We start from the raw sequence: 112,432 nt of genomic DNA on the forward strand, positions 1-112,432 counted from the left end.
AGCAGATCTTCCGCATCATCGCGGATATCAACAAGCAGGGCACCACGGTCCTGCTGGTCGAGCAGAACGCCCAGCAGGCCCTGACCCGCAGCGACCGCGCCTACATCCTGGAGACCGGCGAGGTCACCAAGACGGGCCCCGGCCGCGAACTCCTGCACGACCCGGCCGTCAAGTCCGCCTACCTCGGCGTCGGCTGAACCGGCCCCTCCCCGAAAAGCATTCGGGCCGGTCACCACTGGTGACCGGCCCGAAGCCTTTTGCAGGGGCGACAGGAATCGAACCTGCAACCTGCCGCTTTGGAGACGGCTGCTCTGCCAATTGAGCTACGCCCCTTTGCGAGGGGTCACGCTACCAGGTGCCCGGCCCGGGGTGAAAATCGGTTTTCGTGACCTGCGGCGACGGGCCGGGTAAGCCCGCTGCCCACGGATGTCGGTGGGGATACCTAGACTCTCTCGGGTGACCCCTGCCTCTACCGATCAGCGTCCGAGTGCCGTGTCCGCGACCGCGTCCGGCGAGCAGCCGACCCTGCTGCTGCTGGATGGCCATTCACTGGCCTATCGCGCGTTCTATGCGCTGCCGGCGGAGAACTTCAAGACGCACAGTGGGCAGACCACGAATGCGGTCTACGGGTTCACGGCCATGCTGATCAACCTGCTGCGGGACGAGAAGCCGACGCATGTGGCGGCGGCGTTCGATGTGAGCCGCAAGACGTTCCGCACCGAGGCGTTCCCGGAGTACAAGGCGAACCGGGCCACCACGCCGGACGAGTTCCGCGGGCAGGTGGAGACCACGCAGGAGGTGCTGGGGGCGCTCGGCATCCCGGTGATGGCCATCGACGGCTACGAGGCCGACGATGTCATCGCCACCCTCACCACGCAGGCCGTGCCGGAGGGGTTCCGGGTGCTCATCGTCACCGGTGACCGCGATTCGCTGCAGCTGGTCAATGACGATGTCACCGTGCTCTACCCGAAGAAGGGCGTCTCCGAGCTGACCCGGTTCACCCCGGCGGCGGTGGAGGAGAAGTACGGGCTGACACCGCGGCAGTACCCGGACTTCGCGGCCCTGCGCGGCGACCCGAGCGACAATCTGCCGGGCATTCCGGGCGTGGGGGAGAAGACCGCCGCCAAGTGGATCCGCGAATACGGCGACCTGGCCGCCCTGGTCGACCGCGTCGACACGGTGAAGGGCAAGGTCGGAGATGCCTTGCGCGCCAACCTGTCCAGCGTGGTGCTGAACCGCCAGCTCACCGAGATGGTGCGCACCGTCCCGCTGCCGTACACGCCCGATCAGCTGGCCATGCAGCCGTGGGACCGGGACAAGATCCATCAGCTCTTCGACGAGCTCGAATTCCGCGTCCTGCGCGACCGGCTCTTCGACACCCTCGCCCCCGTGGAGCCCGAGGCCGAATCCGGCTTCGAGATCAGCGGTAGCGCCCTGGCCGCCGGCGCGGTCGCGGACTGGCTCGCCGCGCATGCGAAAGCCGGTGTCCGGCACGGTGTTTCCGTGGTCGGCAACGGCTCGCCCCTGCACGGGGACGTGCAGGCCATCGCGCTGGCCGCCGCGGACGGTGAGGGCGCCTACATCGACGTGCACACCATGACCCCCGAGGACGAGAAGGCGCTCGGCGCCTGGCTCGCCGACACCGAGACCCCGAAGGCCTTGCACGAGGCCAAGACCGCCATGCACGCCCTGCGCGGCCGCGGCTGGCAGCTGGGCGGGCTCACCAGCGACACCGCACTGGCCGCGTACCTGATCCTGCCGGGCCAGCGCACCTTCAACCTGGAGGACCTGTCCCTGCGCTACCTGAGCCGGGAACTGCGGGTGGACAACGGCGGCGAATCGCAGCTGTCCCTGCTGGACGACGAGGAGACCGTCGACGCCGAGATCGCCAATGCGCAAATGCTGCGCGCCCGTGCGGTTTCCGACCTCGCCGCGGCCTTCGACACCGAACTCGAGCGCATCGAATCCACCGCCCTGCTCGGTGATATGGAATTGCCGCTGCTGAGCGTGCTCGCCGACCTGGAGAACGCCGGCATCGCCGTGGATTCGGCGCAGCTGGAGGAACTGCAGCGCGAATTCGCCGACCGTGTCGCCGAAGCCGCGAACGCCGCCTACGAGGTGATCGGCAAGCAGATCAACCTCGGCTCGCCCAAGCAGCTGCAGGTGGTGCTGTTCGACGAGCTGGACATGCCGAAGACCAAGCGCACCAAGACCGGCTACACCACCGATGCCGATGCGCTGGAAGGCCTTTACGAGAAGACCCAGCACCCGTTCCTGCAGCACCTGCTGGAGCACCGCGACGCCACCCGCCTGAAGGTGACCGTGGACGGCCTGCTCAAAGCGGTGGACGACGACGGTCGCATCCACACCACCTTCAACCAGACGGTGGCCGCCACCGGCCGACTCTCCTCCACCGAGCCGAACCTGCAGAACATTCCGATCCGCACCGATATGGGCCGCCGCATCCGCGACACCTTCGTGGTGGGACCCGGCTACGAGTCGCTCATGACCGCGGACTACAGCCAGATCGAAATGCGCATCATGGCCCACCTGTCCAAGGACGAGGGCCTGATCGAGGCCTTCAACTCGGGCGAGGACCTGCACAACTTCGTGGCGTCCAAGGCCTTCGACATCCCGATCTCCGATGTCGATCCGGAACTGCGTCGCCGCATCAAGGCCATGTCCTACGGTCTCGCCTACGGCCTGTCCGCGTACGGCCTGTCCCAGCAGTTGAAGATCAGCGCCGACGAGGCCAAGGTCCAGATGGACATCTACTTCAACCGTTTCGGCGCCATCCGCGACTATCTGCAGGCCGCGGTCGAGCAGGCCCGCAAGATCGGCTACACCGAAACCCTCTTCGGCCGCCGCCGCTATCTGCCGGATCTGGACTCCAGCAACCGGCAGCGCCGTGAGGCCGCCGAGCGCATGGCCCTCAACGCCCCCATTCAGGGCACGGCCGCCGACATCATCAAGGTCGCCATGATCGACACCCAGCGCGCGATCCGCGAGGCGGGCCTGAAATCCCGCATGCTGCTGCAGATCCACGACGAACTCGTCTTCGACGTGGCGCCGGGCGAGCGCGAGCAGCTGGAAGCCCTTGCCCGCGAACACATGTCGAACGCCATCGAGCTGTCGGTGCCGCTGGAGGTCTCGGTCGGCGTGGGCCGCAGCTGGGATTCCGCCGCGCACTGAGATAGCTGCACATACGCCGGCACGGCCCCCTGCCCCGCGGCAGGGGGCCGTGTCGCGTTTGCCGGTTCCCCGCTGCCGGGTTTGCTCGGTTTCACCGTTCCGGCGTGTCGCCGATGGTTGTTCACGCAGGGTTCGATCGTGGTTCGGCAGGGTTTGCCCAGGGCGGGACCGGTTGGTGTTACCGGCGTCACCGCATGCCTCATGACCTGCGACGAAGTTACTCGTGGGTCGATTGCGAATATGGTTGCCATCGCCCGGCTTCGCACCTATGCTCGACCCCGTGCCGAATCCCGCCCACAGCCGCAGCGCTGCGCTTCACGTCGCCGACCGCGACGGCGCCGCGCTCATTCCGCTCACCGCGATGGTGGCTGCTGTGCGAGTACTCGTAGTTCTCCGCCGTAGCGGGGTCTGATTCGGACCGGCCCCTCGCTGCGGCCGTTTGAACTTTTTTTGCGCTGGTCCCCTCTGCCAAATTCTGGGAAGAAGTCGGGAAGACCTGTTCAATGACCATCACCATCGATACCCACGCCATCATCTCCGCTGCCCCTGCGAGCCTGCGGGCCGAATGCAGGGACCTGACCCCCGCCGAGTTCTACGACCGGTACTGCGATAAGGCCGGCCCGGTCAAGCTCAGCGAATGGACGCCCATCGGGGCCCGCCACACCGGCGCGCACTGTGCGGCGACCATCGAGATCGCCGATCGCCTCCGGACCGTCACCGCGGCCGGAAACCCGGTGGCCGCGCTGACCTCCGCGCTCTACGACGAGGGCTACCCCGTCGAAATCCTGGCGTTCCACCAGCGCCGGACCGAAAGTGGCGCCGCCACCTTCATCCAGTGCGAGTTCAACGGCCGACGGGGCTGGGGCGCCGCACTCGCCGACGACAGCGCGGAATCGACCTTCCGGGCCATCATCGCCGGCATCAACCATCTCGGCGCCCGCATCTAGCGATACGACGCGTCAATACGAATGCGCCGCAACCGTTTCGGGGTTGCGGCGCATTCGGTGTCTCACGGAGTCGTTCCGGTTCACGCTTCCGTCTGCTGCTCGGCGAGCTGCTTGCGGACGTCTTCCATGTCGAGGGCCTTCACCTGGGTGATGAGATCCTCGAGCGCGGGCGGCGGGAGTGCGCCGGGCTGCGCGAAGACGAGGACGCCCTCGCGGAAGGCCATGATGGTCGGGATCGACCGGATGTTCGCAGCGGCGGCCAAGCCCTGCTCGGCTTCGGTGTCGACCTTGCCGTGCACTACGTCGGGGTGCTTCTCCGACGAGGCCTCGAAGGTAGGCGCGAAGCTGCGGCACGGGCCGCACCACGACGCCCAGAAATCGACCAGGACCACGTCACCGCTCGTGACGATCTCGTCGAAGTTCTGCTCGGTCAGGGTCTGGGTGGCCATGGTGTCCTCTCATATCGGATTTTCCCGGTCCAACACCGGGCCATCGACTTATCTTCCCCGCACAACCTAAGGCACGAACGCGCATGACCTGAGCCACGGGCGGTTCCGCCTCCCGTCGTCGTCCCACCGCCGGATACCCACCACGGTAGCCCGGAAATCCTTACCCCAGGCCACAGTGCCCGAGACCGCAGCCGGAAGCCCGTCCGATCGGATCGGGACCCGTGAAAGTCGTGCCGCGCCAACATCTTTTCGGGCCGCCGCCGGATCCCGACGGCCGCCGCGACGATCATGAGCGCCGCGGGGCCTGGCGCATTCAGGCCGTTGTCGCGCGGCAGGCCGCCCAACCCCTGACCCGCGTCCAGGTCTCGAATTGTGTGATCCGTGTGTGCCACCGTGTCACCGCCGCGAGGTTTGCGGGAGGATGACCGGCATGAGTGAAGGCATCGATCCCCTGCTGGATTCCTTGCGCCTGGGGCTGATCGAGGGCGATGGCATCGGGCCGGAAATTGTGCGCGCGACCCGGGAAGTGGTGGACGACGCCTTCGACGGGCTGAAGCTGCCGAAGGTCGAATGGGTGCCGCTGCTCATCGGGCATGCCGCCATCGAGGAGTTCGGCGATCCGGTGCCCGAGCCCACCTTCCAGGCCCTGGCCGAACTGCCGGCCTGGATCATGGGCCCGCACGACAGTGCCTCCTACGCCGTGGAACACCGGACCGGCCTGCCGCCGGCGGGCGCGGTGCGCAAGCGTTTCGGCATGTACGCGAACATCCGCCCGGCGCGGACCATGGAGGGCGTGCGTTCGGTGGCCCCGGCCATGGATCTGCTGATCATGCGGGAGAACACTGAGGGCCTGTACGCGGACCGCAATATGGCGGCGGGTTCGGGGGAGTTCCAGCCGTCGCGGGATGTGGCGCTGGCGGTCGGGGTATTCACGCGGGCGGCGATCGAGCGGATCGCGCATCTGGGTTTCGAGATCGCGAGTGAGCGCGACAAGCGAGTCACCATCGTGCACAAGGCGAATGTGCTGCCCATGACCATGGGCATGTTCCGCGATGTCTGCTACGAGGTGGCGAAGCAGTACCCGGAGATCACGGTGATCGACGAGCACGTGGACGCCGCCGCGGCCCATCTGGTGCGCGCGCCACAGGATTACGACGTGATCGTCACCGAGAACCTGTGCGGTGACATCCTCTCCGATCTGGCCGGCGAGCTGAGTGGTTCGCTGGGCATGGCGGCCTCGGTGAACTGCTCGGACACCCAGATCATGGCGCAGGCCGTGCACGGTGCGGCGCCCACGCTGGCCGGGCACAATCGCGCGAATCCGGTGGCGCTGTTCAATTCGGCGGCGGGCATGTTGCGGTGGATGGGCCGGACGCAGCGGTACAGCGCGCTGCGCCGGGTGGGCGAGCGAATTGAACACGCGGTAGCGGATACGTTGCGGGCCGGAGTCGCCACGGGCGATTTGGGTGGGTTAGCATCTACCACCGAATTCACCGAGCAGGTGCGGGCCCGGCTGCACCGCTGGTGAGCGTGCACTTCCGGGACCGGGCGTGTTCGGCCACGCAACGGCGTGTCGCCGATTAATGTTCGGTTACCGACCCGTACGGAAGGTTTCACTCGCTTACATTTCAAATAGCGAGGAACCCCTGGATGTCGCGCAACCGAACTGTGGAGGACTGCTGTGTCTGTTCGAATCGATTTCCGTGGGCGTGGCCTGCGGGCTGCCGTCGTACTCGCGGCCGGCGCACTCGCGCTGACCGCCTGTACCAACAACTCGGAGTCCACGACTCCGGCGGCGCCCACTGTCGACGTCACCAAGGTCGACTCCATCGCGGCGAAGGTGCCCGCCGACATCAAATCCTCCGGCAAGCTCATCGTCGGCGTGAACGTGCCCTACCAGCCGAACGAGTACCGGGATCCCAGCTCCGGCAAGATCGTCGGCTTCGACGTGGACCTGATGAACGCCGTCGGCAAGGTGCTCGGCCTGAACACCGACTACCAGGAAGCCGACTTCGAGAAGATCATCCCGGCCATCGAGGCCGGCACCTACAACCTCGGCATGTCGTCGTTCACCGACAACAAGGACCGCGAGAAGACCGCCGACTTCGTCGACTACTTCTCCGCCGGCAGCCAGTGGGCCCAGCAGAAGGGCAAGCCCGTCGACCCGAACAATGCCTGCGGTAAGCGGGTCGCGGTGCAGCGCACCACCGTTCAGGACACCGACGAGATCCCGGCCAAGTCCAAGGCGTGCACCGACGCCGGCAAGCCTGCCATCCAGAAGGTCGCTTACGACGAGCAGTCCGCCGCCGCCAACGCGCTGGTCCAGGGTCAGGTCGACGCCATGTCCGCCGACTCCCCGGTGACCGCGTACGCCATCAAGCAGGCCAGCGACAAGATCGAATCCGCCGGTCCCATCTTCGATTCCGCGCCCTACGGCTGGCCCGTCAAGAAGGCCTCGCCGCTCGCGCCCGTGCTGCAGGAAGCCGTGCAGTACCTGATGGACCACGGCCAGTACAAGCAGATCGCCACCAACTGGGGTGTCCAAGAGGGCGCGATCACCAAGTCCGCCATCAACGGAGCGCAGAGCTAACCGCATATGTCGTCCGACGAGAGCAAGACCGCGGCATTCGCCGCGAAGAACACGAATCCCGCTGCGCCCGAGGCGATCAAGGCGATCCCGCTGCGACGCCCGGGCCGGTGGCTCGCCGCCGCAGTGATCCTGATCGCGGTGGGACTGTTCGTGTACGGCGCCGCCACCAATGACGCCTACCACTGGGACACCTACTGGGCCTACTTGCGCGATGCGCGAATCGCCAACGGCGCCTTGGTGACCCTGGAACTCACCGTGCTGGCCATGGCCATCGGCGTGGCGCTGGGCGTGCTGCTGGCCGTCATGCGGCTGTCGCCGAACCCGGTACTGCGTTCGGTCGCGTGGGCCTACCTGTGGGTCTTCCGCGGGACCCCGATCTATGTGCAGTTGGTGTTCTGGGGCCTGTTCCCCTCGCTGTACAAGACCATCACCCTCGGAGTGCCCTTCGGCGGGCCGTCGTTCGCGCATTTCGACGTGCTGCACTGGCAGGCGCCGTTCTTCTTCGCCGTGGTCGGCCTGGGCCTCAACGAGGCCGCCTACATGGCCGAAATCGTGCGCGCCGGAATCAATTCCGTCGGTGAGGGACAGCGTGAGGCCTCGGTGGCGCTGGGCATGTCGTGGTCGCAGACCATGACCCGCACGGTGCTCCCGCAGGCCATGCGGGTGATCATCCCGCCCACCGGCAACGAGCTGATCTCCATGCTGAAGACCACCTCGCTGGTCACGGCCATCCCGCTCACCACCGACCTGTACGGCCGGGCCCGCGACATCTACAGCGTGAACTTCCAGCCGATCCCGCTGCTGCTGGTCGCCGCCACCTGGTACCTGATCGTCACCAGCGTGCTCATGGTGGGACAGTTCTACCTGGAGCGGTACTACTCGCGCGGCTCCTCGCGGCAGCTGACCGGAAAACAGTTGCGTGCGTTGGCCGATGCCCAAGTGGCAGGCGGGACGGGATAGATGAGCGCCGACATGTCGAAGGACGCAAAGCCAGTGCAGGATGCCCCGCCCGTCACGGGCGCCCCGATGGTCCGCGCCGAACAGGTATGCAAGGACTTCGGTGCGCTGCAAGTGCTCAAAGGGATCTCGCTGGAGGTGAAGCGTGGTGAGGTGCTCTGCCTCATCGGGCCGTCCGGCTCCGGCAAGTCCACCTTCCTGCGCTGCATCAACCACCTCGAACAGGTCAATGCCGGCCGGCTCTACGTCGACGGCGACCTGGTCGGGTACCGCGAGAAGAGCGGCAAGCTCTACGAGCTGCACCCGCGCGACGCCGCCAAACAGCGCCGCGATATCGGCATGGTGTTCCAGCACTTCAATCTGTTCCCGCACCGCACGGCGCTGGAGAACATCATCGAAGCGCCGACCCAGGTCAAGAAGATCAAACGGGCCGACGCGATCGCACGCGCCCGCGAGCTGCTGGCGCGGGTCGGCCTGGCGGACAAGGCCGATGCCTACCCCGCCCAGCTTTCCGGCGGACAGCAGCAGCGCGTCGCCATCGCCCGGGCGCTGGCCATGGATCCCAAACTCATGCTCTTCGACGAGCCGACCTCGGCGCTCGACCCGGAGCTGGTGGGCGAAGTGCTCGGCGTCATGCGGGAACTCGCGGCCTCGGGCATGACCATGGTGGTGGTGACGCACGAAATGGGCTTCGCCCGTGAGGTCGCCGACCAGCTGGTGTTCATGGACGCCGGCGTCGTGGTCGAAGCCGGCAACCCGCGCGAGATGCTCGCCAACCCGCAGCACGACCGCACCAAGGCGTTCCTGTCGCGGATCCTCTGACGAGAGTTCCCTCGGAACTCTCAGGGGCTGACGCCCCCGAACCCCCTGTGCCCCGCTCCGATTCACGGAGCGGGGCACAGTCTTGTGTATTCAGCTGTCCAGCAGGAACTTCAGCACGGTCTCCGTCTGGCCGGTCACGGCGTGGCCCATGCCGGGGAGCAGATTCACCCGTGCGGCAGGGATATTCGCGCGGATGCGGCGTGCGGTGTCCACGGAGTCCATCATGACGTCCTGATCGCCGACCATCACCAGGACCGGCATGGTCAAGCGTTGCAGCTCGGCATCGGTGAACCTGGGGAGCTTCTCCCGGCGCGGATTGAAGTGCTCGAAGATCAGCACCACGTCGTCGAGGACGGTGGCGAACTCCGGTTCGGTCAAACCCGTTACGGTGCTTGCGGATCGGCGTGCATCGTGGCGGCCGAGCAGTCGGGGGAGGATCTCCTTCAGCAGCCAGCCGTACTTCTGCTTGCCGATCCCGCCGGGGCACAGCAGGGCCAGTCGTGTCACCCGTTCCGGGCGGCGGGTGGCGTAGTCGGTGGCCATCCAGCCGCCGAGGGACATTCCCGTCAGGGCGAAGCTCGACAGGCCGAGGCCGTCGACCACGTCGTCGAGCCACAGCGAGACGCCGTCGGTGCCAAGTACCGGCCGGGAGCGTGCGCTGCCGCCCGGCTCGCCGACGATATCCACCGCGTACACGCGGAAATGCGTTGCCCAGGAGGCGATATCGCCGCGCCAGGTGCTCGAGTTGCTGCCGGAGCCGTGCAACAGCACCAGCGGCGGCGCATCCGCCGGGCCCGAGGCGAGGACGAAGGTGTCGCCCTCGCGGGTGGGGATGTGCAGTTCGTCGGCGGGAACGGGCCAGGCCCGCAACACTTCCCGGTAGCGGTCCTGGATCGCTGCCGCGCCGGCTTCCGACTTGTAGATGGCGGTCATGACGACAGCACTCCTTCGGTGTATTCCAGCAGGCGGGCCGTATCGGCCGGGCCGCCCACGATGATGACCTTGAGCCGGGCGCGTTCCCGGTCGTACATGGTCTGGACCCGCAGCGGCTGCGCGCCGGGCCCCTGGGTCTGCGCTGCCCCGGTGAGCAGGACGATCACCCGGTCGGCGGTGACGGGATCGATGGCGTCGATCTCGAGGATGCTCGACACCTCGGCGTGCCGTGTGCGTGCGACGGTGTCGCGCAATGGATCCGGCACCGGCAGTCCGGTGAACGCCTCCAGGTCGGCCTGCGTGATGCGGTACTGCTTGCCGATGCGGACGGCGTGGAGTTTGCCGTCGCGCACGTAGTTGCGGACAGTGCGGACGTGCAGGCCCAGCCGCTCCGCGACCTCCTCCACCGAGTACAAGCGCTCGTTCATGCTATGTACCTTAAACTGCTCTATTGAAGGGTGCAATAAGGTATTTTAGGGAGTGTTAGGGAGTCGGCTTCTTCCATTGGGTGGTGAGCGCGATGCGCAACTGGCCCAGCAGTACCTTCGACGCCGGCGCGATGGGCCGATCGGCACGCCAGGTCAGGGCCAGCTGACCGCGCATCCCGGGTGTGATGTCCACCTGGCGCACGCCGAAGACGGCCTCGTCCCCGGGGCGCAGGGTCGGGACCACGGCCACGCCCAGTCCCCGCGCGGCCAGCCGCAGCAGCAGTGGCGGCGCGGCGGCCTCGAAGGCGATATCCGGAACGACATCGGCTGCGGCGCAGGCCCGTTCGAGCTGACCGCGCAGCCCGGTGCCCGGCGGCAGGCAGATCAGCGGATGCTTGCACAGCTCGGCCAGGCCGATCTCCGGCCCGAACTCCGTATCGCCCGCGGCGACGGCTGCCACGATGCCCGTCTCCAGGACGACATCCACGCCGATACTCGGGTCCAGCTCCGCCCCGGTGAGCCCGACCATGGCGATATCCAGCTCGCCGTGCGCGACCGCGGCCAGCATGCGATCGGAGGTGTCCTCGGTGAGGCTGATGGCCACCTGCGGATGATCCTGGTGGAAATCGGCGAGCACGGACGCCACATCCAGCTCGTCGATGGCCGCACCCGACACCAGCCCGACCCGCACCTGACCGCGCAGCAACCCGGTGAACTCGTCCACGGTGTGCGTGATCTGCCCGGCCGCCGCCAGCGCCGCGCGCGCCAGCGGCAGCACCGCCGCGCCGACCGGGGTCAGCGTGACCGAACGGCTGGTCCGGTCCAGAAGTGGTTGTCCCAGTTCGCGTTCCAACTGCCGGATCTGCGCGCTCAACCCCGGCTGGGCGAGATGCAGCTTGGCGGCGGCGCGGGTGAAGTTCGCTTCCTCCGCGACGGTGACGAAGTAGCGCAGCTGACGTAACTCCATAACCGATGATTATAGTTCCGAGAAAAACTATCTGTTGGAGTTCTCGATCGAGCCTCGGCAGAGTTAGTGCCATGACGAACACAGCGCATGCCCGCATCGAACTCCCGGCCACCACCGGCCCGGTCCTGACTCCGGCCGACGACGGCTACCGGGCCGAAACCGCCGGATTCCAAGCCGGTTACACGCACCGCCCCGCGGTCGTGGTCGGCGCGCTGCACGCCGAGGACGTCCGCGCCGCCGTGGAATACGCGGCCCGCCAGAGCCTTCCGGTCGCGGTGCAGGCCACCGGGCACGGCCTGTCCGTCGCCACCGACGGCGGCGTGCTCGTCAATACCCGCCGCATGACCGACATCCGCATCGACGCCGCCACCCGCACCGCCCGCGTCGGCGCCGGTGTCCAGGCCGGGGAGCTCATCGCCGCGGCGGCCGCGCACGGGCTGGCTCCGCTCAACGGTTCCTCGCCCTCGGTCGGCGTGGTCGGCTACACCCTCGGCGGCGGCCTCGGCATCCTGGCCCGCGAATTCGGTTATGCCGCAGACCATGTGCGCGCCGTCGAACTGGTCACCGCCGACGGCCGGCTGCGCCGCGTGCTACCGGGCGACGAACTGTTCTCGGCCGTGCTGGGCACCGGCGGCAACTTCGGTGTGGTCACCGCACTGGAAATGGAGCTGGTCCCGGTCACCACCGTGTACGGCGGTCAGCTCACCTTCCCGGCCCGGCTCGTCGAACCGGCGGTCGAGGCCTGGCGGCTGTGGACCGCCGACCTGCCCGAACAGCTGAGCTCCGCGATCAGCATGCTCACCCTGCCAGATCTCCCGCAGCTGCCGCCGCACCTGCGCGGCCAGTACACGGCGACCATCAATATCGCCTACACCGGAACGGCATCCGAGGGGGAGCGCCTGGTCGCCCCGCTGCGTGCCATCGGCGAACGCCTCAACGACGATCTGCGCAGCATGCCGTACCTCGAGAGCCACGGCATCTACCGCGATCCCGAGCGGCCGCACCCGTACACCGCCACCAACGCCCTGCTGTCCGAGCTGCCCGCCGACGCGGCCGACGCCTTCCTCGACGCCACCGGACCCGCGTCGGCGGGCGGACCGGTGGTGGCCGGATTCCGGCACCTGGGCGGGGCGCTGGGCCGTCCGGGCCCCGCCGGCATCGCCGTGGACGGCCGGGAGGCCGCCTATGTGGCGCGTGCCATCACCATGCCGCAGGTGCCCGCCGACGAGATCCGCGACCGGCTCGAGGGGATCCGGAAGACGGTGGCGCCGTGGACGATCGGCGCCAATCTGAACTTCCTGTACGGCGGCGGCGATTTCGCCGACGAGACGCAGACCCGGGAGATCTTCGGCCCGGCCACCTATGACCGGCTGGCCACGCTGAAGTCGAAGTACGACCCGGCCAACATGTTCCGCTTCAACCGCAATATCCGTCCCCGCTGAAACACGCCGCACGGGAACTACTGCGGGACAGGCAGTTCCAGGAACCATCGCACGGCCGCCGCGGTCCCCGCGATCCCGGACCGGTCGTGGTTCAGGGCCCCGAGGTCGATGCGCTGCGCGTCGACCCCGTGGGCCTTGAAGTCCGCCTGGCAGTGGTCACTGTTCGCGGTGGCCACATCGCCGTCCTGATTGCCCGTGTAGAGCCGGATCGCCGCCTGCGGTGTCCAATCGCTACAGGTGCCGTCCGCGATCCGCAGCGCGTCGGCCAGCCGCCCGGACGGGTGGTTCACCATGTCCATGGCATGCGGGGTCAGCAGCAGATCGAGGCTCGGCGGCAGGCCCGCGACTATGTCCTGTTCGCTGTGCGTCCCGTCGAACAACTGCTCCACCGTCCGGTCGTAGGGTGCCCGGAACACTTCGCTCGGCGCACTGTAGAGCTGGTGCAGGCGATTCCAGGCCACCAGGAAGTACGCCGAGTAGAACACGCTGGAGCCCGGATTCAATTGGCCCGACATGGCGGGGAATTCGGCGTTCTGCACATCGAAGGGGCCGCTGACCCCGGCCACCGCGCGCGCCCGGAACGCATCGGCCGCGCCGTCCTGCATGGCCCGTGCCACGCCGAGCGAGGCCGGACCGCCCTCCGAGAAGCCCATGACGTCCACCCCGTCGCGCAATTGCCGGCCGGTGCCGCTCACGAAGGAGCGGGCGGCGCGCAGCATGTCCACCGACGCCGTGGTCTCCGACGGCACGTCCATGTACGGATGCGTGCCCGGCCCGAGCCCCAGGCCGAGGTAATCCGGTGCGACACCGGCGAATCCGGCGCCCGCGAAGGTGAGCGTCGCCGCCAGGTCCCCGCCTTGATCGGCTACCGAGGGCGCATCGGATTTGGTGGCCATGGTGCCGTGCTCGTACATGACCGCGGTGAGTACGTGCTCGTTCCCGGCGGGGACGGCGAGCAGTCCGGTGGCGGTGGTGGCCTTCCCGGCCGGATCGACGGTGGCGTACACCAGCCGGTAGGTGTCGACCGCGAATCGCACTGCGCTCGTGTCGAATCCGGCATCGGTCATCCGCGCCTTCACTTGATCGGGGGTCAGCGTGAGCAGGTGGTCGGCGCGCACCACCCGCCCGCGGTCGGCCGGTGCGGGATCGGCGGCTTTCGAGGAGCTGTCGCAGGCCGCGGTGAGGGCCGCACCGCTCAGCAGCAGTCCGCCCGCCGCGAGTGCGGCGAGGGTCCGCCGGAGCCCTGACCGCCGGGTGTCGCGTGGCATCTGAGTCATACCGAAAGCTCACCGCCGCAGGGCGGAACGGGGCAATGCGACGCGGGTATGACAACTCCCGGCTGCCTCACCCCCGGGTACGGGGCCTTGCCGGAGTCCTATCATCGCGCTATCGTCGTGATATCACTTCGATACTAGGAGAATGTCATGGAGTTGCGTCGAGCCTTCCGGGTGAACGGGTTCGTCATGCTCGTGGTGGTGATCCTGCTCGGCATCGCGATCTACCTGCTCATCGATCACCTGAAGAACGGTGACAACGGGTCGACCGCCCTGGGCGTCACCCTGGCCGTGGCCATCCTGGCCGAGGTCGTCGTGCTGAGCGGCTTCGCGGTCGTGAACCCCAACCAGGCCAAGGTGATCCAGTTCTTCGGCCGCTACATCGGCTCGGTCTCCGATGCGGGCTTCTTCTGGGTGGTCCCGCTCAGCACCCGCCGCAGCCTGTCACTTCGGGTCCGCAACTTCGAGACCCAGAAGCTGAAGGTCAACGATTCCGACGGCAACCCCATCGAGATCGCCGCCGTCGTCGTATACCGGGTGGTCGACAGCTACAAGGCCGTCTTCGCCGTCGACAGCTACATGAACTTCGTGCAGACCCAGTCCGAGACCGCCGTCCGCCACCTGGCCACCACCCACCCCTACCAGACCGACGAGGGCGGCGCCCCCAGTCTCCGCGACGGCGCCGAGGTGGCCGGTGAACTCACCGCCGAACTGCGCGCCCGCACCGGCCAGGCCGGCATCGAGATCCAGGAAGCCCGCATCACCCACCTCGCCTACGCCCCGGAGATCGCCCAGGCCATGCTGGTCCGCCAGCAGGCCGCCCAGGTGGTGGCCGCCCGCACCCGCATCGTCGAAGGCGCCGTCGGTATGGTCGGTCTCGCCCTCGACCGCCTGGCCGAACAGGGCCTGGTCGAACTGGACGAGGAGCGCAAGGCGACGATGGTCTCCAACCTGCTGGTAGTGCTGTGTGGCGACCGTTCCACCCAGCCGGTCATCAACACCGGATCCCTCTACGCGTAATGGTCAAGCGCGAGCCGAAAAAGGTGCTGCTCCGGCTCGATCCGGCCGTACACGAGGCCCTCGCCAAATGGGCCGCCGACGACCTCCGCAGCATCAACGCCCAGATCGAATACGCCCTCCGGCTGGCCCTCAAACAGGCCGGGCGAGAACCGAAATGACCGTCGAACGCCGCCCTCCCGGTTGGGAGGGGCGGCGGATTTTCGGTGCGGGGTGTCAGCGTGGCTTCTCGGTGACGAAAATGGCTGTGCCGGGGAAGATTTCACCGCGTAGGGGACTCCACTGCCCCCACTCCCGGTCCAGCCATTCCGGCCAATCCGGTTCGATGATGTCGACGAGCACCAGCCCGGCCGCCACGATCTCCCGCACTCGATCGCCGATGGTCCGATGATGCTCCACGTAGGTGGGTTCGCCGTCGGAGTCCAACTCCACATAGGGCGTGCGGTCGAAGTAGGGGATGGTGGCGCGCAGGCCCTCGGGGCCGGGGTCGTCGGGGAAGATCCAGCGCATCGGGTGATTGACCGAGAAGACCCACCGGCCGCCCGGCTTCAGGACGCGGCGGACCTCTCGCATCACCTGTCCGGAATCCGCGACGAACGGGATCGCGCCGAACGCCGAGCATGCGAGATCGAAGGATTCGCCCGCGAACGGCAACTCTTCAGCACCCGCCTGTATAAGAGGAACGCGCGGCCCGCCGGCGGCCATGGCCGCGCGGCCGCGGTCCAGCATCGAGCGCGAGATGTCCAGTCCGACCGGATGCGCGCCGTGCGTGGCCAGCCAGCGGGAACAGGGCGCCGACCCGCAGCCGATCTCCAGGATCCGCTTGTCGGTGATATCGCCGAGCAGGTGCCAGTCACCCTCGTGCAGCCCCTCGGGGCACCATACGAATTCGCCGGCGGGCGAGTCGACGCCCAGGAAATCTGCGTGCGTTTCGTGGTAGGCGGCCGCGTCGGCATCCCACCAGCGACGGCTCGCGCGCTGGCTCGCCCCGGAGTCGACCTTGGTCCGCGCCACGCCAACGGTCCCTAGCAGGGCGTTGGCCTCGGCATGGCGAGTATCGTCGGGGGTGGCAAGGTGATCTTCGGCCATGGCGTCACCCTATCGACCCGTAGCCGGGTACCTGTGTTTGCTTGGTACAACGGACGTCGCGTACGCTGTTTTCCGCGAGTGTCTTCTGTACCCGGTTTCTCGAGACCGAGTAGAGCAGACAACCGTGCTGTGAGTCCGCATGCTTAGGGCAGCGTTGTGCAGCGTCGCAGCGTATGTGCTGTGCATGGCCAACGTTAGTTCCACCGCTGTGTGTTCGCAGCAATACCGAAAGTCCACATGTCCACTACCGACCACAATCCGTCCGGAGCCTCCCAACACATGCCCACCACCGTCACCTCGCCGCAGGTAGCCGTCAACGATATCGGCACTGCCGAGGACTTCCTCGCCGCTATCGACAAGACCATCAAGTACTTCAACGACGGCGATATCGTTGAGGGAACCATCGTCAAGGTCGATCGTGACGAGGTCCTTCTCGACATCGGTTACAAGACCGAAGGCGTCATCCCGTCTCGCGAACTGTCCATCAAGCACGATGTCGACCCGAATGAGGTCGTTTCCGTGGGCGATGAGGTCGAGGCCCTCGTTCTCACCAAGGAGGACAAGGAAGGCCGCCTGATCCTGTCGAAGAAGCGTGCTCAGTACGAGCGGGCTTGGGGCACGATCGAGGAGCTCAAGGAGCGTGACGAGGCCGTCAAGGGCACCGTCATCGAGGTCGTCAAGGGCGGCCTGATCCTGGACATCGGCCTGCGCGGCTTCCTCCCCGCGTCGCTCGTCGAGATGCGCCGCGTCCGCGACCTCCAGCCGTACGTCGGCAAGGAGATCGAGGCCAAGATCATCGAGCTGGACAAGAACCGCAACAACGTGGTCCTGTCCCGCCGTGCCTGGCTCGAGCAGACCCAGTCCGAGGTCCGCTCCGAGTTCCTGCACCAGCTGCAGAAGGGCCAGGTCCGCAAGGGCGTCGTGTCCTCCATCGTCAACTTCGGTGCCTTCGTGGACCTGGGTGGCGTCGACGGCCTGGTGCACGTCTCCGAGCTGTCCTGGAAGCACATCGATCACCCGTCCGAGGTCGTCGAGGTCGGCAACGAGGTCACCGTCGAGGTTCTCGACGTCGACCTGGACCGCGAGCGCGTCTCCCTGTCGCTCAAGGCGACTCAGGAAGACCCGTGGCGTCAGTTCGCCCGCACCCACGCCATCGGCCAGATCGTGCCGGGCAAGGTCACCAAGCTGGTTCCGTTCGGTGCGTTCGTCCGCGTCGAAGAGGGCATCGAGGGCCTGGTGCACATCTCCGAGCTGGCCGAGCGCCACGTGGAGGTCCCGGACCAGGTCGTGGCCGTCGGCGACGACGCCATGGTCAAGGTCATCGACATCGACCTCGAGCGTCGCCGGATCTCGCTGTCGCTGAAGCAGGCCAACGAGGACTACTCCGCCGAGTTCGATCCGTCGAAGTACGGCATGGCCGACAGCTACGACGACCAGGGCAACTACATCTTCCCCGAGGGCTTCGATCCCGAGACCAACGAATGGCTCGAGGGCTTCGAGAAGCAGCGCGAAGAGTGGGAGTCCCGGTACGCCGAGGCCGAGCGTCGCCACAAGATGCACACCGCTCAGATGGAGAAGATGGCGGCCGACGCCGCCGCCGAGGCCGCCAACGGCGGACCCTCGAACTACTCCTCCGAGAGCGGCGCGCAGGCGCAGGCTTCGTCCTCCTCTTCGTCGTCGGAGCCGGCCGGTGGCTCGCTCGCGAGCGACGCCCAGCTTGCCGCTCTGCGCGAGAAGCTGTCGGGCAACGCGTAATTCGCAATCCCTGAGGGGATGAACGACTAGGAAATCCCCCCGGTCCTGACGGACCGGGGGGATTTTCTGTATCCGCGGGGAGCTATTCTCGGAAGGCCATGTCCGAGCCCTCCGTTGAGTCCTCCCTGTCGCTGTGGGAGCGCCGCAAGATCGAGGCGATGAGCCGCATCCAGCGAGTCGCGCTGGAGTTGTTCGACGAGTACGGCTACCGCGAGGTGACCGTCGAGAAGGTGGCGAACGCGGCCGCGGTCTCGCCCAGTTCGATCTACCGGTACTTCGGGACCAAGGAGATGCTCGTCCTCTACGACGAGGCCGATCCCGAAGTCCTGGAAGTGATCCGGACGGCCAGCGGCGGCGAAGTCCAGGATTTCCCCGCGCTGCTGGCCATTGCCCGGACCGTTGCCGGGCCGGTGCTGGAAGCCGTTGTCACCAACGAGGTCGAGCGCCGCACCCGGCTGCGCATGCAGTACGTGCGCGCGATCCCGGAGGTGAAGGTCCGGCATACCCAGCGCATGCAGGAGGTCGAGGACCAGTTCCGGCTGGCGTTCGCCGCCCGCAGTGGTCGCGACGCGAACGATCTACGACTCCGGGCTGCGGCCGCGATCACCGTCTGGAGTTGGGCGGCCGCCGTGGACCACTGGGTGGACACGGGTTTCGCGGCCCGGCTCGTCGACGTCTACGCGGAGGTCACCGAGTTGATCCTGGCCGCGCTGGAGGCCATCTTCCCCTGATGGTGTGCGGCTTCCGCGATGTAGCGCCGGCAGCCACCAGTTCCAGCGGCCGAACAACTGCATGAAGGCCGGCACCAGGATCAGCCGCACGATCACCGCGTCGATGGTGATGGCCACCGCGAGCGCGAACCCGATCTGCTTCAGCTCCAGTACATTCGCGGACAGGAAGCTGGCGAACACCGCCACCATGATGGCGGCCGCCGCGGTGATCGGCCGCGCGGTGTGCTGCAACCCCTCCGCGACGGCGGAGGCATTGTCCGGGTGGCGATTCCACGCCTCCCGCATGCGGCGGATGAGGAAGACCTCGTAGTCCATGGACAGCCCGAACAGCACCGCGAACACCAGCATGGGCAGATAGACCTGCAGGAATCCGGCGCTGTGGAAGCCGAGCAGGCGCTGCCCGATGCCGTGCTGGAAGACCGCCACCGTAATGCCCAGCGCCGCACCGGTAGCCAGGAGATTCAGCAGAATCGCCTTGACCGCCAGCACGATCGAGCGGAACGCGGCGATCAGGAACACCAGCGAGACGGTGAGCACGAGGGTGATGAGCAGCGGGAAGCGGCCGGTGATCGCGCGCGATACATCGATGAAGACGGCCGTCGTACCGCCGACCGTGAGCTGCGCCGAGCCGAGAGCGGTTGCCCGGGAGCGGATATCGTTCGTCAGCCCGGTGACATCGGTGGAGTCGAAGGCGTTCTTGGGGACGACGGTCAGCAGGTAGCGGCCGTCGGACTGCTGTGGCAGCACGGCGGCGACCCGCGCGTCCCCGCTCAGCTCACTGGACAACCGCAGCACCTCCGTGCGGCCGTCGGCGGAGAGTGGTGTGTCCCCGGCGCCGGTGGCCACGACTTGAATCGGCGACAGCAGCCCCGGCCCGAAGTTGTCGTTCACCAGCCGGGTCGCCTGCCCGCTGGGCCGGTCGCCCAGCGACCCCATCCCCATATCTATGCCGTAGCGGATGCCGGTGATCGGAATCGCCGCTACCGCAAGCAGTATCACGCCGATCGCCCCGAACATGACGGGCCGCCGCATCACCGTATGCGCCCAGCGCGCCCAGGAACCGGTGACTCCCGAACGGGTTTCGGCCGGTCGTAGACGCGCGGGCAGCGCACCCCGGTTGATGGCCGGTCCGAGCATGGCCAGCAATGCGGGCAGCAGTGTGAACGCGGCGGTCAGGGTCGCGGTCACCGCGGTGACCACGCCGATGGCAATGCCGTTCAGCATGGGCAGTCCGACCACCGCCAGCGCGGAGAGCGCGATCATGACGATGAACCCCGACGCCAGGATGGTCCGCCCGGTGGTGTCGAGCGCGGCGCCGACGGCCTCGTGAATCTTCGTGCGGTCCCGGCGATCTCGTACGCCGCGCCGGGTCAGCTCTTCGTTGAACCGGCTGACGATGAACATGGCGTAGTCGATGGCGGTGCCGGTGCCGATCATGGTCGCCACCGAGAACACCAGCGAATCGAAGGTGAAATACGTGGTGAGCCCGAACAGCAATCCGACCGCGAGCGCGATCCCCGCCCCGGTGACGCCGACGGGCAGCAGTGCGGCCACGAGGGCGCCGAGCGCGATCACCAGTACCAGTACCGCGATCGGCAGGCCGATGGTCTCGGCGCGTTCCAGATCGGTGTTCTCCATGGCGACGAGATCGGCTTCGATGGGGGAGTATCCCGTGAGCGCGGCCCGGACCTGGCTGTCGGAGGCGGCGGTGAGCGCCGGTTGCAGCCGATTGACGATATCGGCGCGTTCGGTGACCGAGCCGTTGATGCCGACGATGCCGAAGGCGGTGTGCCGGTCGGCCGAGATCTGTTGTGCGGGATTGCCGTCGAACGGTCCGACCGTGCCGACGACGCCGTGCACCGCGCGGGCGGCGTCCAGCGCCCGGGTGACGGCGGCCCGGAACTGTGGCTGGTCCGCCGTGTAGATGGCGGAGTGCAGGACGATCAGGTCCTGTTCGGTGCCGAGTTGTGAGAAGTGCTGGGACACAAGCTGTTCGGTCCGGCTGGATTCGGATCCCGGCAGCGAGTAGTCGGGTGCGGCCAGCCGGTGTTGCAGGACCGGATAGGCGGCGCCGCAGGCCACCAGGAGAAGCAGCCAGAGTACGAGGGCGAGGGTGCGCCGCCGCGCCATGAGCAGGCCCCACCGGCCGAGGAATCCGAGTCGTGGTGCGGATTCGGGGGCTGTCGTCCGTTCGGTGACCGTGGGCTGTGCCATGCTGTCTCCCCGCCTCATACCTGAGAGTGACTGTCAGGTATCCCTTGCCAGCATAGGAATGGACGGGACTGGGGACAAGTCGCCAGTTCGAATTCGCCGCCCGGTCTGTGAGGATGTGATGTGAAAAACCGACTCACCGGTTGTTCGTCCCGGCAGCTGCTGCGATGCTGCAATACGCTGCCTGTCCGACAGGCCGTAAACCGCATGTTTGCCACTCGGTCATCCGCTCCGGGTTGGATGCGACGGTGACTCCGGGCCGACAACGATGTGGCTCACCAATGTTTCGTATGGATGGAAGGGCACTACCGGACCATGGGCGTTTTCGCCGGCATGAACAGACGAGACTTTCTGGCGAAGGCGATGGCCGCGGGCGGTACCGCCGCCCTCGCGTCCCTGGCCAGCCCGATCATCGAACGCGCCTACGCCGCTGATCCGGCCGGCATGGGCGGCCTCGGCGATATCGAGCACATCGTCCTGCTCATGCAGGAGAACCGCTCCTTCGACCACTACTTCGGCACCATGTCCGGCGTGCGCGGCTTCAGCGATCCGTCCCCGGCCTGGAACCAGTACGGCTACCAGCCCGGCGTCGGCCCGACCGCGGACGGTTTCATCAACCCCTTCCGCCTCGACACCGAACGCGGCGCCAGCCTCGACGGCGAATGCATCAACGACCCGGACCACAGCTGGCCCGCCATGCACAAGGCGTGGAACGGCGGCAAGAACGACGGCTGGATGCCCATGTCCATCGCGTCGGTCGGCCCCGACAACGGCCCGGCCGCAATGGGTTACTACACGCAGGCCGACATCCCGGTGCACTGGGATCTGGCCAATGCCTTCACCCTGTGCGACTCCTACCACTGTTCGGTGCTCGGCCCGACCGACCCGAACCGCCTCTACTGGATGTCCGCCACCATCGACCCGGACGGTCTCAACGGCGGCCCGCTGCTCGAAACCCCCACGCTCATACCGCAGAACGCGTACAGCTGGCGGACCATGCCGGAGAATCTATCCGACGGCGGCGTGAGCTGGAAGATCTACAACAACCGCGATATCGGCCCGATCTCCTCGGTGATCCTGGACGGCATGCTGGGCTGCTTCAAGCAGGCCGCCGACCCGAATTCCGAACTGGCACGGCGCGGTAAGGCCCCGGTGTACCCGAGCGACTTCGCCGCCGATGTGGCCTCCGGGCAGCTACCCGCGGTGTCCTGGGTGATCCCGCCGCTGTTCAACTGTGAGCATCCGGCGCTGCCGCCGGCGCTCGGCGCGGTCGGCATCATGCAGGTGCTCGACATCCTCACCTCGAACCCGGCCGTGTGGGAGAAGACCGCGCTCATCGTCAGTTACGACGAGAACGGCGGCTTCTTCGATCACGTCACGCCGCCGACCGCGCCCGCGGGCACGCCGGGGGAGTACGTGACCGCACCGCTGGCCGCCAAGTACGAGGGCATCACCGGGCCGATCGGTCTCGGCTACCGGGTGCCGTGCTTCGTCATCTCCCCGTACAGCCGTGGCGGTCTGGTCGCGTCGGAGACCTTCGACCACACCTCGCAGCTGCGCCTGATCGAGAAGCGTTTCGGCGTGGACGTGCCGAACCTGACCTCGTGGCGCCGCAGCGTCACCGGCGACATGTCCTCGACCTTCGACTTCGCGGCGAGCCCGGACGCGACGAAACCCGCGTTCGCACCGGCGGATCGGAAGGTGCAGGCCGCGCTGGCGCAGTGCGGTCCGAACATCGCGCTCGGTACCGCGGACAAGGGGATTCCTTACCCGGTGCCGCCGAACTCGATGCCGGTGCAGGACCCGGGAACCCGCCGTAAGCCGAGCGGTCTGGTCTGAGTCGTACCGGAAGTGATGTCCGCGGCCGTTTTCCGTGTGAACGGTCGCGGACATTGCTGTGTAATGAGCCGCTGTATCAGGCTGTCGCCGGAACCCATTGGGGAGTAGCAGCCACCGCGGGAGTGCGTTTTCGCATGGCGGCGAAGCTGTGCCGAGCCGGGCTGAGTAGCGTGCTGAGCCACGAACGGCGGTACTCCGAGAGTGCTGCCGCGACCGCGGGGATCTCGATGCAGTGCACCGTGCCCGGCAGTCCCAGACGGTGGCGACCCGTCTGGATGATTCTGGTGCCCAATGGTGTTCCTTCTCTTGCGTTTTACCGGCCCAATATCGCCTGCGGCGAACCTTAGCCGAACAAAAGTGTGGTGCACCGTATTTTGCGGACCTTCGACCCTGGCGTGTCGGAATCTTGCCGACAAACGGTCCGGAATCCCAGAAAAAGTTGCGATACGGTCTCGCCGAAGTCACGGAACGGGCAAGGACTGCAATCGCATGTGAAATTGCTACCACGAGTGGGTAATACGCATTCTTCACGCCGGGATCGAGGCGCGCCCGGGATCAGAACATGTCCGCGAGTTTCTTGGTGTCGTTCCACAGTTCCGCGATCGGCGCCGCGGCCGGCTGCGGATCCGCGGCGGCAGCGGCCTCCGCCCCGGCCCGATCCGCGTAGACGTTCACCCGGTCGCAGTACACATGCCGAATCTCGCCGCGGTGCGCGGGCACCTTCGATGTCGCCCGCAGAATCATCGGAAACATGACGATGTCGCACGCACACCAGTTGTGGAAACGCCGACCATTGATTTCGGAGATGACCTTTGGATTTGTCATCGGCGATCAGCGAAAGCCCGGCAGCGGACCATGGTCGATCAGGTGTGTGACGATCTTCGCGCCCTCGCGGATCAGTTCCACACCGGACGGCTGCTGCCATTTCCACACGAGTTGATCGGCTACTTCGTGGAGTCTGGCTTCCTGCTCCGCGGTCATGGTGGTAGCGAAGGCTTTTCGCGTATCAGACATGGGAGAAACCCTTACGGGTCACCGGCGAATTACGCGCCGTACGGCGTTGTCTCATTTCAGGGAAACGCAATGGCGACGCTACCAGATTGCCTGAGACGGCTCGGCTGCGCCGTGCCCGCGTGGTTCTGAGACACTGGTCCAATGTTGCGAATCGGTCTCACCGGAGGCATGGGTGCGGGTAAGTCGACCGTGGCGCGCATCCTCGTCGAACAGGGTGCCGTGCTGGTGGACAGTGATGTGATCGCCCGTGAGGTGGTCGCGCCGGGAACCGAGGGGCTGGCCGCGCTCGCCGCGGCGTTCGGGGACGGGATTCTGGCCGCCGACGGGAGTCTGGATCGGCCGGCGCTGGCCGCCAAGGCCTTCGCCGGCGACGAGGCCCGCGCCACGCTCAACGGCATCACCCACCCGCTGGTCGGCAGGCGCACCGCCGAACTCATCGCCGCCGCGCCCGGGGATGCCATTGTGGTGCAAGACATTCCGCTGCTCGTGGAGAACGGGCTCGCGCCCTTCATGAACCTGGTGGTGATCGTGGATGCCGCCGAGGAGACGCGCGTCAGCCGCTTGATCGAGTTCCGCGGCATCGACGAGGCCGATGCCCGCGCCCGCATCGCGGCCCAGGCCACCGACGCCCAGCGCCGCGCCGTCGCCGACGTCCTGCTCGACAACAACGGCCACAGCGGCAGTATCGACGCGGCGGTGCACCGCCTCTGGGCCGAACGACTGGTCCCCTTCGAACGCAATCTCCGCACCGCCACTCCCGCGAGCCGCCCGGAACTGCCCGTCGTGGAGTCGAATCCGGACTGGCCGGCCCAGGCGCAGCGCATCATCTCCCGCCTCGCCGTGGCCTGCGCCGCCGACGCCCGCCGCATCGAACACGTCGGCCCCACCGCCGTCGCGGGCAAACCCGCCCCCGACCTCCTCGACATCCGCATCACCGTCGCGGACGCGGCCACCGCCGACTCCCTCCGAAACCGCCTGTCCGACATAGGTTTCCCGCCCGCCACCCCGGACGGCACCGACCTCGCTCCCGGTGAACGCCTGCACGCCAGCACCGACCCCGGCCGCCCCGCGAACATCATCCTCACCCCGGAGTCATAACCGCCGCCGGGCGATTCCCGGTGCCGCAAGACACTTCCGGCCCAGCCGCTGAGTCAATGGCTGACCCGGCGTCGTAAGGCGATTCCGGCCCGGCCGCTGAGTCAATGGTCGGCCCGGCGTCGTAAGGCACTTCCGGCCCGGCCGCTGAGTCAATGGTCGGCCCGGCGTCGCAAGGCGATTCCGGCCGACTGCTGGGTAAGTGGTCGAACCGGCGCCGGCCGCGACGCCCGAGGGTTGCCGTAGCCCAGCTACGAGGCGGGGCCGCCCGCACCTTCCGGTGCGGGCGGCCCCCATTTGCTTTGTGGCTCTTGCCTACATCCAGGTGAGCTGGATGCCTTGGGACGCCAGCCAGGCGTCGAAGTTGTGGCCGTGGGCGGCGATGCCGTCGATGGTGGCGGTGGAGGATTCGATGGCGCGCTGGGCGGCGGCGAGGTCCAGGTAACCGGCGGCGTGGGCCGCTAATAGCTCGTCGACGTCGAGCAGTTCGACCTCGCGGCCCTGGCGCACGACCAGGTCCAGGTAGTGGTCGACGGACTTCCACTGCTTGGGCCCGACCTGTGCGAACTCACCGATGTCGACGTAGTAGTCCTGGTCGCGCAGGTGCGCCGGGGTGAAGTGGAAGACCGTGGCGCGCAACGACACCGTGGGCAGCAGCCAGGATTCGATGTAGTGGAACTCCGGATGATCGGAGGTCCGCGCCATGTACAGCCCGAACGGCTCCACCTGGTAGCGCTCGACCTGCCGCACGAAACCCTTGGGATCGATATTGGTGAGCTCGTCGATATTGAAGTACTCGACCTTGGGTCGGTGCAGGTCCACCGCGGGCGCCTGAGTCATGTCATTCAGCATCGCGTGTTCGGCCGCGGTCGTCCAGGGCAGCGGCTGCGGCGTCGCCCACTGTTTGCAGAAGACACGGCGCAGAGACACGGCGCGGGAGACGCCGCCCGGAGATTCCGCTACAACCAGGTGAGGACGACGCCCTTGGCGGCGAGCCAGCGATCCACATCGTGGTCGCAGCCGGCGATGCCGTCCACCACGGCCGCGGCGTGCTCGATGGCCCGATGCGTCCGGTGGGTGTCGAAGTGCCCGGCGGCGTGCGAGGTCAGCAGTTCGTCGATGCCGAGCAGTTCGGGCGCTTGGCCCGGCCGGGCCACGACGTGCAGGTAGTGGCTTTCGGCGCGCCACTTCTTACCGCCGTTCACCGGCCCGTAGTCGCCGATGTCCAGGTAGTAGGTCTGCCCGCGGTCGTGACCCGGGCGTAGGTGGTACACCGTGGCGCGCAGTCCGAGATCGGGCAGCAGCCAGGATTCGATGTAGTGGTATTTCGGGTTGTCGACGACCCGTTCCACGTACAGACCGTGCGGTGCGGCGTGCATGCCGTCGACCGAGTGACAGAAACCGCGATGATCTGTCCATGACAGATCGGCCGGGTTGAAGTATTCGAGTCTGGGGCGATGCGGGGACACCGGGGGAGTATTGCCGATCGACTCCTGCGGGAGTGCCCCATTTGTGGAATTCCGTTGTGGCGTATGCAAACCGGTCATCGCCTCGCCCTTCTCGAACCTCGTGCGACCAGCCAGCCTAGGTTACACCTGAGCGGGCCGAGTGGAACCCCTGTGAGCAGACCGGAATTTCACCGTCATCAAGACGGAATTCCTGCGAGGATCCTTCGAAGAACGGATAATTCGGACAATTTACGCAGTGGAGCCCGCTACGGGCCACTCGGCGGGAATCTGTCGGTGGGTCGTTCTAGGCTGGTCACCATGGCATTTGCAACCGAGATCCCGGACGATCTGCCGCTGGCCCACTCGGAGTTCCGGCCGATCGGCGAGATCGAGCGTATCGAGGGCCGGTTCGAGGTCGTCAGCGAGCACGTACCCGCCGGTGACCAGCCCGCCGCCATCGAGGAACTGCAGCGGCGGATCAACGGCGGCGAGCGGGATGTGGTGCTGCTCGGCGCCACCGGTACCGGTAAGTCGGCCACCACGGCCTGGCTCATCGAGCGCTTGCAGCGGCCTACCCTGGTCATGGCCCCCAACAAGACCCTCGCCGCGCAGCTGGCCAACGAGTTGCGCGAGATGCTGCCGCACAATGCCGTCGAGTACTTCGTCTCGTACTACGACTACTACCAGCCCGAGGCGTACATCGCGCAGACCGACACCTACATCGAGAAGGACAGCTCGGTCAACGACGATGTCGAGCGCCTGCGGCATTCGGCCACGTCGAGCCTGTTGTCCCGGCGCGATGTCGTGGTGGTGGCGTCGGTGTCCTGCATCTACGGCCTGGGCACGCCGCAGTCCTATCTGGATCGGTCGGTGCAGCTGGAGGTGGGCACCGAGATCGATCGGGACCGGCTGCTGCGCCTGCTGGTGGATGTCCAGTACACCCGCAATGACATGGCCTTCACGCGCGGTTCCTTCCGGGTGCGCGGTGACACCGTCGAAATCATTCCCTCGTACGAGGAATTGGCGGTGCGGATCGAATTCTTCGGTGACGAGATCGAGGCGCTCTATTACCTGCATCCGCTCACCGGTGATGTGGTGCGGCAGGTGGAAATGGTCCGCATTTTCCCGGCCACGCATTATGTGGCGGGCCCGGATCGGATGGAACGCGCGGTCGCCGATATCGAAGTGGAACTCGAAACACGACTGGCCGATTTGGAGAAACAGGGCAAATTGCTGGAGGCGCAACGACTTCGCATGCGCACCCAATACGACCTGGAAATGATCAAGCAGGTCGGATTCTGCTCGGGTATCGAGAACTATTCGCGGCATATCGACGGCCGTCCGGCGGGGTCCGCGCCGGCCACCCTGCTGGACTACTTCCCCGAGGACTTCCTGCTCGTCATCGACGAATCCCATGTGACGGTGCCGCAGATCGGCGGCATGTACGAGGGCGACATGTCGCGCAAGCGGAACCTGGTGGAGTTCGGCTTCCGGCTGCCCTCGGCGGTCGACAACCGGCCGCTCACCTGGGAGGAGTTCGCCGACCGCATCGGGCAGACGGTGTATCTGTCGGCCACGCCCGGCCCGTACGAACTGGGCCGGACCGGCGGCGAATTCGTCGAGCAGGTCATCCGCCCGACCGGACTGGTGGATCCGCATGTGGTGGTGAAGCCGACCAAGGGCCAGATCGACGATCTGGTGCACGAGATCCGGGTGCGCGCCGAGAAGGACGAGCGCGTGCTGGTCACCACCCTCACCAAGAAGATGTCGGAGGATCTCACCGACTATCTGCTGGGTCTGGGTGTGCGGGTGCGGTATCTGCACTCGGAGATCGACACCCTGCGCCGCGTGGAGTTGCTGCGGCAGCTGCGGCTCGGTGAATTCGATGTGCTGATCGGCATCAACCTGCTGCGTGAGGGTCTCGACCTCCCGGAGGTGTCGCTGGTGGCGATCCTGGACGCGGACAAGGAAGGCTTCCTGCGTTCCAGCACCAGCCTCATCCAGACCATCGGCCGTGCGGCACGCAATGTCTCGGGCGAGGTCCACATGTACGCGGACAAGATCACCGATTCCATGCGCCACGCCATCGACGAGACCGAACGCCGCCGCGCCAAGCAGGTCGCCTACAACGAAGAGCGCGGCATCGACCCGAAACCCTTGCGCAAGAAGATCGCCGACATCCTCGACCAGGTCTACCGCGAGGCGGAGGACGTCGAGGTCGAGGTCGGCGGCTCGGGCCGCAATGCCAGCCGCGGCCGCCGCGCCCAGGGCGAGCCGGGCCGCGCCATCAGCGCCGGCGTCTACGAGGGCCGCGACGTGAAGAACATGCCCCGCGCCGAACTCGCCGACCTCATCAAGGACATGACCGCCCAGATGATGAACGCCGCCCGTGAACTCCAATTCGAGCTGGCGGGCCGCCTCCGCGACGAGATCGCCGACCTCAAGAAGGAACTCCGCGGCATGGACGCCGCGGGGCTATCGTGATCTGTTGCGATGCAAGCGGTTACAACTGATTTCGGGCCGGTGAGGGTAACTCGCCGGGTACGTCCAAAATCGGTTCGGCACCTGACCGGCGGCCCGGGTTGCCGCCGGTCAACGGCACTCAGCCGTCCGCTAAAGGCTCGGGGAGGCGGAATTGGCCATCCACTCGTTCACGCGGCGCTCGGCTTCTTCGCGGGAGACGTCCTCGACGCGGGTCATGACGATCCAGCGGTGGCCGAAGGGGTCCATGACGCGGCCGTAGCGGTCGCCGGTGACGAAGGTGGCGGGGTCGGCGACGAATTTGGCATTGTGCTCGCGGGCCAGCTGCGAGACGACGTCGACGTCCGGGCAGTAGTGCACGACGCTCGCGTGCACCCAGTCGTCGGCGGGCGCGCGCAGTCCCTCGGAGGGGATGGGCATGCCGACCTGGATGGTGGAATCGCCGATCAGCAGTTCGGCGTGCGCGGCCTGGCCGTCCGGAAGGTCGTTGCGGCTCAGCACTTTCGCGCCGAACACGTTCGTATAGAAGTCGATGGCCGCATTGGCATCGGCGACCGCCAGGAAGCAGGTGATGGAGTGGTAGCCCTCGGGGATCGGATTCACTGCGTTGCTCATGAACTCCACTCTCGTCGGACCGCCCCGCATGGTCTTGTAAGAATGCGACAGGCCCGATGAACAGCGAAAACGGCGCCAGCGGCGGCGCTTTCACCCCGGTCCCGGTCCCGCCGCCGGAGACCGCGAAGGGCATCCTGCGCCCGCGGGATCACCTGCGCATCAGCAATCACAGCCGCCTGTCCGCCGGGCAGCAGGTCTGCCGCTATGTGGAGTGGTACTGGGCGGTGCACTGGGATCGCCGTGGCCTGCCGCCCTTTCCGGCCGAGGTGCTGTCCTATCCCTGTGTGAACATCACCTTCGAGCGCACGCACGAGCGCACGGGCGCCTTTCTGACCGGCGTGTGGACCACGAAGTACGTGCGCGAATTGGCCGGGGAGGGTGAGGCCTTCGGCGTGAAGTTCCGCGCGGGCGGTTTCGGCGCGTTCACCGGTCTCGATGTCGCCGAGTGGACCGATACCTCGGTGGATCTCACCGATGTCTTCCCGGAGGCCGCGGGCCTGGCCGAGCGCGTGCTGGCCGTCGACACGGACGAGCAGCGCCGCGCGGTGGCCGAGGAGTTCCTGGCCGCTGCCGCCGAGCGGCGTGCCGTCGCCGACGACACCGCCTATCTGCAGGTGCTGGACCTGATCCAGGTCATGGCCGAGGACCGCTCCTTGACCCGCGTCGATCAGGTCACCGAGCGCTTCGACATCCCCGTCCGCACCCTGCAGCGCTTGTTCCGCCGCTATGTCGGGGTGACCCCGAAATGGGTGCTGCGCCGCTACCGCCTGCAGGACGGCGCCCACCTGCTGGCCGCGGGCCGCACCTCCGATCTGGCGGCGCTGGCCGTGGAGCTCGGCTACTTCGATCAGGCCCATTTCTCGAACGAGTTCGCCAAGGAGATCGGGATGGCTCCGCTGGAATATGCCCGGATCTCGCTAGTCTCCTGATATTCGGCGAGATCGGGAATAACCACGCCGCGGATGAAGTTGGTTGCCGTGTCACCCATTGGCGAGTGATCAATCGACTAAGGAGCGGGGCCATGGATGTTCTGGTGTTGATCGGGCGGGTGTTGTTCGTACTGTTGTTCCTCGGCTCGGGCTTCGGCCATATCGCCCAGCGCAAGCAGATGGTGGAGTACGCGAAGTTCAAGGGGGTTCCGCTGGCGGAGGTGGCCGTGCCCGCGTCGGGCGTGCTGCTGCTGGCCGGCGCGTTGAGTGTGCTGCTGGGCGTCTGGGCGGATCTGGGCTCGCTGCTCCTGCTGGTGTTCCTGCTCCCGACGGCGTTCCTGATGCACGCGTTCTGGAAGGAGACCGACGCGGAGGCCAAGCAGCTGGACATGATCCAGTTCAACAAGGACATCGCCCTGTCGGGCGCCTCGCTCATGTTGTTCGCCTTCTTCGCCTACGTGGGCAGCGACCTCGGATTGACTCTCACCGGACCGCTTTTCAGCCTTTCGTAGGACCTGCCATGATTAACCGGCCCGCCTGTTGTGCACCCTCACAAACAGGCGGGCCGGACCGCATCCGGGACATACCGGACTTGTGACGAATGTCCCAGGCGCGCAATGGAGTTGGCAATTTCGGACCTGCGTCACAACGCCGCGGGAATTCGCAGGTAGCCGAGGCCCTTTCCGGGGCCCCGCGGGAATGTGTGCCACGGCGGACACGGCGCGTGAGTGTGATGTGTTGCGATATCGAAAATTTCCGTCGGATATGCCGCTATTGTCAGGCGAAGTTGCCGCGGCGGTAACCGCACTGTGCGGCCGCCAAGGCCCCGACCCTTGCACTTGGAGGAGAGAATGACCGCCTACCGGACGATCGTCGTCGGTACCGATGGCTCGGACTCGTCGTACGTCGCCGTCGAGCGGGCCGCGGCTCTGGCCGGCGACGAGGGCGCCACGCTGTACGTGGCCTGCGCGTACTACCCCACCGACGACCGCGATGTCGCGGCCGCCGCGGACGTGTTGAAGGACGAGGCGTACCAGGTGCGCGGCTCCGCACCCACCAGTGAGATCCTGCGCGTCGCGCGTGACCGCGCCGTCGCCGCGGGCGCCGCCAACGTGGTCGAGAAGGCCGTCGTCGGTGAGCCCGTCGAGTCGCTGCTCAACCTGCTCAAGGAGGTCGACGCCGACCTGCTCGTCGTCGGTAATCGTGGCCTCAACACCCTCGCGGGCCGCCTGCTGGGTTCCGTGCCGTCGGATGTGGCGCGCAAGTCCCGCAGCGATGTGCTGATCGTGCACACCACGCGCTGAGTATCGAAGTACTTCGCCGAGCAAAGAGGAAGCGGCCGTGCCCAACCGGGCACGGCCGCTTCTCTGCCGGTAGGGGCGGTCTCAGTACAGCCGGTGCAGCACCGGTGGCAGATGGGCCGTGTGGACCACGTTCAGCCGCTGCGTGGCACGGGTCAGCGCCACGTAGAGATCGTTCAGGCCACGCGGCGACTCGCTCAGCATGCGATGCGGCTCGACCAGGATGACCCCGTCGAACTCGAGACCCTTCACCTCGTGCACGGTGAGCACCCGGACCGAATCATCGGTCAGGTGTGCCAGTTCCGGCGCGAGATCGTGCGGCACGATCACGGCGGTGGTGCCGGGATGCTCGGCCTCGGTGTCGATGAGCCGCTTCACTTCGGCCTCGAGCTGATCCGCGGCCACCCGATGCGCGGCGGGCTGGAACCCGGAGTCGCGCACCGACCGCGGTGACGCCGCCCCCGGATCGATCTCGGCCAGCACGTCCCCCGCGACGGCCATGATCTCCGAAGGCGTCCGGTAGTTCACCGTGAGCTCGGTGAGCTTCCACCGCTTGGCCACATACGGTTCCAGCATCTGCTGCCAGGACGACGCGCCCGCCGGATCGCCGGTCTGCGCCACATCACCGACGGCGGTGATCCAGCGGTTCGGGATGCGCCGCATGACCATTCGCCATGCCATCTCCGAAAGTTCCTGCGCCTCATCGACGATGACATGCCCATAGGTCCAGGTGCGGTCCCCGGCGGCGCGTTCGGCGGTGGTCTGCCGGGTGCGCACCTGCTGGCGTTCGGCCAGCTGTGAGGCGTCGATGAGGTCGTAGGCCATGAGCAGTTCCGGGTCCAGATCGTCTTCGAGATCCTGTGGTGCGGAACCGGTCAGGATGTCGAGGGCGTCCTGCGCCTCGGCGAGCTGGGCGCGCCAGCGGCGGCGGGAGCGTTCCCGTTCCTCGGAGTCGTCGACGCCGAGCAGTTCGGCGATCTCGTCGAGCAGCGGGGCGTCGGCGTCGCTGAACTCGCCGTTGTCGGGGCGGTGCAGTTCGGCGCGGTCGGCCTCGCCGAGATGCGGTGCGGCACTGGCCAAGCGCTTGGGGTCGGCCCACAATCCGCCGAGCACGTCCTGCGGGGTGAGGATGGGCCACAGGGTGGCGATGGCGCGCTGGATCTCGGCGTCGGCCCGCATTTCGTCGCGGATCTCGGTGAGATCGGTCTGGCTCAACAGGTTTCGCCCGCCGAGCGGGTCGCCGCCGATGAGCTGGGCGAGCTGATCGGTGAGTGCGTCCACCACGCCGGCCGCGAAGACCGGCCGGGCCAGGTTGTGTGGTCGCCGCGAGGACCGGGCCCGGCCCCGCGCCTTGCTGGCGATCCGCCGGTCCAGCAGCAGTTCCCGCCCGTCGAAGTGCAGCCGCACCGGATCCTTGGGCACTTCCTGCCAGTCGCGGACGGCCTTCTTGAGCACCTCCAGGATGTTCAGTGAGCCCTTCAACTCACCGGCGCGCAGCGAATCCTCCAGCGTGGCCTGCACTCCCGGGTACAGGTTGCCGACGGTGGACAGCAGCACGCCGGTCTCGCCGAGCGACGGCAGCACCTGCCCGATGTAGTCCAGGAAGGTGCTGTTGGGCCCGATGATGAGCACGCCGGCCTTGTCCAGCTGCTGCCGGTAGGTGTAGAGCAGGTACGCCGCGCGGTGCAGCGCCACCGCGGTCTTGCCGGTGCCGGGTCCACCCTGCACTACGAGCACGCTCTTGTGCTCGGAGCGGATGATCGCATCCTGTTCGCTCTGAATGGTTTCCACGATGTCGTTCATGTGGCCGGTGCGCGCGGCATTGAGCGCGGCCAGCAGCGCGCTCTCGCTGCCGACACCGCCGTCGCCGCTGATCACGCCGTCGGCGCGGGCGGCGTCCAGGCTCAGATACTCGTCGTTGATCGCGGTGACCCGGCGATTGCGGGAGCGGATGTGCCGCCGCCGTGTCACGCCGTCGGGGGCGGCGGTGGTGGCCAGGTAGAACGGCCGGGCCAGGGGAGCGCGCCAGTCCAGCAGCAGCGTCTCGTAGTCCTTGGCCTCGTCGAGGATGCCGATGCGGCCGATGTAGCGGTTCTCGCTCTCACCGGTTCCGTCGGTCTCGCCGTCGGCTTCGGGTGCCAGGTCGATGCGCCCGAAGCACAGACCGTGTTCGGCGGCATCGTATTTGGCGAGATCCTCGGAGTAGAGCTGAGTGAAGGATTCGCGTTCACTGCGGGCCTGGGGTGTGCCGCCGGTTTCCAGCAGGACGGTTTTGAGTCGTCGTTGCGCGTATTCGCGCATGCCGTCCAGTCGGTCGTACAGCACGTCCAGGTACTGCTGCTCCCGTTCCGTGCCCGCGCCGACAGCATCGGACACCGGCACGGAACGCTCCTCGGTGAGGTCGGGCAAAACAGAACTCCTTGTCACCACGCCGGTCGTCGGAACACGACGCGCGCACCATCGAGAACAGAGTTGTCGAGTCTAGTGGCCGTTTCGCGAACGCGCCGTATCGGCTGGTGAAAGCCGCACTCAGGAGGCGTGAGTCGAGTCACTCCGGCGGGTGAGGCCGCCGTTCTGATGATTCGGGGGCTTGGCGCGGTACATGGCGAGATCGGCGTCGTGCAGCACGGTTTCGGGGGTGCGGCTGTCGCCGGCGTGCAGCGGGGTGACGCCGACGGAGGCGTCGACCTGGATGCGGTGCCCGCGCGCGATGATCGGTTCGGCCATGGTCTCGCGCAGTCGTGCGATGAGCGCGTCCAGGTCCTCGCCGAGGGTGCGGCCGGACAGCAGTACCAGGAATTCGTCGCCGCCGATGCGGCCCACGATGTCGTCGGCGCGCAGCCCGCGTTGCAGCCGTTGCGCCACGATCTGCAGCACGGTGTCGCCGATGGCGTGCCCGAGCGAGTCGTTGATGGCCTTGAACCCGTCCAGGTCGATGAACAGCACGGTTGAGACCGGCAGTGTCTCGGTGGTGCCCAGCGCCGCGGACAGCCGGGACAGCACGAGCGCCCGATTGGCCAGCCCGGTGAGCGGGTCGTGGGTGGCCTGATACTCCAATTGCCTTCGGCTGGCCCGGAATTCGGTGATGTCGTTGAACGAGGACACGGCCGGTGAATTGGGGTCGCCCGGGTTGAGTAGCCGGCTGGACGCGGACAGCCAGCGCCGCTGCCCGTCCGGCCGGTCCACCCCGAACACGAAGCGGGTGACGGTCTCGCCGGTGGCGAGCGTGCGGATGACCGGGTACCAGGTGCTGGGCATGGGCTGGGCATTGGCGTCCAGCAGGGTGAGTGGCAGGTCGTCGATGTGACTGCCGATCAGGTCCTCGGCGTCGTAGCCGAAGATGCGGCGCGCGGCCGGATTGGCCGATTCGATGCGGCCTTCCCGATCGATCACCACCACGCCCTCCTCCAGCTGGGACACGACGGTGGTGAAGAACTGTTCTGCGCGCCGCTGTGCGGCCTCTGCGCGGCGTTGCGGGGTGAGGTCGTGCACGACCACCTGATAGGCCAGCCGATCGTGCCAGGCGGCCAGTACGGACACGGTCTCGACGTCCACGCTGCTGCCGTCGCAGCGCAGCAGGGTCATTTCGGCCGGGTCGGAGGCGGTGCCGGCGATGGTGAGGTGGCGGATGCGTTCCAGCATGGGCTGCACGAACTCGGGGGAGACGAACGAGGCGACGGGCTGCCCGACCACGTCGCCGGGCGTTTCGGCGCCCAGCAGCCGCAGCATGGCGGGGTTGGCGTAGACGATGGTGCCGCGTTCGTGCACGACGATTCCGTCGGGGCTGTAGTCCACCAGGGATCGATAGCGCTGGGCCAGTTGCTCGGTGTCGGTCGGGCTGTTTGCCCGATCGTTACCAACCACCTCTTGCACCCCCTGATCGTCGTTGCACCACGTCGCTGGAGCACGGCACCATTTCGGTATCGGCATATTTGCTGGGCCGCCCTGCCGGCCCCGTATTGAATGAATCACAGTTCTGCACAGCATCGGCCCGGCAATGGTGATCATTACGGGCAAGGCCCGAGAAGGAGCGATGCAATGCCAGGCACCATCCCCGACCTCAATACCGCAGAGCAGCACCAAGATCATATGACGATCGCCGGAATCGGCGCCGTCACAGGGTACGGCTGGGGCCGTGAAGCCCTGTGGGAAGGTTTGCTGAGCGGCAAGCACGCAGCCCGCCCGTATCCAGGGTACGGCCCCGAACGCGATCGTCACGGATGGGTTGCCCGCGTGCCGGAAGGCGGCGACCCCGACGCCGGGCCCGCGCTCTACGGGCGCGCCGTGCTGGAATCGGTGCGCGAAGCGGTGGCCGACGCCCGGGCGCGCGGCTGGCAGCCGGGCCGCACGGTCGGCCTGCTGCACGCCATCGTGCTCGGAAATGTGTACGAGTGGCGCGACTTCTACGTGGTCGACCACGGACAGCGGCGCTCCCGCGACTATCTGCGGCTGCTGCCGTCCACCCCGAACGCGATGATCATGCGCGAGTTCGGCTTCCACGGTCCCGCCATGAACGCCACCGCCGCCTGCTCCTCGGCGAATGTCGCGCTCCTCACCGCGCAGATGTGGCTGGCGCAGGGCGTCGCCGACGACGTGATCGTGGTGGCCAGCGACCTGTCCGCGACGCCGGACATGGTGCAGCCCTTCGTCGCCGTGGGCGCCGCGGTGGACGACGACGAGCCACTATCCGCGTGCCGTCCGTTCCAGCAGGGCAGCCGCGGCTTCGGCTTCGGTGAGGCGTCGACCGCGTTCGTGGTGACGCGTGAGGTCGCGCGGCCCTACGCGGCGGTGCTGGGCGGGGCCATGACGAACGACGGCTACCACGTGATCTCGGTGGAGCCCTCACACGAGCAGATCTTCGAATGTGTCCGGCGCGCACTCTCGAACGCCGATGTGCGGCCCGAGGAGGTGGCGTACCTCAACTCACACGGGTCCGGCACCCAGCAGTGCGATGACGCCGAAACAGCGCTGCTGGCCAAGATTTTCGATGATCGGCCCCAGGTGATCGCGACCAAACCGCTGACCGGGCACTGTCAGGCCGCCTCGGCGGGTGTCGAGGTGGCCGCCACGGCGCTCGGTTACGATCGCGGCCTCGTGGTGTCCTCACCGATCGTGGCCGCCGCGCATCCCCGACTAGTCGACGGCACCACCCCGTACAACGGCGGCATCACCGTGAAGACCGCACTCGGCATGGGCGGCAACAACTCCGCGCTGGTGCTCGGCCCGGTCGCCTGACCGGTCAGTGCAGCGGCACGGACCAGTGCAGCTTGGTGCCCTTCTCCTCGCCGTCGGCACCGCGATGCGGATACACGGCCAGCCGTCCGCCGGATTGCTCGGCGCGGCGCGCGAGATTGGTGAGACCGCTGGGTGTGATGCCGTCCGGGATCCCGCACCCGTTGTCGGCGATCACGATGGTCAGATCGTCGCCGACGCCGATGTCGACGGTCACCGTATCGCCTCCGGAATGCCGCACCGCATTGCTGACCCCCTCGCGCACAACGGCTTCCGCATGATCGGCCAGCCCGGGCTCGACCACGGACAGCGGCCCGGTGATATGCATGAGCGCCCGCATCTCGGCCCCGGTGGTCTGCTGTTTGACCGCCTTCTCGATGCGCTGCCGCAGGCGCGTGCTGTGCCCGTCGCCGCCGTGCAGATCGAAGATGGAGGTGCGGATCTCCTCCACCACGTCCTGCAGATCGTTGATGGCGTCGGAGAGACGTTGCCGCACTTCGGGAACGCGCGCGCGGGGCACCGTGCCCTGCAGTGACAGGCCCACCGCGAACAGGCGCTGGATGACGTGATCGTGCAGGTCGCGGGCGATGCGGTCGCGGTCGGTGAGGATGTCGAGCTCCCGCATGCGGCGTTGCGCGACCGCCAATTGCATTGCCAGCGCGGCCTGATCGGTGAAGGCGGCGATCAGCTCCACGAGTTCGTCGTCGTAGGGCGCGGATTCGGCCGAGCGCAGCGTGATCAGCACACCCAGGGTGGAGTCGGGGGTGTGCAGCGGCAGCACCAGGGTCGGCCCGCTGTCGCTGATGGAGCGGCCGAGGTCCACCTGCCGGGCATCGTGGAAGCGCAGCGGGGTGCGGGTGGCGAGTGCCTCGCCGATGGCGGTGCCGGTGGTGTGTACCACGCGGCCGACCGGCCGCGGTCCGGGACCGGACCATTGCGCCACAACGAGTTCGGTGATCTCCTCCGGCGAGGTGTCGGGATCGGCGACCACCGCCAGCAGGGCGCGCTCGGAGTTGGTGAGCTCGCGCGCATGCTCCACCACATGCGCGAGGACTTCGCTCGGATCGGTGCCGGCGAGGAATTCGGTGGCGATATCGCGAGTGGCCGCGATCCATGCCTGGCGGGTCCGCGCCTGCTCGTAGAGTCGCGCATTGTCCACCGCGATACCGGCCGCGGCGGCGAGCGCCTGCAGCAGCACCTCGTCGTCCTCGGTGAAGGGGTGCCCGCCGGATTTCTCGGTGAGATAGAGGTTTCCGAAGACCTCGCCGCGAATCCGCACGGGCACACCGAGAAACGTGTGCATGGCCGGATGATGCGTGGGCACGCCGACGGCGGCCGGATGCCTGGTCAGGTCCTCGAGCCGGACCGCCCCGGGCTGATTCGACAGCAGTCCGAGCACGCCGTGTCCCTCGGGCAGGTCGCCGATGAGGGCGCGGGTGCGGTCGTCGATGCCGTGATAGATGAACTGGCTGAACTGTTGTTCGTGCCCGAGCACCCCGAGCGCCCCGTAGCGGGCGTCGACCAGGGTGGTGGTGACGCGCACGATGGTGCGCAGCGTCTGGTCCAGGTCGAGTCCGGAGGTGACCGCGAGCATGGCTTCGACGAGCCCGTCGATGCGGTCGCGGGCGTCGATGATCTGCTCGACCCGATCCTTGACCTCGGAGAGCAATTCGCGCAATCGCAGCTGTGACAGCGTTTCACGCACCGAGGGCGGGCCGGTGCGGTGTGCGTCGTGCATGGTTGTCCTGCGGTCCGGCGTGCGAACTGGCACCGGGGATTCTACGTGCGGACGGGTTGCCGGAAGGTTGTCATGCCGGACGTGGTTGTCCCGCACGCAGTTTCGAGGCGAGTACGGCGGCCTGGGTGCGGCGTTCCATGCCGAGCTTGGCGAGCAGGCGGGAGACGTAGTTCTTGACGGTCTTCTCGGCCAGGAACATGCGTTCGGCGATCTGCCGGTTGGTGAGGCCGTCGCCGAGCAGGTCCAGGAGTTTGCGTTCCTGTTCGGTCAATCCGGCGAGGGGACCGTCGAATTCGGTGCTGCGCCGTAGTCGTGCCATGAGCGCGGCGGCGGCGCGATTGTCGAGCAGGGAGCGGCCGGCGCCGACTTCCTTGATGGCCTTGGCCAGTTCCATGCCCTTGATGTCCTTGACGACATAGCCGCTGGCGCCGGCCAGGATCGCGTCCATCATGGCCTGTTCGTCCGTATAGGAGGTGAGGATCAGGCAGCGCAGGTCGTCGAGTTCAGCGAGCAGGTCGCGGCAGAGCTCGATGCCGTTGCCGTCGGGCAGCCGCACGTCGAGGACGGCGACGTCGGGGCGCAGCGCGGGGATGCGGGCGAGGGCCTGCGCGACATCGCCCGCCTCGCCGACCACGGTGAGGTCGGGATCCTCTTCGAGCAGGTCGGTGAGACCGCGGCGGACGATTTCGTGGTCGTCGACCAGGAAGACATTGATCACAACGGCACTCCAAGCGCGTGAGTCTTTGACTGGCAAACGTAACTCGCGACCGCGCGGCGGGATACGGGAAAAGGTCCCTTGTTTTCGGTTTTGTGCCGGGTCATGGCGGTTTTGCCGGAGAAATTTCCCGGAAAGTGGTCACCTTGGGACTTTCGGCACTGTCCCCGTGCGGCGCCGCGTGTTGCCATGGAAAGCGGGTTGCCGGGTCGAAAACGGGAAAGCGGGGTCGGTAATGGGCGGATTCGACGTGTGGTCGAGTGGCATCGATCCGGACTTCGTGGTCGTCACCCGCGGACCGGTACCGCCCGCCGAGGTGACCCGTGTGGTGCGCGGGCTGGGCAGAGTGCTGCGCCGGCACGGGGTGGAAGGGCCGGTGCGGGTTCGCCTGCACTGGCCCGACCGGCAGGGCGACGAGGACGAGAGCACCCTCGTCCAGGTGACCATCCGAGCGCTGGGGAAGGCGCTCCGGGTGCAGGTCGCCGGGCCGGGCCGGTTCGCGGCCACCTTCGCGCTGGAGCGGCTGGACCTGCGATTGGGCTGCCCGCCCGATGAATTGTCGCGCCCCTGGCCGGATCCCGCGCGGCCCGGCCTGGCCCTGGTGACCCGCCCGCGACCGATCGTCCGGCGCAAGGATTGCCGACTACAGGTCGCGGCGCCGGCCGCCGCCGCACGGGTGCTGGACGCCATGGATTACGACGCCCATCTCTTCATCGATGCGGACACCGGTTCGGACGCGGTGGTGTGCTGGACCGGACCGCTGGGTGTGCGCACGCTGCGGCAGCATCGCGATACCGTGCCCGCCCTGCTGGACGACGAGGCCGCGGCCCGGCTCTGTACCGGCGGGCTGCCCTACCTCTTCTATACGGATCCAGACACGCGCCGCGGCCGGCTGCTCTACCGGCGCTTCGATTCCGATCTGGCCCTGGTGACCGCGGCCGGTTCGGAGGATCGTTTCCGCGATCGGGATCGCGGTCTGCAGCCGCGTGCCATCCCCGGTTGCGGGCGCCGCGCACTGCCGCCGGTACTGTCTCTGCTGGATCTGCCCGTGGAGAAATAAACACGCTGTGACCAGCGTTGAGGCGCGCAGAACAAAACTTGTCGGTGGGCGCGCCTAGCATGGCGTCGGGGGTAATTCTGGATGCCGAAACGTTGGAAGGACGGCTTGTGGCGGATCGCCTGACGGTGCGCGGAGCGCGGGAGCACAACCTCAAAGGTGTCGATCTGGACCTACCCCGCGACAGTCTCATCGTTTTCACTGGTCTGTCCGGGTCCGGTAAGTCCTCGCTCGCCTTCGACACGATCTTCGCCGAAGGCCAGCGCCGCTATGTGGAATCGCTGTCCGCCTACGCGCGTCAGTTCCTCGGGCAGATGGACAAACCGGATGTGGACTTCATCGAGGGCCTCTCGCCCGCGGTGTCCATCGATCAGAAGTCGACCAACCGCAATCCGCGTTCGACGGTCGGCACCATCACCGAGGTCTACGACTATCTGCGCCTGCTGTTCGCGCGCGCGGGTGTGCCGCACTGCCCGGTCTGCGGTCATCTGATCGAGAAGCAGACCCCGCAGCAGATCGTGGATCAGGTGCTCGCCATGGAGGAGGGCATCAAGTTCCAGGTCCTCGCGCCCGTGGTGCGTACCCGCAAGGGCGAATTCGTGGACCTGTTCGAGAGCCTGAACTCGCAGGGCTACTCGCGCGTGCGGGTGGACGGCGTGGTGTATCCGCTCACCGAGCCGCCGAAGCTGAAGAAGCAGGAGAAGCACGATGTCGAGGTGGTCGTCGACCGCCTCAGCGTGAAGTCGAGTTCCAAACAGCGCCTGACCGATTCGATCGAGACGGCGCTGCGGCTGGCCGACGGCATCGTGGTGCTGGACTTCGTGGACCGTGACGAGCACGCGCACGATCGCGAGCGCCGCTTCTCGGAGCGTCTGGCCTGCCCGAACGGGCACCCCCTCGATATCGAGGATCTGGAACCGCGGTCCTTCTCCTTCAACTCGCCGTACGGCGCCTGCCCGGATTGCACCGGTCTCGGTATCCGCAAGGAAGTGGATCCGGATCTCGTTGTGCCCGACCCGGAATTGAGCCTCGCCGAGGGCGCCATCGCGCCGTGGTCGCGCGGCCAGACCGCCGAATACTTCACCCGCCTGCTGTCCGGCCTGGCCGAGGCGGTCGGGTTCTCCATGGACACGCCCTGGCAGGACCTGCCGCTGAAGGCGCGGAAGGCCGTGCTGGAGGGCAGTTCCGATCAGGTGCACGTCTCCTACACCAACCGGTACGGCCGGAAGCGTTCCTACTACGCCGATTTCGAAGGCGTCATGCCGTTCCTGCAGCGGCGCATGGATGCCACCGAATCGGAGGCCATGAAGGAGCACTACGACGGGTACATGCGGGACATCCCGTGCCCGGTGTGTAATGGCGCGCGGCTGCGACCGGAGATCCTGGCGGTCACGCTGTCGGCGGGGGAGCAGCGCAAATCCATTGCGGACCTGTCGGATCTGTCCATCGGCGATGCCGCGGACTTCCTGAACACGCTGACCCTGGACGACCGGCAGGCGGCGATCGCCGCGCAGGTGATCAAGGAGATCCAGGCGCGGCTCGGCTTCCTGCTGGATGTCGGTCTGCAGTATCTGACGCTCTCGCGTGCCGCGGCCACGCTGTCGGGTGGTGAGGCGCAGCGCATCCGGCTGGCCACGCAGATCGGCTCGGGCCTGGTGGGCGTGCTGTACGTGCTGGACGAGCCGTCCATCGGCCTGCATCAGCGCGATAATCGCCGGCTCATCGAAACCCTCACGCGGCTCAAGAATCTCGGCAACACCCTGATCGTGGTCGAGCACGACGAGGACACCATTCACGCCTCGGACTGGGTGGTCGACATCGGCCCGCTGGCCGGTGAGCACGGCGGCCGCGTGGTGTACTCGGGTCCGTACGAGGGCCTGCTGCAGGACAAGGAATCCCTCACCGGCGCATACCTTTCCGGCCGTGAGCAGATCGAGGTGCCGATGGTGCGCCGCCCGATCGACAAGAAGAAGCAGCTCACGGTGGTCGGCGCGGTCGAGCACAATCTGCGCGACATCGATGTGCAGTTCCCGCTCGGCGTGCTGAGCGCGGTCACCGGCGTCTCCGGTTCCGGAAAGTCCACGCTGGTCAACGACATTCTGGCGACCGTGCTCGCGAACAAGCTGAACGGCGCGCGACAGGTACCCGGCCGCCACACCCGCGTGAACGGTCTCGACCACCTGGACAAGCTGGTGCAGGTCGACCAGTCGCCCATCGGCCGCACCCCGCGCTCGAACCCGGCCACCTACACGGGCGTCTTCGACAAGATCCGCACCCTCTTCGCAGCCACCACCGAGGCCAAGGTGCGCGGCTACCAGCCCGGCCGCTTCTCCTTCAATGTGAAGGGCGGCCGCTGCGAGGCGTGCTCGGGCGACGGCACTTTGAAGATCGAGATGAACTTCCTCCCGGACGTCTACGTCCCGTGCGAGGTCTGCCACGGCGCCCGCTACAACCGCGAAACCCTGGAAGTCCACTACAAGGGCAAAACCATCGCCGAAGTCCTGGACATGCCCATCGAAGAGGCCGCCGACTTCTTCGAACCGGTCACCTCCATCCACCGCTACCTCAAAACCCTGGTGGATGTCGGTCTCGGCTACGTCCGCCTGGGCCAGTCCGCCCCCACCCTCTCCGGCGGCGAAGCCCAGCGCGTCAAACTGGCCGCCGAACTCCAAAAACGCTCCACCGGCCGCACCATCTACATCCTCGACGAACCCACCACCGGCCTCCACTTCGAAGACATCCGCAAACTCCTCGCGGTAATCAACGGCCTGGTCGACAAGGGCAACACGGTAATCGTCATCGAACACAACCTCGACGTCATCAAAACCTCCGACTGGGTCATCGACATGGGCCCCGAAGGCGGCTCCGGCGGCGGCATGGTCATCGCCGAAGGCACCCCGGAAACCATTGCGGCCGTGACCGAAAGCTACACCGGCCAATTCCTCAAAGAGGTCCTAACCGCCCCACCCGCAACGGCCCCTCGAACGGTGTCGGCCAAGTCGAAGGCCCCCGCGAAGGCGGCAGCCACCGCGGTAGCGGAAGCCCCGGCGAAGGCCCCCGCGAAGAAGGCCGTCAAGAAGGCTCCCGCGAAGAAGGCCGCGACCCAGCAGTCCCCGGACCAGGCCGCCGCCGCGAAGAAGGCGGCCGCCGCTCGCCGCAAGGCCGCCGCCCTGCGCTGACCCCACCGACCCCTGAACGCCGAAGCCTCCTGAAGAACAGGAGGCTTCGGCGTTCATTACTGTCTCTGGGTTTCTCGATTGCGGTTGTGCCAGGCGGCTTCCCATTGGCGGGTCAGGGCGGGGTAGACGATCAGGTAGCGGAAGGGTTTGATGCCGGCCATGTATAGCTGGCCGCAGAGGCCGTTGGGTTTGACGAGGGCTGTCATGTGTAGTTCGTATTCGCCGGTGGGGGATGGGACCCAGCCGAGGTGGGCGATTGCGTGGACGGTTTGGTTGGCCAGTTCGATGGCGCACTCGTCGTCTAGTTCGTAGACGAGGGTGAAGGGGGTGTTCGGAAACGTTCTCTCGATTGGGGTCTCGCGCAAGTTTGGTGGGAGGCGGTCGCGCAATGAGGGGATGCGTGTGCCGATCCCTTGTCCGGGGCCATCCCAGCCCAATAAGGCGCCGAGTTTCCAGCGGACTGCGAACAGGAATTGGACCAGTGGAGGGTTCCGGTTGAGCCCGCCGTCCGTCTCTAATGCGGTGAGCATGGCGGGGAAGTCGTGGGGGCCTGCGCCGGGTGTGCGGAATGTCCATACGTCTTCGACGGTGAAGTCGGGTGTTAGGTCGTGGATTCGCCACGGGCGGTTTGTGAAATCGGTGGCGGGCAGTTTCATCAGCGTGTCCCCTCCCTGATATACGGTGCCGTATATCAGCGAGGGTAGTCCTGATATACGGTGCCGTATAGAAGAGGCGGTATGGGAGGAGTCACAGGATGGGTGTGGCCCGGACGCCGCGCGAGGCTTGGGTCGAGCAGGGATTGCAGACCTTGGCCGCGAGCGGTGTGGACGCTGTCCGGATCGAGGTGCTGGCCAAGGCACTCGGCGTGACGAAGGGCGGGTTCTATGGCTACTTCGCCGATCGGAATGCGCTGCTGGACGCCCTGCTGGATGCTTGGCAGCACGAGAGCGTCGACGAGGTGCTCGAAAGCGTTGCCCGCGAGGAGGATCCGCGGGACAGGGTGGTGCTGGCCGGGCGGCTGACCCTGTCCGCAGACCGGCTGCTGGCCATCGACCTCGCCATCCGCGACTGGGCCCGGCGGGACGAGTCCGTCGCCGCGCGGCTGCGCGAGGTGGACAACCGGCGCATGGACCTCCTGCGCGAGATGATCGGCACCTTCTGCTCGGACCCGGACGAGATCGAGGCCCGCGCTCTGCTCGCCTTCTCCCTGGCCATAGGCAATCAGTTCCTCGCTGCCGACCACAATGGCCGCACCCGCGACGAGGTCCGCGCCCGCGCCTCCGCCATCGTCCTCAACCGCCCTCCGGACCCGTAGCGGGGTCAGAGCATGGCAGCGGGAGTGCTGGTGGCGATGCCGCCGTCGATGACCAGGTCCTGGCCGTTGATGTAGCTCGCTTCCTCAGAGGCCAGGAAGGCGACCGCGCCGGCGATGTCCTCGACCGTGCCGAGCCGCCCGGCCGCGATTGCCCCGATGATGTCCGAATGTGCCTCGGGCGCGACGTTTTCGTGGAACATCGGGGTGGTGATGTACCCGGGGCTGATCGAGTTGACGCGAATTCGCCTGGCCGACAGGTCGGCGGCGAGGGTGCGGCTCAGATTGTGTACCGCCGCTTTGGTCGCGGCGTAGACGCTCGCGCCGGGCAGGCCACGGTGCAGTGTCCAGGAGGCGTTGATGACGATCGCGCCGCCGTCGGCCAGCAGGGGCAGGGACTGCTGGATCGTGAAGTACACGCCGCGGAAGTTGACGCCGACGATCCGGTCGAATTCCGCTGCGGTGACTTCCCCGATGGGAGCGAAGGCCCCCACGCCCGCATTGGCGAACACCACATCCAGCCGGCCGAAGCGTTCCCGGATGGTGTCGGCGAGCGCCTCGAGGTCGGTGAGGTCGGCGGCGTCGGCGCGCACCGCGAGCAGCCGATCGGCGAATTCGGCGGTGCCGCCGGTGATCTCCGCGACGGCGGTGTCGAGCCGGGCCTTGTCCCGGCCGGTGATGATCACCTGCCCGCCTTCGGCAATCAGCCGTCGCGCGGTGGCGGCGCCCATCCCGCTGGTTCCGCCGGTGATCAGAGCGGTTTTTCCGGTGAATCGAGAGTTGTTCTGCGTCATGTGATTCAGCTTGCCGAGCCGGTGACCCGGCCCGGCAGTGCGCAGCCAACGTGGGTTTGCCACCACCAGTCAGGTGGAGACAGGTTGCCGGTCCATGAGTACGGACGGGGGTTCCTCGTGGCGGTGTACGACAACCTTGTGGTTGGTGTCAGTAGTGATACCGGGCTTGGGCAATGAGAATGTCATCCCCGGCGACCGCGTAGACGAGCCGGTGTTCGTCGTTGATGCGTCGCGACCAGTACCCGGACTTGTCGCCCTTCAAGGGCTCCGGCTTGCCGAGACCGTCGAACGGGTTACGGTCGATGTCACCGATCAAGCGCATGATCCGCAGGGCCATCTTGCGATCGGTGGACACCCAGTGCTCGAAGTCCTCCCAAGCCAGCTTCGCGAAAGTTATTCTCATTCAAGACCTTCCGCGAGCTCGGTCAGATCCTTCCGGACTACTTCGCTGCTCTCCAGCTGTGCGATGCCTTGGGTGAGTCGTGCGGCATTGGCAGGGCTGCGGAGCAGGTACAGGGTCTCGCGTAGTGAGTTGTACTCGTCTTCGGAGATGAGGACGGCGTTGCCGTTGCGGCTGGTGATGTGGACGGCGGTCGCATCGTTATTGACCTGCTCGATCAGCGGGAACAGGTTCTTGCGCGCCTCGCTGGCGGACATGGCGGTCATGGTTGGATCCTTCCGGCTCGATTCCCCTATGGTACCGGATTGTGGTACGACTATCCTTGGCTCGAGCAACCTCGGCCTGGTCGAAGCCCGGGGGTGCGCCGTTGCCCGACGCTCACCAAGCCGACATCGCCGGGCGCGATGCGCGCCCGGCGGGTCCGGAGGAAGTCACGGAGCTGCTCCCGCCGTTGCTGTTTCACTGCCGAGGATTCGCTGCGCATATCTCGGCCAACAACGGCGGGTGCTCGGCTACTTCCCGGCGGTGACCGGTTCGGTCAGTTGCTTGACTTCGGCAACACGCCCGAAGTCGAGTTTGACGATCTGGTCGGCGCAGTCGAAGTAGCGGTCGTCGTGGGTGATGACGATGACGGTCTTGCCGCGCTGTTTGAGCTCGGTGAGCAGTTCGCGGTAGAACACGTCACGGAACCGGGGTTCCTGGTCGGCGGCCCATTCGTCGAAGACGTAGATCTGCCGGTCCTCGAGCAGCGCGGTCAGCAGCGCGAGCCGCTTGCGTTGCCCCTGGGACAGATCGATGGTGGACAGCCGCCCGTCCTGCACGGTCACCTTGTGCGCGATCTGCAACTCCTCCAGGTACTTGCGCACCTTGTCGTCGACGCCGGAGTCGAAGCCGAGGTAGTCCTCGAACAGGTAGAAGTCGGTGAAGACCGCGGAGGTGTTCTGCCGGAACCATTCGATGTTCTCGTGGTCGATCGGCTCGCCGTTGAGCACCAGTTGCCCGGTGCGCGGCACGTACAGTCCGGTGATCAGCTTGGCGAGCGTCGACTTGCCGCTGCCGTTGCCGCCGATGATGAAGGTGGCGCGGCCGGGTTCGAAGACGAGATCGACGGGGCCGAGCCGGAATCCGGTGCCGTCGTCCGGCGGCGGTCCCGCGGGTGCGGGCATGGGCCGGCCGTCGTTGCCGTGGCTGACGAACCGGTGACCGTTCACATCCGGCAGCGAGCCGGCGCGCGGACCACCCGGCGCCCGCCGCACACCCGGTGCGGGGTGGGACGGCCGCTGTCCGGGTGCCGGATGCGGCGGGAGCTGACCCGGTGCGGGCCGCTGCCCGGGACCGGACTGCTGCCCGGCGGCCGCGGACCGTGCGTGCGCGGGATGCGGCGTGACTCCGGATTCCTCGCCCGGTGCGGGCGGGAACGGCGAAGGCGCTTCCGACACATAGTTGTAGCCGAGGTTCTTCAGCTCCAGCCGGGCCGGTTCGCTGAGCGGCGCCCGGTCGCTGTACGGCAGTCCGGCCTCGTCGTGCATGGCCTCCATGGACAGGTTCATGCTGCGGATCTTGGCCAGCGCCACGTCACCGCGCAGCAGGTCGGGGATGCGGTTCATGAAGTTCTGCATGGGCATGGCGAGGAACGTGGTGACCAGCACGTATCCGACCATGGCGTTCTGGCTGACGTGCAGGGACGAGGCGATGACGAACAGGATGAGCGCCATGGTCGCGAGCTGCAGCAGCTGCCCGAACCCTTGTGCCACCGAGAATTTCGAGCCCGCGTCGACATTCTGGTTCCGCAGGTTCTGTGCCGCGCCGAGCAGGTGCCGGTCCATGAAGTCCCGGCGTCGCCCGCGGTGCAGTTTGAGTTCCTTGATGCCGAGCGTGGCCGACTGGAACGAGCGCAGCAGCGCGTCCTCGTTCTCGCGGGCCTGCCGGTAGATGCCGCGTACCCGCTTGAGAATCACTTCCACACAAGCGATTCCGAGCAGCGTGCCCGCGACGGTGACCGCGAAGATCGGACTGGACACGATGGCCAGGAAGATGAAGCATCCGACGATGGTGGCCACGTCGACGCAGATGCTGGGGATGGCGGTGACCGCCTGCGACAGCGACCGCACGTCCTCGATGAGGGTCGCCATCAGCCGGTGCATGCCGAGTCGTTCGAGGTGTTCCAGTGGCGCGGAGACGATTCCGGAGCTGAGGTCGGACCGGAGCCGGTAGATGGCGTCCTGGGCGAGCCGGATGAGCAGCACCTGCGACACCACGCCGCTCACCAGGATGACCAGTGCGGTGAGCGCGAAGCTCTGCCAGGTGACGGGTGGATGCGGCTGCGGTGACACGACCCCCCGGATCAGGGTCACCAGGTAGGTGTTGGCGGCGCCGCAGACGAGGCCGGCTGCGATGACGGCCGCGATCCGCATCCACGAGATCGAGACGAGGAATCGGATGAGTTGCATGGTTACTGCTCTCCAGAACTGACAGTGGCCGGGCTGCGGTTACTGCCGGACGATGTCGAAGATCAAGCCTTCGAGGGTCACACCGGGAGCGAACGAGAACGCCACACCGGTCGAGATGGGCTGGTGAGCGGCCTGTGCGACCATCTGCTCCAGTACGAAGATCAGCGAAACGCTGAGCATGTTGCCGTATTCGGCGAGCACGTCCCAGCTGAGCGCGGCGCGTTCCGGGCTGATGCCCAGTGAGCGCGCGGACTCCTCGATGATCTTGGGTCCACCCGGGTGGATGGCCCACAGATCGACGTCGGACTTCTGCATTCCATTGCGCCGCAACACTTCCGAGACCACCGGATCGACGCCGCGCAGAATGTACTGCGGCAGGTCGGCGGACAGTTCGCAGGTGATGCCATTGTCGTTGACGCCGAGCACGATCCCGTCCTCCGCGTCGTCGAAGAGGTGGCTGAAGGTGTCGCGGATGACGACCTTCCCGGCCGCCAGCTGCTGCCGCACCTGACCCGCGCCGATGACGACCGCGCCGCAGCCGTCGCCGAACAGGCTGTGGATGATCACATCGTTGATGTTGTCGTCGAAGACGGCGTTCACCGAGCTGAGTTCGAGCGCGATCACCAGCGCCTTCTTGTCCGGATGCGCCCGGACGTAGTCGACCGCGGTGCGGATGCCGTTCATGGCGGCCGCGCAGCCCATGAAGTTGATGATCACCCGGTTCAGCGACGGCGCCAGGCCGAGCTGCTTGAGCACGGCCACATCGACTCCGGGAGCGATGAATCCGGTGCTGGTGACGAACACCATCAGGCCGATCTCGGTGGCGGGATCCGCCAGCCCGGCGACGGCGCGGCCGGCCACGTCCACGGCCAGCGGCACCGCGAGCTGGTGGAACAGGTGCATGCGCTCGCGGATGGTGGCCGATTCGCGGCTGTAGGCCAGGAATTCGGGATCGACCGGGTTCACGGCGAGGTGCCGGTTGGTGATCCGCGTCTTCCGGTAGATCCGCGGGATGCGGGCGCGCTGGGTGGGATCGGCGAACAGGTCGGCGACCGCGCCGGCGGCCTCGGCCTGATCGAAGATCTGCGCGGGCGCACCGGTGGCGATGCTCTCGATCACACCGACGGTGGTCGGCGGGGTGGGTGGCAGCAGTTGCTGCGCGAAGCCGAATCCGTGCTCGTCCCCCGAGAGCGCGGTGGTGGGCGCAAAGCCCCCTTCGTCGATAGTGATGGACATGGGATCTCCCCTCGTATTATTTCGAACTGCGATCGTGGTGCGTCCGGTGTGCCGGGGCGCACCCCGATCCGTGGAATCGGTTCAGACCGTTCCGATTCCGGTGAAGCCCTGGATCGTGTAGACGGCGCAGGTCTTCAGTGCCAGCGGTGAGAAATGCTCCCGCAGGAACCCCCAATCCCGTTCCACCGCATCGTCGGACCTGGCCAGCAGGTAGGTCTTGATCTGCTTGGGGAAGCGGTCGGTGAAGAAGCTCTTGGCCGGCAGCCATTCGATACCGAATTTCGCCGACTCCTCACGCAGCACGTCCTCGGTCGCGATATTCGCGAAACCACTGCGCTGGTAAGGCAATACGTGGTGCACGCGGTGCGAGCTGAGACCGGCCGAGAGGAAGCAGTCGACGTAGCGGTTGCCGACCACCGCGAGGTCGTAGGCCTGCTCGATCTGGTTGATCGCCCAGTCCTCGGTGTTCGATTCGATGTGCTCGGACTCCACTTCGAAGTCGTGGCTGGCCACCACCAGGAAGGTGCTGACCCAGAGGGAGATCACGAATTGCAGTGCCCAGGCCCAGAAGTCGCCCATGAGGGTGAAGGTCAGGAATTCCGCGACCAGCAGGATGCGCACGCCGAACGAGCCGATGAAGTGCGGCAGCGCCCCGCCCCAGGTGCCGTACATGTCCTTGATGCCCACCTTGCGGGTGAGGCGGCACACGTCCAGCAGGCGCATGATCATGCCGGTCATGGTGTGCCCGAACTTGTGCGCGGTGTGCACCGGGATCCGGAACAGGCGTGGTAGCCGCATCATCATGGTGAAGACGTTCTTCTTGATGTCGACCTCGCTCTGCGTGTGCGGGTGGTGCAGCAGCGCGTGCCCGTCCGCGGTCACGAAGGAGAGGGCGACATAGTTGAGATCGAACGCGTTCACATGGATCTTGTTCCAGCCCTTCTGGGCCCGGTGGATCGCGTAATGCCCGAAGCCGGCCAGGGAGCTGCGCAGCAGCACCATGAGGATCACGAACACCGGCAGCGGCATCCACGGCCGCTCGAACAGCCGCAGGCCCTGGACCGCGAAGTACGCGACGGCCAGGATCGCCACCACGATGTTGAACAGGCGGTCCATGCGCTTGATGCGCGCGGCCAGTTCCGGTTCCTTGAGCCGCTTCTTCACCTGGTGCAGCAGGTCGGCCTTGTTGTCGAAGCGGTACTTCGGCGTGTCGCGCCAGCTGTCGAAGCCCTCGTTGAAGAGGAAGTCGGGCGCGTTGGCCTTGGGATGGATGTCCTCGGGCAGGGCGTCGCGGTTCAGCGCGTACCGTTCGATCAGTTTCCCGATGCCCTCCGGGTTCTTGTGGTAGGAACCGATAATGGAGGTGATGTCACGGTTTTTCGTGCGGCCGATGAAGAACTCGCCGCCGGGATGCTTGGAGATCCAGTCGCTCAGGTCGTAGGCTTTGCCGTTGTAGACCCAGACATTCGACAGCGGCGGCGGACCGTCGAGTGCGGGCCGACGGAACTCCTCCTCGGCGTCCGGTCGTTCACTCGTAGTCATTTTCTAACCCCTCATAGCAAAATCGCACGTGCACAAGATTTTTTGGAATTCTCGGTATGAGAAAAGTGTCGGCGCGGTCCCTTGCATTCGCCTGAAAAACCACTTAAGGACAGGGCCCTTGACAGTTCGGGCCGCGCTCGCTTTCCCCCGAATACGACAGCCGGCCCGGGGCAGCGGATGACAGCCGTTGCGGCCGTTGCGCTTTCCCCGGACCGGGTGCCGAACTTCTGATCTCAGCCTTGGTTCTAGCTGCCCGGCTTGGTGACGTGCACCGGCTTGCCCCAGTCGGACAGGGTCACGGTGACGCTGCCCGGATCCTTCTTGACCAGGGCCTGCACCAGATTCGGGCCGGTGCCCGGGGACGGGGCCGAGGACGGCAGCGCGGTTGCCGAGGTGGCCGGCGGCGCCACGTCCTGGATCCACAGCGTGATCGGGAAGGTGCCGCCGTCCTTGCCGATCTGCGGCGCGATCGGGTCGATGACGGACGAGTCGATGGTGCCGGTCACCTTCACGGTGTTGATGCCGTTGACCTGCTCACGGTCCACCACCTGCGGGTTCTGCACCTGGGCAATGACATTGGCGAGGCCCTTGTCCTTGTCCAGGATGATGCCCGGATCGTAGATCTTCTCGGCGTCGCCGATCGGGGCGTAGGTGGTGCCGTCGCCCGCGTACATCTTCTTGTCCACCACCAGGAACTTGGTGTCGGTGAACGGCGCGTCCGGCTTGGTCCGTACCTTCGCCTCACCGATGGCCTGGCCCGCCCCCTGCGGCTGGTTGGTCACATCGGCGTCGACGCTCTCGATCGGCAGGGTCGGCAGGTTGTCCGCGGTCAGCTTCAGGTGCACCGACTGCAGGGTCTGCGTGGTGCGCGCCGATTCCTGCAGGATCTGCGTGCCGTTCGGCAGCGGAGTGTTGGCCGGCACGCTGGAGCTGCTGGCCGGGGAACTGCTGCTGCTGTTGGAAGAACATCCGGTCACCAGCGCGGCGAGCACGGACGCTGCCATCACGGCGGGCACGATGGCCCTTCGCGACGACCGGAATCGAGATCGCTGGGTGCCTTTCCCCCGCGACATGTGATCAATCATCAATAACCCCCGTGGAGTTGGTGCGATGCCCGCCCGAAACGAGCGAGACCCCGGCATTGAACCAGCATCTCCGTATCGCCGCCAATACTTACCGACACGCAGTCGCGCCGGTCGTATCGAATATCGCAGGGCGAACCTCGCAACGTTTACAAAATACGCTTCTGTTGCTGAGATTTCGCTGTTCGGTAGCTTTGGGATAACTCCGCGGAGCATTTCGCCAACAGGTCGAGATTTCGTGGAATCCGTGCTGACGCAGTCGAATCGCGCTACTTTGAACAGGCGTTCATGAACATGCGCTCACGGGCGATGTGCAGGTATACCCCTTCACCGCAGCGCAATTCGACGTTGCACTGAGCCGATTCGGCATCATGTTCTTCGCGGATCCGGTCGCAGCCTTCACGAATATCCGGCAGGCCCTGACGGCCCGGTGGCCGTTTCGCCTGTGTGGCCGTGTCACCCCTGCCAGGCACCGAACTGGGCGCCATATTCGATTCCGTCGCAGCACATCTACCGACCTTCGAGGTGGCGCACACCCGAGGCGCCTTCGCCGACGCGGACAGCATCCGCAACCTGCTCGGCGCCGCGGGATTCCGCGAGGTGGACGTGGAACTGATTGCGGTGGAGGCGATCTGGGGCAAGGACCTCGCCGATGCGACGGAATTCCTCTTCGAATGGGGCCCGGTCCGCCATCATCGTGCCCTCGCCGGCCCCGCGGCCGATGACGAGGTGTACGCCGCGATCTCGGCCGGCCTCGAACCGTACCTGACCCCCGACGGCGTCCGGATGCCCAACACCGCCTGGCTGACCACGGCCACCGCGCCACTACCGTAATCCGCTATGTCACCGAGAAAGGCAGCGGCGCTGCGGAACAGCGACGACGCCCGCGGCCTCCGCGAACATCTCGTCGCCACGGCCCAGCGCCTCATGGCCGAACAGGGCACCGCCGGCCTCACCGTCCGCGGCATCGCCCGCGCGGCGGACGTCGCGGACGGTGTGCTCTACAACTACTTCTCGGACAAGGAGGAACTCCTCGCCGCCGCGGTGCAGGCGCACGTGGCTGCCGCGCATCGCAATCTCGGTCCTTTGCCCGCCCCGGGTGACGCGACGGTCGAGGAAAACCTGCGCCGCTACCTCCAGGCGGGCCTGGTACTCCACAGCGCCGTGCTCCCGATCTTCGCGGGCCTGCTCACCAGCCCGGCGATCCTGGCCGGATTCGAAGAATCGGTCACCGCCCCCGAGCCGACCGCGGCCGAACCGCAAGAGGGACACGCACTCTGGCACGAGACCCTGTCGAACTATCTCGGCGGGGAACTCGAACTCGGTCGTCTGGCCCCTGCCGCCGACATCGAATCCGCGGTCGCCCTACTGGTCGGCATCTGCCACGACCAGGTACTGAGCGCCCTGCTACCGGGCGCTCACGCAACCCGAGCCACCGTGGACTCGGTAGTCGCGACCCTCCTGAAGGGGATCGGCCCTCAGTAGACCGGTCCGGTGTACTTCTCGCCGGGGCCCTGTCCCGGGGCGTCCGGGTAGGCGGAGGATTCGCGGAAGGCGCGCTGGAGGGACTGGAGTCCCTCGCGGATCGGTCCGGCGTGCGGGCCGAGGTATTCGACGGACGCGGTGACGAGGCCGGCCAGGGCGGTGATCACGCGGCGGGCTTCGTCGAGGTCGAGGTGGGGGCTGGTGGCGGGGTCCTCTTCGCCGAGGCCCAGTTTTTCGGCGGCGGAGCTCATCAGCATCACTGCGGCGCGGCTGATGACTTCGACGGCGGGGATGTCGGCCAGCTCGCGTACGACCTCACCGTCGATCAGGCCCGAATCGTCGTTCATGGTTGCCTCGCTCATGGGGTAGAGCATGGCATTATGGGGGTTCTGCCTGGTCGTGGGGGCGGGCGATTCGGAGCTTACGGCTATGGGTGTTAGACTCTCCTGCGACGACCGCCCCGGACTGGTTCCTGCGACCGACTCGGGGCACTAAGTGGAGCCCGACTCCCACCGTCAGCCGGTGATTTCACCAGGCAAGACGGTCCGGTCGCCCATCTTTTACCGGATGGGTTTCTCGCGTGGGTTCGTCCTGCGCGGGGTGCGTTGCGAGTTGTTCGCGTCGCAGATCGGTCGACTCGGGCCCCGTGGCGGTGAAATACCGGCACGGGGCTTTCGTGTTGAAATTGGGGTTGCAGTTATTGCTTGCGGTCGTTGACGAACCGCTTGACCTAGGAGGCCCCATCAGCACTGAGACCCGCATCAACGATCGCATCCGCGTACCCGAGGTCCGCCTCATCGGTCCCGGTGGCGAACAGGTTGGGATCGTGCGTGTTGAAGATGCACTACGTGTCGCTCAGGAGGCAGACCTCGACCTGGTCGAGGTCGCACCGGACGCACGTCCGCCGGTTTGCAAGATCATGGACTACGGCAAGTTCAAGTACGAGACCGCGCAGAAGGCGCGTGAGTCCCGGAAGAACCAGGTCCAGACCGTGATCAAGGAGCAGAAGCTCCGTCCGAAGATCGATGACCACGACTACGAGACGAAGAAGGGCCACGTCCTTCGCTTCTTGCAGGCCGGCTCGAAGGTCAAGGTCACGATCATGTTCCGCGGTCGCGAGCAGTCGCGCCCCGAACTCGGGTTCCGGTTGCTCCAGCGACTGGCCTCCGACGTCGCCGAATTCGGTTTCGTCGAGACTTCGGCCAAGCAGGACGGCCGAAACATGACCATGGTCCTCGCGCCGCACAAGGGCGCGAAGACGCGGGCACAGGCGCAGCGGACGGCCACCGAGAGCGCGAGCGCTCCGGCAGCCGAGGCTGCACCGGCTGCCGAGGCCGCACCGGCCGCCGCGGAAGCGGTGGTCGAGGCCCAGGCGGCGGCCAACCCGCAGCAGTAATAACGAAAAAGCTCCGGCGGCGTGCGGTTCCCGCATGCCGCCGGCACGAGACAGATTGAGGAATCCATGCCGAAGATGAAGAGCCACAGCGGCGCCTCGAAGCGATTCAAGGTGTCGGGCAGCGGCAAGCTGCTGCGTCAGCAGGCGAACCGTCGCCACCTGCTCGAGCACAAGCCGTCCACCCGTACTCGTCGTCTGGACGGCGTGGAGGTCGTCGCGAAGGCGGACGTCGCTCGCGTCAAGAAGCTGCTCGCCAAGTAAATAAGGCTGAGCCAAGCCGCTAGCGATCCGTCCGCGGAACGCATAACCGACCAACTCAGGGCGTGAAGACCGGGTCCACGCGAAAGACCCAGCGCCCCCTAATCGATCAAGGACTGACAAGTGGCACGCGTCAAAAGGGCCGTCAACGCTCAGAAGAAGCGCCGTTCCGTTCTCGAGGCCTCGAAGGGCTACCGCGGTCAGCGGTCGCGCCTGTACCGCAAGGCCAAGGAACAGCAGCTGCACTCGCTCACCTACGCCTACCGGGACCGCCGGGCGCGGAAGGGTGACTTCCGCAAGCTGTGGATCGCTCGTATCAACGCCGCAGCGCGTCTGAACGACATCACCTACAACCGCTTCATCCAGGGCCTGAAGGCCGCGGGTGTCGAGGTGGACCGCAAGATCCTGGCCGAGCTGGCCGTCTCCGACGCCGAGGCCTTCGCCGGCCTGGTGGCCGTGGCCAAGGCCGCGCTGCCCGCCGACGTCAACGCCCCGGCTGCCTGAGTCCGGACTGCGTGACAACGCACGATTCGAAACGACCCGCGGAAGCGCTCTCCGAGCGCAATTCGCGGGTCGTTTCCGCTGTCAAGCTGCATCGCGGCCCGATGCGCCGCAAGACCGGGCTGTTCCTGGCCGAGGGCGCGAACTCGGTGGAGTCCGCGCTGGAGACCGACCGCGTCGAGGAGCTGTTCTTCTCCCTGCGGGCCGCCGAGCGCGAGCATGAGCTCGTCGCGGGCGCCGCCGCCCGCGGCATCCGCACCACGCTGGTGAGTGATCGGGCCGCGGAAATGCTGGGGGAGACCGTGACTCCGCCCGGCCTGGTTGCCGTGTGCCGGGTGGTGGATGTGCCGCTGCGGCAGATCCTGGACGCCTCGCCGCGCATGCTGGCCGTTCCGGTGGGGATCGCCGACCCCGGTAATGCGGGCACCCTCATCCGGGTCGCCGACGCCGTGGGCACGGATGGCGTGGTGCTGGCCGGTGATTCGGTCGACCCGCACAATGGCAAGTGCGTACGCGCCTGTGCGGGCAGCCTTTTCCATGTCCCGGTCGCCCGGTCCCGCGATATCGACACCACCCTCACCTCTCTCGAAGAGGCGGGTATCGCGATTCTCGCCACCACCGCCAAGGGTGAGGTCGATCTCGACGAGGCCGACGATGTTCTCCGTGGCCCGGTCGCCTGGCTCTTCGGCAATGAGGCGCACGGCCTGGATCGTGCGGTGGCCGAGCGTGCGACCCATCGCATTCGCATCCCCATCCACGGTCGGGCCGAGAGCCTGAATCTGGCTGCGGCGGCGTCGATCTGCCTGTACGCGAGCGCGCGGATCCAGCACGCGGCGCGGTAGTGAACCGAATTCCCGGTTTGCTCAACGTTTTTCACGCACCGCGCTGATTCGCGATTAGCCCTCCCGGGCGGCGCGGCCGGACGACAATGAGTGAGTTCTCATTTCGTCGGCATCGCCGCCGGGTCGGCCGGTGCGACGATGGGCGGCCCTCTTCGGCGATCGGTTGGAAGAGGTTCACCATGTCGGATTCCGATACCTCGGCCCTGCTCGGCAAGGCCGATCGCATCTTCTTCAACGGCTCGATCGTGACGATGGCCGAGACCGAGGTGACGCCGCCCGAGGCGGTGGCGGTGCGCGGCGAGAAGATCGTCTTCGTCGGGGATCTCGCCGAGGCGAAGGCGAAGTGGCAGGGGATCGGCACGCGCATGCGGGATCTCGCGGGCGCGTGCCTGCTGCCCGGATTCATCGATGCGCACGGCCATATCGGGGGCGTCGGATTGCAGGCCATGCTGGCGAACCTGCTCGCCGAACCCGATGGCGACGTCGCGTCGATCGGCGATGTGGTGGACAAGCTTTCGGCGTGGGCCGACACCGATATCGGCAAGCGGTCCGAGTGGATCATCGGCATGGGCTACGACGATTCGCTGATCGGCGGCCATCCCACGCGTCAGGACCTCAACCGGGTCTCCACCGAGCGGCCGGTGCTGGCCGTGCATCAGTCCGCGCATCTGGGCGCGGTCAATGATCGAGCCCTCGAGCTGCTCGGATACGACCACGACACAAAGGATCCCGACGGCGGTCACCTCGGCCGGGAGGACACCCGGAAGGAATACGGCACCCCCGACGGCGTGCTGGAGGAGACCGCGTTCAACCCCGCGTTCGATCGCGCCGTGGCCGGAATCTCCAGTACCGACTCCGGCAATGTGTACGTCGAGGGCCGGAAGGAGTACAGCCGGTTCGGCTTCACCACCGCACAGGACGGTGGGGTGAAACGCGATCTGCTCGACGCATTGCGCCTGCTGCAGCACACCACCGGCTGGAAGATCGACCTCGCCGTCTACCTCAAGGCATCCGAGCTGAAGACGGAGGCCGACTGGGATCGGCTCGACGCTACCCGGGACTACTACCGGGGTATGCGGCTGGCCGGGGTGAAGCTGATCCTGGACGGTTCGCCGCAGGGCCGGACCGCCTGGCTGAGCGAGCCCTATCTGAAGCCGCCGCCCGGCAAGGAAGACGGTTACGCCGGCTACGGGACGCTGACCGATGAAGAAGCGAACGAGCAGGTGTACCAGGCGTTCCGGCGCGATCTGCAGGTCATCGCGCACGTGAACGGTGACGCGGCCATCGCCCAGTTCATCCGGGCGGTGCAGGCGGCGTGTGATCGGCTTAAGGAGCCGGATGCCGCGCGCCGGCGTCCGGTGGCGATTCACGCGCAGACCGCGACCAGTAAGCAGATCGAGGAGTTCGCGCGCCTCGGCATCATTCCGTCGTTCTTCACCATGCACACGTTCTACTGGGGTGATTGGTACCGGGACGTGGTGCTGGGTGAGGATCGCGCCCAGAACATCTCGCCCACGGCGTGGGCGTTGTCGAACGGCCTGCGCTATACCGCGCACCACGATGCGCCGGTGGCGCTGGCCAATTCGATCGCCATCCTGTCGAGTCAGGTCACCCGGGTCACCAGGTCCGGCAAGGTGATCGGCGATCATCAGCGGGTGTCGGTGCGGGCCGCCCTGGATTCGCTGACCCGCAATGCGGCCTACCAGTACTTCGAGGAGGACCGGAAGGGCACCATCGAGACCGGTAAGCAGGCCGATCTGGTGGTGCTGAGCGTGAACCCGCTAGAGCTGCCGGAGCCGGAGGTCCTCGAATCCTGGGACGACGTGCGGGTATTGGAGACCGTCCGGCGTGGTGAGACGCGGTTCGAGGCGGGCGCCGCCCGGTTGGCGGAGACCGGTGGCGAGGTCGTGAATCTGGGTGCGCTGGTGCAGTACCACTGCTGAGGGTCGCGTGCACCGGCCGATTCGGTGCGCTGGATGGTTGCCCTTACTCTTAGCCGGTGACATCGCCCAGTACTCTGCGGTCCGGTGCGCTCTCCCTCGTCTCCAGTGTGGTGATCGGGGTGGCGTCTGCGGGTCCCGCCTACAGCATTACCGCCACCCTCGGATTGGTCGTCGCGGCGGTCGCGGTGCAATCGCCGATCATCGTGCTGCTGGCGTTCGTGCCCATGCTGCTGGTGGCGATCGGATATCGGGATCTCAATGCGGTGGAACCGGATCCGGGGACCACGTTCGTGTGGGCGACGCGCGCGTTCGGTCCGTTCACGGGCTGGATGGCCGGGTGGGCGATCGTGGTGTCGGACCTGCTGGTGATGGCGAGCCTGGCGCAGATCAGCGCGCAGTACACCTTCCATCTGGTGGGTGCGCACGGCATCGGATCGGATGCGACCAGCGTCTGGGTGCTGTTGCTGGGGATTGTCTATCTCGTCGTCATGACGGTGGTGGCGGTGTGCGGGATCGATGTGTCGGCGCGCGTGCAGTCGGCGCTGCTGGCGGTCGAATTCGGGATGCTGGTGGTGTTCTCGGTGATTGCGCTGGGGCGCGTGGCGCTGGGGCACGCGCCCGAGGGCGCGCATATGCCGGAGTTGTCCTGGTTCAATCCGTTCGCGATCGGCTCGTTCTCGGACTTCGTGACGGCGCTGCTGTTGATGGTGTTCATCTACTGGGGCTGGGATTCCGCGGTGTCGGTGAACCAGGAGACGGTGGATCCGCGGCATACGCCCGGGCGTTCGGCGGTGCTCGCGACCATTACGCTGGTGGCGCTGTACCTGCTGGTGACCGTGGCCGCGCAGGCCTTCGCGGGAGTCGGCAAAGAGGGCCTGGGGCTGGCGAATCCGGATCACGTCGACGATGTGCTGGGTGCGCTGGGCAGCGCGGTGTTCGGCGGCAGCTGGATCGGCACCATCCTGGTGCACCTGCTGTTCCTGATGGTGCTGACCTCGGCGGCCGCGTCGACCCAGACTACGATTCTGCCGACCGCGCGCACCACCTATTCGATGGCGCTGCATCATGCGCTGCCGGCGGCGTTCGGCCGCATCGATTCGCGTTTCCGCACCCCGTGGTTCTCGACCATCGTGTTCGGCGGGCTGTCGGTGGCGCTCTACGTGGGCCTGAACTTCGCCTCGGGCGGCCGGCTCATCGCCGAGGCGGTGACGGCCATCGGCATCTCGATCGGCCTCTATTACGGCCTCACCGGACTCAGCTGCGCCTGGCTCTACCGGCACGAATTCGCCTCCAGCCCGCGCACACTCGTGATCAAGGGCATTCTGCCGACCCTCGGCGGCCTGGCCTTGCTGTTCGCCGCCGGCTGGACGGCGGTCACGTCCTGGTTCAGTGCGGTCTTCGTGCTCGGCGTGGGCACCCTGCTGATCGGTATCCCGATCTACTTGATCCTCGCGCGCGCCACGCCGCCGTTCTTCCGCGGCGAGGTGCTGGCCCGCAAGCTACCCGCACCCACCGAGGACATCATCGAGGCCGACGCCGAGCCCGAAGAGGATGTGCCGGTCCACAGCTGACAGCTGTCGAAGGTGCAGGAGGTGGTCTGATGAATCGGCGTCGCCCGGGACCCCGTGACCGGGTCGGGGCGTGCGCCGCTGTGGATCTGCCGGGTCTGGAACCCCCACTGCGCGCTCACCGGGCCTCCAGCACATCGGACCACCAGCGCTGCGCGACCGCGGGATGTGAACGCAGCCAGCCGATCACGGCGTTCTCCCCGAACGCCGCGAGCAGCGGATTGTCGGCCTCCTGGCTGACGCCGCGGGCGCGCTCGGCCAATTCCGCTGGTAATTGCAAGGGTTCGACCACGGCGTCCAGGCGCGGGCCGAGGAAGAACGGCACCGAATACCGGTCCACGCCGGCGGGCGGGCTGACCACCCGGTGGCGGGTCGCGGTCAGATAGCCCTGCGTGGCGATCTCCAGCATCTCGCCGATATTGAACACGAAGCTGCCGGGTACGGGGACGGCGTCGATCCAGCCGTCCGGTCCCTGTACCTGCAGTCCGCCGGCCGTATCCTGTTGCAGCAGTGCGAGATACCCGTAGTCCTTGTGCGCGCCGACGCCTTGATCGGCGCCGGGATCGGCTGCTCCGGACTCGCGGCCCGGGTAGTGGATGATCTTGACGTGCGTCGAGGCCTCCTCGTCGAACCAGGTGTCGAAGTAGCCTTCGTCCTGTCCGAGCGCAACGGCCAAGGCGCGCAGCACCTCCCGGCTCACGCGCAGCGCCTCCGCCTGCCAGGCGAGGGTGGTGTCGCGCAGTTCCGGCAGTTCCCGCGGCCACTGGTTCGGCCCGATCAGGCGCCGCCAGGCCGGATCATCGGGCGCGAGGTCGACGGCCGCGCGTTCGGGGCCGATATCGATCTGCTCGCGCCGGTCGGGGGAGCCGGCCGTGTACTCGTGGCCGGTACCGGTGTATCCGCGGAACTGTGGCGAATGGATGTTCTCGATCTCGAGGCGCTGTTCCAGTGGCAGCGCGAAGAACCGGCGCGCGACATCGAAGATGCCGGAGGTGAGTTCCGCGGGGACACCGTGGCCGACGACGTAGAAGAAGCCGATCTCGTGTGCGGCGTGGCGCAGTTCCGCCAGGAATTCGGCGCGATCCGCGGCCGGACCTCGGAACCGTGAGATGTCGATGAGCGGCAGACGGGCATTCACCTTCGGCAGCGTAGGCACGGCCCGGCGGGCTGGGGAGTCTTGCGCTCACCGTGATCGGATCACTCCTCGAGGGTCGCCAGGATCTCGGCCGCCCACGGCTCGCAGTCCGGTCCGGGGCTGGTGACGCCCATGGCCGCCATATTCGTCAGCAGCATGCCCATGGCCATGAAGTCGCGCGCTTCCTCCGGAGAGGCGGCGGTCAGTTCACGGACGAGGGTGTAGATGCGGCCGAAGCGGCTGCGAATGGATTCGCCGATGGCCGGGTCGCCGGCGGCGGCGATGCCCTGTAGGAAGACCCGGGGCAGGTGGTCGTCGCCGAGGAATTCGCGGTACCGGTCGCCCATGGCGTCCAGCCGTTCGTGCGGCGTCGCGTCGGCGGCGGCGTCGGCGGCGCCGGAACGGAAGAGTTCGTCGATGCGGTCGCAGACCCGGGCCAGCACATCCAGGAACAGCTGCTGTTTGGTGCCGAACAGCCGGATGACGTAGGGCTGCGAGACGCCGGCGCGGCGGGCGATCTCGTCGGTTTTGGTTGCGGCGTACCCGGATTCGGCGAAGGCGCTGGTGGCGGCCACCAGTACTTCCTCGCTGCGTTCGCCGGCGGTCATCCGCGTCCTGGTCATGGTGTTCGGCCTCCTTGCCGTGCGGGTATCTGGTCTCCGATTGACATGTTATCAGTCAATGCATACTCTCTAGTTATCAGTCGATAACAACAAAGGCCGGAGCATGACCGACATACTCGAAACATCGACGGGCGCAGCCGAATACGCGCCCAAGACCCGGTCCCTGGCCGCAGTGCTGGCGGCCGTGGGCATCCCCATGTTCATGGTCACGCTGGACAACCTGGTGGTGACCAACGCCCTGCCCGTCATCCGCACCCAGCTGGCCGCCTCGCTCTCCGACCTGCAGTGGTTCGTGAACGCCTACACCCTGTCGTTCGCCTCACTGCTGCTCACCGCCTCCGCGCTCGGCGACCGCATCGGCCGCCGCCGGCTCTACCTGGCGGGCATCGCACTGTTCACCGTGGCCTCGGCGGCCTGCGCGCTCGCCACCGAGCCGTGGATGCTCATCGCCGCGCGTGCGGTGCAGGGCTTCGGCGCGGCGGCGGTGATGCCGCTCTCGCTGACACTGTTGTCGGCGGCAGTGCCGGAGCGGACACGCAGCGCCGCCATCGGCATCTGGGGCGGTATCTCCGGGCTCGGCGTCGCGCTCGGACCGGTGATCGGCGGCGCGGTCGTCGACGGACTCAGCTGGCACTGGATCTTCTGGATCAATGTCCCGGTCGGCATCGTCGCCGTTCCGCTGGCGGCCTGGGTCCTGAACGAATCATTCGGCGGCGCAAGGAAAGCCGACCTGGTCGGGCTCGTACTGTCCGCGGGCGGCGTGCTCGGCGTCGTGTGGGGCGTCATCCACGGCTCGGGCGACGGCTGGACCTCCGGACAGGTACTGGGCGGATTGATCGGCGGCGCAGCGCTGCTCGCCGCCTTCCTCGTCTGGGAACACCGGGTCGCCGATCCGATGCTGCCGCTGCGGCTGTTCCGCTCCCGCGGCTTCAGCGCCGTCAATACGACGCTGTTCACCTTCTCGCTCGGCGTCTTCGGCTCGATCTTCCTGCTGTCCCAGTTCTTCCAGGTGGTGCAGGGACTGACACCGCTGCAATCGGGCATCCGCACACTGCCGTGGACGCTCGCGCCCATGGTCGTGGCCCCGCTCGCGGGTCTCGTCGTGGACCGGGTCGGGCCGCGGGTGCTGATCGTCACGGGCCAGGTGCTGCTGTGCGCCGCACTGACCTGGATGGCGCTCATCACCACCGTGCACGTCGAATTCGGTTCCTTCGTACTGCCGTTCCTGCTCGGCGGCATCGGTATGGGCCTGACCTTCGCACCGGCCTCGTCGGTGGTGATGGCCAGTGCGGCTCCCGACGATCAGGGCATGGCCTCCGGCACCAACAACACCATTCGTGAAGTGGGCGTCGCCATGGGCATCGCGATCCTGGTGTCGGTGTTCAGTTCCCGCGGTTCCTACCTGTCCCCGGAGAGCTATGTGAACGGGCTGGTCCCGGCCGTCGAGGTCGGCGCGGCCGTCGTGGCGGTCGGTGCGGTGGTGGCGCTGCTGCTGCCCGGCCGCAAGGGGATCGGTTCCGGCGCAAAGACTTTCGGCCACTGACCACGAGCCGATCGGAGGTGCATCATGTTCGAGACCCTGCTCCTGCTGACCATTCCGACCCTGTTGTTCCGTCTGCTGGGCGCCGTGGGCGTCGCGCGCTTCGCCACCTGGCGGGTCGCGGCGGCCCACGGGCTGGCCTTCATGTTGCTCATGACCGGAACCTCGCACTTCATGCCGAATTCGGTGCCGGTCCTGCCGCATCACGGTGACCTGGCTCGCATGGTTCCGCCGTTCGTGCCGTTCCCGGATTTCATGGTGTATCTCACCGGCGTCCTGGAATTGGCCGGCGCGCTCGGCCTGGTCCTGGCCCGGTTCCGCCGCCCGGCGGGCCTGGCGCTGGCCGCGCTGTTCGTCCTGCTACTGCCCGCCAATATCTATGCGGCCGTTGACCACATCCCGTTCGACGGCAGCGCGGCCACCCCGCTGTGGTTCCGCATCCCCGAGCAACTCGTCTACATCGCGGTGGCGCTGTTCGCGGCCCTCGGTACCTACAGTCGCGTAACCAAGGGGTCGCGGAGCATGATCGAAAACCGTGCCGAATCCGTCCCTTGGACCTGACTCAGTCGATTCTCCCTCACAAAAGCCAAGAGCGCGTGCAGTATTGGGCTGTGCAGTTGAGATATAACTTCCGCATCTGTCCGACGCCCGGTCAGGAGATCGCTCTGGCTCGGGCGTTCGGTTGTGCGCGAGTTGTTTTCAATGACGCGTTGAAGGCTAGACAGGACGCCCGCGCTGCTGGACTCCCCTATATCAGTGACAGTGCCCTATCGAGGTCTCTTACCAAAGCGAAGAAAACTCCTGAACGGGTCTGGCTGGCGGACGTGTCGGCGGTTGTATTGCAGCAGGCCCTCGCCGACCTGAATACCGCGTACTCGCTGACGAATTCGACTGTGCCGTCATCGATTTGTGGGCATGAGTTCACTGCGGGATGCCCGCACCATATCCGCAGGACCGGCTGCATCTCCCATGAGGACATCGTCGAGTGCGGTTTGGTCAGCCTCGAACTTCCGCTGGGGTGACCGCCTCGTACGCGGTGGCGACCGTCTTCGCGACCTGCTCGAAGGTGGGTGCGGGGCGGTCGCCTAGTTCCCGTTCGACCGAGGTCATGTCGACCTCCGGGAGACCGCAGGCCACGGCCAGCTTCCACGGGCTCAGATCACCGGTCACGTTCACCGCGAAGCCGTGCGTGGAGACATTGCGGCCCACCCGCATGCCGATGGAGGTGATCTTGCGCCCGGTGTCGCGGGTCCACACACCGGTCAGCAGTTCGGAACCCTTCGGGGTCGCACGCCGTTCGGCGGGAATGCCGAGTGCGTCGAGGGCGGCGATCATCCGGTACTCGACCTCGCGGATGTAGTCGACCACGCCCTCGCCCGGCCGCAGCTTGACCACGAGATACCCGACCAGCTGGCCCGGACCGTGATAGGTGAGCTGACCGCCGCGGTTGGTCTCGAACACCGGGATCGTGGAATCCGGTGCGGGCAGATGCGCATCCGGGGTGCGCCGGCCGATGGTGAAGATCGGCTCGTGGCTGAGCAGCCACAGCGTGTCCGGCCGGCGGTCCTCGACGCGCTCCTGCCACAGCTGCTGCATGCGGTCCATGGCGGCGGAGTATTCGGTGAGCCGGTCGGTGTCGTCGATCAATGCCAGGGGACGGACCTTCACGAAGTCCATTCGTACCACGCCTGCCCGTCCTCGCCTGTTCGCGCCCGTGCGGGCCGGGGGTGCCATGCTGCTGTCAGCTCAGCGCCGCGCCCTCAACACAGCTCCCGCCATCGGCCCCCCGGCCGATCCGATCCGATTCGACGAGCGCATGTCTGCCACCGAACTCGCGGCCCCGCCGCCCGCCACGAAATCCGCCCCTCGAGACAAGTCGCGCTGGGAGCGGGCCACCGCCCTGCCGCTGTCGGCGCTGGCCGTCGTCTTCCTCGTCTCCTATGTCTGGCAGGTGCTCGATCACGGCCGCACCCGCGGGCTCGACTCCTGGCTCACCCGGGTCGATCTCACCATCTGGGTGCTGTTCTGCCTGGATTTCCTGCTGCGCCTGCGGTTTTCGGAGGATCGCCGCCGCTTCCTGCGCAAGAACTGGCTGGACCTGGTGATCCTCATGCTGCCGCCGCTGCGCCCCCTCCGGTTGGCGCGGGCCGCACTGCTGATCATGGACGCGGTCGACCGGCACACCCGATTGCAGGCGCGGGTGCGGCTCACGGTGTTCGTGGGCGTGAGTTCGGTGCTGCTGATCCTGTTGTGCAGCGTCGCCATGTACGGCGCCGAGCGGGACGTGCCCGGCACCCACGTGCACAACTTCGGTGACGCGCTGTGGTGGGCGGTGGTGTCGGTCACCACGGTCGGCTACGGCGATGTGTATCCGGTGACCGTGGAAGGCCGGCTGATCGCCATCGTGCTGATGAGCGTGGGCATCGGGCTCATCTCCTTCGTGATCGGCGGCGTCACCAGCTGGGTCACCGACCAGCTGCGCAGCGTCGACGAGACCGTCGAGCACACCGACCGGGAGATCGGCGAACTGCTCGGCGAAGTCCGCGCTCTGCGCGCCGAGCTCGCGGCCCTGCGCGGCGAACTGCGTCCGCCCGCCGACGCGGTGCGAGCTGCGGAAAATGCGGGTGAACCGGGCTGATTACAAGGATTACGATGCGACCAGCAAGAATGGGGAGGCAAATCCGCCCGACCCGCACCACCAGCCAGGGGAGAGACGAACCATCGTGGCCGACGATATCGAACCCGCCCAGCCGTCCGAGGCACTGAGCGAACAGTCCCTGTTCGCCGCCGCGGAAGCAGCCGAGAAGGCGTTTGCGGCGGCCGCCACCCTGGACGAACTCGCGGTCGCCAAGACCGAGTTCATGGGCGGGAAGTCGCCGATCTCGCTGGCCCAGCGTTCCCTGGGCACGCTGCCCAAGGAGGAGAAGGCCGAGGCCGGCAAGCGCGTGAACATCGCGCGCGGCCGCGTGTCCGCCGCCTACGAGGCCCGCAATACCGACCTGCTCGCCGAGCGCGACGCGGCCGTGCTGGTCGCCGAATCCATCGATGTGACGCTGCCCGCGCAGCGCGGCGCGATCGGCGCCCGGCATCCCATCACCGTGCTGAGCGAGCGCATCGCCGATGTGTTCGTGGGCATGGGCTGGGAGGTCGCCGAGGGGCCCGAGGTCGAGACCGAGCACTTCAACTTCGACGCCCTGAACTTCCTGCCGGATCACCCGGCCCGCACCATGCAGGACACCTTCCACATCGCGCCGGAGGGTTCGCGGCAGGTGCTGCGCACGCACACCTCCCCGGTTCAGGTGCGCTCCATGCTGTCTCGCGAGCTGCCCATCTATGTGGTGTGCCCGGGCCGCACGTTCCGCACCGACGAGCTGGACGCCACCCACACTCCGGTGTTCTCGCAGGTGGAGGGTCTGGCCATCGACAAGGGCCTGACCATGGCGCATCTGAAGGGCACCCTGGACGCGTTCGCGCGGGCGCTGTTCGGCCCGGACACCACGACTCGCATGCGGCCCAGCTTCTTCCCCTTCACCGAGCCGTCCGCCGAGGTGGACGTGTGGTTCCCGGACAAGAAGGGTGGCGCGGGCTGGGTCGAGTGGGGCGGCTGCGGCATGGTGAACCCGAAGGTGCTCATTGCCAGCGGGATCGATCCCGACGTGTACAGCGGTTTCGCCTTCGGCATGGGCATGGAGCGGACTCTCCAATTCCGCAACGGCCTGTCCGATATGCGCGACATTGTCGAGGGCGATGTGCGCTTCACATTGCCGTTCGGCATCCAGTCCTGACCTGACCCCGATACGAGGAAGCGAAACGTCAAGTGCGAGTAGCGCAATCCTGGCTGACGGAACTCCTGCAGCGCACCACCCCCGAGTGGTCGGTGACGGCTGCGGAGCTCGACGCCGGTTTCGTCCGGGTCGGACTGGAAGTCGAAGAGGTCGATCCGCTGGAGCGGGTCGAAGGTGACATCGAGAAGCCCTTGGTCGTCGGCCGGGTCGCGGAGATCACCGAGCTGGCCGAGTTCAAGAAGCCGATCCGCTTCTGCAAGGTCGATGTCGGCAATCCGGAACCGCAGGAGATCGTCTGCGGCGCACGGAATTTCGCCGTCGGCGATCTGGTGGTCGTGGTGCTGCCGGGCGCGGTGCTGCCCGGTGGCTTCAAGATCGCTTCGCGGAAGACCTACGGCCACACCAGCAACGGCATGATCTGCTCGGTCGCCGAACTGGGCATCGGCAAGGACCACAGCGGCATCCTGGTGCTCGAGCCCGGCACCGCCGAACCGGGCGCCGACGCCAACGCGCTGCTGGGCCTGGACGACACGGTCATCGAACTGGCCATCACCCCGGATCGCGGCTACGCCTTCTCGGTGCGCGGTCTTGCGCGCGAGCTGGCCTGCGGTTTCGACCTGGAGTACGCCGATCCGGCCCAGCGCCTGCTGCCCGACTCCGAGGCCGAGGCCTGGCCGGTGAAGATCGAGCCGGAATCGCTGTGCACGCGCTTCGCCGCGCGCCGCGTCACCGGCATCGATCCCGCGGCCGTCAGCCCGTGGTGGCTGCAGCGCCGACTGCTGCTCTCGGGCGTGCGGCCGATCTCCCCGGCCGTCGACGTCACCAACTACGTGATGCTCGAACTCGGCCAGCCGCTGCACGCCTTCGACGCCGCCAAGGTGTCGGGCGGGCTGGTGGTGCGCCGCGCCAACAAGGGCGAGACCCTGCGGACCCTGGACGAGGCCGAGCGCACGCTCGACGCCGAGGACGTGGTGATCGCCGACGATTCCGGCGTCGTCTCGCTCGCCGGCATCATGGGCGGCGCCTCGACCGAGGTCGGCGCGGACTCCACCGACATCCTGCTGGAGGCCGCGACCTGGAACCCGGTCGCCGTCGCCCGCACCACGCGCCGGCACAAGCTCGGCTCGGAGGCCAGCCGCCGCTTCGAGCGCGTGGTGGACCCCGAGGTGAACGTGGCCGCCCTGGATCGCGCCGCCACCCTGTTGGCCGAAATCGCCGGTGGCACCGTCGAATCCGTGCTCACCGACGTCCGCATCCCGGTACCCGCCATCGCCCCGATCAGCATGGACATCGATCTGGCCGACCGCACCGCGGGCATCCACTACGCGCCCGGCGCCGCCACCCGCCGCCTGCAGCAGGTCGGCTGCAGCGTCGAGGTCGGTGTCAGCGAGGGCGGCCACGGTCAGCTCATCGTGACCCCGCCGAGCTGGCGGCCCGACCTCACCCAGCCCGCCGATCTGGTGGAGGAGGTGCTGCGCCTGGAGGGACTCGACAAGATCCCCTCGGTGCTGCCCACCGCCCCCGCCGGTCGTGGTCTCAGCGCCGAACAGCGCCGTCGCCGTTCCGTCAGCCGCGCAGTGGCTTTCACCGGTGCGGTCGAGGTGCAGCCGCCGGTCTTCATGTCCGCCACCGTGTTCGACGCGTGGGGGCTGGACGCGGATGACCCGCGCCGCAAGACGCTGAAGGTGCTCAACCCGCTCGATGCCGAGCGTCCCGACCTGGCCTCGACCCTGCTGCCGGGTCTGCTGGAAGTGGCCGCCCGCAATATCTCCCGCGGCGAACGCGACCTCGCGATCTACGGCATCGCCCAGGTGGTACTGCCCACCGACCACACGGTCGCGGTGGAGCCGCTCCCGGTCCATCGCCGGCCCACCGAGGACGAGATCGGTGTCCTGCTGCGCTCGCTGCCCGAGCAGCCGGTGCACATCGCCGCGGTCCTCACCGGCCGCCGCGAACCGCGCGGGCCGTGGGGGCAGGGCCGTCAGGTCGAGGCCGCCGACGCCTTCGCCCTGGCGGACGCCATCGCCGATGCCGCGGGCGTGACCATCGAGCGCCGCGCCGCCGCCCTGCTGCCGTGGCATCCGGGCCGCTGCGCCGCACTAGTGGTGGACGGCGTAATCGTCGGCCACGCAGGCGAACTGCACCCGGCCGCCCTGGAGCGTTCGGGTCTGCCTCCGCGCACCTGCGCCCTGGAACTCGACCTCGACGCGCTCCCGTTGCGTGAAAACCGGCCCGCCCCGGTGGTTTCCGCCTTCCCGGCGGTCCTCCAGGACGTCTCGGTGAGTGTCGACAAGTCCGTTCCGGCCGCTGCCGTGGAATCCGCCCTGCGTTCCGGCGCGGGCGCCCTCCTCGAAAGCATCTCGCTCTTCGACGTTTACGAGGGAGCCCAGGCCGGCGAGGGTCGCAAGTCCCTCACCTACGCCCTCCGTTTCCGCGCTCCCGACCGGACGCTGACGGAGGACGAGGCCAGTGCGGCCCGCGACGCGGCCGTCGCGGCTGCCGCTGCGGCCGTGGGTGCGGTCCTGCGCGGCTGACCCGCTATCGAGCCCTGCGGTCCGCTAGGTAGCGGACCGCAGGTTCGTGAAGACGCGGCTGAGCATCGCCGTCAGTTGCTTCCGTTCGGCGGGGGTAAGCGGTGCCAGTAGTTCGTCCTGTACCGCTGCCGTCTCGTCGTGCATCTCACCGAGTGCGGCCCGGCCGGTTTCGGTCAGTGCGACCGTGACCCGCCGCCGGTCGGCCGGGTCGCGCATGCGCTCGACGTAACCGAGCGCGCCGATGTCCTCGACGATCTTCGCGATATCGCTGGGATCGATCGCCAGCCGCACCGCCAGATCGCGTTGCGCGTGCGGGCCGAAGTCGGCCAGTGCCGCCAGTACGGCCATATGCCACAGCCGCAGACCCCTTTTCGCCAGTCGTTCGGCGAGCCGCTGCCGCCCGGCCTTGCCGGTGCGGGACAGCAGATAGGTGGTGAGGGCGGTCAGGCTCGGTGGCTGCAAGGTCGGCTCGTCCATGATAGGACTATAGGTGCCAACCCATCATGGGTGTACACCTATGAATCGAAGGACCCGCATGGATGCCCTGTACCCGCGCCTGCTCGTGGACCGCTTCGCCGACAGCTTCGAGTTCTACAATGCCGTTCTCCCAGCGCTTTTCGGCGCCCGCTTGAGGAAAGGCACCCCCGCCGGCCCCTACGCGAACTGGGATGTCGAAGAGCAGGCGATCCTCGTCCTCTACGATCGCGCCACCCTGGCCGCGACCATCGGCACCACGGACCTCCCGGCCGCCGCTCCCGCCGCGCAGGACCGCGTCATGTTCGCCTGCCGCGTCAGCGATGTCGACGAGAGCCTGGCCGTCTGCCTGAAACACGGCGGCACCGTGGTCACCGGGCCGGCGGACCGCCCCGAATGGGGACCCGGCATGCGCACCGCCCACCTCCGAGACCCCGAGGGCCACCTCCTCGAACTCCAGTCATACTGACCCGGAGACGAACCCGGAGGAGGACCGCGGCGATGCCAGGAGGCAGGCTCACGCTCGAGGAGCGCGAATTCATCGCGGCGGGACTGGCGAACGGGCTGGGGTACACCGAGATCGGACGCCACCTCGAGCGCCCGGCCTCGACGATCAGCCGCGAGGTGATCCGCAACGGGGGACCGGGCCGGTATCGGGCCGACCGGGCACACCGCGCCACCGTGCTGCGAGCCCGCCGGAGCAAGACACCGCAACCGGCCTCGGCCCCAGCGGATTTCGACATCGACGACGACGCCCTGCGCGAATTCGCGGCCCGATTCGCCGAGCTGCTCGTATTCGACGGCATGCCCCGCATGCAGGCCCTGGTCCTGACCTCCCTGCACCTCACCGACTCCGGCAGCCTCACCGCCGCCGAACTGGTACACCGCCTCGGAGTCAGCCCCGCCTCCATCTCCACCGCCGTCTGCGCCCTCGAACAGCGCGATCTCATTCGCCGAGAACGTGATTCCCCCCGCCGCGACCGCTACTGCATCGACGACCGCACCTGGTACCGCACCACCCTCAACCTCGCCCGCGCCTCCGAAGCAAAGGTCGAAGCCGCCCGCCGCGGCGCCGAAATCCTCGGCCCGGCAACCCCGGCATGGGATCTGCGCCCGTTCACCGCCGACTCCGATTTCCTGGTGGCCGTGTTCTCCCGCTGAGGTGCCCCTGGTTTTGGGGGCAGTGGGGGAGGGGGGTTGCTGTGGCCGAAAGCGTCTGTGCGGCAAACTGATCGCGGTTACAGTCTCGGCATGGCCGAGAGCCCTGTCGTAGTGCGCCATCGAGAGCACTTGTGGAATCTGTTGTCCGAGTCCGCGCAGCTGGAGCACATGATCATGTGCGAGTATCTGTACGCTGCTTTCGGTTTGCGCACCGAGGTAGGTGAAGGGCTCACCGAGAAGCAGCTCGAGGCGGTGTGGCGGTGGCAGCACGAGCTGACCGCGATCGCGATCCAGGAGATGCTGCATCTGGCGCTGGTGTGCAATGTGATGGTCGCCATCGGCGCGGCGCCCACCTTCGGCCGGCCGAACTTCCCGCAGCGGTCCAACTACTTTCCGCCCGAGGTGCAGCTGGATCTGCTGCCCTTCGGCGACGCGGCGCTGGAGCACTTCCTGTTCCTGGAACGCCCGGAGGGCGTCGACCGCAGTGACGCACCGGGATTCGAGCCGCATACGGAACCGCGCGAGCTGGTCGACCCGGACGAGCTGATGCCGCGCGGACAGGATTTCGGCACCATCGGTCACCTGTATCGCGGTATCGAGGCCGGGTTGCATACGCTCGCCGCGGATTACGGTGAGGCGGCCCTGTTCGTCGGCAGCCCGCGCGCCCAGATCACCCCGGAGTTGCTGCACTGGCCGCAATTGGTCACGGTCACCGATCTGCAATCGGCGATCGCTGCGCTGCAGGAGATCATCGAGCAGGGCGAAGGCGCCCGCGAAGACCACACCGACGGCCATTACGGACGCTTCCTGCGCCTCGCGGAGGAATATCGCGCGCTGCGGCAGGAGGATCCGGACTTCGAGCCCGCGCATCCGACCGTGCCCGCGTTCACCCGCCAGCCGTACGACAATGCGGAACCGTGCGCGATCATCACCGACCCGCGCACCCGGCAGATCGCGGAGCTGTTCAATGTCGGCTACGGACTGGTGCTGCTGACACTGCTGCGCCTGTTCACCCATACCGATGAGACCGACGATCAGCTGAAAACCCTTGCCGGAGTGGCGATCGGCCTGATGGGCAAGGCGGTCGGCCCGCTGGGGCGGCTGCTCAGCACGTTGCCGGTCGGACCGGAGTATCCCGGCCGCACCGCGGGACCGGCATTCGAGATGTACTACATGGTCACCAACCTGGTGCCCTGGCGGCCCGCCGCCTGGGCGCTGATGATCGAGCGCGCCGACCTGTTCTCCACTCGCCTGAAGAGCGCGGGCCTGGATGAGATCGCCGCCCAGGCAGCGGTATTGGCGGCCCGCCTGCGCAGCGACTGACACCCCCGCGTTGTTGCGATGGCCGCGATTCACCTGATCGCGGCCACCCCAGTTGACTTGACTTAACTATAGCCATCGATAAGATGACTCTAGTTTACTAGAGTTAGAGGGGTGGTCGTGAAAGACTCTGTCGTGCAGATGGATGCGCCGGAGCGGGTACGGCCGACTGTGGTCGTCTGGATTCTCTGTTCCGCATCGTTCATGGCGATGCTCGACGTGTTCGTGGTGAACGTGGCCTTCGGGACGATCGGGCAGAGCTACCGGGGCGCGTCGCTGGCGGATCTGAGCTGGGTGCTCAATGCGTACGCGATCGCCTACGCGGCGCTGCTGATTCCGGCGGGGCGACTGTCGGACAGGCTGGGCCGCAAGAACGGATTCCTGGTCGGGCTCGGCGTATTCACGCTCGGCAGCGCCCTGTGCGCGGTCGCGCCGACGCTGTGGCTACTGGTCTTCTTCCGGGTCGTGCAGGCCGCGGGCGCGGCGGTATTGACGCCGGCCGCGCTGGGCCTGCTGCTCACCGTACTGCCGCCGGAACGGGTGAGCGGCGCCGTGAAAGTCTGGGCCACAACGAGTTCCGTGGCCGGTGCGCTCGGTCCCGTCGTCGGCGGCGCGCTGGTGGAGATCTCCTGGCGGCTGATCTTCGTGGTCAATATCCCGGTGGGCATCGTGGCCGGAGTCGCTGCGCTGCGCGCGATTCCTGATCTGCGGCAGCAGACCCAGGCCCGCATGCCGGACCTGCTCGGGGTGGCCCTGCTGATCGGCGCGCTCGGCACGCTGTCGCTGGGTCTGGTCGAGAGTGGCGCCTGGAGCGGGTCGGCGGTCTGGTCCACACTCGGTATCGCCGCGGTGTTGTCGGGGCTGTTCCTGGTCCGGATACTCCGGCACAGTGATCCGGTGGTGCCGCCGCATCTGTTCCGGGTGCGGTCCTTCGTCTGGGCCGATATCACCGTGCTGGCCTTCTGCACCGCGTTCGGGGCCTCGTTCCTGAGCATGGTGCTGTGGCTGCAGAATGTGGCGGACTACAGCGCGCTCGAAGCCGGATTCGCCATTGCGCCGGGCCCGTTGATGGTGCCCGTGTCCGCCGCTGTCGGTCAGTGCCTGATCCGCCGTCTGCCGGTGAATATGGTTGTCGCACTGGGGAATCTACTGTTCGCGGCGGGAACGATACTGCTGATCGTCTGCTCCGGCACCCCGGTCCGGTATGCGCAGGATGTACTGCCGGGCTGGATGATCATCGGCGCCGGCATCGGCATCGCCTTGCCCAGTCTGATGGCCACGGCGGTGGCCGAACTCCCGGCGGCCTTGTCGGCCACCGGCAGCGCGGTGGTGAACACGGCCCGCCAGCTCGGCTATGTGCTGGGCGTCGCCATCCTGATCGCTGTGTTCGCCGCGACCGCCGACCCGGTCACCTCCTTCCGGCACGGCTGGTGGTTCATCGCCGCCACAGCACTGCTCGCCGCCGTTACCGCCGCGGGGGTCCGCCCGCGGCCGCACTCGGCGTAAGCCTGGCGGTGGCCGCTCAGGACCGGACGGCAGCCGCCCAGTGCGGGTCCCGTCCGGACGCGGCCACCGCACGCGTGAAAACATCCGCATCATCGTCGACTTCGACTGCCGCACCGAACATTTCGTATCCCATTCCTCCCCGCGCCACCCGGCCGGCCTCGGTAGCGCATTCGGTCATCGCGGAAAAGATCTCTTTCATGCCGGGAACGCTAAGTCGGTGCCGGATGCCGGGTCTTGTAGAAACGCGTCACGCTGCGGCTCAGAGCTGTGTGGCGCCGCCGTCTACGAGCAGTTCCGCGCCGGTGGTGAACGAACTCTGATCCCCGGCGAGATAGAGCGCGGTGGCCGCGACCTCATCGGGATGGCCCACGCGGCCGAGCGGTGTGGGTGCGCCGCCGGTATCGCCGTGCGGAATCGCCGTGCGGATCTCGTCGCCGCCCGGTGTCGTGATGGGTCCGGGGGTGAGGGCATTGACCCGGACGCCGCGACCCGCCAGCTCCGCCGCCCAGGTGCGGGCGAGACTGCGGATGGCGGCCTTGGTGGCGGCGTAGACGCCCAGTCCCGGTACGCCGACCCGGGCGGCGCTGGAGGACAGCAGAATCACCGAGGCGCCCGCCGGCAGCAGCGGGAGCGCCTTCTGGACGGTGAAAACCTTCCCCTTCAAGTTGATCGAGGTTGTGCGCTCGTACTCCTCTTCGGTGATCGCACCCAGAAGACCGAAGTCGCCGACTCCGGCATTGGCCACCACGACATCGAGATGTCCACTCCGCTCGGCGATTTCGGCGAATACCCGATCGAGCTCCTCCAGCTTCGACACGTCACTCTGGATACCGATCCCGCGAGGGCTGACCTCTTCGACGGCGGCATCCAACTCGGCCTTCCGCCGGCCCGTCAGATAAACGGTCGCCCCTTCTGCGGCGAACCGGCGGGCAATGGCCAGCCCGATGCCGGTGGAAGCGCCGGTGACCAGCGCGGTCTTGTTGTCCAACTGTCCCATGAGATTCTCCGATTCCTAGAGGTAACAACTTTGGTTACATTGATGGGCTGAAAAACGCGCGCACTGCATGCAGATGCGAAATTATTTGACCCGCAACGCGTCTCGCAGCACGTCCTCGAGCGTCGTTCGCGCCAGTTCCTCGCGAAGCGCGCCCTCGGCCCGCTCGTAAGCGGCGGTCATCGCAGGCCTGATCCCATTGCCCACAACACATTCCGGGTCCGGTGTGGAGGGATGTAGCGCGAAAAGCGGTCCGGGCTCGATGGCTTCATAAACCTCGAGCAAGCTGATGGCCGCAAGCTCCCGTGTCAGCATCCACCCCGCCCCGGCTCCTCGTCGCGACTCGACCAGCCCCGCCCTCCGGAGCTCGCCCAGCAATCGCCGGATGACTACCGGGTTGGTATTGACGCTTGTCGCGATCTGCTCCGAGGTGGCGACGGCATTCCCTCGCCGCTGATACAGCCCGATCCAGGTCAGGGCATGCGCGGCAATGGTCAACCTGCTGTTGGCGCTCATGCCTCCACACCTCCGACCATGTCGTAACACTAGCGGTTACGTCTGATCGATGGCAAGCGATCAATGCTTCTCGCTGCTCAGAGCGAGTTCAGGCCGTTGCGGAGCAGGTTGAAAGTGTGGTTGGTCGCTCGGACGGCCTGCGGGTAACGGTGAGTGGCGGATTCGCCCCGGGTGAGGGCGTCGTGGTTCATGAAGGCGAGTTGGTGTTGGAGGGCTATCAATTGGGCTGCGGTCAGGCGGGCTGTGAGGAGGTCGAATCCGGCGTCGGTCAGGGCGTCGGTGAGGGCGGTGGTGCCGCGAGTGGCGTAGCGCAGCAGCCGGGCCGCGAGACTTTCTGTGCCGCTGATCAATTGGAGGAAGGCCATCGTTTCCGGATTGTCGTTCAGGCCGGTATTGGGGTCGCGGGCCTGCAAGGCGGCCAGGATCGACTCCTCCAGGGCGTCCAGTGCGGGCTGGCCGGGCCGGCGGGACCGGACCACCCGGGCGGCCTCCTCCTCGTGGTCGGCGAACCGGTGCAGGACGAGGTCTTCCTTGGTGGGGAAGTAGGCGAAGAGAGTGCGGCGGGAAACCTCGGCCGCCCGCGCGATATCGGTGATGGAGACCTGGTCGAAGCCGGATTCGAGGAACATGCGGATCGCCGTGTCCGCGATCGTCTCGCGCAGGCGCGCCTTCTTCAGCTCCCGCAGGCCCGTCGATTCGGTCATGGATGGACTATATCGGCATTGGTAGACCTGGTGTAATAATGCATCCAGTCTACTTTTAGGGGAATGTCATGCGGACCGAGGTAATCGTGGTCGGGGCCGGTCCTACCGGGCTGATGCTGGCCGCCGAGCTCACGCTGGCCGGGGTGCCGGTCGTCGTACTGGAGAAGGAACGCACCCGAAGTACGCAGTCCCGCGCGGGCGGACTGCAACCGCGCACCGCCGAGGTGCTCGAGTCGCGGGGGTTACTGGATCCGTTGCTCGACCGTGCGCTGCCGCGCGGCGAGTTCGGCGGGCATTTCGCGGGACTCCCGGTCGAGTTGGATTGCCGCCCGTGGCGGACCCGCTTCCCGCACCCGGTTTCCGTTCCGCAGGCCCGGCTCGAAGGCTTCCTCGAGGAACGCCTTGTCGCCCAAGGGGTAACGGTGCTGCGCGGATACGAGGTATCGGCGATCGAGCAGGATACCGAGGGAGTGACGGTCGGCGATATTCGCGGCAGCTACCTGGTCGCCTGCGACGGCGGGCACAGCGCGGTCCGCAAACTGCTGGGCGTTCCCTTCCCGGGCGCCGCGGGCCGGATGCGCGCCACCGACCCCCACCCCCTCGAATCCGCCCCGACCCACTGGTTCGGCTGAATCACCCAGCTCACCGAGCTGTGTGTATGGCACAATACTCATATGTCGTTGAAGCGCACGATGGTCTACGCCGATGCCGACGATCTCGCGGCCATCAAGGAGGCCGCGGCTCGCAGCGATGTCAGCGAAGCTGAAATAATCCGCAACGCAATACATTTGGCGGCCCTACGGGTCCAGAGGCGTTCGAAGCCGTTGCGGCTGAGGCGGTTCGCGAGCGGGGATCCCACCCTTGCGGAACGTGTGGACGAGTATCTAGCTGATGATTTCGGCGGGCCGGAGCGCCCGTGACGCCGGGTACCGATGGCCCGGGAATTGTCATCGGTGACACGTCAGGGCTGATAGCCGCATTCGATACTTCTTCGCCTGAGAGCGACGCGGCGTTCTTCGTTCTCGAATCGGCGGGACTGGTTGTGCTGTCCCCGCTGGTACTCGCCGAGGTCGATCACGTCGCTCGCCGAGTCCTCGGCCGCCGCATCTCGATCGAAATGATCGAGGATCTCAGTGCACAGGCCCGAACTCCGCATTTCGAGATTGCGCCGATTACGCCGGATGTGCTGGATCAGGCCAATGCCGTACGCCGTTTGTACACCGACCTCCACCTCGACCTGGCAGATGCCGTCACCGTAGCGCTCGCCGCCGAATACGAGACCAATGCCGTTCTCACCCTCGACCGGCGAGACTTCCGAGCTCTGACTCCACTCACCGAGCACAAGGCATTTCGCGTCTTACCTGACGATCTCACGTGACTCGGCAGCCGCGGCCGGTGGATCGCGCTGATCAACTCGATCGGCAATATCGGGGGTTCGGTGGTCGGCGCGCTGGGCGTGGGCGACTCGGGGCGGGGCGGGTGGGGTAGGAAGGAGGGATGCTGCATCCAGCGACTCCTGTACTCAATGCGCTGAGTTTTGTGCCGGGCGATCGGCGGATTCTTGCTACGCCGGATCAGTTCGGTGTGCCTTACGAGCAGCTGTCGCTGCGCACCAGTGATGGTGAGACGGTGGATGCCTGGTTCGTGCGGGCGGTGGGGGAACCGGTGGGGCACATTCTGTTCGCACACGGGAACGGGGGGAATCTGGGGGATCGTTCGCCGATTCTCGCGTTGCTGGCGGGGGCCGGGTTCGATGTGCTGGCTTTCGACTATCGGGGTTACGGGCGTAGTTCCGGGCGGCCCAGCGAGCATGGGACCTATCGGGATGTGCGAGCGGCGCGGGAGGCGCTGCTCGCACAGTCGGGGGTGGATCCGGAGCGGGTGGTGTACCTGGGTAAGTCGCTCGGTGGGGGCGTCATGCTGGAGCTGGCGAATGCCATGCCGCCGGCGGCGCTGGTGCTCATGTCGACCTTCACCGGCATGCGGGACGCGGCGCGGGCGGTGTATCCGTTTCTGCCGAAACTGCTGGTGCCCAACGCTTATCCGAGTCTGCGGCGCATTCGTACATTGCGCTGCCCGGTGCTGATCATGCACGGCGATGCCGATGAACTACTGCCGGTGCAGATGGGCCGGACCTTGTTCGCCCATGCGCCCGAGCCGAAGCAGCTGGTGATCTATCCCGGCGCCCATCACAACGATCTGGTGATGATCCCGGGCTGGGCCGACACCGTGGCGGCCTGGCTCGCCGGGGTATTGCCACCCGCGCGGCGCACGCCACAGTGAATTCGGGGCGGGATCACGCCGCGGCGGCGTGACTTCCGCGCAGGATATTGAGCAGGAACTCGGCATTGCTGCCGGTCTTGCGCAGACCGTCGAGCAGGATGTCCAGCGCGCGCTGGTCATCGAGCCCGGCCAGGGTGCGGCGCAGCTGGTCGACCGCGCGACGCTCGTCCGGTGCGAAGAGCAGTTCGTCGCGCCGGGTGCTGGAGCGGTTGATGTCGACGGCGGGGTAGATATGCCGTCCGGCCAGCGTGCGATCCAGTTTGAGCTCGGCATTGCCGGTGCTCTTGTACTCCTCGAAGATGAGGGTGTCGGCCTGCGAACCGGTCTCGACCAGGGTGGTCGCGATAATGGTGAGCGAGCCGCCGCCTTCGATATTGCGGGCCTTGCCGAGGAACTTCTTCGGCGGCAGCAGGGCCGCGGAATCGACTCCGCCGGAAAGGATCCGGCCCGAAGCGGGCCCGGACAGGTTGTAGGCGCGGGCCAGTCGCGTCAGCGAATCGAGCAGCACGACCACATCGCGGCCCTGTTCGACGAGCCGCTGGGCGCGTTCGATGGCGAGTTCCGCGAGTGCGGCCTGCTGGGCGGGTGATTCGTCGAAGGTGGCCGCGACGACCTCGGCGGGAATGCCGCGCGACATCTCGGTGACCTCTTCGGGCCGTTCACCGACGAGCACCATCATGAGATGCACTTCGGGATGATTGGCCACCAGGCCGTGCGCGATCTCCTGCAGCACAGTGGTTTTGCCCGCCTTGGGCGGTGCGACGATGAGGGCGCGCTGCCCCTTGCCGATCGGCATCATCATGTCGATGACGCGGGTGGTGAGCTGATGCCGGCCGGTCTCCAGCCGCAGTCGCTCGTCGGGATGGATGGGAGTGAGGTCCGCGAACCGCGGCCGGGCTTTGACCGCGCCGGGCGCCTCGCCGTTGACGGTGTCGACCCGCACCAGCGGAGCGAGCTTGCCGCTCTTGGGATTCGGCTGCGCGAGGCCGGCGACGGCGTCGCCGCGGCGCAGATCGTGCTCGCGGACGAGCCGGGTCGGCACGTGGATATCGTGTGCCCCGGGCAGGTAGCCATCGACACGGAGAAAGCAGTTCTGGCCGTGGAAGTCGATGATTCCCATTGCGGGCGTGAGAGTTTCGATGTGCTCCAATGTGGGAGCTGGATTGATGGTTGTCATGGTGTTACTCCTTGAAAAGGCATGAAGAAGGAAGGTTGAGACCGGAGCGGCATTGGGCCGCTTCCGGATTCGAGCGGGGTCTACGCGGGTAGCCGAACCACACCTGCGGAATCCGTACTCGTGAGGGAAGAAATCTCGGGGGAGGGACTTGTTACGTCGACCTGCATCCCGGAGACTGCGACGACTTCACCGTACGCCCCGCATCGCACATCGCGCAATCCCGGCGTTTCGCCCGGCAGTCGGTGGCGCTGCGTAGCCTGGAGCGCATGAGCGATGCAGAGATTCTCGCGGGGCAGTTGTCGCAGCTGTCGGATGGCGAGCTCGCGGCGGTGGTCGCGGTCGCCAGCCACGGCCGGGCCGGTCTGGCTGCACTGCACGCGGTGGCGCAGTCGATCGCCGCCACGTCCGGCAGTCATGTTTCGGATGTCATCGATGTGACTCCTGACACCCCGCTCTCGGACAGCTATTCGGAGTCTGAGACGCCCGGCCCGTCGGTGCAGGTCGGAGATGGTCCCGTGACCCCTGTAACACCGATACCGCCTGCGGGTATTCCGTCCGGGACGGAGATCGGCGGGTATACGACATCCGGCGTCCCTACTTTCGAGTCAGTTCGCGATAAGGTCGACAAGCGCTACGGCACCTCGCAGGGGATGGGCGAACTAGATCGGCAGACACCGGTGGGCCGTAGCGTCGACGAACAGTGGGATGCGCGGCGCAAGGCCGCGCGGGACCGCCTGGACCAGATTCGAAAATCGATGCACGACAACGATTCCGAGTAGATCCGGCGGTCCGTACGACCGATGGGTGGAACCCTATGACCGAGCCTCGCGAAATCGCCGAGCGCCTGCTCGACCTCCAGGTCGACTTCATCGTCGCGGAGGTGACCGGCGAGCGCTTCGCCGAGGTTATCGCCCGCGATGTGGACGCGGTGATCGGTGTCGCAGACACCATCATCTTCCGCGATGTCGTGGAGATCGATCAGGCCAAGCAGACCGTCGCCAATGTGATCGACCTGATCGGCGGCAGCCCCGTCCTGGGCGAGATGGTCGGCACCCTGGCCAACTCCCTCTACGACGATATCGCCACCAACAATGACTACACCCTCGGTGACGTGGTCGAACGCGAGCCGGTGGAACAGCTGCTGGAGAAGATCTTCGGCCTGCACCAGGCGCAGGAGCGAATCCTGGAGCGGCTCACCGAGAGCCCGCTGATCGCGACGGTCGCCGCCAAGTTCGTGGACAAGCTGGTCGACGATCTGATGGAATCCAACAAGCAGATGGCCGCGAAGATTCCCGGCGTCGGCTCCCTGGTCTCCATGGGCACCAACGCGGCCAAGTCCGCGCGTAAGGCGGCGGAGAAGGCCGGCGGCACCTTCCTCGGCGAGATGGCCGGCAAGGGAGCGCAATTCGCGCTCAAGCGCACCAATAACGCCATCCGCGAGATGCTTCGCGACGCGCCCGTGCACGACGCGGCCATGGAGTTCTGGGATCTGCACGCGGGCGAGCCGGTCAGCGGACTGCGCGAATACCTGTCCCAGCAGGATCTCCACGATCTCGCCCTGATCATCTACCGGATCGCGCTCACCACGCGCGAGAAGGAGTACTTCGGGGTGCTGGTCGACCAGGGCGTCGAGGTCTTCTTCGAGAAGTACGGCGACCACACCCTGGCCGGACTGCTGCCGGAACTGGGCCTGTCCAACGAGGTCATCGCCGAAGAGATCCTGCGCTACGGCCCCGCCGTGGTGGAGGCCGCCAAGCGTAACGGCGTGCTGGCCAAGCTCATCCGCGAGCGGCTGGAGCCGTTCTTCCTCTCGGAGCCGGTGCTCGCCGTGCTGACGGAAGCCACCAAGTAGGACTTGAAAAGGAACGGGCCGGGCACCGAAAGGTGCCCGGCCCGTTGCCCGAGGGCCCGGGTGCGGGGTTTCAGGGGCTTGCCCCGGCGCAGAGAGGTGGAGCCGCGGGCCCAGGGAGTTGGATAAATCAGCTTTCGACGATCGCGATTCCGTCGATCTCCACGAGCATTTCCTCGCGCGGCAGGCCGGTGAAAACCGTTGTGCGGCTGGGCAGCACGCCGCTGGTCGTGTTTTCGTTCACGAACTTGCCGTACGCCTCGTTCATGATGGGGAAGTCCTCACGCTTGGTGAGGTACACCCGCAGCATCACCACATCGTCGAAGCTGGCCCCGCCGGCCTCCACGATGGCCCGCACATTCTCCAGCGTCCGGATGGTCTGGTTCGCCACATCTCCCGGGTACAGGTACTCGTTGGTCTCGGGATCGACCGGTCCCTGCCCGGAGACCTGCAGGAACGGACCCTTCCGCACCCCCTGGGAGAAGGTGTGGGCGGGCGCGGGCGCCTTATCGGTGCGGATGGCGATCTTCTCGGTCACAGTGGGCCTTTCACTGGTCGGGGCTCGGACTCCAGCCGAGCTCGGTGGATACGGCGTCGGCGGTGGCGCGCACGCGCGGCAGCAGTCCGAGCACCTGTTCATGGTCGAGCAGCATGTCCGGCACCGAGACCGACAGTGCGGCGACGACCGCGCCGGTCCCGTCATGGATCGGGACGGCAATACAGTTGATGAAGCTCTCGTGTTCCTCGTGATCCTCGGCGAACCCTTGGGCCGCAACGAGTTCCAGCTCCGCGAGGTATTGCTCCGGCGTGCGGATGGTGCGCTCGGTGTAGGGCCGGTAGTCGAGGCGGTCGGCGATGACCGCCCACTGCGCCCGCGGCTGCCCGGCCACCAGCACCTTGCCGACCGCCGTGCAGTGCAGTGCCGCCGGCCGTCCGATGCGCGAGTACATGCGCACGCTGTGGGTGGCGTCGAGTTTGTCGATGTAGACGGCCTCACCGGATTCGTAGGTGGCCAGGTGCACGGTCTGCCCGGTCTCGGCATTGAGCGCGGCGAGGTGCGGCCGCGCCACCGTGCGCACATCACGCCCTTCGAGGGATCGGTTGGCGAGCTCGAAGAGCCTGGTGCCCAGCCGATACCGATGCTCACTGTCGTGGGTGACGAACCGCTCGGCCTCCATGGTCTGCAGCAGCCGCAGCACCGTCGACTTGTGCACGCCCAGCAGGGCGGCCAGCTGGTCCAGGGATTGCGGCTCGTCGCCGAGCCGGACGAGCAGGTGCAGGGCGCGCTGGAGACTCTGGCTCATGACGCCACATTCTCGGCTACGGCCACGCCGGGCGGGTAATGCATGCTCGCCCACTCGGCGGCGTCTGTGGCGGCGAGGAATTCGAGCACGGGCAGCGGGGCCGGTTCGGCCACATCGCCGGTACCGGTGAGTGCCGCGGCGGCGCAGAGGTGGCCGAAGCGCAGCAGCTGTTCGTGGGATCTGCCCTGCAGCAACGCACCCAGATAGCCGCCCGCGAAAGCGTCTCCCGCACCGATTCTTTCGGTGACCTCGAGGGTGAGTGCCGGAACTTCGAGCCGTTCCGCGCCGAGATAGCCGGTCACGGAATGCTTGTCGTTCTTGACGATCAGATGGCGGGGCTCGGGGAAGAGGGCGCGGAGCTTGCCGGCGTCGGCTACGCCGAAGACGGCTTCGGCCTCGTCGGCTCCGAGGAAGACCACATCGGCGGCGCGAATGTGGCGGGCCAGGATGTCGGCGGCGACATCGGTGCGCCGATCCCACAGTGCGGGGCGGTAATTCAGGTCGAAGCTGATGAGCCGTCCGTGCCGAGGGAGGGCGAGGATGGCCTCGGTCAGTTCGGTCGCGGAGGGCGACAGCGCGGGCGTGATGCCGGTGAAGTGGATCAGTTCGGCGGTGTCGAGCAGTGCCGCGGCGGCATCGAGGTCGGTGCGTGAGAGTGCGCTGGCGGCGGATCCGGTGCGGTAGTAGAGCATGCGGCTGGCGCCGGCGTCGAGGTCGTGGGGGCGTCCCGAGCCGCTGCCGCGTTCCTTCACGTACACGGCGGTGGGCCGGGCCGGGTCGACGGTGACCGCGGTGGTGTCGACGCCGCGGCCGGTGAGTTCGCGGATCAGGTAGCGGCCGAAGCCGTCGTCGCCGATGCGGGAGATCCAGGCGGCCGGTACGCCGAGTTGAGTGAGGACGCCGGCCACATTGGCCTCCGCGCCGCCGGTGCCGCGTTCGAAGACGGGGGAGTCCTCGAGCGGCCCGGGCCGGGCGATCAGTACCGCGAGCCCTTCGCCGACGGTGACGGCGCGTGGGGTCGGCTGGATCACACCGATCTCCTTCGAGTGGTTGCGGCATTCGGACATCACGTGCAGAATAACCACCGGAAACACGATGTGCAACAAGCGTTGCAAATTATGCAATGGCTTGCCGCTATGACCGGAAGGAGCGTCGTGGCCGCCGACAAGGACGTCGCCGCAATCCCGAACGAGCCGGGCGAGCTGATTCTCGGCCCGCAGCACAAATCGCTGCCGCCCGCCGCCTGGGGACTCACCGTGCGGGAATTCCTGGCCACGACACCGCATCTGGACGAGCTGCAGACCCCGGTCCTCACCATGGACCGCGCGGCGCTCGACTCCAACCTCGCCGTCATGGCCGATTGGGCGCGGACCGCCGGTGTGCGGCTGGCCCCGCACGGCAAGACCTCCATGTCACCGCAGCTCTGGTTCGAACAGCTCGCGGCCGGGGCGTGGGGCATCACCCTCGCCACCGGATGGCAGGTGCAGGTGGGCCGCGCGCTCGGCGTGCATCGCATCATGCTCGCGAACGCCCTGCTGGATCCGGCCGGATTGCGCTGGGCCGCGGCCGAAATCGCGGCCGACCCGAACTTCGAACTGTTCAGCTGGGTGGACGGCGTCGACTCGGTGCGCGAGATGGAACGCCATCTCGCCGACGCGCCGGAGGGCGTCCGGCTGTCGGTGATCGTGGAACTCGGTGGGCCGCACGGCCGTACCGGCGCGCGCGGCACTGCCGCCGCCCACGAGATCGCCGAGGCCGTGGACAAGTCCGCCCGGCTGAAGCTGGCCGGCATCGGCGGTTACGAAGGCGCCCTCGCCCACGATCGCAGCGCCGACGCGGTGGCCGCCGTGCGCGCCTATCTCGACGAGATCGGCACGCTGCACCGGGAACTGGCCGCCGAGGGCCGCTACGAGGACGCCGCGATCATCACCGCGGGCGGCAGCGCCTACCCCGATCTGGTGGTCGAACATCTGGCCGGTTACGCGGACGAGGAAGGCGCACACGGGATTCCGACCACGGTCGTCCTGCGTTCCGGCGCGTACCTGATCCACGACGACGGCTTCTACTCGGGCATCTCACCGCTGGCCGCGGGTCGCGCCGAGCGCCCGCTGCGGTCGGCCATGCACGGTTGGGCACGCTCGGTGTCCCGCCCGGAGACGGAACTCGCGCTGCTCGACGCCGGCAAGCGTGATCTTCCGTTCGATGAGGGGCTGCCGGTCCCGCAGCGGATGGCGGGACCGGCGGCACATCCGCTGCCGGCCGGTGCGCACGTGTCGGCGCTGAACGATCAGCATGCCTTCCTGCGCCTGCCGGGTGGCGCCGCGGCCGATGTGCCGGTGGGCAGTGTGGTGCGGCTGGGGTTGTCGCATCCGTGCACGGCCTTCGACAAGTGGCGGCTCATTCCGGTGATCGACGATGCCGAGGCCGCACGGCCCCGGATCGTGGATTTCCTGCCGACCTATTTCTGAGCGGAACATCATGGCCGACTTGCTGATTCGTGACATCGACGTCATCGACGGCACGGGTGCGCCGCGCTACCGCGCCGATGTGCTGGTGTACGGCGGGCGCATCGCCGAGATCGCGGAGCCGGGCACCCTGCCCGGTGCGGACCTCATTCTCGAAGAGCGCGAGAACATGGTGCTCACACCGGGTTTCATCGATATGCACGCCCACTCCGACCTGCATCTGCTCACCGCACCGGACCATTTCCCCAAGGTGAGTCAGGGCATCACCACCGAGGTCATCGGGCAGGACGGGCTGTCCTACGCCCCCGTCGACGATGCGACGCTGGCCGTCGTGCGCCGCCAGATCGCGGGCTGGAACGGCAATCCCGCCGATCTCGACTTCTCTTGGCGGACCGTCGGCGAGTACCTGGACCGGCTGGACTCGTCCGGCATCACCCCGAACGCCGCCTACCTGGTGCCGCAGGGCACACTGCGAATGATGGTGGTGGGCAATGACAAACGCCCCGCCACCCCGGCCGAGATCGAGCGCATGCGGGAACTGCTCGCGCAGTCGCTGGCCGAAGGCGCGGTCGGCATGTCGAGCGGTCTGACCTACACGCCCGGCATGTACGCCGACACCACCGAACTCGCGTCCCTGTGTGAGGTGGTGGCCGCGGCGGGCGGCTTCTACGCACCGCACACCCGCTCCTACGGCAAGGGCGCACTGGACGCCTACGCGGAGATGATCGAGCTGTCCCGCCGCACCGGCTGCGCCCTGCACCTCACCCACGCCACCATGAACTTCGGCGAAAACCGCGGCCGTGCACCGGAATTCCTCGCCATGATCGATGCCGCCCTCGATGAGGGCTGTGACATCACCCTCGACACCTACCCGTATCTGCCGGGTTCGACCACGCTGTCGGCGCTGCTACCCAGCTGGGCCATGTCCGGCGGGCCGGATGCGGCGCTGGCACGGATCTCGGACCTCGACATCCGGCTGGCAATCGTCGCGGACGTGAACGTGCACGGTTCCGACGGCTGTCACGGCGTGACCGTGGACTGGGACACGATCCAGATCAGCGGCGTCGCGAACCCGGACCTCGAACGGTATGTGGGCCGCACTGTCACCGAGATCGCGGTCGCGGAGGATGTCCCCCCGGTCGAGGTCTTCTTCGACCTGCTGACCCGGGATCAGCTGGCCACCAGCATCCTGCAGCACGTCGGCCACGAGGAGAACGTGCGCGCGATCATGCGCCACCACCGCCACATGGCCGGCACCGACGGCCTGCTCGCCCCCGAGCGCCCGCACCCCCGCGCCTGGGGCACCTACCCCCGCTACCTCGGCCACTACACCCGCGAACTCGGCATCCTCGACCTGGAGGACTGCGTGCACCACTGCACCGGCCGCCCCGCCGAACGCCTGCGCCTCCGCGACCGCGGCCTCATCCGCCCCGGCTACGCCGCCGACCTGGTCCTCTTCGACCACCGCACGGTCCTCGACACCGCCACCTTCGACAACCCGAAACAACAGGCCCAGGGCATCCCCTACGTCCTCGTCAACGGCGAATTCGCCATCGACGCAGGCAAACCCACCGGCACCCGCGCCGGCCGCGCCCTACGCCGCGACCCGGTCTCCGGCGACACCCGATGACCGTGCCGGCTGTTCCCGTCCCTCATACAGAAGGAGATCTCGTGACCACCGCCATGGAGGCGATTCTTGCCGATAAGGCGCTGACTGTTGTTCGCGCGCCGGAGATTCCGGATCCGGTGGCGTTGGCGGAGGCGCTGGCGGGGGCCGGGATACGGGCTGTGGAGCTGACTTTCACGACGCCGGGGGTGCTGGATTGCTTGCGGAAGGTTGCCGATGCCGGGCGGGCGGTGATCGGTGCGGGGACGGTGTTGAATGCCGAGCAGGCCAGTGCGGCGATCGATGCGGGGGCGCAGTTCCTGGTTACGCCGGGTAATGCCGAGGCTGTTGCGGAAGTGGCTGCGCGGCAGGGGATTCCCGTTGTCATGGGGGCGTTCACGCCGACCGAGGTCATGCGGGCCATGGAGCTGGGGGCGGCCGCGGTGAAGATCTTTCCGGCTCGGGCACTCGGGCCGGGGTATCTGAAGGATCTGCGCGGGCCGTTTCCGGGCGTGCGGCTGATTCCGTCGGGTGGGGTCAACGCGGGGAATGCCGCCGAGTTCCTTGCCCAGGGGGCGGTGGCGGTGACCGCCGGCACCGATGTAGTCCCACCGGCCGCCGTGGCGGCCGGTGATTGGGCGGAGATCGCCGCGCGTGCGGCCGGTTTCGCCCGCTCCTTGCACTGAGAGGTAAACATGAGCGCCACCGTCGACTGGCTGCGTACGAGCACGCCGGGACTGTTGCTGCTGTGCGGTCTCGCGATCGCCGTGCTGCTGCTGGCCATCATCCGGTTCAAGCTGGAACCGTTCATCGCCCTGCTGCTCACCGGTCTCGGGCTGGCGCTGGCCGCGGGCCTGCCGGTGTCCCAGATCGTCGGGACCCCGCTGAAGTCCTCGGATTCGTTGCTGGAGACCGGATTCGGCGGGATTCTCGGCCATATCGCCGTGATCATCGGCCTGGGCACGGTACTCGGCGCCATCCTGGAACGCTCCGGCGGCGCCGATGTATTGACCGAGAAGCTGCTGAACATGTTCGGCGAGAGGGGCGCTCCGGTCGCCATGGGCCTGCTCGGGCTCATCTTCGGCATTCCGGTGTTCTTCGATATCGGCATCTTCGTGCTGGCGCCGCTGGTGTACGTGGCCGCCAAGCGCGGCGGGCGCTCACTGGTGCTGTACGCCATGCCCATGGTGGCGGGCCTGTCCATGACCCACGCGTTCCTGCCCCCGCATCCCGGTCCGGTTTCGCTGGGCGGGCTGATGGGCGTGAGCCTGGGCTGGCTGATCCTCATGGGATTCGTCTGCGGCATACCGGGATTCATTGCCGCGGGCATCGTCTGGGGCAGCTGGATCGGTAAGCGCATCCAGGTCGAGGTGCCCGCCGAATTCCTGGTCCGCAAACGCGAATCCGATTCCACCGCAAGCGGTTCCGGCGGAGCAGTCGCGGACTCCGGAGATCCGATCTCGGTGAGCTCCGGGCCCGGTGCGGCGGCGATCGGTGTCGCGGCCCCCGTGCGCCCGCCCTCGGTCGTGCTGATCGGCGGCATCATCGCCATTCCCTTGGTGCTGATTCTCGGCGCGACCTTCGGAAGCCAGCTGCTGCAGGCGAATTCGACGCCGCTGGAGGTGCTGACCTTCCTCGGCACGCCGGCCGTGGCGCTGCTGCTGGCGGTGCTGGTCGCGTTCTACGTGCTCGGCCTCCGCCGCGGCTCCTCGGTGCAGGAGCTCGGCGCGGTGACGGCGGAATCGCTGCGGCCGGTGGGCATGCTGCTGCTGGTGGTGGGCGCGGGCGCGTTCTTCGGCAAGGTCATCTCCGCGACCGGGATCGGTACCGCCCTGGCGCACACCATGTCCGAGGCCGGGCTGCCGGTGATCGTGCTGGCGTACGTGATCAGTTGCGGCCTGCGGATCGCGCAGGGATCGGCGACGGTGGCGATCGTCACCACGGGCGGCATCGTCTCGCCGCTGGTGACCGGGCACGGGTATTCGCAACTGGCGCTGGCGCTCATCGCCATGGCCATCGCGGCCGGGTCGATCGTTCTCAGCCACGTGAACGACGGTGGTTTCTGGATGATCTCGAAGTTCTTCAACCTCAGCGTGAAACAGACCCTGCAGACGTGGACGGTGCTGGAAACCATTCTGTCCGTGGTGAGTTTCGCGGTGGCGGCGCTGTTGTTCGCCGTTCTGACCTGAGCGCCACCCGGCGGGTTCGGGTTCGATCCGGCAGAGTGGGTTCAGGACATTCCGGACGTTGGGAGCGGGTCATGGATCTACCGATCGCCGGTGCACACCTGACGGTGCTGCGTTCCGATCCCATCCTCGTGCTGGGCGTGGGTGATTACGAGCTGCACGTGGAAGGCGAACTGGCCGTGCACAGCCCGACCGGTCCGACCCTGCACCGCATCCCCGGTGAACCACACACCGACGAGCTGACCGCCGCGCTCACCGGTGAGGTGGTCTCGGCGGCCGTCGCCGCCGGGGGCGCGCTGGGGATCCTGCTGGAGTCGGGCCATCGGCTGGCGGTCGAGCCGGACCCGTACTTCGAGGCGTGGAATCTCACCGCGCCCGGCCGCTACCTGGTGGTGTGCATGCCGCGCGGCGAACTCGCGATCTGGTCCGCGGCGGAGTGAGCTGAAAAGTGAGCCCGCCGCCGGGAATCACACACCGGCGAGTGGGTGGGACAGTTCGCGCGCGGCCGGTGCGTTCGTTCACCGGCCGCGGCGCGATCGTGCAAGGGCGACGGTAGCCATACCTTTGCCCGCTGCGCGGAAACCCCAGCGGCACGCAGCGTGACTCACCTCATCCGGAACGGGGCGAACCGCGGCCGTGCCGTCCCCTCCCGGGCATCCGTGGTGGCCGTACGTCATCGGACGGCCGGGATGAGCATCCCGATCCGGCGTGTCGATCGTCAAGTTCCGGCCCTGTCCCAATTTGTCCCAGTCGCGGTTTTCGTGGATGCTCTCCCGGGCGCGCAGGGACGATTCCTGCCGCCCAGCTGTCCGAGACGGACCCGTGCGCGGGTCTCCCGGCGCAGCTAGAGGCATCACGGATCTGTGGAGGTTGGAGCTTGTCCGGCGTACATCAGGGCATCGCCGACTATCTGCGGGGCCGGCGCGAGGCCGTCGGCCTGACCCGGGCCGAATTGTCGCGGCTCGCGGGTATTTCCGAGGCGCTGATCCAGAAGATCGAGCAGGGCACCCGGTCGCCCACCGCCACCGCGTTGAGCGCACTGTGCGACGCCCTCGGTGTCTCACCGCAGTTCCGCGATCACGCGGCCGGGTTGCTGCAGCCCGCGCCCGTCCTCGAATTCCACGACGGCCTACCGGATTCCACCGAACTGGACTTCCTGCGGTCCATGCCCTTCCCGGCCTGCTTCCACACCCCGCCCGCGGTGGACGTCCTCGCCGCCAATGACGCGTACATGCGGTGGTTCCCCGGCATCGTTCCGGGCGCCAATATCGTCGAGTGGATGATGACGAATCCCGCGGCGCGCGAGGTGACCGCGGAATGGGAGCGTGAGGCGCACCTCATCGTCTACGGATTCCGCTATATGGCGCCGGCTTTCCTCGCCCCGGAACGGATCGAGGAGATCATCCGGGCGTGCGCCGCGGCGCCCGACTGGGAGCGCTTCTGGTCCACCGACATCGTGCCCGTGGAGAACCCGCGCCGCCCGATCCGCATGAAATCGCCGGATACGGGCGAGTGGGTCGCCATGAGCAGCCAGATCCTGCGCTTCGAATTCCCGCGGCGCGCCTGGTGGATGCACACCATGAACCCGATCCACTGACCCGCGGATCGGGTCGCCGGTCAGTTCACGCAGGGGATCTTGGAGCCGATCGTGGTGGTCACCGGCTTGCCCGAGTCGGGGGAGCCGTCGTCGACCGTGGTGGTGGTCGCCGCCGAACCGCCGGTCGAGGTGGTCGGTGAGGTGGTCGAGCTCGGGGCGGTGGTCGTGGTGGCCGTGCTGGGATCCAGGCCGGAGGTGTCGAGATCGGCGCCCACCACCAGCTTCACATGCCCGTCGTTGACCGACGAGGACGGGCTCACCGGCAGGCCGCCGAGCATATCGGCCAGCTGCTTGGCGTCGGTGTCGGCGCCGCTGCCGTAGTAGATGGTGGAGGTGGTGCCGTCCGAGCTGGTGGCGTTCGCCACATCGCCGGTGGGGAAGCCCTTGGCGCCCAGCAGCTTCGAGACTTTCGCTGCCATGCCCGGCGTGCCACTGGCGTTGACCACGTCCAGGGTGGAGGTCGGAGTGGTCTTGGGCGCATTGGGCACTGCTGGGGCGGCCACGCCGAACGCCTCGCGCACCGTCTTCTTGATGGCCACCGGATCGATGATGTTGACATCCTGCTCGTCGACGGTGTCGTAGCGCAGTACCGGCAGGGTGCGGAACTCGACGGTCGGCGAACCTGCCCGGCCCAGCGCCGTGGCGAAATCGATGAGGCTCCAGCCGTCGGAGAGCACCACGTCCTTGTGCGCCACATCCATGAGCTGCTTCAACCGGCTCGGATTGGTCAGCGTGCCCGAGCTTTTCAGCGAATTGGCCACCGAGGTGAGGAAGGCCTGCTGCCGGTGCGTGCGGTCCAGGTCGCCATTGTCGAGGCCGTGCCGCTGCCGCACGAAGGCCAGCGCGTCCGAGCCGTCCAGATGCTGCGGTCCGGCCGGGAAGTTCGCGCCCGAGTAGTAGCTGTCGTCCACCGCGTGATTCAGGCAGACGTCGACGCCGCCGAGCGCGGTCGCCAGATCGTAGAACCCGGCGAGGGAGATCTCGGCGAACCGGTTGATGGGAACTCCGGTGAGCGCCTTGACCGTCTGCACGATGGAGGTGCGGCCGGCCTCGCGGCCCTGGCGTTCCAGTTCGACCTTGTCGGTCATGCCCGCGTTCTCGAGCTTCTGCTCGACGGCGAACTTCTTCAGGCCGTACGACTCCTTGATCTTGGCGTGGTCGTAGCCGGGGATCCCGGAGACCGGCACATAGTCGTCGCGCGGAATGGAGAACGCGATGATGTTCTTCATGTCCTTCGGAATGTGCACCAGGATCAGCGAATTGGCGTTGTAGCCGCCCTCGGTGCCGTCGCCGGCGTGCAGCTGGTCGAGGATTTCCTTGGGTAGGTCGTTGCCGTTCAGGTCTTTTCGGGTGTCCAGGCCGATCAGCAGCATATTGATGTCGCCGTCGAGGCTCTGGTCCTCGGGCGCGATGGCGCCGGATCGGGTGAAGCCCTGATCGAGGCTGTTCTCCCCGTACCAGGCCGCGCCGGTCACGCCCATGACGCTCACCGCGACCAGGGCCATGACACCGCGTCCGGCGATGCGTATCTTGCTGTGGTCCTGCCGGCGCCGCTGCTGCCGCTGTTCCGCGCGACGGCGTTGCTGCCGGTTCGGCTGCGCACGCCGCGCGGGGCGGGGTGCGGATTCAGGCGTCTCCGTTGCGCGTTGCGGACGGCCCTGGGGGCCGACGACCGGCAGCGGTTGGGTGGCGTCGTCGTACATGGCGTTGTCGAGTGTGCCGTACGCGGCGTCGTCTGTCAGATTTCCACCCGCTTGTGAATGAGCTTGCACAGTCGTGCATAATCATCACATGGCGGATACCTCGACTGGACCCACGCTGCGGGTCGCCGTGGCTGGAGCGAGCGGATACGCGGGCGGCGAAGTCCTGCGACTGTTGCTGGCGCACCCGGCGTACCGCAGCGGGCGCCTCGAGATCGGGGCGCTGACCGCGGGCTCCAATGCCGGGACCACGCTGGGTGAACTGCAGCCGCACCTGCTGCCGCTGGCCGACCGCCTGCTCGCACCGACCACTGTCGAAGAACTCGCCGGGCACGACGTCGTCTTCCTGGGCCTGCCGCACGGGCAGTCCGCGGCCTTCGCACAGGCACTGCCGGAATCCACCGTCATCATCGACTGCGGCGCCGACTTCCGGCTCACCGATGCCGCCACCTGGGAGAAGTACTACAAGAGCCCGCACGCGGGCAGCTGGCCCTACGGCCTGCCCGAGCTACCCGGCGGCCGGGAACAGTTGCGCGGCGCCACCCGCATCGCGGTGCCGGGCTGCTATCCGACCGTGTCGAGTCTCGCGCTGGCCCCGGCCATCGCGGCGGGCATCATCGAGCCCAATGTGAATGTGGTCGCGGTGAGCGGCACTTCGGGCGCGGGCCGCAAACCCGACATCGGACTGCTCGGCTCCGAGGTGATGGGCTCGCTGCGCGCCTACGGCATCGCCGGCGCCCACCGGCACACGCCGGAAATCGCGCAGAATCTGAAGGCCGCCAGTGCAGTCGCGGGTACTCCCGTGGATGTGCGCGTCTCCTTCACCCCCGTGCTGGCCCCGCTGCCGCGCGGCATCCTCGCCACCTGCACCGCGCCCACCCGGGTGGACGCCGCGCAGGCCCGCGCCGTCTACGAGAAGGCGTACGCCGACGAGCCTTTCGTGCACCTGCTGCCCGAAGGCGTGCTGCCGCAGACCGGTTCGGTGCTCGGCTCCAATGCCGTGACCCTGCAGGTCACGGTGGACACCGACGCCGGACTGCTGGTCGTCATCGGCGCGATCGACAACTTGACCAAGGGCACCGCGGGCGCCGCGGTGCAATCCATGAATCTGGCTCTCGGATTCGACGAGACCGCAGGACTTTCCACCGTAGGAGTGGCACCGTGACCGACATCCACGACGGCAAGCTGGTCCGGACCCAGGGCGTCACCGCGCCCCTGGGCTTCCGCGCCGCCGGAATCGCCGCCGGCATCAAGAAGAGCGGCAAGGCCGATCTGGCGCTGGTCTTCAACGAGGGCCCGGATTACGCCGCGGCCGGTGTCTTCACCCGCAACAAGGTCAAGGCCGCGCCCGTGCTGTGGTCGCAGCAGGTGCTCAAGACCGGCCGGTTGCGCGCGGTCATCCTGAATTCCGGTGGCGCCAATGCCTGCACCGGCTCGGGCGGCTTCCAGGACACCCACGCCACCGCCGAGGAACTCGCGAAGGCCCTGAGCAACTGGGGCACCGAGACCGGCGCGGGCGAGATCGCCGTCTGCTCCACCGGTCTCATCGGCGACCGGCTGCCCATGGACAAGCTGCTGCCCGCGGTCACCGAGATCGTGCACGAGATGGGCGGCGGCCTGTCCGGCGGCGCCGAGGCCGCGCGCGCCATCATGACCACCGACACCGTGCCGAAGGAAGCCGCCTTCCACCACAAGGACAAGTGGAATGTGGGCGGGATGGCGAAGGGTGCGGGCATGCTCGCGCCGTCGCTGGCCACCATGCTGGTCGTGCTCACCACCGATGTGGTCGCCACCCCGCAGCAGCTGGACGACGCGCTGCGCGCGGCGACGCGAATGACGTTCGACCGCTTGGACGTCGACGGTTCCTGCTCCACCAATGACACCGTGCTGCTGCTCGCCAACGGCGCCTCCGGTGTCGCGCCGAGCCAGGCCGAACTGAACGATGCCGTGCGCGCGGTCTGCGACGACCTCGCCGAGCAGCTCATGTCCGACGCCGAGGGCGTCACCAAGCGCGTGCACATCACCGTGCAGGGCGCGCTGAACGAGGACGAGGCGCTCACCGGCGCCCGCGCCATCGCCCGCGACTCGCTGGTCAAGACCGCGTTCTTCGGCTCCGACCCGAACTGGGGCCGGGTGCTGGCCGCCATCGGCATCGCGCCCATCGAGCTGGACCCCGATCGGGTCTCGGTGTCGTTCAACGGGAATCCCGTCTGCGTCAACGGCGCCGGTGCGCCGGGCGCGCGCGAGGTCGACCTGTCGGGCGCCGATATCCAGGTGCTGGTCGAGCTCGGGCTCGGCGACGGCGTGGCCACCGTCCGCACCACCGATCTCTCGCACGGCTATGTCGAAGAGAATTCGGCCTACAGCTCATGAGTCAGTCCTTCCAAGAGTTCTCGGCCCTGGAGAAGGCGCACGTCCTCGCGGGCGCACTGCCGTGGCTGCAGAAGTTCCACGACAAGATCGTGGTGGTGAAGTACGGCGGCAACGCCATGATCGACGACGAACTCAAGCGGGCCTTCGCCGCGGATATGGCCTTCCTGCGCACGGTCGGCGTGCACCCGGTGGTGGTGCACGGCGGCGGCCCGCAGATCAGCGCCATGCTGAAGAAGCTGGGCCTGGCAGGTGAATTCCGCGGCGGCTTCCGGGTGACCACGCCCGAGGTCATGGATGTGGTGCGGATGGTGCTCTTCGGCCAGGTGGGCCGGGAGCTGGTCGGTCTCATCAATGCGCACGGGCCGTACGCGGTCGGCATCTCCGGTGAGGACGCTCACCTGTTCACCGCCACCCGGCGCACCGTGCAGGTGAACGGCGAAGCCACCGATATCGGCCTGGTCGGCGACGTCACCGAGGTGCGGCCCGAGGCCGTGCTGGATCTCATTGCGGCGGGCCGGGTTCCGGTGGTCTCCACCATCGCGCCCGATGCCGACGGCGTGGTGCACAACATCAATGCCGATACCGCCGCGGCCGCGCTGGCCGAGGGCATAGGCGCCGAGAAACTGGTCATTCTCACGGATGTCGAGGGCCTGTACACGGATTGGCCGGACCGGTCCTCGCTCACCACCCGCATCGACACCGACGCACTCGCCAAGTTGCTGCCACGCCTGGATGAAGGCATGGTGCCCAAGATGGAAGCCTGCCTGCGCGCCGTGGAGGGCGGCGTCCCGACCGCGCACGTGATCGACGGGCGCGTCTCGCATTCCGTGCTGCTGGAACTGTTCACCGGGGAGGGCATCGGCACGATGGTCACCCCGTCGGAGGAGAAGTCATGAGTACAGCCGAAATCCAGCAGCGGTGGCAGACCGCGCTGATGAACAACTACGGCACCCCCAAGGTGGCGCTCACCCGCGGTGCGGGCGCGGTGGTCTACGACGCCGACGGCAAGCGCTATCTGGACTTCCTCGGCGGTATCGCCGTGAACAGCCTGGGGCACGCGCATCCGGCGATTCTGGAGGCGGTCACCCAGCAGCTCGGCACGCTGGGGCATGTCTCGAATCTGTATGCCAGCGAACCGGTCATCGAACTGGCCGAGCGGTTGCTCGCGCACTTCGGGGACGGGCACGGTAAGGCGTTCTTCTGCAATTCCGGCGCCGAGGCCAACGAGGCCGCGTTCAAGATCGCGCGGCTGACCGGTAAGACCAAGATCGTCGCCGCGGAGGAGGCCTTCCACGGCCGGACCATGGGCGCGCTCGCCATGACCGGGCAGGCCGCCAAGCGGGAACCGTTCGCGCCCATGCCGCCCGGCGTCGAATTCGTGCCGTACGGCGATGCGGCCGCACTCGCCCGGGCCGTCGACGGGAACACCGCCGCGGTGATCCTCGAACCGATCCTGGGGGAGAGCGGCGTGGTCGTGCCGCCGGCCGACTACCTGGCCAAGGCGCGCGCCATCACCAAAGAGCAAGGCGCACTGCTGATCCTGGACGAGGTGCAGACCGGTATCGGCCGCACCGGCGCCTTCTACGCGCATCAGGCGGCGGGCATCGTGCCCGATGTCATCACTCTCGCCAAGGGTCTCGGCGGCGGGCTACCCATCGGCGCGGTACTCGCGCAGGGTGCGGCGGCCGAGCTGTTGCAGCCGGGGATGCACGGCACCACCTTCGGCGGTAACCCCGTCTGCGCCGCGGCCGCGCTCGCGGTACTGCGCACCATCGACGAGGAAGGTCTGCTGGCGCACGTCGAATCGGTCGGCAAGGTCCTCGTCGACGGCATCGACACTCTGCACCACCCGCTCGTCGACCATGTGCGGGGCGCGGGCCTGCTCATCGGCATCCAGCTCACCGCCGATGTCTCCGCGCAGGTGGAGGAATCCGCCCGCGCGGCCGGATATCTCGTGAACCCGGCCAAGCCCAATGTGATCCGGCTGGCGCCGCCACTCGTGCTCACCCAGACCCAGGCCGAGAATTTCCTGACCGACCTGCCCGGCATCCTCGATGCCGTGCAGGCCACACCGGAGAAGGGGACCAAGTGACCATCCGGCATTTCCTGCGAGACGACGACGTCACCCCGGCCGAGCAGGCCGAAATCCTGGCCCTGGCCGCCGAACTCAAGGCCGCCCCGCAATCGCGCAAGCCGTTGGCGGGCCCCCGCGGTGTGGCGGTGATGTTCGAGAAGAACTCCACCCGCACCCGCTTCTCCTTCGAAATGGGCATCGCGCAGCTGGGTGGCCACGCCGTCGTGGTGGACGGCCGCGACACCCAGCTCGGCCGCGAGGAGACCCTCGCCGACACCGGCCGCGTGCTCTCCCGCTACGTCGACGCCATCGTGTGGCGCACCTTCGAGCAGACCCGCCTCGACGAGATGGCCTCCGCCGCAACCGTTCCCGTGGTGAACGCGCTATCCAACGAATTCCACCCCTGCCAGGTGCTCGCGGACCTGCAGACGTTGAAGGAGCGCAAGGGTTCCGACCTCACCGGCCGCAACCTCACCTACCTGGGCGACGGCGCCAACAATATGGCCCACTCGCTCATGCTGGGTGGCGTCACCGCGGGCATGAACGTAACCATCGCCGCCCCCGAGGGTTTCGAACCCCTCGGCTGGATCGTCGAGGCCGCCCAGAAGCGCGCCGCCGAAACCGGCACCACGATCACCATCACCAATGACCCGCTGGCGGCCGCCGACGGCGCCGACGCCCTCGTCACCGACGCCTGGACCTCCATGGGCCAAGAAAACGACGGCCGCGACCGCGTAGCCCCCTTCCGCCCCTTCCAGGTCAACGCGGCCCTGCTCGCCCGCGCCGCCTCGGATGTGACCGTCCTGCACTGCCTCCCGGCACACCGCGGCGAAGAGGTCACCGACGAGGTCCTCGACGGCCCGCACAGCGCGGTCTGGGACGAGGCCGAGAACCGCCTGCACGCCCAGAAGGCCCTCCTGGTCTGGCTCCTCGAAAAATACGGGAGCGCCGCGTGACCACCGAGCGACGATCCCCGGCGCCCGGCAGGCCGGCCGCGGCGCCTTCAGCTTCCGCCACCGGCAATATCGCCCGCACCCGCGCCGGTCGCCAAGCCCGCATCGTCGCCATCCTCTCCGCCCAGGAAGTCCGCAGCCAAACCGAACTGGCCACCCTGCTCTCCGGCGAAGGCATCGAAACCACCCAGGCCACTCTGTCGCGTGACTTGGATGAGCTCGGCGCGGTCAAACTCCGCGCCGCCGACGGCGGCGCGGGAGTCTACGTCGTCCCCGAAGACGGCAGCCCCGTCCGCGGCGTCACCGGCGGCACCGAACGCCTCTCGAAGTTGCTGGGCGACTTACTGGTTTCCACCGACGCCAGCGGCAATATCGCAGTCCTCCGCACCCCACCCGGCGCCGCCCACTTCCTCGCCAGCGCCCTGGACCGCGCCTCCCTCCCCGAAGTGGTCGGCACCATCGCAGGCGACGACACCATAGCCGTCATCGCCCGCGAACCCATGACCGGCGCCGAACTAGCCGCCAAAATCGAACAGCTGGCCTGACTTCCGCTAGGGCCGGTCGAATTCGCCGCCGCTGACGCCCGCAGCGAAGGCATCCCACTCGGCGGCGGCGAAGACCAGCACCGGACCGGTATCACCCAGCTTCGAATCCCTGACCGCAACCCTGCCCCCGCCCAGGTGCGCCGCTTCGACGCAATCGGCATTGGAGCCGCTGCGGCTGCTCTTGAACCAGCGTGCTTCGGACAGGTCGATATTCACGCTTCGAACTCCTTCGCGATCGACAGCAACAGCTGCCTGGTTGTGTCCGGGTCCAACGCTACCCGGCCGATTTCGGCGAAAGCGTCCCGATACTGCGTCACGTCTTTCTCCTGCTCCAGATAGAGATCGCCGGTGTAACTCTCGATGTAGATCACCGGCGGCTCGGTCTGCCCGGTTGCCGGCAGCTTCGGAAACTCCAGCATGGCAAACGAACCCACCCGCGAACCGAGGTGTCTGCGCGCGTCGAACGGCACTATCCGGATGGACACGTTCGGTTGCCGTGAGACTTCCGCGAGTCGCTTCAGTTGCTGGGACATCACGCCACGGCCGCCGATCTCCTCCAGGATCACTGCCTTCGACAGGATGGCATCCACGGTGAAATCCGGATCATTCAGACGGGTTTGACGCCGAACGGTCATCTCCACGCGCTTGTCCACCTGGTCGGCCGGCATCTCCGGGGCTTCGGTCCAGGCAACCGCACGCCGGTACGCGGCCGTCTGGAACAGCCCAGGGAGCAGATTCGTCCGCCACACCGACAGGCCTCGTGCGGACTCTTCCAGTCCCAAGTAGTAGTCGAAATGGGGCTTCAGTTCGTCGGCGTACGCCCTCCACCAGTTCTTCTGGGATGTCGCGAGTTCCTGCGCCAGCCCAAGCATCTGCTTCCGTTCATCCGCGCTGACCCGGTAGGCGTCGGCCCAGACGTTCAGCCATAGCTGAGACACCCTTGACTTCAGGCCGTACTCGATGCGGGCGACCGTCTGTTGTGATGTGTCAACCAGTTGTCCCGCAGCGTATTTCGTCATCCCAGCACGCTCGCGATGGCCCGCCAGCAGTCTGCCCAGAGCCCTGGCAGGGAGCGTGGAACCAGCCATTTTCTTCGCCTCGCTATCGAAGGAGCGCTGAAATCTGGAAGTACCCAATATGAAAGTCTGGAACTTTTCGGCTGGCGAGCCAAGCTGAAACTTCCAGGAGCATGGTGATGGGGAGTGTACTTATCGCATCCCCGGTGGGCGGGAAAACCGGCTCGCATCAAACCGGCTCGCTGGTCTTGGTTGTGTCCCGCGCAGTCCACGTGATCAGCCCCGGGGTCTCCGAACATTCACCGCCACAACGGGAGTGACCAACCATGGACATGGACGGCGACCCACCCACGCACTACCGCGAAATGATGAGCGGCTCCCGGGCGGACTCGGAGCAGGAGGTGAGTTGCCGGCGCGCCCGGCTGTTCGCCTTCTCCGGGGGCGTGCTCGAACTCCAGTCATACGGCGACGAGAACGACGATTACGCAGGGTTCTACCTGGAATTTCAAGACTACATACCACTTGACGGACATCCTGAAGGAGGTGCGGTAATGCGTTACCAGCCAACGGCATTGGGCTACCTGCGGACCGACGTGTCCGGAACAAGTCAACTCTGGGACGAATCCCGGATGCGCGCACTGGCCGCCCGGCTCGGCTACGACTTCTCCGGAATCATCGTCCACGACCCCAGCTCCGGCCGCCCCCCGCTGGCCCGATTGAAATCCCACGCCACCCGCCTGGATGCCGAAGCCGTGATCGTCCCCGGCCCCCAGCATTTCGAAGACGGCCAGATCCCGAATTCGCTTCTCCAGCAACTCGATGTGCTCACCGTATCCCCCGAAAACACCTACTCCCGGGAAGCCCAACCCCCGGAAATGCGCATGTCCCGCTGAAGCGGTCAGCACCGACGTGCACGAAGATCAACCGGCCGTGGACACGGGCCTTTCCATGTCCGCTGCTAGCCGATGAGCGTGTTGAGGATTCGGTCATCACGGAGCCCTGGTCCAGGTCAGAGTACGGCACACCTAGATACCAGTGCGGGGCGCTACCGAGCCGGTCGACGACCGCGGTTGTAGCGCTAAGCAGTGGGCGCTCTTCCAGCTGGCGAGCTTGTCCAGGTTGGCTTCGAGAAACATCGCGGGCGGGTCCGGCTTCGTCTGCTCCAGGTGCTGGACGACGAAGGTATCCATCTGCGAGTAGAAGAGGCTTACCTCAGCCGGTGCGTCCGGCCGGAAACTGTTGAGCCGCTGGATCTCTCCCTGTGGATCGCTCGGCGTTTCGCCGTCCTGTAGCGCCCTCACGAGATCGACCTCGTGCTGCACCTCGGTGCACGCGTCCCCGGTCGAGCCCGGCTTCGCCTTCGAACCGTCGGAGCCGCAGGCGCTGACCGTGGCAGCTGTGGCGAGCAGAACAAGACAGGCGCTGCCGACGTGCAACACGATGACCCCCGGAAATTCGATCGGACTCGATGGTTCGGTGCGACCTTACTGGGATCTATGAACTACGTCCTGTTGGTCGGAAACGCAAAGGCGGCCAGGCCGACCCATATGTTGGCCCCTGAAGGCGTCCCAGCTGGCTACGCCGGCCAATTTCGACGGCCCTGTAGCCGATGACCAAGTGGTACCGGCAAATCTCCTCAGCAACGTGCTGTTGATCTTGCATGGCCTGGCGTCCTGCTTTGCCGCTTCCCGCGCGGTCTGCGGCGGATGGGCGGCGTGGCTGAAGATCAACGGCCCCGGGCCATCTCGGGGCCGTCGCAGCATCCGCACATGCCGAATGCCGAGTGGCACATGTGGGTCGCAAACGCCGAGAGAGAGCGGACCTGATGTGCCACTCGGCGTCGTCCGCACGGACTGCGAGACGACGAGAAGCACACGGCCGTGGCGGTTTCCGGCAAATCCCCTCAGTGGAGTGCTGTTGATCTATCTCTGAGCTCCGATGCGACCGGCGAACGTACTCGACTGCCGCTTACAAGCCTGTTCGGACCGGCCCGGCCAGTGCCGGTTGAACGCGCTTATCTGCCGATGCGTATGCGTCGTACTCATAAGTGGTGAAACCGATTTCGCGTGTCGGGTACGTCGTCATGGGACCATCGAAAGGTCGGCAACGAGCCGGCCAGGGAGGAGGGAACGCGATGACCGACGACTCCGCACCCGGCAGCGGCGGGGCGAACTGGGAGGACCAGCAGGAGGCGGTTGACGAAGAGCTGGAAGCCTTCGATCTGCATGTCTCCGATTCCGAGGCCGACCTGGATCAGTAAGCGAGGTAGTCCACAGGCTGCACGTCCGCGGACACTTCAGGGCGTCCTGACCGCTTAGTGGTTGGTCGGCCCAGCGTTCGCTACGGCAATGGGCCGAGCGTGCCAGCGGGACTGTATCTGCCGCCGTCCAAGCCGAATTGGACCGGCGGGTGTACCCGGTACTGACAGACAGTGTCGTGTTCGAACTTCCCAGCCTGGGCCAAGATGCCCAACATGACTGGGGCTGGGTTGTCGGAGCTATCACCGGCTTTCACGAGCTCGTCGCTATCGACCGACCCAGCCGCGTCATGACACTGGTCGTTGCCGCGGACGACTGACATCCGACTCGTCGCCAATATCCGCACATGCCGCTGATCGCTCGGTTCGGGACGGTCACGGTGCGCCGTACGGCTGGCTCTGCCGACTGGCATCCGGGCCACACAAGTTGCCCTCCACCTACAGTCACGCCAGATGCCAGAGGTGGCACACAACCTCCCACATGACCGCAGCGGCACTCCCCGTCAGGAAGCCGATAACACCAAGCCGGATACGGCATTGGAGAGGACGGGCGCATCGGGGTGAAACCTTGCTGGGGTTTCGTGCTGATGTGCCGCTCGCCGATCGCGTTCGGGGTGGGGTGGGGTTGCGGGTGTTCGAGGGTTGGGGTGGTGGTCTGGTTCAGTGGTCTGTGTCCTGGGCTGCGATTTCGTGTACGGCTGTTGCGATGGCGCGGAAGTCCTTTCGGACGATGGCGGTGTGGTTGCTCGGGACTTTCGCGCCTACCTGTACGTGGGGGTTGCGGGCCAGGATGGGGGTCAGGGTGGCGCGCATGGCGGCGTGGCCCTCCTCGGTGGCGCCTTGGGCGCCGCCGGAACCCACGATGAAACGCATCGGAAAGTCGACTCGGTCGAACACCGGGTCGCTGGCTGCCACGATCTCGTTCAGTTCGATGTTCACTTCGGCGGCTTGTGCGGCGCTCATGCGGGCGGCCAGTCCCAGCATGCCGGCGATCGCCATCGGGACTCGCATCTTGCGGAACAGGCGCCGGATCTCGGCGCGTCCGGCCTCGCGGTCACCGTTGTCGACGGTGGCCAGGTAGTCCCAGGGGTAGCCGCCGTCGACCATCACTACTCCGGCGACGCGGCCGGGGTTGCGGGTGGCCCACTGCACGGCCAGTGCCGCTCCGTAGGACCAGCCGACGATCAAGGGCCGCTGGACATTCCGTGCGGTGGTGACCGCGTCGATGTCGCGCAAGCACGCCTCGAACGAGTAGTCCGCCGACTTCTTCGACCGGCCCCGGGCCCGTTCGTCGAAGGTGATGTGGCGCCAGTCGTCGCCCAGTTCGGCGATGACCGGCCGCCAGCTGCGCCGGGTGGCGTAGGAGCCGTTCAGGTAGATGACCGGGCGACCGCTGCCACCGCTGTCGCTCACCGACAGTTCGGTGTCATCGACGGAAACCATTCCGTCCCAAGAGGAGTTGTCGGAAACCTTGCTGAAAGTCTTGTTCGTGTTCATGTGGACTACTGTCATCGCTCGGCCTGACACCCACCTGACACGAATCTGACACGCACCCTGACGCTGTTGATCCTCCCCGATCTCGAACCGGTTGACTCGGACCGGCGGATTTTTACTCGGGTTTCTGGGCAACCGCGAATACTCGGCGGAAGGGTAGCCAGGTGGTGCCGTCCGCTCGTTGTGGGTAGGCCTGGCGGAGGAGTGGGGCGAGTTCGGCGCGGAATTCTTCCCAATCGTTGTCGGACAAGGCGTTTCGCACCGGGCGCAGGGCGGTGCCGGTCACCCACTCCAGCACCGGATCCGGTCCTTCGAGGGCCTGCAGATACGTTGTCTCCCAGGCATCCACCCGGCATCCGGCTGCGCTGAACACATCGCCGTAGCCTTCGGGTCCCGGTACGGCGTCGCGCTTCAGTAGTCCGTGCGTTCCCAGCTTCGCTTGCCAGGGCTCGGTCGAGGCGAGTTCGCGGATTGTGATGTGGGAAGGGGAGTCGAAGTTTCCGGGGACCTGGATGGCGATCCAGGCTCCTGCGGGGAGGGCGTCGACCCATTTGGTCAGGAGCGCTTCGTGTCCTGGGACCCATTGCAGTACCGCGTTGGACACGACTACGTCGGTGTCGGGTTCAGGCTGCCAGTCGCGGACATCTTCGAGGGTTGCCGCTACGCCGATTTCCCTTGCGGCGGCGACCATTTCGGGGGAGGAGTCGAAGGCTTCGACTACGGCTCCCGGCCAGCGATCTTTGAGGGTCACGGTCAGATTGCCGGGGCCGCATCCGACGTCGGCGACTCGCCGGGGGTGTGTGGCGCCGACTCGGTTCACGAGGTCGAAGAAGGGGCGGGCGCGGTGATCGTCGAAGGCGAGGTACTTCTTGGGGTCCCACATCGGCAGCTCCCAGCTGGTTGTTTTTACCAAACCGTACGTACGTACTGTATTACTCCGACGGGGGTGTGGCAAGGCTCGGGGTGGGGTGGGGGACCCCAGTTATGAATGGGCTTGCATCGTCGTGCATAATCATTTGCAGGGCGAGACGGGGGGTCGAGGCCAACAGGACTTACACGAACGATCGAGGAGCACACGGACATGACGAAGCGGGTTGTACTCGCCTACTCCGGTGGGTTGGACACCTCTGTTGCCATCAGCTGGATCGGCAAGGAGACCGGTGCGGAGGTGGTCGCGGTGGCGATCGACCTCGGCCAGGGCGGCGAAGACATGAACGATGTGCGTCAGCGCGCGCTGGACTGCGGTGCTGTCGAATCGATCGTCGTCGACGCGCGGGACGAGTTCGCGAACGAGTACTGCCTGCCGACCATTCAGGCGAACGCGCTGTACATGGGCCGGTACCCGCTGGTGTCCGCCATCTCGCGGCCGCTGATCGTGAAGCACCTGGTCGAGGCCGCCGAGTACCACGGCGCCGACACCGTCTCGCACGGTTGCACCGGTAAGGGCAACGACCAGGTCCGCTTCGAGGTCGGCATCGGCGCGCTGGCACCGGACCTGAAGGTGATTGCGCCGGTGCGTGATTACGCCTGGACCCGTGAGAAGGCCATCGAGTTCGCCGGCGAGAACAAGCTGCCGATCAACGTCTCCAAGAAGTCGCCGTTCTCCATCGACCAGAACCTGTGGGGCCGCGCGGTCGAGACCGGCTTCCTCGAGGATCTGTGGAACGCCCCGACCAAGGACGTCTACGACTACACCGTGGACCCGACCGTCAACTTCGAAGCCCCCGACGAGCTCATCGTCACCTTCGACAAGGGCGTCCCGGTCGCCATCGACGGCCGCCCGGTCACCATGCTGGAAGCCATCACCGAGCTGAACCAGCGGGCCGGCCGCCAGGGCGTGGGCCGCCTCGACATGGTCGAGGACCGCCTCGTCGGCATCAAGTCCCGCGAGATCTACGAGGCGCCCGGCGCCATCGCGCTGATCACCGCGCACCAGGAGATGGAAGCCGTCACCGTCGAGCGCGAACTGGGCCGCTACAAGCGGCAGGTCGAGCAGCGCTGGGGCGAGCTGGTGTACGACGGCCTGTGGTACTCCCCGCTGAAGCGCGCCCTCGACGCCTTCGTGCAGGACACCCAGCAGCACGTCACCGGCGATGTCCGCATGGTGCTGCACGGCGGCAGCGTGGTCGTGAACGGCCGTCGCTCCGACGAGTCGCTCTACGACTTCAACCTCGCCACCTACGACGCCGGCGACACCTTCGACCAGTCGCTGGCCAAGGGATTCGTGCAGATCCACGGCCTGTCCTCGAAGGTCGCGGCCCGCCGGGATCTCAGCAAGAAGTAGTAGCCTGCGACCGGAGCAGGATCCGGCAGCGAGGAGGCGCCCATGCGAACCGATGACGACAGCTGGGAAATCACCGAAAGCGTGGGCGCCACCGCCATCGGCGTGGCCGCCATGCGGGCCTACGAATCCCGCCGCCCGGACGCCCTCTTCCACGACCCGTACGCCGAGAAACTGGTGCGGGCCACCGGATCCGACGGCTGGACCGCCATCCTCGACCGGGTCCTCGCGGGCGGTGACCAGGTCGGCAGCCAGTACGCCGCCAGTGGCATGAACGGCACCATGGTGGCGCGCACCCTCTACTTCGACGACTACATGAACGCCGCCGCGGCCGTGGGCATCCGGCAGGTGGTGATCCTCGCCTCCGGCCTGGACGCCCGCGCCTACCGGCTCGAATGGCCGTACGGCACCAGGATTTTCGAACTCGATCAGCCGCAGGTGCTGGCCTTCAAGGCCCGCGCCCTGGCCGGCGATACGCCCGCGGCGGACCGTCGCGAGGTCCCCATCGACCTCCGGCAGGACTGGCCGAAAGCCCTGCTGGACAAGGGCTTCGAACGCGACCTGCCGACCGCCTGGCTGGCCGAGGGACTGCTGCGCTACCTGCCCGGCCCCGCGCAGGACCTATTGTTCGAGCGGGTACTGGAACTGAGCGCGCCGGGCAGCCGCATGGCCCTGAACATGGGCATCGGCATGGAGAACATCAACCCGAAACTGCGCGCCCAGCGCGAGAAGATGATGGCCGCGGCCGGAATTCGCCTGAAGATGGAAGAACTCTTCTATCCCTGGGAAGACCGCACCGACCCGCGCGACTGGTTCGCCATGCACCGCTGGCTGGTGACCGAGGCCGACCCGGTCGAGGTCCTGGCCGCCCGCGGCCGCGCGGTACCCGAGCCGACCGGCCCGGATATGGCCCGCCACATTCTGATGACCGCAATCTCATCCTGACCGTCCACCGAGAAACCACGCGAGGAGACGACACCCCATGACACAGGCCGGCAGCACGAACGAAGGCGCGCTGTGGGGCGGACGCTTCGCCTCCGGCCCGGCCGCGGCCATGGCGGCGCTGAGCAAGTCGACCCACTTCGACTGGGTGCTCGCACCGTACGACGTCCGCGCCTCGAAAGCCCATGCGCGCGTACTGCACAAGGCCGGCCTGCTGTCGGAGACCGATCTCGCGGGCATGCTGGCCGGACTCGACCAGCTGGCGGCGGATGTGGCATCGGGCGCCTTCGGCCCCCTCGATTCCGATGAGGACGTGCACGGCGCGCTGGAACGCGGCCTGATCGACCGGGTCGGCACCGAACTGGGCGGCCGGTTGCGTGCCGGGCGTTCGCGTAATGACCAGGTCGCCACCCTGTTCCGCATGTGGCTGCGGGATGCCGTGCGCCGCGTGACCGCCGGCGTGCTGGACGTGGTGGACGCGCTGGTCGAGCAGGCCGCCGCGCACCCGGACGCGGTCATGCCGGGCAAGACCCACCTGCAGGCCGCGCAGCCCGTGCTGCTGGCGCATCACCTGCTGGCGCACGCCCATCCGCTGCTGCGCGATATCGACCGGCTGCGCGACTTCGACAAGCGGGCCGCGGTGTCCCCGTACGGTTCCGGCGCGCTCGCGGGTTCCTCGCTCGGCCTGGACCCCGAGGCCATCGCCGCCGACCTGGATTTCGATGCCGCCGCCGCGAACTCCATCGACGCCACCTCCTCGCGTGATTTCGCGGCCGAGGCGGCCTTCGTCTTCGCCATGATCGCCGTCGATCTGAGCCGCATGGCCGAAGAGGTGATCATCTGGAGCACACCGGAATTCGGCTACATCACCCTCGCCGACGCCTGGTCCACCGGTTCCTCGATCATGCCGCAGAAGAAGAACCCGGACGTCTCCGAGCTCACCCGCGGCAAGGCGGGCCGGCTCATCGGCAACCTCACCGGCCTGCTCGCCACGCTGAAGGCCCAGCCCCTGGCCTACAACCGTGACCTGCAGGAGGACAAGGAACCGGTCTTCGATTCGGTGGCGCAGCTGGAACTGCTGCTGCCCGCCATCGCCGGCCTGGTCTCCACCCTGACCTTCCACACCGACCGCATGGCCGAACTGGCTCCGGCGGGCTTCACTTTGGCCACCGATATCGCCGAATGGCTTGTCCGGCAGGGTGTTCCGTTCCGGGTGGCGCACGAGGCCGCGGGCGGCTGCGTGCGCGCGGCCGAGGCGCGCGGCGTCGGCCTGGACGAGCTCACCGATGCGGAATTCGCCGCCGTCGACCCGGCCCTCACCCCCGCCGTGCGGGAGGTGCTGACCGTGCAGGGCTCCATCGCCTCCCGCAACGCGCGCGGCGGCACCGCCGGCGTGCAGGTCGCCAAGCAGCGCGAGGAGGTCCGCAGCGCGGCCGCCGATCAGCGCACCTGGCTGCGCTGACAGACGAAATACCAACGGCCCGTGGCACTCCCGGTAAGGGGAATGCCACGGGCCGTTCGTCATCCGCGGCGGTAGTTCATATGTTTGGCGGGCGGTACGGACGCCCGCCCTTGGTCACGCACCTTGCCGCTCATCTGCTGTTGCGGCTGCTTTCCGGCCTTCGCCCGCCGCTCCTTGCGCGAGAGCTGCGGCTCGGCGGAATCATCGGATCGGTGTTCGGGCAGCGAAAAGTGTTCGGGCACAGGTCCTCCTGGATATGTGGGACCGGCTCACCGGGAATCAGCGTCCGGTCGGAGTCGGGAAAGCGCACGCCGCGGCGCGCCGAGGCACCGCGAAGACGTACGAGCAACAAGAAGTGCTCAGGAGAACAGCAACATCCACATGCCGACGACCATAACCAGAGCCGGTCCCGCCCCGCATCCCATTTAATTCCAGTCGGCGGCCTGCTCAGTTGGGGAGCACCGTGCCGGGTGCGGGCAAGGTGCCGTTGATCAGGTAGTCGACGATCGCGTCGCGGGTCTGACCGGGCAGGAACGAAGAGGTGTGGCCGTTGCCGTCCCGCGTCAGGAAGACCGCGTTCGGAATCTCGGTCGCCATCAATTGCGCCCAGCCGTACGAGGTCGACGGGTCATGGGTGGCATTGACCAGCAGCGGCCGGATGGTCGGTTTCGCGATGTCGGTGTGCGGCGGGTTGCTGAAAGCGCCCGGCCAGCCCTGACATTGGGCCAGGTAGCTGTAGGACTGGCCGATACCGAGCGTATTCGGGGCCAGGGTCGCGGCCAGTGCCTGCTCGGACTTCAGCATGGCGTAGGAATCGAAGTCGGCCCGGAACTCGGCACAGCCGACCGCCAGCCCGGCAGCATCCGCAGGGGTGGGTTTCGCGGGAGAGAGTGCGGTGGCGTCGCCGTGGCGGGCCTGATCCAGCGCCTTCGCCAGGCCGGGCCAGCCCGGGCTGACGGGCTGGAGATCGGGCGCGAAGAGCATCTGGTCCTGGATCTGCTGCATCAGATCGCCCAGGCCGACCGTGGGCTTGCACTCACCCGACGCGGCGCAACCGGGTGCCGCGAGCGGCGCCCGCCGGGCCTGCGTAGCGAGGTCGCGGACAACGGAATTCGCGTCGTCACCGCCCAGCGCGCAATCGGTGGCGGTATGACACCAGTCCGCGAAGCGATGCAGCGTGTCCTCGAACGCGGCCGTCTCGTAGACGTGCATGGCGCTCGGCGGCAGCGAATGCACCAGGGCGCCGTCCAATACCAGCGCACGGCTGTTGCCGGGGAACAGGCGCGCGTATTCGAAGCCGATCTCCGTGCCGTAGGACAGTCCGAGGTAGTTCAGCGGCCCGTCCCCGAGGCGCTGCCGCACCACATCGAGATCGCGGGCGACATTGATGGTGTCCACATGATCGAGCAGCGGACCCGTGAGCCGCTGGCAACTCTGCCCGAGCGCACGATTCGCGGCGACCAGGGCATCGAACGACGCCTGATCCGTCGGGTAGATATCGGGCAGTTTCGCCTGCAGCTCGGTATCGCATTGCACCAGTGGCTTGCTGGTGCCGATGCCGCGTGGATCGAAGCCGATGAGGTCGAAGCGGGACCGCAGTTGCGCGGGAAGGATTCCCGGATGGGCGCTTTCACCGGCCACCACGCCGGTGCCCGCGCCGCCCGGCCCGCCGGGGTCGATCACCAGCGATCCGATGCGGTGCGCCGCATCGCTCGCGGGCAGCCGGTTGAGGCCGACCGTGATCTTGTCGCCGTCCGGCTTGTCCCAATCCAGGGGTACCTCGACGGAAGCGCACTGGACCTGTGTCCCCATCTCCGCCGGGCAGTTGGTCCAGCTGAGCGGCTGGACAGCCGGTTTCGCGTCCTTCGTATCGGATCCGCAGGCGGCGCAGAGGGCGGCGAGAGCCACCGCGGACACCATCGTGCTCACGAGCTGCATGGTTCGCATGGAATCAGCCTATGAATCCGAAGATCGCCGCACATCCAGGACAACCCTGACTACCTGGGGTGCAGGCCACCCGGTACGCGCGATGTAGGGGCCGGGATCGGAGGCTGGCTATTGTGCAGCCATGACCTTCCTGCTCCTCGCGCTGGCCATCGCGTCCGAAGTGACGGCGACCGTGTCGCTGAAGTTGTCCGAGGGGTTCAGCAAGCTGACGCCGTCGATCATTGTGGTGATCGGCTACGGCCTGGCGTTCTTCTTCCTGTCCCAGGCGTTGAAGCGGGGGATGGGAATCGGTGTCGCCTACGGCATCTGGTCGGCGGTCGGCGTGGTCGCGGTGGCGACGATCGGCGCGCTGTTCCTGGGCGAGCACATCACGCCGGTGCAGATCGGCGGGATCGTGCTGGTGATCGCGGGCGTGCTCGCGCTCGAGCTGGGTGGCGCGCACTGATCCGCGCCGCCGCACCCCGGGAAGATCCGTCCGCCGATCCTCCCGGGGTCTGTCCGTTCTTCGGCGATCAATCCTCCGTGTGCGCGGTATCCTCCACGCGTACAACGTATCCCGCGTCCGCGAGGGTGGTCAGCATCTCGTCCCGATGCGCCGGGCCGCGCGTTTCCAGGGTGAGCAGCACCTCGACCTCGTCGATGGCCAGCCACGCGCCGGTGCGCGAATGCACCACGTCGAGGACGCTGGCGCCGGTGCGGCCCAGCTCGGCCAGCAGGCGGCTGAGACTGCCGGGACGATCGGAGATGGTGACCCGGGCGGCCAGGTAGCGGCCGGCGGCGCTGAGGCCGTGCCCGATCACCCGGGTCAGCAGCAGCGGGTCGATATTGCCGCCGGACAGGATGGCGCACACGGGGCCTTCGAGCGCGAGTTCTTCTGCGCCGCAAGCCATGAGCGCCGCGACGGCGGCCGCCCCGGCGGGTTCCACGATCAGCTTGGCGCGTTCCATGCAGAGCAGCAGCGCCTTCGACAACGCGTCCTCGTCGACGGTCACGATGGTCGGCTCGCACGCCACGATCTGCTCGAACGGCACCTCGCCGGGCTTGCCGACGGCGATACCGTCGGCCATGGTCGCCATCTGCTCCAACTGCACCGGCTTGCCCGCGGCCAGCGAGGCGGGCCAGGCCGCCGCCTCGGCCGCCTGCACGCCGATCACCCGCACCTCGGGCGCCAGCCGCTGCAGTGCCGCGGCCACGCCGGCGAGCAGCCCGCCGCCACCGGTCGGTACCAGCACGGTGCCGACTCGCGGGAGCTGGTCCAGGATTTCGAGCCCGACGGTGGCCTGCCCGGCGACGATGTCCACATGGTCGAACGGGTGCACCAGGGTCGCGCCGGTCTGCTCGGCGAATTCGCGTGCCGCGGTGAGGGATTCGTCGATGGTGTCGCCGACCTGATGCACGGTCGCGCCATAGGCCTTGGTGGCCACCAGTTTCGGGAGGGCCGCGCCGACCGGCATGAAGACGGTGGATTCGATGCCCAGCGAGGAGGCCGCCCAGGCCACGCCCTGGGCGTGATTACCGGCGCTGGCCGCGACCACGCCGTGCGCGCGTTCGGAGTCGGGGAGGTTGGCGATGCGGTTGTAGGCGCCGCGCGGTTTGAACGATCCGGTGCGCTGCAGGTTCTCGCACTTCAAAAACACTTCATGCCCGATTCGCTCCGAGAGCACTCGTGACGCCACCATCGGAGTTCGGCGGATTACCGGTGCCAGCAGGGTCGCCGCCGCATCGATCCGCGAGATCATGTCCATGGCTGCCATGTTGCCAGTGAATAGCGACCCCTGCCTCCAACCGAAGGAAGTTCGCCAACCGGGCACGGCGCGCTGACGGCAATCCCCGGAACAGCGGAAATGTCCGGCTATCGTCTCCATCGTCGGCTGTCTGCCCCACCTCCACCATTGCGGGAAGAGAGGGAAGCTGTGTCGAAAACAATGAAAATACTGGCGGCAGCCGGTATCTGCGCCGGTTCCGTGCTGACCCCGGCCGCCTTCGCGCCGGCGGCGCACGCCCTGCCGGCGATCGGGAGCTGCAGCGGCGGTGACTTCCGATGGACCGCGATCGACGGCGTCCTGGATATGACGCCCAAACTGCTGCACTTCACCTCGGTGGGCCGGCTGTGGGGCTGCACCGGTGATTCCGGTATCACCGGCGCCACCTTCACCGGGATGCACGTCGCCATGTCGGACTGTATGCATCCGGCCGACGGTCCGCTTACAGTGAATGTCAATTGGTCCGATGGGGAGACCAGCATGTTGTGGGGGCCGTGGCCGGTCGGCATGTCCCAGCCCACCATCGGTCCGCTGCAGGTCGTGGATGGTTTCGGGCTCGGCAGCTGGGTCCGGGTCGTCGCCGACTACGAGATGATGACGCCGGAGATGG

111 protein-coding genes, 1 tRNA gene and 3 pseudogenes (2 of these 115 running past the window's edge) are annotated in these 112,432 nt (G+C 67.2%); 67 read left to right on the forward strand and 48 right to left on the reverse strand.

All coding sequences use genetic code 11. The annotated features are described in order from the left end of the window. Positions 1-197, forward strand: the end of a protein-coding gene (locus ACH438_RS35610) for an ABC transporter ATP-binding protein (RefSeq protein WP_397013539.1). Its footprint begins 577 nt before the window's first position; the window shows 197 of its 774 coding nt (coding positions 578-774); its start codon lies beyond the left edge, outside the window; its stop codon occupies positions 195-197. 63 nt (positions 198-260) lie between these two features. Here the strand turns inward: ACH438_RS35610 and ACH438_RS35615 are convergent. After that, positions 261-333 (reverse strand) — tRNA-Trp (locus tag ACH438_RS35615). Positions 334-456: 123 nt separating this feature from the next. Between ACH438_RS35615 and polA the strand changes: the two genes are divergently transcribed. The 3 genes from polA to ACH438_RS35630 all read left to right on the forward strand — a co-directional run bounded on the left by polA (position 457) and on the right by ACH438_RS35630 (position 4,139). Further along, the gene (polA, locus tag ACH438_RS35620) at positions 457-3,192 is read left to right on the forward strand and encodes a DNA polymerase I (RefSeq protein WP_397013543.1); all 2,736 of its coding nucleotides are present in this window, start codon (positions 457-459) and stop codon (positions 3,190-3,192) included. 280 nt (positions 3,193-3,472) lie between these two features. Then, on the forward strand, positions 3,473-3,604 hold the full coding sequence (locus tag ACH438_RS35625) for a hypothetical protein (protein WP_397013548.1): 132 nt from the start codon (positions 3,473-3,475) through the stop codon (positions 3,602-3,604). A gap of 91 nt (positions 3,605-3,695) precedes the next feature. After that, positions 3,696-4,139 (forward strand): alpha-isopropylmalate synthase regulatory domain-containing protein, encoded by a 444-nt coding sequence (locus ACH438_RS35630; protein ID WP_397013551.1) that lies wholly within the window; start codon positions 3,696-3,698, stop codon positions 4,137-4,139. A gap of 80 nt (positions 4,140-4,219) precedes the next feature. Here ACH438_RS35630 and trxA read toward each other — a convergent pair whose 3' ends face one another. Continuing rightward, positions 4,220-4,588: a thioredoxin gene (gene trxA / locus ACH438_RS35635; protein ID WP_397013556.1), complete on the reverse strand. Its 369-nt coding sequence runs from the start codon at positions 4,586-4,588 to the stop codon at positions 4,220-4,222. A gap of 430 nt (positions 4,589-5,018) precedes the next feature. Here trxA and ACH438_RS35640 point away from each other — a divergent pair, with 430 nt between their 5' ends. The 4 genes from ACH438_RS35640 (at position 5,019) to ACH438_RS35655 (ending at position 8,957) form a co-directional block, all read left to right on the forward strand. After that, positions 5,019-6,116, forward strand: coding sequence for an isocitrate/isopropylmalate dehydrogenase family protein (locus ACH438_RS35640; RefSeq protein ID WP_397013560.1), 1,098 nt, complete (start codon positions 5,019-5,021; stop codon positions 6,114-6,116). 153 nt (positions 6,117-6,269) lie between these two features. After that, the gene (locus tag ACH438_RS35645) at positions 6,270-7,178 is read left to right on the forward strand and encodes an ABC transporter substrate-binding protein (protein WP_397013563.1); all 909 of its coding nucleotides are present in this window, start codon (positions 6,270-6,272) and stop codon (positions 7,176-7,178) included. A gap of 6 nt (positions 7,179-7,184) precedes the next feature. Continuing rightward, complete coding sequence (locus ACH438_RS35650) at positions 7,185-8,138, forward strand: amino acid ABC transporter permease (protein ID WP_397013566.1); 954 nt, start codon at positions 7,185-7,187, stop codon at positions 8,136-8,138. Positions 8,139-8,150: 12 nt separating this feature from the next. After that, positions 8,151-8,957 carry an amino acid ABC transporter ATP-binding protein gene (locus tag ACH438_RS35655; protein WP_397013568.1) on the forward strand — a complete coding sequence of 269 codons (807 nt, stop codon included), beginning with the start codon at positions 8,151-8,153 and terminating at the stop codon, positions 8,955-8,957. A 90-nt stretch (positions 8,958-9,047) separates the two neighbouring features. On the opposite strand, the gene ACH438_RS35660 is transcribed toward ACH438_RS35655, so the two are convergent. From ACH438_RS35660 to ACH438_RS35670, 3 genes are read right to left on the reverse strand one after another with little or no spacing between them, the layout of a single operon-like run. After that, positions 9,048-9,890, reverse strand: a complete 843-nt coding sequence (locus tag ACH438_RS35660; RefSeq protein ID WP_397013570.1) for an alpha/beta fold hydrolase — start codon at positions 9,888-9,890, stop codon at positions 9,048-9,050. Then, on the reverse strand, positions 9,887-10,318 hold the full coding sequence (locus ACH438_RS35665; RefSeq protein ID WP_397013572.1) for a helix-turn-helix domain-containing protein: 432 nt from the start codon (positions 10,316-10,318) through the stop codon (positions 9,887-9,889). Before ACH438_RS35665 ends, ACH438_RS35660 begins: the two co-directional genes overlap by 4 nt. 55 nt (positions 10,319-10,373) lie before the next feature. Further along, positions 10,374-11,285, reverse strand: a complete 912-nt coding sequence (locus tag ACH438_RS35670; protein WP_397013574.1) for a LysR family transcriptional regulator — start codon at positions 11,283-11,285, stop codon at positions 10,374-10,376. 71 nt (positions 11,286-11,356) lie between these two features. On the opposite strand from ACH438_RS35670, the gene ACH438_RS35675 reads away from it, so the two are divergent. After that, positions 11,357-12,727 carry an FAD-binding oxidoreductase gene (locus ACH438_RS35675; protein ID WP_397013576.1) on the forward strand — a complete coding sequence of 457 codons (1,371 nt, stop codon included), beginning with the start codon at positions 11,357-11,359 and terminating at the stop codon, positions 12,725-12,727. A 17-nt stretch (positions 12,728-12,744) separates the two neighbouring features. Here the strand turns inward: ACH438_RS35675 and ACH438_RS35680 are convergent, their stop codons facing one another. Then, the gene (locus ACH438_RS35680; RefSeq protein ID WP_397013578.1) at positions 12,745-14,004 is read right to left on the reverse strand and encodes a hypothetical protein; all 1,260 of its coding nucleotides are present in this window, start codon (positions 14,002-14,004) and stop codon (positions 12,745-12,747) included. A gap of 147 nt (positions 14,005-14,151) precedes the next feature. Between ACH438_RS35680 and ACH438_RS35685 the strand changes: the two genes are divergently transcribed. Both ACH438_RS35685 and ACH438_RS35690 read left to right on the forward strand, forming a co-directional pair. Further along, a complete protein-coding gene (locus tag ACH438_RS35685; protein WP_397013580.1) occupies positions 14,152-15,021 on the forward strand; it encodes an SPFH domain-containing protein in 870 nt (289 codons plus the stop codon). Continuing rightward, a complete protein-coding gene (locus tag ACH438_RS35690; RefSeq protein ID WP_397013582.1) occupies positions 15,021-15,179 on the forward strand; it encodes a toxin-antitoxin system HicB family antitoxin in 159 nt (52 codons plus the stop codon). Before ACH438_RS35685 ends, ACH438_RS35690 begins: the two co-directional genes overlap by 1 nt. Before the next feature lie 55 nt (positions 15,180-15,234). On the opposite strand, the gene ACH438_RS35695 is transcribed toward ACH438_RS35690, so the two are convergent. Then, positions 15,235-16,107 (reverse strand): class I SAM-dependent methyltransferase, encoded by an 873-nt coding sequence (locus ACH438_RS35695; protein WP_397013584.1) that lies wholly within the window; start codon positions 16,105-16,107, stop codon positions 15,235-15,237. A gap of 279 nt (positions 16,108-16,386) precedes the next feature. On the opposite strand from ACH438_RS35695, the gene rpsA reads away from it, so the two are divergent. Further along, entirely contained in the window at positions 16,387-17,862 is a 1,476-nt protein-coding gene (gene rpsA, locus ACH438_RS35700; RefSeq protein ID WP_397013586.1) for a 30S ribosomal protein S1, read from the forward strand. A gap of 158 nt (positions 17,863-18,020) precedes the next feature. Beyond that, positions 18,021-18,512 (forward strand): annotated as a pseudogene (locus ACH438_RS35705) (TetR/AcrR family transcriptional regulator); the annotation flags it as partial. On the opposite strand, the gene ACH438_RS35710 reads toward ACH438_RS35705, so the two are convergent. After that, positions 18,441-20,807 (reverse strand): MMPL family transporter, encoded by a 2,367-nt coding sequence (locus tag ACH438_RS35710; RefSeq protein WP_397013588.1) that lies wholly within the window; start codon positions 20,805-20,807, stop codon positions 18,441-18,443. The pseudogene ACH438_RS35705 and the gene ACH438_RS35710 sit on opposite strands and share 72 nt — an antisense overlap. A gap of 291 nt (positions 20,808-21,098) precedes the next feature. Between ACH438_RS35710 and ACH438_RS35715 the strand changes: the two genes are divergently transcribed. Continuing rightward, positions 21,099-22,643 carry a phospholipase C gene (locus tag ACH438_RS35715; protein WP_397013590.1) on the forward strand — a complete coding sequence of 515 codons (1,545 nt, stop codon included), beginning with the start codon at positions 21,099-21,101 and terminating at the stop codon, positions 22,641-22,643. A gap of 76 nt (positions 22,644-22,719) precedes the next feature. On the opposite strand, the gene ACH438_RS35720 is transcribed toward ACH438_RS35715, so the two are convergent. From ACH438_RS35720 to ACH438_RS35730, 3 genes are all read right to left on the reverse strand, one after another. After that, entirely contained in the window at positions 22,720-22,935 is a 216-nt protein-coding gene (locus ACH438_RS35720; protein ID WP_397013592.1) for a hypothetical protein, read from the reverse strand. Positions 22,936-23,198: 263 nt separating this feature from the next. Further along, the gene (locus ACH438_RS35725; protein ID WP_397013594.1) at positions 23,199-23,468 is read right to left on the reverse strand and encodes a hypothetical protein; all 270 of its coding nucleotides are present in this window, start codon (positions 23,466-23,468) and stop codon (positions 23,199-23,201) included. Positions 23,469-23,474: 6 nt separating this feature from the next. Further along, positions 23,475-23,657 (reverse strand): hypothetical protein, encoded by a 183-nt coding sequence (locus ACH438_RS35730; protein ID WP_397013596.1) that lies wholly within the window; start codon positions 23,655-23,657, stop codon positions 23,475-23,477. A gap of 141 nt (positions 23,658-23,798) precedes the next feature. Here ACH438_RS35730 and coaE point away from each other — a divergent pair. Beyond that, positions 23,799-24,734: pseudogene (gene coaE, locus ACH438_RS35735) on the forward strand (dephospho-CoA kinase); the annotation flags it as partial. A gap of 333 nt (positions 24,735-25,067) precedes the next feature. On the opposite strand, the gene ACH438_RS35740 reads toward coaE, so the two are convergent. Further along, a complete protein-coding gene (locus ACH438_RS35740) occupies positions 25,068-25,592 on the reverse strand; it encodes a DUF402 domain-containing protein (RefSeq protein ID WP_397013598.1) in 525 nt (174 codons plus the stop codon). A gap of 119 nt (positions 25,593-25,711) precedes the next feature. Continuing rightward, positions 25,712-26,221, reverse strand: a complete 510-nt coding sequence (locus ACH438_RS35745; protein WP_397013600.1) for a DUF402 domain-containing protein — start codon at positions 26,219-26,221, stop codon at positions 25,712-25,714. Positions 26,222-26,518: 297 nt separating this feature from the next. Between ACH438_RS35745 and uvrB the strand changes: the two genes are divergently transcribed. After that, positions 26,519-28,684: an excinuclease ABC subunit UvrB gene (gene uvrB / locus ACH438_RS35750; RefSeq protein WP_397013603.1), complete on the forward strand. Its 2,166-nt coding sequence runs from the start codon at positions 26,519-26,521 to the stop codon at positions 28,682-28,684. A 129-nt stretch (positions 28,685-28,813) separates the two neighbouring features. Here uvrB and ACH438_RS35755 read toward each other — a convergent pair whose 3' ends face one another. Further along, on the reverse strand, positions 28,814-29,296 hold the full coding sequence (locus ACH438_RS35755) for a VOC family protein (protein WP_397013607.1): 483 nt from the start codon (positions 29,294-29,296) through the stop codon (positions 28,814-28,816). 56 nt (positions 29,297-29,352) lie between these two features. Between ACH438_RS35755 and ACH438_RS35760 the strand changes: the two genes are divergently transcribed. The 3 genes from ACH438_RS35760 (at position 29,353) to ACH438_RS35770 (ending at position 31,529) form a co-directional block, all read left to right on the forward strand. Next, entirely contained in the window at positions 29,353-30,225 is an 873-nt protein-coding gene (locus ACH438_RS35760; protein ID WP_397013611.1) for a DUF6597 domain-containing transcriptional factor, read from the forward strand. 92 nt (positions 30,226-30,317) lie between these two features. Further along, on the forward strand, positions 30,318-30,737 hold the full coding sequence (locus ACH438_RS35765) for a DoxX family protein (RefSeq protein WP_397013615.1): 420 nt from the start codon (positions 30,318-30,320) through the stop codon (positions 30,735-30,737). Between the two features lie 339 nt (positions 30,738-31,076). Then, a complete protein-coding gene (locus ACH438_RS35770) occupies positions 31,077-31,529 on the forward strand; it encodes a universal stress protein (protein WP_397013619.1) in 453 nt (150 codons plus the stop codon). Between the two features lie 81 nt (positions 31,530-31,610). Here ACH438_RS35770 and ACH438_RS35775 read toward each other — a convergent pair whose 3' ends face one another. Then, complete coding sequence (locus tag ACH438_RS35775) at positions 31,611-33,908, reverse strand: HelD family protein (RefSeq protein WP_397013866.1); 2,298 nt, start codon at positions 33,906-33,908, stop codon at positions 31,611-31,613. Positions 33,909-34,055: 147 nt separating this feature from the next. Then, on the reverse strand, positions 34,056-35,399 hold the full coding sequence (locus tag ACH438_RS35780; protein ID WP_397013633.1) for a diguanylate cyclase domain-containing protein: 1,344 nt from the start codon (positions 35,397-35,399) through the stop codon (positions 34,056-34,058). A gap of 165 nt (positions 35,400-35,564) precedes the next feature. Here ACH438_RS35780 and ACH438_RS35785 point away from each other — a divergent pair, with 165 nt between their 5' ends. Continuing rightward, positions 35,565-36,761, forward strand: coding sequence for a beta-ketoacyl synthase N-terminal-like domain-containing protein (locus tag ACH438_RS35785; RefSeq protein WP_397013635.1), 1,197 nt, complete (start codon positions 35,565-35,567; stop codon positions 36,759-36,761). Positions 36,762-36,765: 4 nt separating this feature from the next. On the opposite strand, the gene ACH438_RS35790 is transcribed toward ACH438_RS35785, so the two are convergent. Beyond that, positions 36,766-38,496 carry a GAF domain-containing sensor histidine kinase gene (locus ACH438_RS35790; protein WP_397013637.1) on the reverse strand — a complete coding sequence of 577 codons (1,731 nt, stop codon included), beginning with the start codon at positions 38,494-38,496 and terminating at the stop codon, positions 36,766-36,768. 70 nt (positions 38,497-38,566) lie between these two features. Next, positions 38,567-39,214: a response regulator gene (locus ACH438_RS35795; RefSeq protein WP_397013639.1), complete on the reverse strand. Its 648-nt coding sequence runs from the start codon at positions 39,212-39,214 to the stop codon at positions 38,567-38,569. Between the two features lie 232 nt (positions 39,215-39,446). Between ACH438_RS35795 and ACH438_RS35800 the strand changes: the two genes are divergently transcribed. Both ACH438_RS35800 and uvrA read left to right on the forward strand, forming a co-directional pair. Continuing rightward, on the forward strand, positions 39,447-40,271 hold the full coding sequence (locus ACH438_RS35800) for a hypothetical protein (protein ID WP_397013641.1): 825 nt from the start codon (positions 39,447-39,449) through the stop codon (positions 40,269-40,271). 107 nt (positions 40,272-40,378) lie between these two features. Beyond that, positions 40,379-43,447: an excinuclease ABC subunit UvrA gene (uvrA, locus tag ACH438_RS35805; RefSeq protein WP_397013643.1), complete on the forward strand. Its 3,069-nt coding sequence runs from the start codon at positions 40,379-40,381 to the stop codon at positions 43,445-43,447. A gap of 56 nt (positions 43,448-43,503) precedes the next feature. On the opposite strand, the gene ACH438_RS35810 is transcribed toward uvrA, so the two are convergent. Beyond that, positions 43,504-44,103 carry a DUF2867 domain-containing protein gene (locus ACH438_RS35810; protein ID WP_397013646.1) on the reverse strand — a complete coding sequence of 200 codons (600 nt, stop codon included), beginning with the start codon at positions 44,101-44,103 and terminating at the stop codon, positions 43,504-43,506. A 98-nt stretch (positions 44,104-44,201) separates the two neighbouring features. Here ACH438_RS35810 and ACH438_RS35815 point away from each other — a divergent pair, with 98 nt between their 5' ends. Beyond that, on the forward strand, positions 44,202-44,762 hold the full coding sequence (locus tag ACH438_RS35815; RefSeq protein WP_397013648.1) for a TetR/AcrR family transcriptional regulator: 561 nt from the start codon (positions 44,202-44,204) through the stop codon (positions 44,760-44,762). Positions 44,763-44,767: 5 nt separating this feature from the next. On the opposite strand, the gene ACH438_RS35820 is transcribed toward ACH438_RS35815, so the two are convergent. The 7 genes from ACH438_RS35820 to ACH438_RS35850 all read right to left on the reverse strand — a co-directional run bounded on the left by ACH438_RS35820 (position 44,768) and on the right by ACH438_RS35850 (position 52,104). Beyond that, the gene (locus tag ACH438_RS35820) at positions 44,768-45,553 is read right to left on the reverse strand and encodes a glucose 1-dehydrogenase (RefSeq protein ID WP_397013650.1); all 786 of its coding nucleotides are present in this window, start codon (positions 45,551-45,553) and stop codon (positions 44,768-44,770) included. A 148-nt stretch (positions 45,554-45,701) separates the two neighbouring features. Further along, positions 45,702-45,956: a Txe/YoeB family addiction module toxin gene (locus ACH438_RS35825; protein WP_397013652.1), complete on the reverse strand. Its 255-nt coding sequence runs from the start codon at positions 45,954-45,956 to the stop codon at positions 45,702-45,704. Beyond that, on the reverse strand, positions 45,953-46,219 hold the full coding sequence (locus tag ACH438_RS35830) for a type II toxin-antitoxin system Phd/YefM family antitoxin (protein ID WP_397013654.1): 267 nt from the start codon (positions 46,217-46,219) through the stop codon (positions 45,953-45,955). Before ACH438_RS35830 ends, ACH438_RS35825 begins: the two co-directional genes overlap by 4 nt. Positions 46,220-46,465: 246 nt before the next feature. Beyond that, the gene (locus tag ACH438_RS35835; RefSeq protein WP_397013656.1) at positions 46,466-48,403 is read right to left on the reverse strand and encodes an ATP-binding cassette domain-containing protein; all 1,938 of its coding nucleotides are present in this window, start codon (positions 48,401-48,403) and stop codon (positions 46,466-46,468) included. Between the two features lie 39 nt (positions 48,404-48,442). Then, positions 48,443-49,639: a type III polyketide synthase gene (locus ACH438_RS35840; protein WP_397013658.1), complete on the reverse strand. Its 1,197-nt coding sequence runs from the start codon at positions 49,637-49,639 to the stop codon at positions 48,443-48,445. A gap of 81 nt (positions 49,640-49,720) precedes the next feature. Beyond that, on the reverse strand, positions 49,721-51,181 hold the full coding sequence (locus tag ACH438_RS35845; RefSeq protein WP_397013660.1) for a fatty acid desaturase: 1,461 nt from the start codon (positions 51,179-51,181) through the stop codon (positions 49,721-49,723). Between the two features lie 245 nt (positions 51,182-51,426). After that, entirely contained in the window at positions 51,427-52,104 is a 678-nt protein-coding gene (locus ACH438_RS35850; RefSeq protein ID WP_397013662.1) for an LppX_LprAFG lipoprotein, read from the reverse strand. On the opposite strand from ACH438_RS35850, the gene ACH438_RS35855 reads away from it, so the two are divergent. From ACH438_RS35855 to ACH438_RS35865, 3 genes are all read left to right on the forward strand, one after another. Further along, entirely contained in the window at positions 52,094-52,258 is a 165-nt protein-coding gene (locus ACH438_RS35855; protein ID WP_397013664.1) for a hypothetical protein, read from the forward strand. The genes ACH438_RS35850 and ACH438_RS35855 overlap by 11 nt on opposite strands. Positions 52,259-52,716: 458 nt before the next feature. Then, a complete protein-coding gene (locus ACH438_RS35860; RefSeq protein ID WP_397013666.1) occupies positions 52,717-53,097 on the forward strand; it encodes a hypothetical protein in 381 nt (126 codons plus the stop codon). Between the two features lie 6 nt (positions 53,098-53,103). Then, positions 53,104-53,748 carry a TetR/AcrR family transcriptional regulator gene (locus ACH438_RS35865; protein WP_397013668.1) on the forward strand — a complete coding sequence of 215 codons (645 nt, stop codon included), beginning with the start codon at positions 53,104-53,106 and terminating at the stop codon, positions 53,746-53,748. Here the strand turns inward: ACH438_RS35865 and ACH438_RS35870 are convergent. Then, positions 53,742-54,110, reverse strand: coding sequence for a DUF1844 domain-containing protein (locus ACH438_RS35870; protein ID WP_397013670.1), 369 nt, complete (start codon positions 54,108-54,110; stop codon positions 53,742-53,744). The genes ACH438_RS35865 and ACH438_RS35870 overlap by 7 nt on opposite strands. Before the next feature lie 329 nt (positions 54,111-54,439). Here ACH438_RS35870 and infC point away from each other — a divergent pair, with 329 nt between their 5' ends. From infC to ACH438_RS35900, 6 genes are all read left to right on the forward strand, one after another. Continuing rightward, complete coding sequence (infC, locus tag ACH438_RS35875; protein WP_397013867.1) at positions 54,440-55,144, forward strand: translation initiation factor IF-3; 705 nt, start codon at positions 54,440-54,442, stop codon at positions 55,142-55,144. Between the two features lie 66 nt (positions 55,145-55,210). Next, positions 55,211-55,405, forward strand: coding sequence for a 50S ribosomal protein L35 (gene rpmI / locus ACH438_RS35880; protein ID WP_040856904.1), 195 nt, complete (start codon positions 55,211-55,213; stop codon positions 55,403-55,405). Positions 55,406-55,525: 120 nt separating this feature from the next. Further along, positions 55,526-55,906 (forward strand): 50S ribosomal protein L20, encoded by a 381-nt coding sequence (rplT, locus tag ACH438_RS35885; RefSeq protein WP_043650578.1) that lies wholly within the window; start codon positions 55,526-55,528, stop codon positions 55,904-55,906. Between the two features lie 11 nt (positions 55,907-55,917). Then, positions 55,918-56,745, forward strand: coding sequence for a TrmH family RNA methyltransferase (locus tag ACH438_RS35890; protein ID WP_397013674.1), 828 nt, complete (start codon positions 55,918-55,920; stop codon positions 56,743-56,745). Positions 56,746-56,924: 179 nt separating this feature from the next. Next, positions 56,925-58,688: an amidohydrolase gene (locus ACH438_RS35895; RefSeq protein WP_397013676.1), complete on the forward strand. Its 1,764-nt coding sequence runs from the start codon at positions 56,925-56,927 to the stop codon at positions 58,686-58,688. Positions 58,689-58,744: 56 nt separating this feature from the next. Beyond that, positions 58,745-60,259: an APC family permease gene (locus ACH438_RS35900; protein WP_397013678.1), complete on the forward strand. Its 1,515-nt coding sequence runs from the start codon at positions 58,745-58,747 to the stop codon at positions 60,257-60,259. A gap of 115 nt (positions 60,260-60,374) precedes the next feature. Here ACH438_RS35900 and ACH438_RS35905 read toward each other — a convergent pair whose 3' ends face one another. Both ACH438_RS35905 and ACH438_RS35910 read right to left on the reverse strand, forming a co-directional pair. After that, positions 60,375-61,394 (reverse strand): isopenicillin N synthase family dioxygenase, encoded by a 1,020-nt coding sequence (locus tag ACH438_RS35905; RefSeq protein WP_397013680.1) that lies wholly within the window; start codon positions 61,392-61,394, stop codon positions 60,375-60,377. A gap of 59 nt (positions 61,395-61,453) precedes the next feature. Beyond that, positions 61,454-62,014 (reverse strand): TetR/AcrR family transcriptional regulator, encoded by a 561-nt coding sequence (locus ACH438_RS35910; RefSeq protein WP_397013682.1) that lies wholly within the window; start codon positions 62,012-62,014, stop codon positions 61,454-61,456. 103 nt (positions 62,015-62,117) lie between these two features. Here ACH438_RS35910 and ACH438_RS35915 point away from each other — a divergent pair, with 103 nt between their 5' ends. The 3 genes from ACH438_RS35915 to ACH438_RS35925 are packed head-to-tail and all read left to right on the forward strand — an operon-like array spanning position 62,118 to position 64,576. After that, positions 62,118-63,557 carry an MFS transporter gene (locus ACH438_RS35915; RefSeq protein ID WP_397013684.1) on the forward strand — a complete coding sequence of 480 codons (1,440 nt, stop codon included), beginning with the start codon at positions 62,118-62,120 and terminating at the stop codon, positions 63,555-63,557. Between the two features lie 24 nt (positions 63,558-63,581). Beyond that, complete coding sequence (locus tag ACH438_RS35920) at positions 63,582-64,115, forward strand: hypothetical protein (protein ID WP_397013686.1); 534 nt, start codon at positions 63,582-63,584, stop codon at positions 64,113-64,115. Positions 64,116-64,165: 50 nt separating this feature from the next. Further along, positions 64,166-64,576, forward strand: coding sequence for a helix-turn-helix domain-containing protein (locus ACH438_RS35925; RefSeq protein ID WP_397013688.1), 411 nt, complete (start codon positions 64,166-64,168; stop codon positions 64,574-64,576). On the opposite strand, the gene lipB is transcribed toward ACH438_RS35925, so the two are convergent. After that, complete coding sequence (lipB, locus tag ACH438_RS35930) at positions 64,551-65,222, reverse strand: lipoyl(octanoyl) transferase LipB (RefSeq protein WP_397013690.1); 672 nt, start codon at positions 65,220-65,222, stop codon at positions 64,551-64,553. The genes ACH438_RS35925 and lipB overlap by 26 nt on opposite strands. Positions 65,223-65,286: 64 nt before the next feature. Here lipB and ACH438_RS35935 point away from each other — a divergent pair, with 64 nt between their 5' ends. The 3 genes from ACH438_RS35935 (at position 65,287) to pheT (ending at position 69,873) form a co-directional block, all read left to right on the forward strand. After that, positions 65,287-66,192: a potassium channel family protein gene (locus ACH438_RS35935; protein ID WP_397013692.1), complete on the forward strand. Its 906-nt coding sequence runs from the start codon at positions 65,287-65,289 to the stop codon at positions 66,190-66,192. A gap of 85 nt (positions 66,193-66,277) precedes the next feature. Then, the gene (gene pheS / locus ACH438_RS35940; protein WP_397013694.1) at positions 66,278-67,339 is read left to right on the forward strand and encodes a phenylalanine--tRNA ligase subunit alpha; all 1,062 of its coding nucleotides are present in this window, start codon (positions 66,278-66,280) and stop codon (positions 67,337-67,339) included. A gap of 32 nt (positions 67,340-67,371) precedes the next feature. Beyond that, on the forward strand, positions 67,372-69,873 hold the full coding sequence (pheT, locus tag ACH438_RS35945) for a phenylalanine--tRNA ligase subunit beta (protein WP_397013696.1): 2,502 nt from the start codon (positions 67,372-67,374) through the stop codon (positions 69,871-69,873). Between the two features lie 24 nt (positions 69,874-69,897). On the opposite strand, the gene ACH438_RS35950 is transcribed toward pheT, so the two are convergent. Continuing rightward, on the reverse strand, positions 69,898-70,350 hold the full coding sequence (locus ACH438_RS35950) for a MarR family winged helix-turn-helix transcriptional regulator (RefSeq protein WP_397013698.1): 453 nt from the start codon (positions 70,348-70,350) through the stop codon (positions 69,898-69,900). A 40-nt stretch (positions 70,351-70,390) separates the two neighbouring features. Between ACH438_RS35950 and ACH438_RS35955 the strand changes: the two genes are divergently transcribed. From ACH438_RS35955 to ACH438_RS35970, 4 genes are all read left to right on the forward strand, one after another. Next, positions 70,391-70,816, forward strand: coding sequence for a VOC family protein (locus ACH438_RS35955; protein WP_397013700.1), 426 nt, complete (start codon positions 70,391-70,393; stop codon positions 70,814-70,816). A 32-nt stretch (positions 70,817-70,848) separates the two neighbouring features. Next, complete coding sequence (locus ACH438_RS35960) at positions 70,849-71,508, forward strand: helix-turn-helix domain-containing protein (protein ID WP_397013702.1); 660 nt, start codon at positions 70,849-70,851, stop codon at positions 71,506-71,508. A gap of 90 nt (positions 71,509-71,598) precedes the next feature. After that, complete coding sequence (locus tag ACH438_RS35965) at positions 71,599-72,831, forward strand: ferritin-like protein (RefSeq protein WP_397013704.1); 1,233 nt, start codon at positions 71,599-71,601, stop codon at positions 72,829-72,831. Positions 72,832-72,948: 117 nt separating this feature from the next. After that, a complete protein-coding gene (locus ACH438_RS35970; protein WP_397013706.1) occupies positions 72,949-74,334 on the forward strand; it encodes an MFS transporter in 1,386 nt (461 codons plus the stop codon). 16 nt (positions 74,335-74,350) lie between these two features. Here ACH438_RS35970 and ACH438_RS35975 read toward each other — a convergent pair whose 3' ends face one another. The 4 genes from ACH438_RS35975 to ACH438_RS35990 form a co-directional block, all read right to left on the reverse strand. Then, positions 74,351-74,533, reverse strand: a complete 183-nt coding sequence (locus tag ACH438_RS35975) for a hypothetical protein (RefSeq protein WP_397013708.1) — start codon at positions 74,531-74,533, stop codon at positions 74,351-74,353. 60 nt (positions 74,534-74,593) lie between these two features. Continuing rightward, positions 74,594-75,331, reverse strand: a complete 738-nt coding sequence (locus tag ACH438_RS35980) for an SDR family NAD(P)-dependent oxidoreductase (RefSeq protein WP_397013710.1) — start codon at positions 75,329-75,331, stop codon at positions 74,594-74,596. A gap of 81 nt (positions 75,332-75,412) precedes the next feature. After that, positions 75,413-75,844, reverse strand: coding sequence for an Rrf2 family transcriptional regulator (locus ACH438_RS35985; protein WP_397013712.1), 432 nt, complete (start codon positions 75,842-75,844; stop codon positions 75,413-75,415). A 77-nt stretch (positions 75,845-75,921) separates the two neighbouring features. Further along, a complete protein-coding gene (locus tag ACH438_RS35990) occupies positions 75,922-76,548 on the reverse strand; it encodes a TetR family transcriptional regulator (protein ID WP_397013714.1) in 627 nt (208 codons plus the stop codon). A 68-nt stretch (positions 76,549-76,616) separates the two neighbouring features. On the opposite strand from ACH438_RS35990, the gene ACH438_RS35995 reads away from it, so the two are divergent. From ACH438_RS35995 to ACH438_RS36010, 4 genes are all read left to right on the forward strand, one after another. After that, positions 76,617-77,180, forward strand: a complete 564-nt coding sequence (locus ACH438_RS35995) for an FAD-dependent oxidoreductase (protein WP_397013716.1) — start codon at positions 76,617-76,619, stop codon at positions 77,178-77,180. Positions 77,181-77,222: 42 nt separating this feature from the next. Further along, on the forward strand, positions 77,223-77,468 hold the full coding sequence (locus tag ACH438_RS36000; RefSeq protein ID WP_397013718.1) for a CopG family transcriptional regulator: 246 nt from the start codon (positions 77,223-77,225) through the stop codon (positions 77,466-77,468). After that, the gene (locus ACH438_RS36005; protein ID WP_397013720.1) at positions 77,465-77,926 is read left to right on the forward strand and encodes a type II toxin-antitoxin system VapC family toxin; all 462 of its coding nucleotides are present in this window, start codon (positions 77,465-77,467) and stop codon (positions 77,924-77,926) included. Before ACH438_RS36000 ends, ACH438_RS36005 begins: the two co-directional genes overlap by 4 nt. Before the next feature lie 119 nt (positions 77,927-78,045). Further along, positions 78,046-78,831 carry an alpha/beta hydrolase gene (locus ACH438_RS36010; protein WP_397013722.1) on the forward strand — a complete coding sequence of 262 codons (786 nt, stop codon included), beginning with the start codon at positions 78,046-78,048 and terminating at the stop codon, positions 78,829-78,831. 13 nt (positions 78,832-78,844) lie between these two features. Here the strand turns inward: ACH438_RS36010 and rho are convergent. After that, a pseudogene (rho, locus tag ACH438_RS36015) lies at positions 78,845-79,981 on the reverse strand (transcription termination factor Rho); the annotation flags it as partial. A gap of 293 nt (positions 79,982-80,274) precedes the next feature. Between rho and ACH438_RS36020 the strand changes: the two are divergent. Continuing rightward, positions 80,275-80,787, forward strand: coding sequence for a PspA/IM30 family protein (locus ACH438_RS36020; protein ID WP_397013724.1), 513 nt, complete (start codon positions 80,275-80,277; stop codon positions 80,785-80,787). A gap of 35 nt (positions 80,788-80,822) precedes the next feature. Further along, positions 80,823-81,860, forward strand: coding sequence for a hypothetical protein (locus ACH438_RS36025; protein ID WP_397013726.1), 1,038 nt, complete (start codon positions 80,823-80,825; stop codon positions 81,858-81,860). Positions 81,861-81,987: 127 nt separating this feature from the next. Here ACH438_RS36025 and ACH438_RS36030 read toward each other — a convergent pair whose 3' ends face one another. From ACH438_RS36030 to ACH438_RS36040, 3 genes are read right to left on the reverse strand one after another with little or no spacing between them, the layout of a single operon-like run. Further along, positions 81,988-82,395: a RidA family protein gene (locus ACH438_RS36030; protein WP_397013728.1), complete on the reverse strand. Its 408-nt coding sequence runs from the start codon at positions 82,393-82,395 to the stop codon at positions 81,988-81,990. 10 nt (positions 82,396-82,405) lie between these two features. Continuing rightward, positions 82,406-83,161 (reverse strand): IclR family transcriptional regulator, encoded by a 756-nt coding sequence (locus ACH438_RS36035; RefSeq protein WP_397013730.1) that lies wholly within the window; start codon positions 83,159-83,161, stop codon positions 82,406-82,408. After that, complete coding sequence (locus ACH438_RS36040; RefSeq protein ID WP_397013732.1) at positions 83,158-84,246, reverse strand: sugar kinase; 1,089 nt, start codon at positions 84,244-84,246, stop codon at positions 83,158-83,160. Before ACH438_RS36040 ends, ACH438_RS36035 begins: the two co-directional genes overlap by 4 nt. A gap of 51 nt (positions 84,247-84,297) precedes the next feature. Between ACH438_RS36040 and ACH438_RS36045 the strand changes: the two genes are divergently transcribed. The 6 genes from ACH438_RS36045 to ACH438_RS36070 all read left to right on the forward strand — a co-directional run bounded on the left by ACH438_RS36045 (position 84,298) and on the right by ACH438_RS36070 (position 91,015). Then, the gene (locus ACH438_RS36045) at positions 84,298-85,629 is read left to right on the forward strand and encodes an amino acid deaminase (protein ID WP_397013734.1); all 1,332 of its coding nucleotides are present in this window, start codon (positions 84,298-84,300) and stop codon (positions 85,627-85,629) included. Positions 85,630-85,639: 10 nt separating this feature from the next. Continuing rightward, the gene (locus ACH438_RS36050; protein WP_397013736.1) at positions 85,640-87,256 is read left to right on the forward strand and encodes an amidohydrolase family protein; all 1,617 of its coding nucleotides are present in this window, start codon (positions 85,640-85,642) and stop codon (positions 87,254-87,256) included. Positions 87,257-87,309: 53 nt separating this feature from the next. Then, on the forward strand, positions 87,310-87,918 hold the full coding sequence (locus tag ACH438_RS36055; protein ID WP_397013869.1) for a bifunctional 4-hydroxy-2-oxoglutarate aldolase/2-dehydro-3-deoxy-phosphogluconate aldolase: 609 nt from the start codon (positions 87,310-87,312) through the stop codon (positions 87,916-87,918). Positions 87,919-87,927: 9 nt separating this feature from the next. Then, positions 87,928-89,421 carry a GntP family permease gene (locus tag ACH438_RS36060; protein ID WP_397013738.1) on the forward strand — a complete coding sequence of 498 codons (1,494 nt, stop codon included), beginning with the start codon at positions 87,928-87,930 and terminating at the stop codon, positions 89,419-89,421. A 71-nt stretch (positions 89,422-89,492) separates the two neighbouring features. Then, positions 89,493-89,858: a DUF6188 family protein gene (locus ACH438_RS36065; protein ID WP_397013740.1), complete on the forward strand. Its 366-nt coding sequence runs from the start codon at positions 89,493-89,495 to the stop codon at positions 89,856-89,858. Positions 89,859-90,295: 437 nt separating this feature from the next. Next, positions 90,296-91,015, forward strand: coding sequence for a helix-turn-helix domain-containing protein (locus ACH438_RS36070; RefSeq protein WP_397013742.1), 720 nt, complete (start codon positions 90,296-90,298; stop codon positions 91,013-91,015). Between the two features lie 20 nt (positions 91,016-91,035). Here the strand turns inward: ACH438_RS36070 and ACH438_RS36075 are convergent, their stop codons facing one another. Next, complete coding sequence (locus ACH438_RS36075; RefSeq protein WP_397013871.1) at positions 91,036-92,718, reverse strand: LCP family protein; 1,683 nt, start codon at positions 92,716-92,718, stop codon at positions 91,036-91,038. A gap of 88 nt (positions 92,719-92,806) precedes the next feature. On the opposite strand from ACH438_RS36075, the gene argC reads away from it, so the two are divergent. The 6 genes from argC to ACH438_RS36105 are packed head-to-tail and all read left to right on the forward strand — an operon-like array spanning position 92,807 to position 98,660. Continuing rightward, positions 92,807-93,880 carry an N-acetyl-gamma-glutamyl-phosphate reductase gene (gene argC, locus ACH438_RS36080; protein ID WP_397013744.1) on the forward strand — a complete coding sequence of 358 codons (1,074 nt, stop codon included), beginning with the start codon at positions 92,807-92,809 and terminating at the stop codon, positions 93,878-93,880. After that, entirely contained in the window at positions 93,835-95,088 is a 1,254-nt protein-coding gene (gene argJ / locus ACH438_RS36085; protein ID WP_397013873.1) for a bifunctional glutamate N-acetyltransferase/amino-acid acetyltransferase ArgJ, read from the forward strand. Before argC ends, argJ begins: the two co-directional genes overlap by 46 nt. Beyond that, the gene (argB, locus tag ACH438_RS36090) at positions 95,085-95,984 is read left to right on the forward strand and encodes an acetylglutamate kinase (RefSeq protein WP_397013746.1); all 900 of its coding nucleotides are present in this window, start codon (positions 95,085-95,087) and stop codon (positions 95,982-95,984) included. Before argJ ends, argB begins: the two co-directional genes overlap by 4 nt. Further along, positions 95,981-97,180, forward strand: a complete 1,200-nt coding sequence (locus ACH438_RS36095; protein ID WP_397013748.1) for an acetylornithine transaminase — start codon at positions 95,981-95,983, stop codon at positions 97,178-97,180. The genes argB and ACH438_RS36095 overlap by 4 nt, the downstream gene beginning before the upstream one ends. Beyond that, on the forward strand, positions 97,177-98,118 hold the full coding sequence (gene argF, locus ACH438_RS36100) for an ornithine carbamoyltransferase (protein WP_397013750.1): 942 nt from the start codon (positions 97,177-97,179) through the stop codon (positions 98,116-98,118). The genes ACH438_RS36095 and argF overlap by 4 nt, the downstream gene beginning before the upstream one ends. Continuing rightward, a complete protein-coding gene (locus ACH438_RS36105) occupies positions 98,115-98,660 on the forward strand; it encodes an arginine repressor (RefSeq protein WP_397013752.1) in 546 nt (181 codons plus the stop codon). The genes argF and ACH438_RS36105 overlap by 4 nt, the downstream gene beginning before the upstream one ends. Positions 98,661-98,666: 6 nt before the next feature. Here ACH438_RS36105 and ACH438_RS36110 read toward each other — a convergent pair whose 3' ends face one another. Both ACH438_RS36110 and ACH438_RS36115 read right to left on the reverse strand, forming a co-directional pair. Next, the gene (locus tag ACH438_RS36110) at positions 98,667-98,876 is read right to left on the reverse strand and encodes a DUF397 domain-containing protein (RefSeq protein ID WP_397013754.1); all 210 of its coding nucleotides are present in this window, start codon (positions 98,874-98,876) and stop codon (positions 98,667-98,669) included. Next, entirely contained in the window at positions 98,873-99,748 is an 876-nt protein-coding gene (locus tag ACH438_RS36115) for a helix-turn-helix domain-containing protein (RefSeq protein WP_397013756.1), read from the reverse strand. The genes ACH438_RS36110 and ACH438_RS36115 overlap by 4 nt, the downstream gene beginning before the upstream one ends. A gap of 479 nt (positions 99,749-100,227) precedes the next feature. On the opposite strand from ACH438_RS36115, the gene ACH438_RS36120 reads away from it, so the two are divergent. Then, the gene (locus tag ACH438_RS36120) at positions 100,228-100,569 is read left to right on the forward strand and encodes a hypothetical protein (protein WP_397013758.1); all 342 of its coding nucleotides are present in this window, start codon (positions 100,228-100,230) and stop codon (positions 100,567-100,569) included. A gap of 132 nt (positions 100,570-100,701) precedes the next feature. On the opposite strand, the gene ACH438_RS36125 is transcribed toward ACH438_RS36120, so the two are convergent. Next, positions 100,702-101,115: a hypothetical protein gene (locus ACH438_RS36125; protein ID WP_397013760.1), complete on the reverse strand. Its 414-nt coding sequence runs from the start codon at positions 101,113-101,115 to the stop codon at positions 100,702-100,704. Between the two features lie 695 nt (positions 101,116-101,810). Between ACH438_RS36125 and ACH438_RS36130 the strand changes: the two genes are divergently transcribed. Continuing rightward, a complete protein-coding gene (locus ACH438_RS36130) occupies positions 101,811-101,936 on the forward strand; it encodes a hypothetical protein (protein WP_397013762.1) in 126 nt (41 codons plus the stop codon). Between the two features lie 657 nt (positions 101,937-102,593). Here the strand turns inward: ACH438_RS36130 and ACH438_RS36135 are convergent. After that, complete coding sequence (locus ACH438_RS36135; RefSeq protein WP_397013764.1) at positions 102,594-103,430, reverse strand: alpha/beta fold hydrolase; 837 nt, start codon at positions 103,428-103,430, stop codon at positions 102,594-102,596. A 112-nt stretch (positions 103,431-103,542) separates the two neighbouring features. Then, positions 103,543-104,310, reverse strand: coding sequence for a trans-aconitate 2-methyltransferase (locus ACH438_RS36140; protein ID WP_397013766.1), 768 nt, complete (start codon positions 104,308-104,310; stop codon positions 103,543-103,545). Positions 104,311-104,508: 198 nt separating this feature from the next. On the opposite strand from ACH438_RS36140, the gene ACH438_RS36145 reads away from it, so the two are divergent. Genes ACH438_RS36145 through argH form a run of 3 tightly spaced genes read left to right on the forward strand, consistent with a single transcriptional unit; the run spans position 104,509 to position 108,112 of the window. Continuing rightward, a complete protein-coding gene (locus ACH438_RS36145) occupies positions 104,509-105,711 on the forward strand; it encodes an argininosuccinate synthase (protein WP_397013768.1) in 1,203 nt (400 codons plus the stop codon). Positions 105,712-105,753: 42 nt separating this feature from the next. After that, positions 105,754-106,653, forward strand: a complete 900-nt coding sequence (locus tag ACH438_RS36150; protein ID WP_397013770.1) for a class I SAM-dependent methyltransferase — start codon at positions 105,754-105,756, stop codon at positions 106,651-106,653. 37 nt (positions 106,654-106,690) lie between these two features. Further along, positions 106,691-108,112 carry an argininosuccinate lyase gene (argH, locus tag ACH438_RS36155; protein WP_397013772.1) on the forward strand — a complete coding sequence of 474 codons (1,422 nt, stop codon included), beginning with the start codon at positions 106,691-106,693 and terminating at the stop codon, positions 108,110-108,112. 59 nt (positions 108,113-108,171) lie between these two features. On the opposite strand, the gene ACH438_RS36160 is transcribed toward argH, so the two are convergent. Together ACH438_RS36160 and ACH438_RS36165 are read right to left on the reverse strand one after the other, a co-directional pair. After that, positions 108,172-108,354, reverse strand: coding sequence for a hypothetical protein (locus tag ACH438_RS36160; RefSeq protein WP_397013774.1), 183 nt, complete (start codon positions 108,352-108,354; stop codon positions 108,172-108,174). 205 nt (positions 108,355-108,559) lie between these two features. After that, positions 108,560-110,059 (reverse strand): alpha/beta hydrolase, encoded by a 1,500-nt coding sequence (locus ACH438_RS36165; protein WP_397013776.1) that lies wholly within the window; start codon positions 110,057-110,059, stop codon positions 108,560-108,562. Positions 110,060-110,180: 121 nt separating this feature from the next. Here ACH438_RS36165 and ACH438_RS36170 point away from each other — a divergent pair, with 121 nt between their 5' ends. Further along, a complete protein-coding gene (locus tag ACH438_RS36170; protein WP_397013778.1) occupies positions 110,181-110,504 on the forward strand; it encodes a DMT family transporter in 324 nt (107 codons plus the stop codon). Between the two features lie 67 nt (positions 110,505-110,571). Here ACH438_RS36170 and ilvA read toward each other — a convergent pair whose 3' ends face one another. Continuing rightward, positions 110,572-111,813 carry a threonine ammonia-lyase gene (gene ilvA / locus ACH438_RS36175; RefSeq protein WP_397013780.1) on the reverse strand — a complete coding sequence of 414 codons (1,242 nt, stop codon included), beginning with the start codon at positions 111,811-111,813 and terminating at the stop codon, positions 110,572-110,574. Between the two features lie 171 nt (positions 111,814-111,984). On the opposite strand from ilvA, the gene ACH438_RS36180 reads away from it, so the two are divergent. Then, on the forward strand, positions 111,985-112,432 hold the 5' portion of the coding sequence (locus ACH438_RS36180) for a hypothetical protein (protein ID WP_397013782.1). 65 nt of this gene lie beyond the right edge of the window; 448 of the gene's 513 nt are visible here — the first part of the coding sequence; the start codon lies at positions 111,985-111,987; its stop codon lies beyond the right edge, outside the window.

Origin of the sequence: Nocardia sp. NPDC020380, from assembly GCF_044386975.1 — a bacterium.
In the GTDB taxonomy this organism is placed as follows: domain Bacteria; phylum Actinomycetota; class Actinomycetes; order Mycobacteriales; family Mycobacteriaceae; genus Nocardia.

Excerpts from the sequence above, each read along its gene's own strand:
- ACH438_RS35630 (WP_397013551.1), top strand. The coding sequence starts at position 3,696 with ATGACCATCACCATCGATACCCACGCCATCATCTCCGCTGCCCCTGCG.
- trxA (WP_397013556.1), bottom strand. The coding sequence starts at position 4,588 with ATGGCCACCCAGACCCTGACCGAGCAGAACTTCGACGAGATCGTCACG.
- ACH438_RS35640 (WP_397013560.1), top strand. The coding sequence starts at position 5,019 with ATGAGTGAAGGCATCGATCCCCTGCTGGATTCCTTGCGCCTGGGGCTG.
- ACH438_RS35650 (WP_397013566.1), top strand. The coding sequence starts at position 7,185 with ATGTCGTCCGACGAGAGCAAGACCGCGGCATTCGCCGCGAAGAACACG.
- ACH438_RS35655 (WP_397013568.1), top strand. The coding sequence starts at position 8,151 with ATGTCGAAGGACGCAAAGCCAGTGCAGGATGCCCCGCCCGTCACGGGC.
- ACH438_RS35660 (WP_397013570.1), bottom strand. The coding sequence starts at position 9,890 with ATGACCGCCATCTACAAGTCGGAAGCCGGCGCGGCAGCGATCCAGGAC.
- ACH438_RS35665 (WP_397013572.1), bottom strand. The coding sequence starts at position 10,318 with ATGAACGAGCGCTTGTACTCGGTGGAGGAGGTCGCGGAGCGGCTGGGC.
- ACH438_RS35670 (WP_397013574.1), bottom strand. The coding sequence starts at position 11,285 with ATGGAGTTACGTCAGCTGCGCTACTTCGTCACCGTCGCGGAGGAAGCG.
- ACH438_RS35675 (WP_397013576.1), top strand. The coding sequence starts at position 11,357 with ATGACGAACACAGCGCATGCCCGCATCGAACTCCCGGCCACCACCGGC.
- ACH438_RS35680 (WP_397013578.1), bottom strand. The coding sequence starts at position 14,004 with ATGACTCAGATGCCACGCGACACCCGGCGGTCAGGGCTCCGGCGGACC.
- ACH438_RS35685 (WP_397013580.1), top strand. The coding sequence starts at position 14,152 with ATGGAGTTGCGTCGAGCCTTCCGGGTGAACGGGTTCGTCATGCTCGTG.
- ACH438_RS35690 (WP_397013582.1), top strand. The coding sequence starts at position 15,021 with ATGGTCAAGCGCGAGCCGAAAAAGGTGCTGCTCCGGCTCGATCCGGCC.
- ACH438_RS35695 (WP_397013584.1), bottom strand. The coding sequence starts at position 16,107 with ATGGCCGAAGATCACCTTGCCACCCCCGACGATACTCGCCATGCCGAG.
- rpsA (WP_397013586.1), top strand. The coding sequence starts at position 16,387 with ATGCCCACCACCGTCACCTCGCCGCAGGTAGCCGTCAACGATATCGGC.
- ACH438_RS35710 (WP_397013588.1), bottom strand. The coding sequence starts at position 20,807 with ATGGCACAGCCCACGGTCACCGAACGGACGACAGCCCCCGAATCCGCA.
- ACH438_RS35715 (WP_397013590.1), top strand. The coding sequence starts at position 21,099 with ATGGAAGGGCACTACCGGACCATGGGCGTTTTCGCCGGCATGAACAGA.
- ACH438_RS35725 (WP_397013594.1), bottom strand. The coding sequence starts at position 23,468 with ATGACAAATCCAAAGGTCATCTCCGAAATCAATGGTCGGCGTTTCCAC.
- ACH438_RS35730 (WP_397013596.1), bottom strand. The coding sequence starts at position 23,657 with ATGTCTGATACGCGAAAAGCCTTCGCTACCACCATGACCGCGGAGCAG.
- ACH438_RS35740 (WP_397013598.1), bottom strand. The coding sequence starts at position 25,592 with ATGACTCAGGCGCCCGCGGTGGACCTGCACCGACCCAAGGTCGAGTAC.
- uvrB (WP_397013603.1), top strand. The coding sequence starts at position 26,519 with ATGGCATTTGCAACCGAGATCCCGGACGATCTGCCGCTGGCCCACTCG.
- ACH438_RS35755 (WP_397013607.1), bottom strand. The coding sequence starts at position 29,296 with ATGAGCAACGCAGTGAATCCGATCCCCGAGGGCTACCACTCCATCACC.
- ACH438_RS35760 (WP_397013611.1), top strand. The coding sequence starts at position 29,353 with ATGAACAGCGAAAACGGCGCCAGCGGCGGCGCTTTCACCCCGGTCCCG.
- ACH438_RS35765 (WP_397013615.1), top strand. The coding sequence starts at position 30,318 with ATGGATGTTCTGGTGTTGATCGGGCGGGTGTTGTTCGTACTGTTGTTC.
- ACH438_RS35770 (WP_397013619.1), top strand. The coding sequence starts at position 31,077 with ATGACCGCCTACCGGACGATCGTCGTCGGTACCGATGGCTCGGACTCG.
- ACH438_RS35785 (WP_397013635.1), top strand. The coding sequence starts at position 35,565 with ATGCCAGGCACCATCCCCGACCTCAATACCGCAGAGCAGCACCAAGAT.
- ACH438_RS35790 (WP_397013637.1), bottom strand. The coding sequence starts at position 38,496 with ATGCACGACGCACACCGCACCGGCCCGCCCTCGGTGCGTGAAACGCTG.
- ACH438_RS35800 (WP_397013641.1), top strand. The coding sequence starts at position 39,447 with ATGGGCGGATTCGACGTGTGGTCGAGTGGCATCGATCCGGACTTCGTG.
- ACH438_RS35810 (WP_397013646.1), bottom strand. The coding sequence starts at position 44,103 with ATGAAACTGCCCGCCACCGATTTCACAAACCGCCCGTGGCGAATCCAC.
- ACH438_RS35815 (WP_397013648.1), top strand. The coding sequence starts at position 44,202 with ATGGGTGTGGCCCGGACGCCGCGCGAGGCTTGGGTCGAGCAGGGATTG.
- ACH438_RS35820 (WP_397013650.1), bottom strand. The coding sequence starts at position 45,553 with ATGACGCAGAACAACTCTCGATTCACCGGAAAAACCGCTCTGATCACC.
- ACH438_RS35825 (WP_397013652.1), bottom strand. The coding sequence starts at position 45,956 with ATGAGAATAACTTTCGCGAAGCTGGCTTGGGAGGACTTCGAGCACTGG.
- ACH438_RS35830 (WP_397013654.1), bottom strand. The coding sequence starts at position 46,219 with ATGACCGCCATGTCCGCCAGCGAGGCGCGCAAGAACCTGTTCCCGCTG.
- ACH438_RS35835 (WP_397013656.1), bottom strand. The coding sequence starts at position 48,403 with ATGCAACTCATCCGATTCCTCGTCTCGATCTCGTGGATGCGGATCGCG.
- ACH438_RS35840 (WP_397013658.1), bottom strand. The coding sequence starts at position 49,639 with ATGTCCATCACTATCGACGAAGGGGGCTTTGCGCCCACCACCGCGCTC.
- ACH438_RS35845 (WP_397013660.1), bottom strand. The coding sequence starts at position 51,181 with ATGACTACGAGTGAACGACCGGACGCCGAGGAGGAGTTCCGTCGGCCC.
- ACH438_RS35865 (WP_397013668.1), top strand. The coding sequence starts at position 53,104 with ATGTCACCGAGAAAGGCAGCGGCGCTGCGGAACAGCGACGACGCCCGC.
- ACH438_RS35870 (WP_397013670.1), bottom strand. The coding sequence starts at position 54,110 with ATGAGCGAGGCAACCATGAACGACGATTCGGGCCTGATCGACGGTGAG.
- rpmI (WP_040856904.1), top strand. The coding sequence starts at position 55,211 with ATGCCGAAGATGAAGAGCCACAGCGGCGCCTCGAAGCGATTCAAGGTG.
- ACH438_RS35895 (WP_397013676.1), top strand. The coding sequence starts at position 56,925 with ATGTCGGATTCCGATACCTCGGCCCTGCTCGGCAAGGCCGATCGCATC.
- ACH438_RS35910 (WP_397013682.1), bottom strand. The coding sequence starts at position 62,014 with ATGACCAGGACGCGGATGACCGCCGGCGAACGCAGCGAGGAAGTACTG.
- ACH438_RS35915 (WP_397013684.1), top strand. The coding sequence starts at position 62,118 with ATGACCGACATACTCGAAACATCGACGGGCGCAGCCGAATACGCGCCC.
- ACH438_RS35920 (WP_397013686.1), top strand. The coding sequence starts at position 63,582 with ATGTTCGAGACCCTGCTCCTGCTGACCATTCCGACCCTGTTGTTCCGT.
- ACH438_RS35935 (WP_397013692.1), top strand. The coding sequence starts at position 65,287 with ATGCTGCTGTCAGCTCAGCGCCGCGCCCTCAACACAGCTCCCGCCATC.
- ACH438_RS35950 (WP_397013698.1), bottom strand. The coding sequence starts at position 70,350 with ATGGACGAGCCGACCTTGCAGCCACCGAGCCTGACCGCCCTCACCACC.
- ACH438_RS35955 (WP_397013700.1), top strand. The coding sequence starts at position 70,391 with ATGAATCGAAGGACCCGCATGGATGCCCTGTACCCGCGCCTGCTCGTG.
- ACH438_RS35960 (WP_397013702.1), top strand. The coding sequence starts at position 70,849 with ATGCCAGGAGGCAGGCTCACGCTCGAGGAGCGCGAATTCATCGCGGCG.
- ACH438_RS35965 (WP_397013704.1), top strand. The coding sequence starts at position 71,599 with ATGGCCGAGAGCCCTGTCGTAGTGCGCCATCGAGAGCACTTGTGGAAT.
- ACH438_RS35975 (WP_397013708.1), bottom strand. The coding sequence starts at position 74,533 with ATGAAAGAGATCTTTTCCGCGATGACCGAATGCGCTACCGAGGCCGGC.
- ACH438_RS35980 (WP_397013710.1), bottom strand. The coding sequence starts at position 75,331 with ATGGGACAGTTGGACAACAAGACCGCGCTGGTCACCGGCGCTTCCACC.
- ACH438_RS35985 (WP_397013712.1), bottom strand. The coding sequence starts at position 75,844 with ATGAGCGCCAACAGCAGGTTGACCATTGCCGCGCATGCCCTGACCTGG.
- ACH438_RS35990 (WP_397013714.1), bottom strand. The coding sequence starts at position 76,548 with ATGACCGAATCGACGGGCCTGCGGGAGCTGAAGAAGGCGCGCCTGCGC.
- ACH438_RS35995 (WP_397013716.1), top strand. The coding sequence starts at position 76,617 with ATGCGGACCGAGGTAATCGTGGTCGGGGCCGGTCCTACCGGGCTGATG.
- ACH438_RS36000 (WP_397013718.1), top strand. The coding sequence starts at position 77,223 with ATGTCGTTGAAGCGCACGATGGTCTACGCCGATGCCGACGATCTCGCG.
- ACH438_RS36010 (WP_397013722.1), top strand. The coding sequence starts at position 78,046 with ATGCTGCATCCAGCGACTCCTGTACTCAATGCGCTGAGTTTTGTGCCG.
- ACH438_RS36020 (WP_397013724.1), top strand. The coding sequence starts at position 80,275 with ATGAGCGATGCAGAGATTCTCGCGGGGCAGTTGTCGCAGCTGTCGGAT.
- ACH438_RS36025 (WP_397013726.1), top strand. The coding sequence starts at position 80,823 with ATGACCGAGCCTCGCGAAATCGCCGAGCGCCTGCTCGACCTCCAGGTC.
- ACH438_RS36035 (WP_397013730.1), bottom strand. The coding sequence starts at position 83,161 with ATGAGCCAGAGTCTCCAGCGCGCCCTGCACCTGCTCGTCCGGCTCGGC.
- ACH438_RS36045 (WP_397013734.1), top strand. The coding sequence starts at position 84,298 with ATGACCGGAAGGAGCGTCGTGGCCGCCGACAAGGACGTCGCCGCAATC.
- ACH438_RS36050 (WP_397013736.1), top strand. The coding sequence starts at position 85,640 with ATGGCCGACTTGCTGATTCGTGACATCGACGTCATCGACGGCACGGGT.
- ACH438_RS36055 (WP_397013869.1), top strand. The coding sequence starts at position 87,310 with ATGGAGGCGATTCTTGCCGATAAGGCGCTGACTGTTGTTCGCGCGCCG.
- ACH438_RS36060 (WP_397013738.1), top strand. The coding sequence starts at position 87,928 with ATGAGCGCCACCGTCGACTGGCTGCGTACGAGCACGCCGGGACTGTTG.
- ACH438_RS36065 (WP_397013740.1), top strand. The coding sequence starts at position 89,493 with ATGGATCTACCGATCGCCGGTGCACACCTGACGGTGCTGCGTTCCGAT.
- ACH438_RS36075 (WP_397013871.1), bottom strand. The coding sequence starts at position 92,718 with ATGTACGACGACGCCACCCAACCGCTGCCGGTCGTCGGCCCCCAGGGC.
- argC (WP_397013744.1), top strand. The coding sequence starts at position 92,807 with ATGGCGGATACCTCGACTGGACCCACGCTGCGGGTCGCCGTGGCTGGA.
- argB (WP_397013746.1), top strand. The coding sequence starts at position 95,085 with ATGAGTCAGTCCTTCCAAGAGTTCTCGGCCCTGGAGAAGGCGCACGTC.
- ACH438_RS36095 (WP_397013748.1), top strand. The coding sequence starts at position 95,981 with ATGAGTACAGCCGAAATCCAGCAGCGGTGGCAGACCGCGCTGATGAAC.
- ACH438_RS36115 (WP_397013756.1), bottom strand. The coding sequence starts at position 99,748 with ATGGCTGGTTCCACGCTCCCTGCCAGGGCTCTGGGCAGACTGCTGGCG.
- ACH438_RS36120 (WP_397013758.1), top strand. The coding sequence starts at position 100,228 with ATGCGTTACCAGCCAACGGCATTGGGCTACCTGCGGACCGACGTGTCC.
- ACH438_RS36130 (WP_397013762.1), top strand. The coding sequence starts at position 101,811 with ATGACCGACGACTCCGCACCCGGCAGCGGCGGGGCGAACTGGGAGGAC.
- ACH438_RS36135 (WP_397013764.1), bottom strand. The coding sequence starts at position 103,430 with ATGAACACGAACAAGACTTTCAGCAAGGTTTCCGACAACTCCTCTTGG.
- ACH438_RS36140 (WP_397013766.1), bottom strand. The coding sequence starts at position 104,310 with ATGTGGGACCCCAAGAAGTACCTCGCCTTCGACGATCACCGCGCCCGC.
- ACH438_RS36145 (WP_397013768.1), top strand. The coding sequence starts at position 104,509 with ATGACGAAGCGGGTTGTACTCGCCTACTCCGGTGGGTTGGACACCTCT.
- ACH438_RS36150 (WP_397013770.1), top strand. The coding sequence starts at position 105,754 with ATGCGAACCGATGACGACAGCTGGGAAATCACCGAAAGCGTGGGCGCC.
- argH (WP_397013772.1), top strand. The coding sequence starts at position 106,691 with ATGACACAGGCCGGCAGCACGAACGAAGGCGCGCTGTGGGGCGGACGC.
- ACH438_RS36165 (WP_397013776.1), bottom strand. The coding sequence starts at position 110,059 with ATGCGAACCATGCAGCTCGTGAGCACGATGGTGTCCGCGGTGGCTCTC.
- ACH438_RS36170 (WP_397013778.1), top strand. The coding sequence starts at position 110,181 with ATGACCTTCCTGCTCCTCGCGCTGGCCATCGCGTCCGAAGTGACGGCG.
- ilvA (WP_397013780.1), bottom strand. The coding sequence starts at position 111,813 with ATGGCAGCCATGGACATGATCTCGCGGATCGATGCGGCGGCGACCCTG.